General features: G+C 44.8%; 128 protein-coding genes, 1 tRNA gene and 1 other RNA gene (2 of these 130 running past the window's edge). 84 read left to right on the top strand and 46 right to left on the bottom strand.

Annotated elements, in window-relative coordinates; translation table 11 throughout:
• On the bottom strand, positions 1-153 hold the beginning of the coding sequence (locus tag Q7A_RS06185; RefSeq protein ID WP_014706479.1) for a M16 family metallopeptidase. 1,209 nt of this gene lie to the left of the window's left edge; only the first 153 of its 1,362 coding nucleotides appear in the window; it begins with the start codon at positions 151-153; its stop codon lies off the left edge, out of view.
• Between the two features lie 63 nt (positions 154-216).
• Between Q7A_RS06185 and ftsY the strand changes: the two genes are divergently transcribed.
• The 4 genes from ftsY (at position 217) to rpoH (ending at position 3,827) form a co-directional block, all read left to right on the top strand.
• Positions 217-1,281 (top strand): signal recognition particle-docking protein FtsY, encoded by a 1,065-nt coding sequence (gene ftsY, locus Q7A_RS06180; RefSeq protein ID WP_014706478.1) that lies wholly within the window; start codon positions 217-219, stop codon positions 1,279-1,281.
• Positions 1,278-1,940, top strand: a complete 663-nt coding sequence (ftsE, locus tag Q7A_RS06175; RefSeq protein ID WP_014706477.1) for a cell division ATP-binding protein FtsE — start codon at positions 1,278-1,280, stop codon at positions 1,938-1,940. Before ftsY ends, ftsE begins: the two co-directional genes overlap by 4 nt.
• Positions 1,937-2,863, top strand: coding sequence for a permease-like cell division protein FtsX (gene ftsX / locus Q7A_RS06170; protein ID WP_014706476.1), 927 nt, complete (start codon positions 1,937-1,939; stop codon positions 2,861-2,863). The genes ftsE and ftsX overlap by 4 nt, the downstream gene beginning before the upstream one ends.
• Positions 2,864-2,966: 103 nt before the next feature.
• Entirely contained in the window at positions 2,967-3,827 is an 861-nt protein-coding gene (rpoH, locus tag Q7A_RS06165; RefSeq protein WP_014706475.1) for an RNA polymerase sigma factor RpoH, read from the top strand.
• A 59-nt stretch (positions 3,828-3,886) separates the two neighbouring features.
• Here rpoH and fdxA read toward each other — a convergent pair whose 3' ends face one another.
• Positions 3,887-4,210, bottom strand: a complete 324-nt coding sequence (fdxA, locus tag Q7A_RS06160) for a ferredoxin FdxA (RefSeq protein WP_014706474.1) — start codon at positions 4,208-4,210, stop codon at positions 3,887-3,889.
• Between the two features lie 152 nt (positions 4,211-4,362).
• On the opposite strand from fdxA, the gene Q7A_RS06155 reads away from it, so the two are divergent.
• From Q7A_RS06155 to infA, 17 genes are all read left to right on the top strand, one after another.
• Positions 4,363-4,659, top strand: a complete 297-nt coding sequence (locus Q7A_RS06155; RefSeq protein WP_014706473.1) for a lipopolysaccharide assembly protein LapA domain-containing protein — start codon at positions 4,363-4,365, stop codon at positions 4,657-4,659.
• Positions 4,660-4,667: 8 nt separating this feature from the next.
• Positions 4,668-5,849, top strand: a complete 1,182-nt coding sequence (gene lapB, locus Q7A_RS06150; protein ID WP_014706472.1) for a lipopolysaccharide assembly protein LapB — start codon at positions 4,668-4,670, stop codon at positions 5,847-5,849.
• Positions 5,846-6,196: an arsenate reductase (glutaredoxin) gene (arsC, locus tag Q7A_RS06145; RefSeq protein WP_014706471.1), complete on the top strand. Its 351-nt coding sequence runs from the start codon at positions 5,846-5,848 to the stop codon at positions 6,194-6,196. Before lapB ends, arsC begins: the two co-directional genes overlap by 4 nt.
• Before the next feature lie 9 nt (positions 6,197-6,205).
• Positions 6,206-6,799, top strand: a complete 594-nt coding sequence (wrbA, locus tag Q7A_RS06140; RefSeq protein WP_041354425.1) for an NAD(P)H:quinone oxidoreductase — start codon at positions 6,206-6,208, stop codon at positions 6,797-6,799.
• Positions 6,796-7,161 carry a DUF2069 domain-containing protein gene (locus tag Q7A_RS06135; protein WP_014706469.1) on the top strand — a complete coding sequence of 122 codons (366 nt, stop codon included), beginning with the start codon at positions 6,796-6,798 and terminating at the stop codon, positions 7,159-7,161. The genes wrbA and Q7A_RS06135 overlap by 4 nt, the downstream gene beginning before the upstream one ends.
• 47 nt (positions 7,162-7,208) lie before the next feature.
• The gene (locus tag Q7A_RS06130) at positions 7,209-7,433 is read left to right on the top strand and encodes a hypothetical protein (protein ID WP_014706468.1); all 225 of its coding nucleotides are present in this window, start codon (positions 7,209-7,211) and stop codon (positions 7,431-7,433) included.
• A gap of 92 nt (positions 7,434-7,525) precedes the next feature.
• Positions 7,526-8,329, top strand: a complete 804-nt coding sequence (locus tag Q7A_RS06125; RefSeq protein WP_014706467.1) for a biotin--[acetyl-CoA-carboxylase] ligase — start codon at positions 7,526-7,528, stop codon at positions 8,327-8,329.
• Positions 8,326-9,165 (top strand): type III pantothenate kinase, encoded by an 840-nt coding sequence (locus Q7A_RS06120; RefSeq protein ID WP_014706466.1) that lies wholly within the window; start codon positions 8,326-8,328, stop codon positions 9,163-9,165. The genes Q7A_RS06125 and Q7A_RS06120 overlap by 4 nt, the downstream gene beginning before the upstream one ends.
• Before the next feature lie 21 nt (positions 9,166-9,186).
• Positions 9,187-9,277 (top strand) — tRNA-Ser (locus tag Q7A_RS06115).
• A 291-nt stretch (positions 9,278-9,568) separates the two neighbouring features.
• An RNA gene (gene ffs / locus Q7A_RS06110) (signal recognition particle sRNA small type) lies at positions 9,569-9,665 on the top strand.
• A 40-nt stretch (positions 9,666-9,705) separates the two neighbouring features.
• Positions 9,706-11,496, top strand: a complete 1,791-nt coding sequence (gene dnaX / locus Q7A_RS06105; RefSeq protein ID WP_014706465.1) for a DNA polymerase III subunit gamma/tau — start codon at positions 9,706-9,708, stop codon at positions 11,494-11,496.
• An 18-nt stretch (positions 11,497-11,514) separates the two neighbouring features.
• Positions 11,515-11,823 carry a YbaB/EbfC family nucleoid-associated protein gene (locus Q7A_RS06100; RefSeq protein WP_014706464.1) on the top strand — a complete coding sequence of 103 codons (309 nt, stop codon included), beginning with the start codon at positions 11,515-11,517 and terminating at the stop codon, positions 11,821-11,823.
• A gap of 7 nt (positions 11,824-11,830) precedes the next feature.
• Complete coding sequence (recR, locus tag Q7A_RS06095) at positions 11,831-12,430, top strand: recombination mediator RecR (protein WP_014706463.1); 600 nt, start codon at positions 11,831-11,833, stop codon at positions 12,428-12,430.
• Positions 12,431-12,460: 30 nt separating this feature from the next.
• The gene (locus Q7A_RS06090; RefSeq protein ID WP_014706462.1) at positions 12,461-13,639 is read left to right on the top strand and encodes an EAL and HDOD domain-containing protein; all 1,179 of its coding nucleotides are present in this window, start codon (positions 12,461-12,463) and stop codon (positions 13,637-13,639) included.
• The gene (gene aat, locus Q7A_RS06085; RefSeq protein WP_044326380.1) at positions 13,639-14,364 is read left to right on the top strand and encodes a leucyl/phenylalanyl-tRNA--protein transferase; all 726 of its coding nucleotides are present in this window, start codon (positions 13,639-13,641) and stop codon (positions 14,362-14,364) included. The genes Q7A_RS06090 and aat overlap by 1 nt, the downstream gene beginning before the upstream one ends.
• Positions 14,354-15,067, top strand: coding sequence for an arginyltransferase (locus tag Q7A_RS06080; RefSeq protein ID WP_014706460.1), 714 nt, complete (start codon positions 14,354-14,356; stop codon positions 15,065-15,067). Before aat ends, Q7A_RS06080 begins: the two co-directional genes overlap by 11 nt.
• 48 nt (positions 15,068-15,115) lie before the next feature.
• Positions 15,116-15,334 (top strand): translation initiation factor IF-1, encoded by a 219-nt coding sequence (infA, locus tag Q7A_RS06075; RefSeq protein WP_009726411.1) that lies wholly within the window; start codon positions 15,116-15,118, stop codon positions 15,332-15,334.
• A gap of 48 nt (positions 15,335-15,382) precedes the next feature.
• Here the strand turns inward: infA and Q7A_RS06070 are convergent, their stop codons facing one another.
• Positions 15,383-15,868, bottom strand: coding sequence for a disulfide bond formation protein B (locus Q7A_RS06070; protein WP_014706459.1), 486 nt, complete (start codon positions 15,866-15,868; stop codon positions 15,383-15,385).
• 70 nt (positions 15,869-15,938) lie between these two features.
• Between Q7A_RS06070 and Q7A_RS06065 the strand changes: the two genes are divergently transcribed.
• On the top strand, positions 15,939-16,451 hold the full coding sequence (locus tag Q7A_RS06065) for a zinc ribbon-containing protein (RefSeq protein ID WP_014706458.1): 513 nt from the start codon (positions 15,939-15,941) through the stop codon (positions 16,449-16,451).
• 3 nt (positions 16,452-16,454) lie between these two features.
• Here Q7A_RS06065 and Q7A_RS06060 read toward each other — a convergent pair whose 3' ends face one another.
• The 4 genes from Q7A_RS06060 to Q7A_RS06045 are packed head-to-tail and all read right to left on the bottom strand — an operon-like array spanning position 16,455 to position 19,597.
• A complete protein-coding gene (locus tag Q7A_RS06060) occupies positions 16,455-17,633 on the bottom strand; it encodes a cupin domain-containing protein (protein WP_014706457.1) in 1,179 nt (392 codons plus the stop codon).
• The gene (locus Q7A_RS06055) at positions 17,630-18,229 is read right to left on the bottom strand and encodes a histidine phosphatase family protein (RefSeq protein ID WP_014706456.1); all 600 of its coding nucleotides are present in this window, start codon (positions 18,227-18,229) and stop codon (positions 17,630-17,632) included. The genes Q7A_RS06060 and Q7A_RS06055 overlap by 4 nt, the downstream gene beginning before the upstream one ends.
• Before the next feature lie 2 nt (positions 18,230-18,231).
• Positions 18,232-18,672 carry an NfeD family protein gene (locus Q7A_RS06050; protein WP_014706455.1) on the bottom strand — a complete coding sequence of 147 codons (441 nt, stop codon included), beginning with the start codon at positions 18,670-18,672 and terminating at the stop codon, positions 18,232-18,234.
• Position 18,673: 1 nt separating this feature from the next.
• Positions 18,674-19,597, bottom strand: coding sequence for an SPFH domain-containing protein (locus Q7A_RS06045; RefSeq protein WP_014706454.1), 924 nt, complete (start codon positions 19,595-19,597; stop codon positions 18,674-18,676).
• 129 nt (positions 19,598-19,726) lie between these two features.
• On the opposite strand from Q7A_RS06045, the gene Q7A_RS06040 reads away from it, so the two are divergent.
• Positions 19,727-20,362: a CsiV family protein gene (locus Q7A_RS06040; protein ID WP_014706453.1), complete on the top strand. Its 636-nt coding sequence runs from the start codon at positions 19,727-19,729 to the stop codon at positions 20,360-20,362.
• On the opposite strand, the gene Q7A_RS06035 is transcribed toward Q7A_RS06040, so the two are convergent.
• Positions 20,346-21,080 (bottom strand): S-methyl-5'-thioinosine phosphorylase, encoded by a 735-nt coding sequence (locus tag Q7A_RS06035; RefSeq protein ID WP_014706452.1) that lies wholly within the window; start codon positions 21,078-21,080, stop codon positions 20,346-20,348. The genes Q7A_RS06040 and Q7A_RS06035 overlap by 17 nt on opposite strands.
• Positions 21,077-21,613, bottom strand: coding sequence for a hypoxanthine-guanine phosphoribosyltransferase (locus Q7A_RS06030; RefSeq protein WP_014706451.1), 537 nt, complete (start codon positions 21,611-21,613; stop codon positions 21,077-21,079). The genes Q7A_RS06035 and Q7A_RS06030 overlap by 4 nt, the downstream gene beginning before the upstream one ends.
• Before the next feature lie 66 nt (positions 21,614-21,679).
• On the opposite strand from Q7A_RS06030, the gene Q7A_RS06025 reads away from it, so the two are divergent.
• The 4 genes from Q7A_RS06025 to Q7A_RS06010 all read left to right on the top strand — a co-directional run bounded on the left by Q7A_RS06025 (position 21,680) and on the right by Q7A_RS06010 (position 24,971).
• A complete protein-coding gene (locus Q7A_RS06025; RefSeq protein ID WP_014706450.1) occupies positions 21,680-22,597 on the top strand; it encodes an ABC transporter substrate-binding protein in 918 nt (305 codons plus the stop codon).
• On the top strand, positions 22,590-23,363 hold the full coding sequence (locus Q7A_RS06020; RefSeq protein ID WP_014706449.1) for an ABC transporter ATP-binding protein: 774 nt from the start codon (positions 22,590-22,592) through the stop codon (positions 23,361-23,363). The genes Q7A_RS06025 and Q7A_RS06020 overlap by 8 nt, the downstream gene beginning before the upstream one ends.
• Complete coding sequence (locus Q7A_RS06015) at positions 23,360-24,322, top strand: FecCD family ABC transporter permease (RefSeq protein WP_014706448.1); 963 nt, start codon at positions 23,360-23,362, stop codon at positions 24,320-24,322. Before Q7A_RS06020 ends, Q7A_RS06015 begins: the two co-directional genes overlap by 4 nt.
• Positions 24,323-24,392: 70 nt before the next feature.
• The gene (locus tag Q7A_RS06010; protein WP_014706447.1) at positions 24,393-24,971 is read left to right on the top strand and encodes a DUF882 domain-containing protein; all 579 of its coding nucleotides are present in this window, start codon (positions 24,393-24,395) and stop codon (positions 24,969-24,971) included.
• Between the two features lies 1 nt (position 24,972).
• Here the strand turns inward: Q7A_RS06010 and Q7A_RS06005 are convergent, their stop codons facing one another.
• Positions 24,973-25,386 (bottom strand): hypothetical protein, encoded by a 414-nt coding sequence (locus Q7A_RS06005; protein WP_014706446.1) that lies wholly within the window; start codon positions 25,384-25,386, stop codon positions 24,973-24,975.
• Positions 25,387-25,514: 128 nt separating this feature from the next.
• On the opposite strand from Q7A_RS06005, the gene trhO reads away from it, so the two are divergent.
• Positions 25,515-26,513 (top strand): oxygen-dependent tRNA uridine(34) hydroxylase TrhO, encoded by a 999-nt coding sequence (gene trhO, locus Q7A_RS06000; RefSeq protein WP_014706445.1) that lies wholly within the window; start codon positions 25,515-25,517, stop codon positions 26,511-26,513.
• Positions 26,510-28,180: a gamma-glutamyltransferase gene (gene ggt / locus Q7A_RS05995; protein WP_014706444.1), complete on the top strand. Its 1,671-nt coding sequence runs from the start codon at positions 26,510-26,512 to the stop codon at positions 28,178-28,180. Before trhO ends, ggt begins: the two co-directional genes overlap by 4 nt.
• 4 nt (positions 28,181-28,184) lie before the next feature.
• Here ggt and Q7A_RS05990 read toward each other — a convergent pair whose 3' ends face one another.
• Positions 28,185-28,646: a hypothetical protein gene (locus Q7A_RS05990; RefSeq protein WP_014706443.1), complete on the bottom strand. Its 462-nt coding sequence runs from the start codon at positions 28,644-28,646 to the stop codon at positions 28,185-28,187.
• A gap of 34 nt (positions 28,647-28,680) precedes the next feature.
• On the opposite strand from Q7A_RS05990, the gene Q7A_RS05985 reads away from it, so the two are divergent.
• The gene (locus Q7A_RS05985) at positions 28,681-29,445 is read left to right on the top strand and encodes a TatD family hydrolase (RefSeq protein ID WP_014706442.1); all 765 of its coding nucleotides are present in this window, start codon (positions 28,681-28,683) and stop codon (positions 29,443-29,445) included.
• On the opposite strand, the gene Q7A_RS05980 is transcribed toward Q7A_RS05985, so the two are convergent.
• Positions 29,446-29,739: an encapsulin-associated ferritin-like protein gene (locus Q7A_RS05980; RefSeq protein WP_014706441.1), complete on the bottom strand. Its 294-nt coding sequence runs from the start codon at positions 29,737-29,739 to the stop codon at positions 29,446-29,448.
• Between the two features lie 94 nt (positions 29,740-29,833).
• On the opposite strand from Q7A_RS05980, the gene Q7A_RS05975 reads away from it, so the two are divergent.
• From Q7A_RS05975 to Q7A_RS05925, 11 genes are all read left to right on the top strand, one after another.
• Positions 29,834-30,745 (top strand): AAA family ATPase, encoded by a 912-nt coding sequence (locus Q7A_RS05975; RefSeq protein WP_014706440.1) that lies wholly within the window; start codon positions 29,834-29,836, stop codon positions 30,743-30,745.
• Positions 30,745-31,707, top strand: a complete 963-nt coding sequence (locus tag Q7A_RS05970) for a DUF58 domain-containing protein (RefSeq protein WP_014706439.1) — start codon at positions 30,745-30,747, stop codon at positions 31,705-31,707. The genes Q7A_RS05975 and Q7A_RS05970 overlap by 1 nt, the downstream gene beginning before the upstream one ends.
• On the top strand, positions 31,697-33,745 hold the full coding sequence (locus Q7A_RS05965; RefSeq protein WP_014706438.1) for a transglutaminase TgpA family protein: 2,049 nt from the start codon (positions 31,697-31,699) through the stop codon (positions 33,743-33,745). Before Q7A_RS05970 ends, Q7A_RS05965 begins: the two co-directional genes overlap by 11 nt.
• Positions 33,746-33,865: 120 nt before the next feature.
• Complete coding sequence (locus Q7A_RS05960) at positions 33,866-34,603, top strand: tRNA threonylcarbamoyladenosine dehydratase (RefSeq protein ID WP_014706437.1); 738 nt, start codon at positions 33,866-33,868, stop codon at positions 34,601-34,603.
• The gene (locus Q7A_RS05955; RefSeq protein WP_014706436.1) at positions 34,596-35,096 is read left to right on the top strand and encodes a hypothetical protein; all 501 of its coding nucleotides are present in this window, start codon (positions 34,596-34,598) and stop codon (positions 35,094-35,096) included. The genes Q7A_RS05960 and Q7A_RS05955 overlap by 8 nt, the downstream gene beginning before the upstream one ends.
• A gap of 264 nt (positions 35,097-35,360) precedes the next feature.
• Positions 35,361-35,915, top strand: coding sequence for a TMEM165/GDT1 family protein (locus tag Q7A_RS05950; RefSeq protein ID WP_014706435.1), 555 nt, complete (start codon positions 35,361-35,363; stop codon positions 35,913-35,915).
• 57 nt (positions 35,916-35,972) lie between these two features.
• A complete protein-coding gene (locus tag Q7A_RS05945; RefSeq protein WP_014706434.1) occupies positions 35,973-36,467 on the top strand; it encodes an aminoacyl-tRNA deacylase in 495 nt (164 codons plus the stop codon).
• A 165-nt stretch (positions 36,468-36,632) separates the two neighbouring features.
• On the top strand, positions 36,633-36,983 hold the full coding sequence (locus tag Q7A_RS05940) for an ArsR/SmtB family transcription factor (protein ID WP_014706433.1): 351 nt from the start codon (positions 36,633-36,635) through the stop codon (positions 36,981-36,983).
• Positions 36,980-37,507: a rhodanese-like domain-containing protein gene (locus Q7A_RS05935; RefSeq protein ID WP_041354422.1), complete on the top strand. Its 528-nt coding sequence runs from the start codon at positions 36,980-36,982 to the stop codon at positions 37,505-37,507. Before Q7A_RS05940 ends, Q7A_RS05935 begins: the two co-directional genes overlap by 4 nt.
• A gap of 5 nt (positions 37,508-37,512) precedes the next feature.
• Positions 37,513-38,337: a sulfite exporter TauE/SafE family protein gene (locus tag Q7A_RS05930; protein WP_014706431.1), complete on the top strand. Its 825-nt coding sequence runs from the start codon at positions 37,513-37,515 to the stop codon at positions 38,335-38,337.
• 11 nt (positions 38,338-38,348) lie between these two features.
• Complete coding sequence (locus Q7A_RS05925; RefSeq protein ID WP_014706430.1) at positions 38,349-39,047, top strand: MBL fold metallo-hydrolase; 699 nt, start codon at positions 38,349-38,351, stop codon at positions 39,045-39,047.
• Here Q7A_RS05925 and Q7A_RS05920 read toward each other — a convergent pair.
• Both Q7A_RS05920 and dbpA read right to left on the bottom strand, forming a co-directional pair.
• Complete coding sequence (locus Q7A_RS05920) at positions 39,044-39,982, bottom strand: GGDEF domain-containing protein (RefSeq protein WP_014706429.1); 939 nt, start codon at positions 39,980-39,982, stop codon at positions 39,044-39,046. The two genes, Q7A_RS05925 and Q7A_RS05920, sit on opposite strands and share 4 nt — an antisense overlap.
• A gap of 67 nt (positions 39,983-40,049) precedes the next feature.
• Complete coding sequence (gene dbpA, locus Q7A_RS05915; protein WP_014706428.1) at positions 40,050-41,432, bottom strand: ATP-dependent RNA helicase DbpA; 1,383 nt, start codon at positions 41,430-41,432, stop codon at positions 40,050-40,052.
• 149 nt (positions 41,433-41,581) lie between these two features.
• On the opposite strand from dbpA, the gene Q7A_RS15190 reads away from it, so the two are divergent.
• Positions 41,582-41,719, top strand: a complete 138-nt coding sequence (locus Q7A_RS15190) for a hypothetical protein (RefSeq protein WP_014706427.1) — start codon at positions 41,582-41,584, stop codon at positions 41,717-41,719.
• Between the two features lie 405 nt (positions 41,720-42,124).
• Complete coding sequence (locus Q7A_RS05910; protein ID WP_014706425.1) at positions 42,125-42,439, top strand: hypothetical protein; 315 nt, start codon at positions 42,125-42,127, stop codon at positions 42,437-42,439.
• Between the two features lie 60 nt (positions 42,440-42,499).
• On the opposite strand, the gene Q7A_RS05905 is transcribed toward Q7A_RS05910, so the two are convergent.
• Both Q7A_RS05905 and Q7A_RS05900 read right to left on the bottom strand, forming a co-directional pair.
• On the bottom strand, positions 42,500-44,806 hold the full coding sequence (locus Q7A_RS05905) for a mechanosensitive ion channel domain-containing protein (RefSeq protein ID WP_041354953.1): 2,307 nt from the start codon (positions 44,804-44,806) through the stop codon (positions 42,500-42,502).
• Positions 44,807-45,034: 228 nt separating this feature from the next.
• Positions 45,035-45,571 carry a histidine phosphatase family protein gene (locus Q7A_RS05900; RefSeq protein WP_014706423.1) on the bottom strand — a complete coding sequence of 179 codons (537 nt, stop codon included), beginning with the start codon at positions 45,569-45,571 and terminating at the stop codon, positions 45,035-45,037.
• A 158-nt stretch (positions 45,572-45,729) separates the two neighbouring features.
• On the opposite strand from Q7A_RS05900, the gene Q7A_RS05895 reads away from it, so the two are divergent.
• The 7 genes from Q7A_RS05895 (at position 45,730) to Q7A_RS05865 (ending at position 51,877) form a co-directional block, all read left to right on the top strand.
• Positions 45,730-46,428 carry a hypothetical protein gene (locus Q7A_RS05895; protein ID WP_014706422.1) on the top strand — a complete coding sequence of 233 codons (699 nt, stop codon included), beginning with the start codon at positions 45,730-45,732 and terminating at the stop codon, positions 46,426-46,428.
• A gap of 124 nt (positions 46,429-46,552) precedes the next feature.
• Positions 46,553-47,044 carry a hypothetical protein gene (locus tag Q7A_RS05890; RefSeq protein WP_041354421.1) on the top strand — a complete coding sequence of 164 codons (492 nt, stop codon included), beginning with the start codon at positions 46,553-46,555 and terminating at the stop codon, positions 47,042-47,044.
• Between the two features lie 247 nt (positions 47,045-47,291).
• A complete protein-coding gene (locus tag Q7A_RS05885) occupies positions 47,292-48,536 on the top strand; it encodes an MFS transporter (protein ID WP_014706420.1) in 1,245 nt (414 codons plus the stop codon).
• Positions 48,537-48,597: 61 nt separating this feature from the next.
• Entirely contained in the window at positions 48,598-49,188 is a 591-nt protein-coding gene (locus tag Q7A_RS05880) for a DUF5610 domain-containing protein (RefSeq protein WP_014706419.1), read from the top strand.
• Positions 49,189-49,371: 183 nt separating this feature from the next.
• Positions 49,372-50,034 carry an SDR family oxidoreductase gene (locus Q7A_RS05875; protein ID WP_014706418.1) on the top strand — a complete coding sequence of 221 codons (663 nt, stop codon included), beginning with the start codon at positions 49,372-49,374 and terminating at the stop codon, positions 50,032-50,034.
• 31 nt (positions 50,035-50,065) lie between these two features.
• A complete protein-coding gene (locus Q7A_RS05870; protein ID WP_089418511.1) occupies positions 50,066-50,644 on the top strand; it encodes a hypothetical protein in 579 nt (192 codons plus the stop codon).
• A 9-nt stretch (positions 50,645-50,653) separates the two neighbouring features.
• Positions 50,654-51,877, top strand: coding sequence for an RNA polymerase sigma factor (locus Q7A_RS05865; RefSeq protein WP_014706417.1), 1,224 nt, complete (start codon positions 50,654-50,656; stop codon positions 51,875-51,877).
• Here Q7A_RS05865 and Q7A_RS05860 read toward each other — a convergent pair.
• Both Q7A_RS05860 and Q7A_RS05855 read right to left on the bottom strand, forming a co-directional pair.
• Positions 51,874-54,723: a putative bifunctional diguanylate cyclase/phosphodiesterase gene (locus Q7A_RS05860; RefSeq protein WP_014706416.1), complete on the bottom strand. Its 2,850-nt coding sequence runs from the start codon at positions 54,721-54,723 to the stop codon at positions 51,874-51,876. The two genes, Q7A_RS05865 and Q7A_RS05860, sit on opposite strands and share 4 nt — an antisense overlap.
• Before the next feature lie 15 nt (positions 54,724-54,738).
• Positions 54,739-55,236, bottom strand: coding sequence for a type IV pilin protein (locus Q7A_RS05855; RefSeq protein ID WP_048480979.1), 498 nt, complete (start codon positions 55,234-55,236; stop codon positions 54,739-54,741).
• 322 nt (positions 55,237-55,558) lie between these two features.
• Between Q7A_RS05855 and Q7A_RS05850 the strand changes: the two genes are divergently transcribed.
• Genes Q7A_RS05850 through Q7A_RS05835 form a run of 4 tightly spaced genes read left to right on the top strand, consistent with a single transcriptional unit; the run spans position 55,559 to position 57,753 of the window.
• Complete coding sequence (locus Q7A_RS05850) at positions 55,559-56,002, top strand: YybH family protein (protein ID WP_014706414.1); 444 nt, start codon at positions 55,559-55,561, stop codon at positions 56,000-56,002.
• A 10-nt stretch (positions 56,003-56,012) separates the two neighbouring features.
• On the top strand, positions 56,013-56,843 hold the full coding sequence (locus Q7A_RS05845) for a YciI family protein (RefSeq protein ID WP_014706413.1): 831 nt from the start codon (positions 56,013-56,015) through the stop codon (positions 56,841-56,843).
• 47 nt (positions 56,844-56,890) lie between these two features.
• The gene (locus Q7A_RS05840) at positions 56,891-57,283 is read left to right on the top strand and encodes a YciI family protein (protein ID WP_014706412.1); all 393 of its coding nucleotides are present in this window, start codon (positions 56,891-56,893) and stop codon (positions 57,281-57,283) included.
• Positions 57,280-57,753 (top strand): VOC family protein, encoded by a 474-nt coding sequence (locus tag Q7A_RS05835; protein ID WP_014706411.1) that lies wholly within the window; start codon positions 57,280-57,282, stop codon positions 57,751-57,753. Before Q7A_RS05840 ends, Q7A_RS05835 begins: the two co-directional genes overlap by 4 nt.
• Here the strand turns inward: Q7A_RS05835 and Q7A_RS05830 are convergent.
• The gene (locus tag Q7A_RS05830; protein WP_238595955.1) at positions 57,738-58,736 is read right to left on the bottom strand and encodes a permease; all 999 of its coding nucleotides are present in this window, start codon (positions 58,734-58,736) and stop codon (positions 57,738-57,740) included. The two genes, Q7A_RS05835 and Q7A_RS05830, sit on opposite strands and share 16 nt — an antisense overlap.
• Before the next feature lie 89 nt (positions 58,737-58,825).
• Between Q7A_RS05830 and Q7A_RS05825 the strand changes: the two genes are divergently transcribed.
• Both Q7A_RS05825 and Q7A_RS05820 read left to right on the top strand, forming a co-directional pair.
• Entirely contained in the window at positions 58,826-59,149 is a 324-nt protein-coding gene (locus tag Q7A_RS05825) for an ArsR/SmtB family transcription factor (protein ID WP_014706409.1), read from the top strand.
• A gap of 127 nt (positions 59,150-59,276) precedes the next feature.
• A complete protein-coding gene (locus Q7A_RS05820; RefSeq protein ID WP_014706408.1) occupies positions 59,277-59,618 on the top strand; it encodes a zinc ribbon domain-containing protein YjdM in 342 nt (113 codons plus the stop codon).
• A gap of 60 nt (positions 59,619-59,678) precedes the next feature.
• Here the strand turns inward: Q7A_RS05820 and Q7A_RS05815 are convergent, their stop codons facing one another.
• Positions 59,679-59,921: a DUF4282 domain-containing protein gene (locus tag Q7A_RS05815; RefSeq protein ID WP_014706407.1), complete on the bottom strand. Its 243-nt coding sequence runs from the start codon at positions 59,919-59,921 to the stop codon at positions 59,679-59,681.
• Positions 59,922-60,203: 282 nt separating this feature from the next.
• On the opposite strand from Q7A_RS05815, the gene Q7A_RS05810 reads away from it, so the two are divergent.
• Genes Q7A_RS05810 through Q7A_RS05800 form a run of 3 tightly spaced genes read left to right on the top strand, consistent with a single transcriptional unit; the run spans position 60,204 to position 63,807 of the window.
• Positions 60,204-61,544, top strand: a complete 1,341-nt coding sequence (locus tag Q7A_RS05810) for a paraquat-inducible protein A (protein WP_014706404.1) — start codon at positions 60,204-60,206, stop codon at positions 61,542-61,544.
• Complete coding sequence (gene pqiB / locus Q7A_RS05805) at positions 61,537-63,207, top strand: intermembrane transport protein PqiB (protein ID WP_014706403.1); 1,671 nt, start codon at positions 61,537-61,539, stop codon at positions 63,205-63,207. Before Q7A_RS05810 ends, pqiB begins: the two co-directional genes overlap by 8 nt.
• Positions 63,208-63,219: 12 nt before the next feature.
• Complete coding sequence (locus Q7A_RS05800; protein ID WP_014706402.1) at positions 63,220-63,807, top strand: PqiC family protein; 588 nt, start codon at positions 63,220-63,222, stop codon at positions 63,805-63,807.
• Positions 63,808-63,847: 40 nt separating this feature from the next.
• On the opposite strand, the gene Q7A_RS05795 is transcribed toward Q7A_RS05800, so the two are convergent.
• The 5 genes from Q7A_RS05795 to Q7A_RS05775 all read right to left on the bottom strand — a co-directional run bounded on the left by Q7A_RS05795 (position 63,848) and on the right by Q7A_RS05775 (position 69,951).
• Positions 63,848-65,209: an NAD-dependent succinate-semialdehyde dehydrogenase gene (locus Q7A_RS05795; RefSeq protein ID WP_014706401.1), complete on the bottom strand. Its 1,362-nt coding sequence runs from the start codon at positions 65,207-65,209 to the stop codon at positions 63,848-63,850.
• 15 nt (positions 65,210-65,224) lie between these two features.
• On the bottom strand, positions 65,225-66,484 hold the full coding sequence (gene doeA / locus Q7A_RS05790) for an ectoine hydrolase (RefSeq protein ID WP_014706400.1): 1,260 nt from the start codon (positions 66,482-66,484) through the stop codon (positions 65,225-65,227).
• Entirely contained in the window at positions 66,481-67,761 is a 1,281-nt protein-coding gene (locus tag Q7A_RS05785) for an aspartate aminotransferase family protein (protein WP_014706399.1), read from the bottom strand. The genes doeA and Q7A_RS05785 overlap by 4 nt, the downstream gene beginning before the upstream one ends.
• A 34-nt stretch (positions 67,762-67,795) precedes the next feature.
• Positions 67,796-68,974: a N(2)-acetyl-L-2,4-diaminobutanoate deacetylase DoeB2 gene (doeB2, locus tag Q7A_RS05780; protein ID WP_014706398.1), complete on the bottom strand. Its 1,179-nt coding sequence runs from the start codon at positions 68,972-68,974 to the stop codon at positions 67,796-67,798.
• A 236-nt stretch (positions 68,975-69,210) separates the two neighbouring features.
• Positions 69,211-69,951: a ferredoxin--NADP reductase gene (locus Q7A_RS05775; RefSeq protein ID WP_014706397.1), complete on the bottom strand. Its 741-nt coding sequence runs from the start codon at positions 69,949-69,951 to the stop codon at positions 69,211-69,213.
• Positions 69,952-70,161: 210 nt separating this feature from the next.
• On the opposite strand from Q7A_RS05775, the gene Q7A_RS05770 reads away from it, so the two are divergent.
• The 8 genes from Q7A_RS05770 to Q7A_RS05735 all read left to right on the top strand — a co-directional run bounded on the left by Q7A_RS05770 (position 70,162) and on the right by Q7A_RS05735 (position 76,109).
• Positions 70,162-70,803 (top strand): 2OG-Fe(II) oxygenase, encoded by a 642-nt coding sequence (locus tag Q7A_RS05770; protein ID WP_014706396.1) that lies wholly within the window; start codon positions 70,162-70,164, stop codon positions 70,801-70,803.
• A gap of 3 nt (positions 70,804-70,806) precedes the next feature.
• Complete coding sequence (locus Q7A_RS05765) at positions 70,807-71,175, top strand: YidH family protein (protein ID WP_014706395.1); 369 nt, start codon at positions 70,807-70,809, stop codon at positions 71,173-71,175.
• A gap of 10 nt (positions 71,176-71,185) precedes the next feature.
• Positions 71,186-71,518 carry an SMR family transporter gene (locus Q7A_RS05760; protein WP_014706394.1) on the top strand — a complete coding sequence of 111 codons (333 nt, stop codon included), beginning with the start codon at positions 71,186-71,188 and terminating at the stop codon, positions 71,516-71,518.
• Positions 71,519-71,648: 130 nt separating this feature from the next.
• Complete coding sequence (locus Q7A_RS05755; protein WP_014706392.1) at positions 71,649-73,907, top strand: lipopolysaccharide kinase InaA family protein; 2,259 nt, start codon at positions 71,649-71,651, stop codon at positions 73,905-73,907.
• A gap of 69 nt (positions 73,908-73,976) precedes the next feature.
• Positions 73,977-74,222 carry a DUF6868 family protein gene (locus Q7A_RS05750; RefSeq protein WP_014706391.1) on the top strand — a complete coding sequence of 82 codons (246 nt, stop codon included), beginning with the start codon at positions 73,977-73,979 and terminating at the stop codon, positions 74,220-74,222.
• A 171-nt stretch (positions 74,223-74,393) separates the two neighbouring features.
• Entirely contained in the window at positions 74,394-74,807 is a 414-nt protein-coding gene (gene rnk, locus Q7A_RS05745) for a nucleoside diphosphate kinase regulator (protein WP_014706390.1), read from the top strand.
• Between the two features lie 28 nt (positions 74,808-74,835).
• Complete coding sequence (locus Q7A_RS05740; RefSeq protein WP_014706389.1) at positions 74,836-75,882, top strand: META domain-containing protein; 1,047 nt, start codon at positions 74,836-74,838, stop codon at positions 75,880-75,882.
• A 2-nt stretch (positions 75,883-75,884) separates the two neighbouring features.
• A complete protein-coding gene (locus Q7A_RS05735; RefSeq protein ID WP_014706388.1) occupies positions 75,885-76,109 on the top strand; it encodes a putative signal transducing protein in 225 nt (74 codons plus the stop codon).
• Positions 76,110-76,117: 8 nt separating this feature from the next.
• On the opposite strand, the gene ribF is transcribed toward Q7A_RS05735, so the two are convergent.
• Entirely contained in the window at positions 76,118-77,059 is a 942-nt protein-coding gene (gene ribF / locus Q7A_RS05730) for a bifunctional riboflavin kinase/FAD synthetase (protein WP_014706387.1), read from the bottom strand.
• A gap of 125 nt (positions 77,060-77,184) precedes the next feature.
• Here ribF and Q7A_RS05725 point away from each other — a divergent pair, with 125 nt between their 5' ends.
• The 5 genes from Q7A_RS05725 to folE2 are packed head-to-tail and all read left to right on the top strand — an operon-like array spanning position 77,185 to position 81,404.
• Positions 77,185-77,430 carry an exodeoxyribonuclease VII small subunit gene (locus tag Q7A_RS05725; RefSeq protein WP_014706386.1) on the top strand — a complete coding sequence of 82 codons (246 nt, stop codon included), beginning with the start codon at positions 77,185-77,187 and terminating at the stop codon, positions 77,428-77,430.
• A 26-nt stretch (positions 77,431-77,456) separates the two neighbouring features.
• Complete coding sequence (gene ispA, locus Q7A_RS05720; RefSeq protein WP_014706385.1) at positions 77,457-78,323, top strand: (2E,6E)-farnesyl diphosphate synthase; 867 nt, start codon at positions 77,457-77,459, stop codon at positions 78,321-78,323.
• Positions 78,323-80,158, top strand: a complete 1,836-nt coding sequence (dxs, locus tag Q7A_RS05715) for a 1-deoxy-D-xylulose-5-phosphate synthase (protein ID WP_014706384.1) — start codon at positions 78,323-78,325, stop codon at positions 80,156-80,158. Before ispA ends, dxs begins: the two co-directional genes overlap by 1 nt.
• A 47-nt stretch (positions 80,159-80,205) precedes the next feature.
• Entirely contained in the window at positions 80,206-80,586 is a 381-nt protein-coding gene (gene queD / locus Q7A_RS05710; RefSeq protein WP_041354418.1) for a 6-carboxytetrahydropterin synthase QueD, read from the top strand.
• 8 nt (positions 80,587-80,594) lie between these two features.
• Entirely contained in the window at positions 80,595-81,404 is an 810-nt protein-coding gene (gene folE2, locus Q7A_RS05705; RefSeq protein WP_014706382.1) for a GTP cyclohydrolase FolE2, read from the top strand.
• A gap of 117 nt (positions 81,405-81,521) precedes the next feature.
• Here folE2 and Q7A_RS05700 read toward each other — a convergent pair whose 3' ends face one another.
• Positions 81,522-82,166, bottom strand: coding sequence for a retropepsin-like aspartic protease family protein (locus tag Q7A_RS05700; protein ID WP_041354417.1), 645 nt, complete (start codon positions 82,164-82,166; stop codon positions 81,522-81,524).
• A gap of 38 nt (positions 82,167-82,204) precedes the next feature.
• On the opposite strand from Q7A_RS05700, the gene mobA reads away from it, so the two are divergent.
• From mobA to ttcA, 3 genes are read left to right on the top strand one after another with little or no spacing between them, the layout of a single operon-like run.
• Positions 82,205-83,320: a molybdenum cofactor guanylyltransferase MobA gene (gene mobA / locus Q7A_RS05695; protein ID WP_014706380.1), complete on the top strand. Its 1,116-nt coding sequence runs from the start codon at positions 82,205-82,207 to the stop codon at positions 83,318-83,320.
• Positions 83,313-84,578 (top strand): molybdopterin molybdotransferase MoeA, encoded by a 1,266-nt coding sequence (moeA, locus tag Q7A_RS05690; RefSeq protein ID WP_014706379.1) that lies wholly within the window; start codon positions 83,313-83,315, stop codon positions 84,576-84,578. Before mobA ends, moeA begins: the two co-directional genes overlap by 8 nt.
• Positions 84,578-85,444 carry a tRNA 2-thiocytidine(32) synthetase TtcA gene (gene ttcA / locus Q7A_RS05685; RefSeq protein ID WP_014706378.1) on the top strand — a complete coding sequence of 289 codons (867 nt, stop codon included), beginning with the start codon at positions 84,578-84,580 and terminating at the stop codon, positions 85,442-85,444. The genes moeA and ttcA overlap by 1 nt, the downstream gene beginning before the upstream one ends.
• Before the next feature lie 402 nt (positions 85,445-85,846).
• Here the strand turns inward: ttcA and Q7A_RS15185 are convergent, their stop codons facing one another.
• From Q7A_RS15185 to Q7A_RS05670, 3 genes are all read right to left on the bottom strand, one after another.
• On the bottom strand, positions 85,847-85,990 hold the full coding sequence (locus Q7A_RS15185; protein WP_169697708.1) for a hypothetical protein: 144 nt from the start codon (positions 85,988-85,990) through the stop codon (positions 85,847-85,849).
• Between the two features lie 558 nt (positions 85,991-86,548).
• Positions 86,549-86,935 (bottom strand): VOC family protein, encoded by a 387-nt coding sequence (locus Q7A_RS05675; protein WP_041354940.1) that lies wholly within the window; start codon positions 86,933-86,935, stop codon positions 86,549-86,551.
• Between the two features lie 201 nt (positions 86,936-87,136).
• Positions 87,137-88,021 carry a DMT family transporter gene (locus tag Q7A_RS05670; protein ID WP_014706375.1) on the bottom strand — a complete coding sequence of 295 codons (885 nt, stop codon included), beginning with the start codon at positions 88,019-88,021 and terminating at the stop codon, positions 87,137-87,139.
• A 73-nt stretch (positions 88,022-88,094) separates the two neighbouring features.
• On the opposite strand from Q7A_RS05670, the gene dapC reads away from it, so the two are divergent.
• The 6 genes from dapC to Q7A_RS05640 all read left to right on the top strand — a co-directional run bounded on the left by dapC (position 88,095) and on the right by Q7A_RS05640 (position 94,255).
• Positions 88,095-89,294, top strand: a complete 1,200-nt coding sequence (gene dapC / locus Q7A_RS05665; protein WP_014706374.1) for a succinyldiaminopimelate transaminase — start codon at positions 88,095-88,097, stop codon at positions 89,292-89,294.
• 13 nt (positions 89,295-89,307) lie between these two features.
• Positions 89,308-90,129 (top strand): 2,3,4,5-tetrahydropyridine-2,6-dicarboxylate N-succinyltransferase, encoded by an 822-nt coding sequence (gene dapD / locus Q7A_RS05660; protein ID WP_014706373.1) that lies wholly within the window; start codon positions 89,308-89,310, stop codon positions 90,127-90,129.
• 154 nt (positions 90,130-90,283) lie between these two features.
• Positions 90,284-90,628, top strand: a complete 345-nt coding sequence (locus Q7A_RS05655; RefSeq protein ID WP_014706372.1) for an ArsC family reductase — start codon at positions 90,284-90,286, stop codon at positions 90,626-90,628.
• Positions 90,618-91,760 (top strand): succinyl-diaminopimelate desuccinylase, encoded by a 1,143-nt coding sequence (dapE, locus tag Q7A_RS05650; RefSeq protein WP_014706371.1) that lies wholly within the window; start codon positions 90,618-90,620, stop codon positions 91,758-91,760. The genes Q7A_RS05655 and dapE overlap by 11 nt, the downstream gene beginning before the upstream one ends.
• A 4-nt stretch (positions 91,761-91,764) precedes the next feature.
• The gene (locus Q7A_RS05645; protein WP_014706370.1) at positions 91,765-92,052 is read left to right on the top strand and encodes a hypothetical protein; all 288 of its coding nucleotides are present in this window, start codon (positions 91,765-91,767) and stop codon (positions 92,050-92,052) included.
• A 73-nt stretch (positions 92,053-92,125) separates the two neighbouring features.
• Positions 92,126-94,255 (top strand): TonB-dependent receptor, encoded by a 2,130-nt coding sequence (locus Q7A_RS05640; protein WP_014706369.1) that lies wholly within the window; start codon positions 92,126-92,128, stop codon positions 94,253-94,255.
• 169 nt (positions 94,256-94,424) lie between these two features.
• Here the strand turns inward: Q7A_RS05640 and Q7A_RS05635 are convergent, their stop codons facing one another.
• From Q7A_RS05635 to Q7A_RS05620, 4 genes are all read right to left on the bottom strand, one after another.
• Positions 94,425-95,186: an SDR family oxidoreductase gene (locus Q7A_RS05635; protein WP_014706368.1), complete on the bottom strand. Its 762-nt coding sequence runs from the start codon at positions 95,184-95,186 to the stop codon at positions 94,425-94,427.
• A 392-nt stretch (positions 95,187-95,578) separates the two neighbouring features.
• A complete protein-coding gene (gene purU / locus Q7A_RS05630; RefSeq protein WP_014706367.1) occupies positions 95,579-96,436 on the bottom strand; it encodes a formyltetrahydrofolate deformylase in 858 nt (285 codons plus the stop codon).
• Positions 96,437-96,496: 60 nt separating this feature from the next.
• Complete coding sequence (locus Q7A_RS05625) at positions 96,497-96,847, bottom strand: nucleotide pyrophosphohydrolase (protein ID WP_014706366.1); 351 nt, start codon at positions 96,845-96,847, stop codon at positions 96,497-96,499.
• The gene (locus tag Q7A_RS05620; RefSeq protein ID WP_014706365.1) at positions 96,840-97,604 is read right to left on the bottom strand and encodes an alpha/beta fold hydrolase; all 765 of its coding nucleotides are present in this window, start codon (positions 97,602-97,604) and stop codon (positions 96,840-96,842) included. The genes Q7A_RS05625 and Q7A_RS05620 overlap by 8 nt, the downstream gene beginning before the upstream one ends.
• A 386-nt stretch (positions 97,605-97,990) precedes the next feature.
• Here Q7A_RS05620 and Q7A_RS15180 point away from each other — a divergent pair, with 386 nt between their 5' ends.
• Positions 97,991-98,161: a hypothetical protein gene (locus Q7A_RS15180; RefSeq protein WP_169712019.1), complete on the top strand. Its 171-nt coding sequence runs from the start codon at positions 97,991-97,993 to the stop codon at positions 98,159-98,161.
• Between the two features lie 43 nt (positions 98,162-98,204).
• Here Q7A_RS15180 and fabB read toward each other — a convergent pair whose 3' ends face one another.
• The 6 genes from fabB to Q7A_RS05590 all read right to left on the bottom strand — a co-directional run bounded on the left by fabB (position 98,205) and on the right by Q7A_RS05590 (position 105,730).
• Positions 98,205-99,422: a beta-ketoacyl-ACP synthase I gene (gene fabB, locus Q7A_RS05615; RefSeq protein ID WP_014706363.1), complete on the bottom strand. Its 1,218-nt coding sequence runs from the start codon at positions 99,420-99,422 to the stop codon at positions 98,205-98,207.
• Positions 99,423-99,431: 9 nt separating this feature from the next.
• On the bottom strand, positions 99,432-99,947 hold the full coding sequence (fabA, locus tag Q7A_RS05610) for a 3-hydroxyacyl-[acyl-carrier-protein] dehydratase FabA (RefSeq protein ID WP_041354415.1): 516 nt from the start codon (positions 99,945-99,947) through the stop codon (positions 99,432-99,434).
• Between the two features lie 146 nt (positions 99,948-100,093).
• Entirely contained in the window at positions 100,094-101,413 is a 1,320-nt protein-coding gene (locus tag Q7A_RS05605; protein WP_089418509.1) for a TolC family outer membrane protein, read from the bottom strand.
• Positions 101,414-101,550: 137 nt separating this feature from the next.
• The gene (locus Q7A_RS05600; protein ID WP_014706360.1) at positions 101,551-102,201 is read right to left on the bottom strand and encodes a response regulator transcription factor; all 651 of its coding nucleotides are present in this window, start codon (positions 102,199-102,201) and stop codon (positions 101,551-101,553) included.
• Between the two features lie 15 nt (positions 102,202-102,216).
• Positions 102,217-103,545, bottom strand: coding sequence for an HlyD family type I secretion periplasmic adaptor subunit (locus Q7A_RS05595; RefSeq protein WP_014706359.1), 1,329 nt, complete (start codon positions 103,543-103,545; stop codon positions 102,217-102,219).
• Between the two features lie 4 nt (positions 103,546-103,549).
• Positions 103,550-105,730 (bottom strand): type I secretion system permease/ATPase, encoded by a 2,181-nt coding sequence (locus Q7A_RS05590; protein ID WP_014706358.1) that lies wholly within the window; start codon positions 105,728-105,730, stop codon positions 103,550-103,552.
• A 125-nt stretch (positions 105,731-105,855) separates the two neighbouring features.
• Here Q7A_RS05590 and Q7A_RS05585 point away from each other — a divergent pair, with 125 nt between their 5' ends.
• Positions 105,856-106,194, top strand: coding sequence for a hypothetical protein (locus tag Q7A_RS05585; RefSeq protein ID WP_014706357.1), 339 nt, complete (start codon positions 105,856-105,858; stop codon positions 106,192-106,194).
• A gap of 97 nt (positions 106,195-106,291) precedes the next feature.
• Here Q7A_RS05585 and der read toward each other — a convergent pair whose 3' ends face one another.
• From der to Q7A_RS05570, 3 genes are read right to left on the bottom strand one after another with little or no spacing between them, the layout of a single operon-like run.
• Complete coding sequence (gene der / locus Q7A_RS05580) at positions 106,292-107,701, bottom strand: ribosome biogenesis GTPase Der (protein WP_014706356.1); 1,410 nt, start codon at positions 107,699-107,701, stop codon at positions 106,292-106,294.
• Positions 107,698-108,873 carry an outer membrane protein assembly factor BamB gene (gene bamB, locus Q7A_RS05575; protein WP_014706355.1) on the bottom strand — a complete coding sequence of 392 codons (1,176 nt, stop codon included), beginning with the start codon at positions 108,871-108,873 and terminating at the stop codon, positions 107,698-107,700. Before bamB ends, der begins: the two co-directional genes overlap by 4 nt.
• A complete protein-coding gene (locus Q7A_RS05570) occupies positions 108,863-109,504 on the bottom strand; it encodes a YfgM family protein (RefSeq protein WP_014706354.1) in 642 nt (213 codons plus the stop codon). Before Q7A_RS05570 ends, bamB begins: the two co-directional genes overlap by 11 nt.
• 296 nt (positions 109,505-109,800) lie before the next feature.
• On the opposite strand from Q7A_RS05570, the gene Q7A_RS05565 reads away from it, so the two are divergent.
• The gene (locus tag Q7A_RS05565; protein WP_084227445.1) at positions 109,801-110,985 is read left to right on the top strand and encodes an ammonium transporter; all 1,185 of its coding nucleotides are present in this window, start codon (positions 109,801-109,803) and stop codon (positions 110,983-110,985) included.
• Positions 110,986-111,020: 35 nt separating this feature from the next.
• Here Q7A_RS05565 and lpxA read toward each other — a convergent pair whose 3' ends face one another.
• From lpxA to lpxD, 3 genes are all read right to left on the bottom strand, one after another.
• Positions 111,021-111,791 carry an acyl-ACP--UDP-N-acetylglucosamine O-acyltransferase gene (lpxA, locus tag Q7A_RS05560; RefSeq protein ID WP_014706352.1) on the bottom strand — a complete coding sequence of 257 codons (771 nt, stop codon included), beginning with the start codon at positions 111,789-111,791 and terminating at the stop codon, positions 111,021-111,023.
• Complete coding sequence (gene fabZ / locus Q7A_RS05555) at positions 111,788-112,237, bottom strand: 3-hydroxyacyl-ACP dehydratase FabZ (protein ID WP_014706351.1); 450 nt, start codon at positions 112,235-112,237, stop codon at positions 111,788-111,790. The genes lpxA and fabZ overlap by 4 nt, the downstream gene beginning before the upstream one ends.
• Positions 112,238-112,333: 96 nt before the next feature.
• On the bottom strand, positions 112,334-112,739 hold the 3' end of the coding sequence (lpxD, locus tag Q7A_RS05550; protein WP_151903896.1) for a UDP-3-O-(3-hydroxymyristoyl)glucosamine N-acyltransferase. It continues 611 nt past the right edge of the window; only the last 406 of its 1,017 coding nucleotides appear in the window; its start codon lies beyond the right edge, outside the window; it ends in the stop codon at positions 112,334-112,336.

Below are 112,739 nucleotides of genomic sequence, written 5' to 3'. Positions count from 1 at the left end.
TTTGTACCAGACCTGGGAAACCACTACCGGTGCACGGTTATCCGGTTTGACCAGTAATTTAAGACCATTGTCCAGCTGATATTCACTGACTTGCGCAAAGCCAATAACAGGCACTATCAGCAGCGCCCAAACAAGTTTTTTTAAGGTGTGCATCTGCATCTCACAATTGATCACATGATAAGATTAATAACCGAACACTAACGACAAACCGAGAATATGTTTAGTTTCCTCAGAAAAAAAGCCAAACCCAGCGAAAACAGCAGCGAGGAGCAACTCCTCACTGAACAGCAGTCAGTCGCACATGATGCGGAAATTACTGCAGATACTCAAGCCAGCGACGTTTCAGAGACCCCAGGATTTTTTGGACGCCTCAAACAGGGACTGAGTCGCAGCAGTACCAAATTGACGCAAGGCTTTGCCGATTTGGTCTTGGGGCGAAAAACCATTGATGATGATTTGCTTGAAGAACTGGAAACCCAACTGCTCAGTGCAGATTTAGGGATAGAAGCCACCCAAACCATTATTAACGATTTAACACAACGTGTGGCCCGCAAGCAGCTTAATGACCCGGAAGCCCTGTTTGCAGCAATGCATGCCGATATGGTGGATATTCTCAAACCAGTTTCCCAACCATTGCAGATTCCATCATCTGCCAGTCCTTTTGTGATCCTGATGGTGGGTATTAATGGTGTTGGAAAAACGACAACCATTGGCAAACTGGCCAAACAGTTTCAGCTGCAAGGCAAAAAAGTGATGCTGGCGGCCGGTGATACATTTCGTGCTGCAGCAGTTGAACAACTACAGGTCTGGGGCGAACGTAATCAGATCCCGGTGATTGCTCAACAAAATGGTGCTGATTCTGCTTCGGTTATCTTTGATGCTCTGCAAGCGGCCAAAGCACGACAGATGGATATTCTGATTGCTGATACGGCGGGTCGTCTACATACTCAATCCAATCTGATGGAAGAGCTGAAAAAAGTAAAACGCGTTATGGCCAAACTGGATGGCAATGCGCCGCATGAAGTCATGCTGGTGCTGGATGCCGGCACTGGACAGAATGCTTTGTCTCAGGCTGAACAATTTCATCAGGCGGTAGGATTAACCGGTATTACGCTGACGAAACTTGATGGTACGGCTAAAGGCGGTATTATTTTTGCCATCGCGAAAAAAATCGGGTTACCTATTCGTTACATCGGAGTGGGTGAAAAGATAGATGATTTAAGAACCTTTGAAGCAGAAGATTTTGTCGATGCTTTACTGGGCCGTGAAACACAACAATGATACGTTTTGAACAGGTCTATAAACGTTACGAAGGTCAGCAGGAAGCCCTGTCAGGTCTCAGTTTTGAATTGATATCAGGAGAAATGGCTTTTTTAACCGGCCACTCGGGTGCCGGAAAAAGTACCCTGTTGAAGCTGATAGCGCTGATTGAACGTTGCTCACATGGTCAGGTGATCGTCAATAATCAAAATCTGAGCCGATTACCGAAGTGGAAGATCCCTTATTACCGCCGAAAAATTGGGCTGGTATTTCAGGATCACAATCTGTTACATGATCGCACGGTGTTTGATAATGTCGCTCTGCCATTGATTATTGCAGGTGAAAATCATCGTGAGATTGGTCGTCGGGTGCGAGCAGCTCTCGATAAAGTCGGCTTGCTGGGCAAAGAACGTAACTTACCGATTGCCTTGTCAGGTGGTGAACAACAACGGGTAGGTATTGCCCGCGCGGTGGTTAATCGTCCGCCGGTTCTGTTGGCCGATGAACCAACAGGAAACCTGGATCCGGAGTTATCCCGTGAAATCATGCATTTATTTGAACAATTCAATCAGGTTGGCGTTACGGTATTTATTGCCAGTCATGACCAGGATTTAATCAGCCAGTTACCTTACCGCCACATTACCCTGCAACAGGGAAGGCTTGCAGAAAACCATTCATGAAACTACTGAATATTCATAATTACCTGCTGCGTCATGTTCAGGTCATGCTCTCCAGTCTGGGTGAGTTATGGCGTCAACCTGTCGCTACTTCGATGACTTTACTGGTGATTGGCATTGCCTTGTTATTACCTGCGGGTTTGTTTGTCATCCTGAAAAATGTCGAACAGGTCAGCGGAGAATGGCAACATGCCAATCGTATTTCCCTGTTCCTGCAAGATGAAATAAGCGACAAACGTGGCGAGCAATTGGCTGAGCAACTCCAGACATGGCCCGATATTGTCGATGTTTCATTTCAATCTGCCCAGCAGTCGTTAAACGAATTTCGAGAAATATCGGGACTGGAAAGTCTGCTGGATACATTACCTGAAAATCCTCTGCCTGCAGTGATCATCATCGAACCCGAAGAAGCGCAACAGCAGGAAGCAATAGAGGCTTTATTAGAAAGACTTGATGCCTTACCGGAAGTCGATTTGGCACAACTCGATATGCAATGGCTACAACGATTGCGAAGTATTAATGAAACGGGCCAACGCGGCATTACCATTCTGGCTATTTTGTTATCACTGAGTGTACTGCTGGTTATTGGTAATACAATCCGCCTGGCTATTCTTAATCGTCAGACGGAAATACGGGTCATCAAACTGGTTGGTGGTACCAATACCTTTGTCAGAAGACCTTTTTTATACACCGGAATGTGGTACGGCTTTCTGGGTGGGGTCTTGGCCTGGATTGCGTTACTGATTAGTCTGCTCATTATCAGTGGACCGATTGATGAATTGGCGGCCTTGTATGACAGCCAGTTCACTTTAAAGTGGTTTGGCGGTCAGATGTTATTTGCATTACCCATCAGTGGACTGTTACTGGGCGTCATGGGGGCATGGCTTGCCGTGAGTAGACATTTGAATGCAATTGAGCCAAGCTAATGGTATTAAAGAAACTTTTCACGTTATAACCATTCTAATGGATACATTTTAAATTGCTTTTTGCTAGAATAAAGCGATAGGTTTTCATAGGGAGAACGCACACATGACAACGCATGCAGCCCAATATCAACTTGCCACAGCACCTATTGGCAATCTGGATGCATACACCAATCTCGTGCATCAAATTCCCGTTTTAACGGCTGAAGAAGAGCACGACTTAGCGACACGCCTGCAACAAAATGGCGATCTGGAAGCGGCACAGCGACTGGTATTGTCGCATTTGCGTTTTGTGGTTCGTATTGCCAAAGGCTACAGTGGTTACGGTCTGCCGGTTGCCGACCTGATTCAGGAAGGTAATATCGGTCTGATGAAAGCGGTCAAACGCTTTGACCCGGAAAAAGGTGTCCGACTGGTTTCTTTTGCCGTGCATTGGATTCGCGCAGAGATCCATGAGTATGTGATTCGCAACTGGCGTATTGTTAAAATCGCCACCACTAAAGCGCAGCGTAAATTATTTTTTAATCTGCGCAGTGCCAAACAGCGTTTAGGTTGGCTGAATCAGGATGAAATTGAAGCCGTTGCTGAAGATCTTGGTGTCACTGCCGCCAATGTCATCGATATGGAGCGCCGTCTGGCTCAACCGGATACATCATTTGATTTGCCGGTAGATAATGACGATGACGAATCCAGCTATTCACCAGCCGCTTATTTAAAAGCGCCTGATAACAGTGATCCATCCAAACAACTGGAACACGAGGATTATGCTGATTTTCAACAGCAAAAGCTGGTCAATGCATTAGCAACGCTGGATGAACGTAGTCGCGATATTATCAGTAAACGCTGGTTGCACGATGACGATAAAGCCACCTTGCAGACACTGGCCGATCAATATCAGGTTTCCGCTGAACGGATTCGGCAGATTGAAAATAATGCGATGAAAAAACTTCGTCTTTTAATGGATTAATAACAACCACAAAAAAGCCCGCTTACCTTTCGGAAAGCGGGCTTTTTTTTACCCAGGCTTTACCGTTCAAGCAAAGGTGTTTTGTTAGGTTTACCGTCCCACTCTTCTGCATCTTCCAAAGGATCTTTTTTCTCAGATAATACGGGCCAGGCTTGTGATAATTCCGCATTAATCTGCAGGAATTCCATTTGCTCATCCGGTAAATCATCTTCAGAAAAAATGGCTTCTGCTGGACATTCGGGTTCGCAAAGTGTGCAATCTATACATTCGTCAGGATCAATAACCAAAAAGTTAGGACCTTCGTGAAAACAGTCTACTGGGCAGACATCAACACAATCAGTATATTTACATTTAATACAGTTTTCAGTGACAACAAAGGTCATGGTGAAATCTCCACAAATACAATTTTTTACAGGCCAGACCTGTCAGAATGTTCGATATTCTACATGATTTACCAACGTTCTGGGCAATGATGATAATTACGGTATGATCAACTTTGCTCTGAAGATTACCCGTCTGAAAACAGGATGACCCGATGATAAGAAAAATTCTAATCCTAGCCGTATTTATCAGTTTTTTTCTGATCAGTACTGCATTTGCTGTATTCAATATGCAAACCGTTTCTCTTGATCTGTTTTTTGTACAATGGCAGCTACCATTGGCCGTTCTATTAATCGCCTTTTTATTATTGGGATTGATAATCGGCGCCACGATTATTGCTCTGAGCACGCTTCGAATCCGCTATGACAATCATCGCTTGGAAAATAAATTACAAAATGCCGAGCAAGAACTAAACAGCCTGCGTATCTTACCTGTACGAAATAGCCACTAGGCCCAATAATGATGCAATGGCTTTTTTTCCTGTTACCCGTCGCAGCGCTGTCAGGTTGGTTGCTGGCCATGCGGCATTATAAAAAACAGCCACAAAGGCATGCTAAAGCCTTTAATCCAGAATATTTTAAAGGCTTGAATTATCTTCTCAATGAACAGCCCGACAAAGCAATTGATGTATTTATCGGACTGCTTGAAGTGAATAGTGAAACGGTCGAAACCCATTTGGCACTGGCGAACCTTTTCCGTCGCCGTGGCGAAACAGAACGCGCCATTCGTATTCATCAGAACTTAATTGCCCGGCCAAGTCTGCACGGTGAACAACGCCTGCAAGCCATGGTGGAACTGGGCCTGGATTATATGCATGCCGGTGTATTGGATCGTGCAGAGCATCTGTTTCTTGAATTACTCCAGCAGCCGCAGCCTCACCCGGAAGCAGCGAAACAATTAATGCGCATATACCAACAGGAAAAAAAATGGGCGCAGGCAATTGAAATGGGCAAACAGATTGATGCCAGTAAAACCGCACAGGTGAAACCCTTAATTGCTCAGTTTTATTGTGAACTTGCCGAACAATATACCGATCACGATCGCCACGAAGCATTCAACATGCTCAAGCAGGCTTTGTCTCATGATGAAAATTGCGTGAGAGCCAGTCTGCTGGAAGCCCGACTGTTTCTGAGTATAAAGCAGCCCCGAAAAGCCCTTAGCGCGTTGCAGAATATCGAAAAGCAAAATCCTAAATTTTTGTCAGAAGCTTTACCTTTCTGGCATGAAGCCTATCAGCAGTTAGGAGATTTACCGGCATTACGCAACCAGTTAACCCAGCTGATTAACCGTCATCCACACCTGACTTCTGCCCGTATTATGTTGACCCATATCGTGGCTGAACTGGAAAACAGTAAAGCCGCCCAACAAATGCTTTACGAACAATTACATCACCATCCTTCGGTCGAAGGTTTGCATACCTTGATTAAACTGGGTGAAAACAATCAAATTGCGCTTATCCCGTTGATTGAGCGCATTACCCGAACCATGGTAGAAAAAGGTGATCGCTACACCTGCAAAAACTGTGGTTTCTCAGGCAAGACCATGCATTGGCTGTGTCCTGGTTGTGCCAGCTGGGGAACCGTTCGCCCCACTGAAATTCATCTTACTGCTCTGGAAAAATTACTGGATTCACCTTCATGAACAAAACCCGTATTTATCATAACCCTCGCTGTAGTAAATCACGCGAAACCCTGGCTTTACTGGAAAATCAACAACAGGATATTGAGATTGTGGAGTATCTTAAGACTCCCCCAACAGCGGAAGAATTATCCGATATCCTGCAGCAGCTTGATATGCAACCCAGACAGCTGTTACGAACTAAAGAAACGCTATATAAGGAATTGCAATTAGATAATGACAACTTATCTGATCAAGAACTTATCAGAGCCATGTGTGACAACCCGAAACTGATTGAACGACCAATCGTCATTAAAAACAATCAAGCCATTATTGGCAGACCACCTGAAGCGGTGCTGAATATTCTCTGAGACCCCACTATGAATGAGATTTTGATCCTTTATTACAGCCAGTCCGGGCAGGTAAAAGCTATGGCTGAACAAATTGCGCGTGGTGTGGAAAAACATACTCAGTGCACGGCACGAATCAGAACGGTGCCCAGGGTTTCCACCGTTTGTGAAAAAACCGAACCAGAGATTCCCGCCTCAGGCCACCTTTATGCCACATCGGCTGACTTGCAGGAATGTGCAGGGCTTATTCTGGGTAGCCCTACCCGTTTTGGCAATATGGCAGCTGCACTTAAATATTTTATCGACGGTACCAGTGACAATTGGTTATCCGGTACCCTGAACGGCAAACCGGCTGGAATATTTACTTCAACCGGAAGCTTGCATGGTGGTCAGGAAACCACCTTGTTATCCATGATGCTGCCGCTATTACATCACGGTATGGTGATTACCGGTTTACCATATACCGAAGCTGCTTTGATGACCACGCAAACTGGTGGCACACCTTATGGTGCCAGCCATTTTGCCGGAGCAGATAATAAACGGACTATGAGTCAGGAAGAAATCGATCTGTGTCAGGCATTAGGGTTGCGGGTCGCTGAGCTTGCCGTTAGGCTTGCCAAATGAAGTTTGTGCAATCACTCAGAATTATTTCGTTAATCAGTTTTTTTGGACTGATGATCAGCTTACTGGTCTGGATTTTAATCGCAGAACACAGTGAAAACTTTCCTGTCGCAGCATGGCTTATCATAGGCGTGGTGCCATTATTGTTTCCAATGAGAGGTATTCTCTATGGAAAAACCTATACTCATGCCTGGGCCAGTTTTTTGATGTTGTTTTATATTGCCCATGGAATTGGCGAATTATATAGCAGAGATGCGGTTATCTGGTATCCATTACTGGAAGTGATATTCAGTAGCAGTTTTTTTGTAGCAGCGAATTTATATGTTCGTGCCTCGGCAAAATTGCGAAAAAAATCACAGACTTAATTTATAAAGAGTGTTCCAATATCATTGAATATTTATTGGAGTGACCTATGAGTACGATTCCTGCCATTCAATCAGCTTATCAAGGCATTCAAAGTGGCATGCAAAGCCTGAACAAAAACGCTTTCGCTGTGGCGAGTGAATCAACCAAAGGTGGCGATTTCGTGACACCAATGGTCGATATGAATAGCGACAAGCTACAGGTACAGGCTTCAGCAAAAGCTCTGCAAATCAGCTCTGATACACTTGGCTCCCTGCTTGATATCAAAGTCTGAAAAAACTTTTAATTCTGCTTAACGCCTAAATACTGGCAACAAAAAGACATTTGACGCTACACTATAGTCGTTACTGACTACGAAGCCCTATTTTGAGTTTATCCCCATACGTCGCGCTTGACGAAAAGATTATCCGTGCAGCGCTGAATCCCGAAATTATCTCTCAACTTGACAGCCTTCAGGTTTTCTCTGAAGTGACTTCAACCAACGATATTCTCTGGCAAAAAGCCCAAACGGATATATCCGGCACAGCAGTGTGTCTTGCAGAAATGCAGACCGCTGGCCGCGGTCGTCGTGGTGGTCAGTGGGTTTCCCCCGCCAGTGGCAATATTTATCTGTCTTTAATGCGGTCATTAAACATTGAAGCTGTCCGCAATGGTCTCAGCATTGCCATCGGCATCGCCTTGATTAATACCCTTCGGGCAGAGGGTGTAGAAGGTTTGCAATTAAAATGGCCCAATGATGTTTTATATAAGCGACGTAAACTTGCAGGAATTCTTGTAGAATCACGTTACGGAAGCCAAAACTACGTTACCATCGGTATCGGCTTGAACCTTTCACTACCGGACAATTTACATACTGCCATCCCTCAGCCCGTTATCAGCCTGGAGCAACTTTGTGATCCGCTCCCCTGTCGCAATCGGCTGGCAGCCAAAATAATTCAAAATATGATTGAAACCCTAGAACTCTTTTCTCATCGTGGTCTTAGTGACTTTCTGCCTTTATGGCCACAATACGATGCCCTGCATAATCAGGCTATCAATATCATCAGCGAAAACGGACAATTTACCGCGCTCGCCTGTGGTATCAACGAACAAGGTGAATTACGGTACATGCGTGACCAGCAAGTAGCATACTTATCCAACAGCCACCTCAGTATCAGGTTTGCCTCATGATCTTATTAGTCGATATTGGAAACAGTCAGATTAAATGGACCACGATACAGTCCAAGGTATTGGCTGACTCGCAACATTTCAGCAGACCAAAGACCGGCATCAAAGCAGCTTTGAATAAAGCGTGGAAATCACTTGAGGATATCGAGGCTGTTTTTGTCAGTAACGTTGCCGGCGACAAGATTGCCGCACAACTGACCGAATGGATCGACAAACAATGGAAACTGACACCAGTATTTGTGCAAAGTGAGAAAAGAAGGTTTGGTGTGACCAATGCCTACGAACAACCTGAAACACTGGGTGTGGATCGCTGGTTAGCCATTGTCGCCGGTCGCCAGCATGCACGGCAGGTTACCTGCATTATTGATTGTGGCACAGCTATCACCGTGGATATCGTGACTGAAAAGGGGCAGCATCAGGGAGGTTTGATTGTTCCCGGATTGTCGCTGATGAAAAAAATGTTGACCGATAACACCGATGCGCTCAGCAATGTTACGCAGGAAAGCGAATTTAACTTATTGGCAACCAATACTCATAGCGCTATTCAGGCGGGTACCTTGTATATGGTTACGGCTACTCTGGAAAATCTCATCAACGATCTGCAACAGAATTTCACAGATGAAGTTCGATTTTTGATTACCGGAGGGGATGCTGAGGAATTAATTCCACTTATGCCCCAGCCATTAATCCACGAACCAGATTTAGTATTGAAAGGTTTAGCGCAATACGCCAGACAAAATAATCAACGCAATAAAAATAAACCGGTGAAACAGATTGAGTCCAACTCGGATGAAACCCCGATAGAAGACTCAACAGCATTGCCAGAAAACGCGAACTGAGATAAGCTTTCGCACCCTTAAGGAGAACTGGCCGAGTGGTTGAAGGCGCACGCCTGGAAAGTGTGTATAGGTTAATAGCCTATCGAGGGTTCGAATCCCTCGTTCTCCGCCAAATTAATTTCAAAGCCTGTTAATCTTAATTGGTAATTTCCCAACCCTTGCTTTATCTGATTTTTTAAATGTGATGCCATTCCTGCTGCAAAAGTGATGGTGAATCTTGCGCATGGATATTAAGCATTTTCAGATTCCAGAAATCAGCTTCAACATATTGAACCTAGTTTTTGCTTCCCCTTAACCGAACTGTTTGAATGAACAGACAATAATAAATTTCTTTATTTTTATTACCGCTATGCATGGCACTGAAATCAAAAAAAGCATAGAATAGCCAACTCTATGGTGGCCCAGCCGGTCTCCTCGCGACGATATGTTGGTTACCACGTCAGGCCCGGAAGGGAGCAGCGCAGCCATCGGACTCGGGCGCCGAGATTGGGCTGGTTTGGGTCACCACCCTTATACCACATTGGGTATCTGACAAGCTGCATGAGTTATCTGGTACTGGCCCGCAAGTGGCGCCCCAAAAAATTTGCCGAAGTTGTCGGCCAGCAGCACGTATTACGTGCGCTGATCAATGGTCTAGACCAAGATCGCCTGCATCATGCTTTTCTGTTTGCCGGCACCCGCGGGGTGGGTAAAACCACTTTGGCAAGAATCTTTGCCAAATCTCTCAATTGTGAACAAGGCATCAGCTCTACTCCCTGTGGCGAATGTAATAGCTGTGTTGAAGTCGACAACGGTCGCTTTGTTGATTTGATTGAAGTGGATGCGGCGTCGCGTACCAAGGTCGATGATACCCGCGAGCTGCTGGATAATGTTCAATATGCGCCCAGTCGCGGACGCTACAAAGTCTATTTGATCGACGAAGTCCATATGCTGTCTACCAGCAGTTTTAATGCATTACTGAAAACATTGGAAGAACCCCCTCCCCACGTCAAATTCCTGTTTGCCACAACGGATCCGCAGAAGTTACCGGTCACGATTTTGTCTCGCTGCCTGCAATTTAATCTGCGTCGATTGGATATCAAACAAATTTCCGATCATCTGGCGTTTATTCTGCAGCAGGAAAATATAGATTTTGAAGCCGAGGCTTTAAATCAGATTGCCTTTGCTGCTGATGGCAGTATGCGGGATGCCTTGAGCCTGCTGGATCAGGCAATCGCCTTTTCCGGTGGCAAAGTGACCACGGAAATTGTCAGCCAGATGCTGGGCAGTGTTTCCCAACAGCAATTAATACAATTGCTTGACGCGTTAGCTGCTAAAGATGCCAAATCACTACTGATACATATTGATGAACTGGCTTCTTTAGGCCGTGACTTTGTTGTGGTACTGGATGGTTTGATGACCAGTCTGCAACGTATTGCCACAATTCAATTAATTTCTGACACAGAATCACTTGATCAACAGGATGATGCGGCGTTACAGAATTTTGCCAATATTTTCTCCGCTGAAACGGTGCAACTGCTGTATCAGATCGCCCTGCATGGCAAGCGCGATATGCCTTATGCTGCTGACCCACGTAGTGGTTTTGAAATGACCTTGTTGCGGATGTTGAGTTTTCAACCCCAGGCGGTAACTGTTAACGCGGGGCATCCCCCCGTAAAAAAGTCGCAAGCCAATAGTGAATCAGCGCCTGTTTCGTCAGCGGTAAGTTCATCCGTTGAACCCGCTGCAATGTATTTTCCCCCATCAGATTCAACGGTTATCCATTCTTCGAAAGCTGAGCCTGATTCCGCCGAACCACCGCATACTGCACCAGCAAAACTTGAGATAAATGAACCGCCGGTCGAGCCTGAAACGCATTCGACAGTGGTCACTAATACTTCAACCGAAGTTCCGCCCAAAGAAACTGTACATTCTGACTCTGACGATGCATCTCAGCTGCTCAACTTGACCACAGCAAACTGGACCGCGTTGATTGCACAATTAAAACTGTCCGCATTTGCCAGGCAATTGGCAGATCACTGCGCCTATCTCCGCTCGGATAAAAACAAAATTTATCTTTCCGTCGCATCTGAATTACAACATCTGGCAAATGATAAATCGGTTGCAAAACTGCAAGCCGCTGTCAGTAAACAGCTACAGTTTGAAGTCACATTAGTGTTCACTGAAACAACTGACACGGAAAATGTCCCGACATTAGCTGCTGAGCGTGCACAACAGGCCGCAGAACTTCAACAAAACGCAGTTGATGCCATTCACAATGATCCTGTGGTTGAACAGATCAAAAATGCATTTAATGCCCGTATAATCGATACAACAATTAAACCCTTATAACTTTAAAGAGGATCTCCTATGAAAGGTGGATTAGGTAATCTGATGAAACAGGCCCAGGAAATGCAGGCCAATATGCAAAAGGCTCAGGAAGAACTGGCCAATGTCGAAGTCACTGGCCAGGCTGGTGGCGGCATGGTGCAAATCACCATGACCGGCAAACACGATGTTAAACGTGTGAGCATTGAAGACAGCCTGTTTCAGGATGATAAAGAGATGCTGGAAGATTTGATTGCAGCAGCTGTTAACGATGCAGTAAAACAAGTCGAGAAAACCACCCAGGAACGCATGGCTGGCATGATGCCTCCAGGCATGAAATTACCTTTCTAATTCAGATATGGCTACTCTCGGTCCCAGTATTGATCAACTGATCCAGGCTTTACGCTGTTTACCCGGCGTGGGGCCAAAATCAGCTCAGCGAATGACGTTTCATTTACTGGAACGGGATCGTAGCGGTGGTGAACATCTGGCTGAAATGCTGAGCAAAGCGCTGGCTAATGTAAAACATTGCCAGCGCTGTCGTATTTTAAGTGAAGAAGATATTTGCAGTCGCTGTAACGACAGTTCACGCCGTGAAGATCAACTGTGTATTGTGGAGATGCCCAGTGATGTGATTGCTATTGAACAGGCAACGCATTATCAAGGACAGTATTTCGTGCTGACCGGTCATTTATCTCCATTGGATGGTATCGGACCTGAAGCATTAGGCATCCCCGATCTCATTGCGCGGTTTGATCAGAAAATCGTCACTGAAGTCATTCTGGCAACCAATCCAACGGTTGAAGGACAGGCTACAGCACACTATATTAGTGAAATTGCGCGCTCAAGGGACATTCATGTAACACGGTTAGCTCATGGTATACCATTGGGAGGTGAACTTGAGTATGTTGACAGTGGTACACTGTCTCATGCATTTGCTGGGCGAGAAAAATATTAACCGAATGAACCAATATTAGAGCGGATTTACATGACGGAAACCTATACGGCATACGACTCACTAAAAAACTTTAACGGTCTTATTCACCGTCAACCGTTGTTTATTTCCAAAAAACTCGATGTCGACAGTTATCATCTGACATTTCTTGATGCTCAAGGACATGCCCTGGATGAAAACACACCGGTACCGGATTTTCTTCCACAGCTTCCCGATATATTGCAGGCAATAAATCACCATCAAAAAACCTTACTAACGATTCCCGGGTCTTGGCAAAAAGCTCTTTTTGAATATGAAATGCCTGGAATTGATCTGATTATTGAAGCCAACGATCGTTCGTTAACAAAACCAGTCAGTTTGCATCTTAGTTATGCGGAAAATGCCAAAAGTAATGCCGGTAATGGTAGAACGCTGCTAATTGATTTGGACGAGTTTTCTGAAATGGAAATCTCTGAAAATCTGCCCAAATGGCGCCAGCAGCATCCCGTGTTGTGTGCTTTAAATGTTAATGCCTTCACACAGTTCAGTCTCTGCCAGTTACATGATATTGATTTACTTCAGGGGTATTTCTACACCCTGCCGGATACCAGCATAGATAAAAAAGTTGCCCCTGCAACTCAAACGCTGATGGAACTTCTGGTCAAGTTGCAGGATCCTGAAGTAGAGGTTGATGAACTGGCGGAAATTATTAATCAGGATGTGGCATTAAGTTATAAATTGCTGCGTCTGATTAACTCTGCCTTTTTCGGCCTTCCCCGGGAGGTGGGCAGTACCCGCCAGGCTATCGTGATGCTGGGGCAGAACAAAATTAAAACCTGGGCAAGTCTGTTATGCCTTTCCGGGCTTGATGATAAACCCAATGAACTTCGCACCACTGCGATGATTCGTGGACGGATGTGTGAATTACTGGCGAAACATTACAAAGGCCATGCCGATGTATTTTTCGCAGCAGGCTTATTTTCTACTCTCGATGCCTTAATGGATAAACCTCTCGAAGTGTTGTTGCAGGACCTGCCATTAAGCGAAGAGTTACACTCGGCACTTTTATTTAAAGAAGGTGTGACAGGTAATGCTTTGAATCAGGTACTCAATTATGAACGCGGTAACTGGTCTGCAATTGACTATTCAGTAGCAGGTGCTGATACATTATTAGCTGCGTATCTGGATGCACTTTACTGGGCGAAAGAATTAAATCTCCAGTTAAACGATTAATGGCTATAAGCTGGTTAGGAGCACCTGAGGACAGCCCTTTTCCCCCCGTTGATCAAGCGACGTCCCATGGTTTGCTAGCGGCTGGTGGTGATTTATCTATGACCCGTCTTCTCAATGCCTATCGTCATGGCATTTTCCCCTGGTTTAACGCATACGATCCGATTTTATGGTGGAGTCCCGATCCTCGAATGGTGTTTCATACCGATAAAATGCATATCAGTAAAAGCTTAAAAAAAGCATTACGGCAAAAACCATTCAATATTACATTTGATCAGGATTTTAAAGGTGTCATGCAGGCATGTGCTGCACCCAGATTATTAAAACTGCCTGTTGAGCAGCATGAAACCTGGATCCATAATGAAATGATTTCAGCTTATATGGAACTGCACCAGGCAGGATATGCTCACAGTGTGGAGTGCTGGCAGCAGGGACAGCTTGTTGGGGGAGTTTATGGTGTCGCGATTGGTAAGATGTTTTTTGGTGAATCTATGTTCAGCTTTAAAACCAATGCCTCAAAAATTGCTTTAGTAGCCTTGTCTCAGCAGCTAAAACAATGGGGTTATCCTTTGATTGATTGCCAGGTGTATTCCGAACACCTATCGCGTCTTGGCGCCGTCACCCTGCCAAGAGAAATTTTTCTGCAACAAGTACAAAAACTTTGCGCACTGCCCGGCCAGACTGGCTGTTGGCAAACCACGACACCTCCTTTTTCCTATGAGCCTTGATTTTTATCAGGATCGTCCGCATGCCTGCTCATATCTTGAAGACAGACAGGCGAGAAATATTTATCCCGATCCAATGCGGCCGCTGACTAATGCCTTATACGGTCAATTGATTCAGCATGGATTCCGCCGCAGTGGAGAACATGTTTATCGTCCATTTTGTCAGGCATGCAATGCCTGTGTTCCGGTAAGAATATCGGTTAACCATTTCCGTCCTAACCGCAGCCAACGACGCTGCCTGAAAAAAAATGATGACGTCACTCTAAGCATCCGGCCAGCTGTTTTTGATGATGAACACTATGATCTTTATCAACGCTACCTGGCGCATCGCCATGCCGGTGGAGGAATGGATAATCCAAGCAAAGAAACCTACCTGCAATTTCTCACCAGCAGTTGGAGTGATACGGCATTTATAGAATTCAGAACGCCGGATAAACTGCTGGCTGTTGCGATTACCGATTTTGTAAACGACGCTGCTTCAGCGTTCTACACGTTTTTTGACCCGGAATATTCGGACAGAAGTTTGGGTACCTTTGCTATTCTCAAACAGATTGAATTAGCGCAACAACAGAATTTATCCTGGTTGTATTTAGGCTACTGGATTGGTGATAGCCCTAAAATGCGATACAAGAGTCATTTCTCTGCATTACAGCAATTTGATGGCCAATGGCGCGACTTTGATAAAAAAGCTTTGAATAATCAGTAATATTACGGCAAAATGGATCTTTTAATAGTTAGGCAAAATCAGACCTGTATGGCAAAAGAAGATCATATTGAATTCGAAGGCACTGTCATTGACACCATGCCCAATACCACTTTCCGGGTTGAACTGGAAAATGGTCATGTTGTAACAGCACATATTTCGGGAAAAATGCGTAAAAACTACATCCGCATTCTGACCGGTGATAAAGTGACTGTGCAGCTGACCCCTTACGATTTAAGCAAAGGCCGCATCGTTTATCGCGCCCGCTAACCGCTCAAAGTAACAACTGCTATCACTAGTTATTGTTAAATTCCGTTTTTAATGCTGTCGCCAGGCAGCTGCAATTGCCAAACCTAACATCCCCACAAAGGTCAGCAACGTCCAGGCAGGTATACTGAGGGTCAGAAATGTCCAGGATACTTCCGCACATTCTCCTGAACCGCTCAGCACCATAGAAAGCGCATCGGTCAACGGAAAGTTTTCCATAATAAAGCCCATTCCAGGGCCGCAACTGGGTACCTGATCGGCAGGCAGACTCTGCAACCAGACATGCCGTGCTGAAACGGCCGCGCCTAGTAATGCCGTTAAACCAATCAAAGCAGCATAAATTTTAGTACCTGTTCTGGCAGGATTATGTATCGCTGCTATCAGAAAAAATATTCCGGTAACCATCACCAATACACGTTGCAAAATACACAGCGGACAGGGTTCCAATTCCATTACATGCTGCATATAGAGTGCAGCGAGAAATAAACTGAAACAAAATATAAATCCGCCAAACAATAGCTTGCGTGTGGTGATCAAAACGGTTTCCTCCGTTGGATTAATTTGTGCTAAGTTAACCTAAAAACCGCATCAGATAAAGGGTTAAGTCATGTCAGAAAATAACTTCGAAGAAAAGTTCGCAGCAGCCTATGACAAAATGATGGAACGTATTCAGCATTTTTTTGAAGAATCTGAAAGCAATGCTGTTCCTACCCTGAAACAACGCATTGAACTGGCAAAATTACGCGCCATTGAATTACGGGAAGTCACCGCAGAAGAAGCCGACAAAATTGCCTATTATGTTGAGCGCGATTTACATGATGCCGCGGAATATCTGGAAACAACGGGTAAGGAATTTTCCACCTGGTTTAATTTTGATTTGCAGCTCGTTGAAGCGCGGCTATATGAATTATTTGCCTCTGTCGCAGACCGCACCCGCCTTGAACTCGGCCAGCTGGCCAGTCAGGCACAAATGGCTCAGCAATATCACACCGGAGAAATTACCGGTATAGGCACTTTATTCTGTGATTCATGCGGTACAGAAATGCACTTCAAGAAAACAGGTCGCATCCCTCCTTGCCCGAAATGTCACCACACGGAATTCAGACGCTATTCAAAATAAACTTTAAATAAAATCTTCCGGCCAATAGAAAGCACCCTCTGCAATCAACTCGCAACAGACATCGGCTAATACCGGGTATTTGCGTAATTGCTGCCAGTCCTTTTGGTCGATTTGAGATTGGGTGGTTAGCCACGAAAGCGTTTCCACTGCGGCCAACTCAACAGAATACGCTTCACCAGCAACAAATAAATACGCCGTAGCAGTATCGTTATGCCAGGCAAAGCGTAAATACCCATTGCGTTGTAAATACTCGCCGTTGTTAAAGCGTCTATCCAGTTCGGCCAGCGTGGGTTTATCAGCGATAAACTCGTCGGCCAGCTCCTGTAAAGTTGATTTGGTTTCTGTGACCAGCCTCCCTACTGCTAAAATCATTAAGTCAGCGTTTTCATTGATGGTTTTCAGCAATAAATTCTGAAACCGCTTTATTGCACTGTCATCAATTTCCGTTGTTGAAGACGCTGCGTTTGTTTCGGCATCAGCATAAAGTTGTTCTGCAATATCCTGCTCTTGCAGTGTATGACTGAAAGCATCCAGCAACTGTAACTGTGATGGGGCCCTAAAACCTACTGAAAACGTCAGGCACGGATTTAATGCCACACCATGATGAGCATAGTGCGGTGGCAAATAAAGCATATCACCTGGATGCAAATCCCATTGCTGATCGGCTGAAAACTGCTGCAATATACGTAAATCGGTATCACTCCTGAAAACCGCATCGGCTAATGGTTTATCACTGATTTGCCAATGCCTGGCTCCCTGCGCCTGCAGTAAAAAAACATCATAGCTATCAGTATGCGGTCCAACTGAACCACCCTCCGGTGCGTAACTAATCATTACATCATCCCGACGCCAGTCGGCAATGAAATCAAATGCAGTTAGCAGCTTCTGTAACGGTGGATAATGCTTATCCATATCCTGCACCAGTAATGTCCAGTGTGTTTCCGGTAAAGCAGCAAAATCATCTTCATCAAAAGGACCGTGTTGCAGTTGCCAGGGCCTATCACCAAACTCTTCAATCAAGCGTGATTCGATTTCTGCTTCAGCTGCAAACGCCGCTAAATCCTCTTGCGTAAGATCACTGACGGGCAGCGGAAATGCCTGACGAATCACCAACGGTTTCTTTTGCCAGTATTCATCTAGAAACTGCTGCTGAGTCAAACCGGTATTAAAAAACGCTGTCATAAGCTTGCTGCATGAAACTGTAACTGGGGGTAAAGCCTTGGGCCTTGATTATGAATAACGACACGACTAATTGCGGCGTAAGGCACTTGAATGCGAAACATTGCCTCAAGCGGCATTGCTAACACCTCAGCGAGAATAACGCGAATAACCCCGGCATGAGCGACAAGTAAAATATGATTATCAGTATGGGATTGCACTAAGGTTTGCCAGGCTTTTTGAATACGCCGTTGAAACGCTAATAATGATTCGGCATTGGCTGGCGTATTTTTTATCGGGTCATCATAGAAGGCATAAAACGCTTTTTTGTTCTGTTGCTCCAATTCGCTGGCAGTTTTACCCTCCCAGTCACCAAAGCCGATCTCTATAAATGCAGAATCACATTGCAATGAAATGCCATGTTTATCTGCAAGTTCTTTGGCAAAGTCCGCGCAACGAATTAAAGTGGAACTGACTATTTTTTGCCAGGGCTGATTATTTTCAGTTGCACAGCGCATCTGCTGCCAACCTAACTCACTTAAAGGATCATCCAGTTGCCCACGATAGCGCATTCCGCCCTGGGGTTCTCCATGACGCATCAAATCGATCACTAAAGCCATTGTTAACCAATAATTTCAACTTTGAGAATGACGTTATCCACCGCTGTGACCTGGACCCGAGTCCCTGTAGGACAATCGGGCCCATGCACTTTCCAGGTTGAATCGTCGAGAATGACTTTCCCCTGTCCATTCACAATAGGGTTGGTCAATGTGATAATGCGGCCAACATGCTGTTCGCCGCGCCGGTTTAATAGGGGTTCATCGGTGGCAATGGGATTTTTAATGTAATAGCGGCGCCACAACACAATACTGAGCACCGACAATACTGCAAACATCAACCATTGGAACTGCCAGGCAATCTCAGGAAACAGTAACAACACCAGACCGGTGAGAAATGCCGCGATTCCCAGCCACAAAGCAAAAAAACTGGGCAGGATAATTTCCAGAGTAATCAGCACTATAGCTAATACCCACCAGTGCCAGAAGTCGATAATGAAAGGCATATCAGTTCTCTTTACGCACGAAGGCTTCTTTAGCCAGTTCGGTTATGCCTGCCAGTGAGCCGATAACACTTCCAGCTTCCAGCGGCATCATGATGATTTTGTGATTATCGGCACTGGCCATATCTTTGAGCGCCTCAATATATTTTTGGGCAACAAAATAATTTACTGCCTGCACATCGCCCTGGGCAATCGCTTCAGAAACCATGGTGGTGGCTTTGGCTTCCGCTTCTGCCAGACGCTCACGTGCTTCCGCATCCCGAAATGCCGCTTCACGACGGCCTTCCGCATCCAGAACTGCAGCCTGCTTCTCACCCTCTGCACGCAAAATTTCAGATTGACGATGGCCTTCAGCTTCCAGGATATTTGCGCGTTTAATCCGCTCTGCTTTCATCTGACGGCCCATGGCCTCAATCAGATCGGCTGGTGGTTCAATATCCTTAATTTCAATCCGGGTAACTTTAATGCCCCATGGTGTTGTTGCATCATCGACCACTGTTAGGAGGCGTGTATTGATTTCATCACGTTTGGATAGCAATTCATCCAGATCCATTGACCCCATTACTGTCCGCACATTGGTCATGGTTAAATTCAGAATGGCATTATCCAGACCACTGACTTCATAAGCTGCTTTTGCGGCATGGATCACCTGATAAAACACCACACCATCAACTCGTACCATCGCATTATCCTTGGTGATAATACCTTGAGAGGGCACATCCAATACCTGCTCCATCATGTTGATGCGTGCGCCAACCTTATCAATCACCGGCACAATGATATTCAAACCTGGTCGCAAGGTTTTGGTATAGCGGCCAAATCGTTCAACCGTATATTCCCAGCCCTGGTCTACCGACTTGACGCCCATTAAAACAAGGACAATGGCCAGTACCAGCACCACGATAACAAATAGCGAAAAACCTTCCATTACTCTGCTCCATTGCGACTTTTAATCTTCACTGGATGATACCAGCAAAGTATATTAAGCGGGTGGATCTTGGACATTTTGGGGTCAGCGTTAGACAATAGACAACATGATCATTCGGAACCGTTTTATATGAAATCTTTGAGCCTAATTCGTAGCCTGTTTTTTGTCGCTTTAATGAGTTTTGGGGTCGCAGCACAGGCTCAACAGTGGTATCACGTTGAACTGATCGTTTTTGAAGTACTCAATCCATCTGATAACGAACAGTCGCCGGTATTTACCTTGCAGGATCCTGCTCCTTTGAAAGTGGGTATGGCCAACAAAATTATTCAACCAGCAGGTAACAAAAATCTGACAGATATTTCACAACGGCTGCGTAATTCAGCAGGTTATCGGGTAATAAGCCATCAAACCTGGCAACAAGCCGTTGGCAGTCGCAGTCGGGCACAAGCGGTGGCGATAGACTCTGATAGGGTTCAAGGACAAGTACGTTTTCATATTGCTACCTATTTACACGCGAGTCTGGATCTATGGTTGCAGGATGGTGTGCGCTCAGTGGAAAGCAATTCATATCATACTTTGCATCAACCACGTTTAGTGGAATTGCGCCGTATTCGTAGTAAGCAGGTGCATTATTTCGATCACCCTCGATTTGGCGCTATTCTGCAACTGATACCGGTATCAACACCGGATCATGTGCTGAGTAATATGACCGAACCAGAAACCTATTCACTGCCATCTGAAGGTGAAGCTACAACAGCGGAATAACCCCTTTCAATAATCGTCTTACCTGCCCCATCGAGTCATCCATGGTGTCCAATATGGCTTCTATAGTCAGGGGGTGTGAACTTAAACCAGCCGCCTGATTAGCCACGACAGCAATACTGGCGTAGGCAATATTTAATTCCCGTGCCAGTGCCGCTTCAGGCATGGCCGTCATGCCCACCATGTCAGCACCATCATTTTTTAATTTCTGGATCTCTGCAGCCGTTTCCAGTCTCGGTCCCTGAGTTACCGCATAGGTTCCGCCATCGATAACTGTCATTTCTTCACTATTGGCAGCAAGCTGTATTTGCTGACGCAGTGTTTCATCAAATGGGTAGGTGAAATCAATATGCTTATCGGCTGAAAAATCCTCACTGGCAAAACTGGATTCCCTTCCCCAACTGTAATCAATCAACTGGTCAGGTAATGCAATTGTTCCCGGCATATAGGGCTCCGTAATACCACCCACCGAAGCAACAGCGAGTATTTGTTCTACTCCTAACTGGTGAAACGCCCAGATATTCGCCCGATAATTAATAAGATGTGGCGGAATTGTATGATGTTCGCCATGTCTAGGCAGAAAAGCCACCGTTTTATCGGCATAACGACCAATCATTAATGGCGCAGAGGGCTCGCCAAAAGGCGTTTCTCGCTGCATTTTCTGTTCCAGAATCAAGCCCTCAAGCTGGCTTAACCCACTGCCTCCAATTAATCCAATCATGATGCATTCTCCTTGACGGCAAAGATGCCAGGCGCATTACGTAAATGGCCTTTGTAATCCATACCAAAACCGAAAACATAACGATCCGGAATTTGTAAGCCAATATATTCCGGTTGAACGCCATATTTATTACTGTGCTGTTTATCTGCCAATACCACTGCTTTTACAGAAGTCGCACCAGCCTGCTGACAAAAGTTACGCAACGCTGCCAATGTAATGCCTTCATCATATATATCATCCACTAACAGCACATGTCTGCCATTAAGATCAATATTCGGCTTGGCCAGCCAATTCAGTTCGCCGCCCACTGTTTTATCACCATAACGTGTCGCATGAATATAGTCTGTTTCCAGCGAAAACTGCAGTTTTGGTAATAAATGGCCCATGGTCATCACCGCACCGTTCATCACGCAGAGCAGCACAGGATTTTTGTCGAGATAATCCCTGTCCAGCTGCATAGCCAATCGATCGAGACTTTTATCAATGGCCTGCAAACTAAATAAACACTCTGCTTCGGGCATTACCTGATTCATCTACTTCACCTATCTGTATCAATATCAGGCAGTATAATAGGCTGCTTTGATTACGGGAAAGCCAAAATGGCGCGTTTTTGGCCGATTCTGCTGTTTATCGCCATTTTTATTTTCGTCTGGCTGCAACCTGAAAAACTGCAATCCGAAAATAATGCGTCGGAAATATCCTCTCCGCAGCGGGTCATCAGTCTGGCTCCTAGCATTACCGAAACACTGTTTGCACTGGATGCGGGTGATAAAGTGGTTGCGGTAACGGACTATTGTCGATACCCCAACCAAGTGAAAAATCTTCCCAAAGTTGGCGGTTATCTGGATCCAAATCTGGAGCAGATTGTTCGCTTGAAAGCCGATATGGTTATCCTGCTGGAACGCCAACAAAGCTTAAATACGCAACTGCAGCAATTGGGGATTAAAACGCTAAGTATTGATAACTCCAGTCTGGCCGGCATTCGAAACAGCATCATTGATATAGGCGTAGCAGTTAATAATGTGTCATTGGCCAGAAACCTGGTCAGCGAGTTTGATAATCAGCTTGAATCAATCCAACAGAAAATCCACAATCAGCCCGAACCGACTGTTTTGATTGCGATAGCCCATAGTTCACATACGCATTTTCTGGATAAGGTATATCTCGCCGGACAACAGGATTTTTATAATGATTTATTGTCATTTGTTGGTGCGACCAATGTCTATCAGGGACCAAACATAAAAGTGCCTGCAGTTTCCACAGAGGGCCTGTTACGGCTTAACCCTCAAATCATTGTTGATATTTTTCCCAGCGAAGAAGTGTATTCACCTGACCTCACCAAGCTACGGCAGCAATGGCAGAGACTGGATAAAATTGATGCCATCAGCAATAACCAGTTATATATTATTCAAGCCGATTATGCAGTGATCCCCGGCCCCCGAATCATTCAACTGGCAGAGGATCTGGCGCGGATATTTCATCCACAACTGGATTGGGATGTATCTCTAGATGATTAGCTGCAGCAATATTTTGGTAAAGGTCGGCGATAAAACACTGATTGAAGACATCAATTGCGATATTGCCCGTGGCGATTACCTGTGTATTGTGGGACCAAACGGCTCTGGCAAAAGCACTTTTTTAAAAACCTTATTTGCGCTTCAGCCTGTGTCGGGGGGGAAAATATCTATTGATGGACAAATGCTCTCACATTACAGCCAGAAAAAACTTGCCCAACTCATCAGTTATGTGCCGCAGACTGGAGGCAGTCACCTGAGTTTCAATGTTGAAGAATTTGTACGGATGGCAAGATACAGTTACCACCATATCTTTTCTGAGTGGCAATCGCAGGATCAGGACGCAGTAGAAAATGCGCTCACGATTACTGACAGCCAACCCTTTCGCTTTCGTAAAATGTCGACTCTCAGTGGTGGAGAGTGCCAACGGGTAATGATTGCCGCCGCTCTGGCGCAGGATACGCCGGTTTTAATGTTGGATGAACCCACGGCCTTTCTGGATCCCCATCACCAGGTTGCCGTACATCAATTAATCCGCAAACTGAATCAACAACTGCACAAAACCATTATCGAAGTGACCCACGATATCAATCATGCTGCGCAGCACAGTAAACATGTATTGGCGTTACTGGATGGTAAATGCCTGTGGCATGGCCCTGCTGAACAGTTTTTAGATGCCGAACGGTTACAGCAGCTTTATCAGCAAGCGTTTGTGTTTGCCAAACATCCACATCATGACCGGCTGATTGCTGTGGCAGATGAATCATGAGCATAAAACTTAAACTCATCGCATTAAGCCTGTTTACCATTCTGGTGGTCATTATCAGTCCGTGGCTGGATTTTTCAGCGGCTGGTTCGGCAGAAATCCAGCAAATGATTATCTATGAGTTGCGGATCCCAAGAGTGTTATTTGCATTTACTGCGGGCTGTGGTCTGGCATTGTGCGGCATGGTATTTCAGGCAATGTTTCGCAATCCGCTGGCCACACCATTTACCCTCGGCGTCGCCAGCGGAGCCTCACTAGGGGCAGCGATCAGTGTCTATACGGGTATTAGTTTTACGATTTTAGGGTTAAGTGCCACCAGCCTCAGCGCGTTTGCCGGTGCGTTAATCGCCATCAGCTTTGTTTACAGTATCAGTCGATTTCGGTTTGGCTTTTCCGGCGAAACCTTATTGTTAACCGGTGTGGCTATTAGTTTCTTTTTTTCCAGTCTGATTCTGTTTATTCAGTATCTCAGTAATGTTGCCGATTCATTTCAAATCATCCGCTGGTTGATGGGCAGTTTAACCGTCGTCGGTTACCAGGAATTAAAGCAACTGTTACCTTTTGTTATGCTGACGGCAGTAGTGATTATTTATCTCAGCCGCGAACTGAACCTGTTAATGGCCGGTGATGAAATAGCCACAAGTCGAGGCGTTTCGGTGAAATACGTACGCTACGCATTATTTTTTGTTACTTCGTTGTGCGTGGGTGCTATCGTTGCTTTATGCGGTCCAATTGGCTTTGTCGGCATGATGGTGCCACATATCTGTAGATTGATAATCGGTGAAGATCATCGTTATTTGATACCGGCCACATTGCTTTTTGGAGGTAGCTTTCTGGTGATTTGCGATACGCTTGCCAGACTAGTCATTGCCCCTGCAGAATTACCTGTGGGTGTTATTACCACGTTATTGGGCGGACCGTTTTTCCTGTGGCTTTTGATGCGATATAAATCGCAGCATTAATATAGCGAAATCGTTAACTGCTGCTGTCATTCGCGATTTTTGCTGCAACATTTCTCTGGCGGGTATTTATATGACTGATTCTGATAACCGTTTAACTGCCACAGTGATGCAAAAAACCTTTAACAGACGCCAAATATTACGTTATCTGGCTGCCAGCGGTGCCATGTTAATGATGCCCGCAGCATTGGCGAACTTGCCTAAAGAAGCACCTCGTCAGCTGTCGCTGTATAACCTGCATACTGAAGAAAAGCTCAAAGCGACTTATTGGGCGCAAGGCGAATATCAGCCGAATGCACTGGCAGAAATTGATTACCTGTTACGTGATCATCGTAGCGGTGAACACACAGATATGGATCGGCAATTGTTGAATTTAATGTTTCTGTTACAGCAGAAAGCACAAAGTAAACAAGCGTTTCATATTATTTCCGGTTATCGCTCCCCTGCCAGCAATGAAATGCTACGCAAGAGCAGCACTGGCGTCGCTCAGAAAAGTCTCCACACACTTGGCATGGCGGTAGATTTACGGTTGCCAGGCACCAACCTCGAAGAATTGCGTGATATGGCGATAAATCTGCAAGGTGGTGGCGTCGGTTTTTATCCAAAATCTGACTTTATTCACATTGATACCGGGCGAGTCCGCCGGTGGTAAATTAAAGCTCGGTAATTTCCTGCATCAGCTGCTGCGCTTGTTGATAAAAAATAGTCATCTGATTTTTATATTGCTCACTGAATTGTTGATGATGCAGTTGCATTTTAAGATGCAGTTTTCGCAATCTATCATGAAACGCCCTTTGCTTCTCAAGATTGATATAACTGTCACAGCTGGTCATACAATTAGGGTCAAGCCCGCATTCGTAGCGGTTAATGGTTTCTTCATGCTGCATAATTAATTCAACATGTTGATCCAGCTTGGCAGTGTGTTCGGGTAAACTTCTTTCCAGTTTGTGCAGAACGGCTATTAATCTCTGAGTATGATGCGTCCAGGAATCTGCATCGGCCAACCAGCGAAGATGATCAGCCCGCCACTGTTCACTTTCTTGTTTGAGTTGTTGCAATTCATCCATTTCACACCTCACTGTGTTGATTGGTAAAATCAGTCATTGCTTGTGAAGGCTTGCTATCAAGTAAGCATACACGACCTGACAATATCCCTGTAAAATATAGGGCTTTAAAATCTTTACGGAATATTTCTATGGCTCAAACTGTGGTCTGCGCATTATATGAATTTGTCACTTTAGATGATTATGCTGCGATTAAACCATCGCTACTCAAATTCATGCTGGATCATGAAGTGCGTGGCACCTTATTGCTGGCCCAGGAAGGGATAAATGGTACCGTCGCCGGCTCGCGACAATCTATTGATGCATTGCTGGATTATTTACGCGCCGATGCCAGATTAAAGGATTTAAGTTTCAAAGAGTCGTATACCGATAATCCGCCCTTTCTGCGAAGCCGGGTGAAATTAAAACGTGAAATCGTCACTATGGGTGTCGAAGGCATCGATCCGAAACAGTCAGTCGGCACCTATATCAAGCCCAAAGACTGGAACAAATTGATAAGTGATCCTGAAGTCTTACTGGTCGATACCCGAAATGATTACGAGGTTGAAGTAGGCACCTTCAAAAACGCGGTTAACCCTCACACAGAGAGTTTTCGTGAATTTCCTGACTATGTTAAACAGCATCTGGATCCACAAAAACATAAAAAAGTTGCGATGTACTGTACTGGCGGAATTCGCTGTGAAAAATCCACCGCTTATCTGAAGGAACAGGGGTTTGAGGAGGTTTATCATCTGGAAGGTGGCATTCTCAAATATTTGGAAGATGTGCCCGAACAAGAGTCGCTATGGGAAGGTGAATGTTTTGTATTCGATGAACGGGTCACCGTGAACCATAGCCTCGAAAAAGGTGAATACGACCAATGTCATGCCTGTCGGTTACCGATCACCGAAGAAGACAAGCAAAGTGAAAAATATCAACGCGGTGTGTCCTGCCCACATTGTTTTGATAAAACCACGGATGATCAGAAAGCCCGCTACGCAGAACGTGAAAAACAGATCCAGCTGGCCTTGCAACGAGGTGAAGCACATATCGGCATGGAATCCAACGAAGCTGCTGAATTACATCGTCTGGAGAAAATTCGCCGTAAAGAGCAGGATCGACTCGCTGCCATGAAAAAACACCATCGATGAGATTATTCACTGCCCTGCTTGTTTATGTACTGATCATTCCGCTTGGTTTTGCTCAAACGCAAAACGGACAAGCGGCGATTGCTTCAGCACATCCTTTAGCCACCCAGGCAGGGTTTGAAATTCTGCAACAAGGTGGCAACGCCTTTGACGCAGCGATTGCAGTAAGCGCTGCACTGGCTGTCGTTGAGCCTGCCGGTTCTGGTCTTGGAGGTGGTGGGTTCTGGTTATTACATCGTGAAACCGACCAACAACAGATTATGCTGGACAGTCGTGAAACAGCCCCCTCCCAGGCACACCGTGATATGTATCTGGATAACAATGGTGAAGTGGTTCGTGATTTATCATTAAACGGACCACTGGCGGCCGCTATTCCGGGAACCCCGGCCGCATTGGATTATTTAACTGAGCATTATGGTACTTTGCCATTATCTATCACCCTCGCCCCTGCAATTCGATATGCCAGAGAAGGTTTTGTCGTTACACCTCGTTTTCAACGCTATATGGGCTTTAGAAAACAGGTGTTAAATGCCGAAGCTAAAGCGATATTTTTGGATGGCGAAGAAATTCCCGCTTTAGGCTCCATGATCATCCAGCAGGAATTAGCCAAAACGCTGGAAGCTATTGCCTTAAGAGGTCGGGATGCTTTTTATCAGGGTGAAATTGCCGAACAGATGGTCAAATCAGTTCAAGCCGCGGGCGGTATCTGGACAGAACAGGATCTGGCGAATTATCAACTGAAAATCCGCCAGCCAGTAAAGGCTCAACTTGCTGGTTACACCATTACCACTGCTGCATTGCCCTCGGCAGGCGGTCAATTGATAACTTTGATGCTGAATCAATTGAATACACTGGATTACTGGCAAGCTGACAAGCTACAAAAGCGGCATTTGCTAATCGAGTCCATGCGTCGGGCCTATCGAGAACGCACTCTACATCTTGGTGATAGTGATTTTATTAAGGTTCCGGATTATTTACTGGATCCCGGTTATGCTGCCCAAATAGCTGAGGACATTGATCCCGAAAGCGCCAGTAAAAGTGATGAATTAACTGATGAATTCAGCAACAAAGGCCAGGACACCACACATTTTTCAATTGTTGATCAAGATGGCAACCGGGTATCTGCCACGCTGAGTATCAACTACCCATTTGGCAGTGGCTTTGTGGCTGGAAATACCGGTGTTTTGCTGAATGATGAAATGGATGACTTTTCTGCGTTAAGCGGTAGCCCCAACGCCTATGATTTAGTAAGTGAGTCCGCCAATGCCATTGAACCGGGCAAACGTCCACTGTCCAGTATGACGCCAAGCTTTGTCGAAAATGAACAGCGATTGCTGGTCATCGGCACACCCGGAGGTAGCAGAATTATTACCATGGTGATGCAAGGCATATTACATTTTATTGAAGGCCACGATGCCGAAGAAATTGTGGCTGCGCCGCGATTGCACCATCAATATCTGCCAGACCGGGTTCAAATGGAAACCCCCGGTCTGAGTGAGGCGGAGCAACAGGATTTAACAGACCGAGGTCATCAACTGGATGTGTTAAACCGTCAATTTGGCAATATGCAGGTCATTGTGGCCGATAAGAAGACCGGCAAACTTAGTGCCGCCAGTGACCCTCGTGGTGAGGGTATGGCAAAGACTGAGCAGATTATCGATAAAGACTGAATGATTACAGTTTCATCTCAGATGGCATGATGCCTTTTCTGGATTGAACCAACGCACTACCCTCCAGCACAATCAACGCAATCAACGTCAGTGAAATGGGCACTAATGCAAACCACCCCAGTACTGAGCGTTGAATAAAGCGCATGCTTTCATCTGCTTGAGCCATCAATAAAAATGAGCCGATTCCAAAAATCACTGCCGCCACCAGATAAGCACCTAATAAGTACATACTGCGCTTCCAGGCCAGTTTCCAGTGGGCCTGAACCAGTGCTGTCTGGTGTTGCGAGTTATAGGCTTTGTAAGCTATGGAGCCAATCATAATCAACGAACCCAACAGCGATAATGAGAAAATCAGCCACAGGTTTTCGGTAGCAAACAGAATCGCCGGAACCAGAAAATGAAATATTGCGACGTTGAACATTAACCGCTCATGTGGCTTACTGGCTTCATGATAGACTTCAGACATAGACTATTCCTCTGTTTATATAGGCCATTTTGACATGGTGCACCTGATTGACAGTCATTGCCATCTCGACTTCAACGATTTCGACAAAGATCGAACAGACATTCTGCAAAACTGCGCCAGGTCAGGTATCGAAAAAATCGTCATCCCCGGCGTGACGGTGAACAGCTGGCCCAAACAAGTCGAGTTATGTAGCAGTCATCCGATGCTATCGCTGGCCCTGGGCTGCCATCCGATGTTTATGGCTGATCATCCCGATAATGCTGCCCAACTTCTTGAGCAAGCCGTTAAGCAATATCAGCCTATTGCCATTGGTGAAATTGGTTTGGATCTTTATGTAGCTGATGCCGATATCACATCGCAACTCATCTTATTTGAAGCACAGATTGATATTGCTGTTCAGTTTGCTTTGCCGGTTATCCTGCATGTGCGCAAAGCCCATGATGACGTTTTAAAAGTACTCCGTCAGAAAAAATTATCCGGCGGCATCGTGCATGCTTTCAGCGGCAGTGCCCAACAGGCAGAACAATATCGCAAACTTAACTTTTTATTGGGGATCGGGGGCGCATTAACCTATCCACGTGCGCAGAGATTACAACGTCTGTTTACTGAATTACCGCTCTCGCAAATCGCGTTGGAAACAGATGCGCCAGATATGCCACTTTGTGGTCATCAGGGTGAACGTAACACCCCAGAACACCTCCAGGCTATCCTGGAAAAACTGAGCCAATTGCGTGATGAATCAGCGGAGTATATTGCTGAAATCACCACGAGAAATTGTCGTCAGCTGTTCAATATCTGATCAATCGTGATGTTCACCGATTTCACCTTCGGTAAACAGATAATCACGCAGCTCTTCATCCATTTTTTTATCCCGTCGGCGAATCCATTCCAACGTCATCGCAGCATGCTCTTTCTCTTCGTCACGATTATGTTCAAGAATTTTCCTCAACTCAGGATCTTTACAGGCATCAACGCGTTGGTTATACCAGTCGACCGCTTCAAGTTCTTCCATTAGCGATATTAAGGCGCGGTGCATATCCTTGGTTTCGTCTGATAATTCACTAAACGGCTCGTGATAACCTTCGTTTGACATATACAATTCCTTGAAAAAAAATGAATAGAACCTGACGAAAAATAGCATGTCTATTCAGATAACAACAATAACCTAGATCAATACAGGACTTTCCATGACGCAAGGCAGCACTGAACGCATACTCTACGCTATTAACTCAGTCATTCTTGGTAAACAGCAACCGGTCAAACTCGCCTTAGCATGCCTTCTGGCGCGGGGACATCTATTAATTGAAGACCTGCCGGGTGTTGGCAAAACCACTCTGGCGCATACTCTTGCCACAACGTTGGGACTCCGTTTTCAACGGGTGCAATTTACCAGTGATATGTTGCCGGCAGATATTCTTGGGGTATCCATTTATGACCCCGAAAAACATCAGTTCAGTTTTCATCGTGGCCCCATTTTTACGCAACTTCTATTAGCCGACGAGATTAATCGGGCCTCTCCCCGCACACAAAGTGCGTTACTTGAAGCAATGGAAGAGCAACAGGTTACGATTGAAGGAGACAGCCATCCTCTGGAAGATCCCTTTTTCGTTATTGCGACCCAAAATCCCGCTCATCAGATTGGTACCTTTCCTCTGCCCGAATCACAGCTGGATCGATTTCTGATGCGCATTCAAATCGGCTATCCGGATAAACAGGCTGAACGTGCCTTGCTGACCGGGGAAGACAGACGTCAAATGCTCAAGCAATTGCAAGCTGAAATTACGCCAACCCAATTAATCCAGCTTCAGCAGGCAGCCAGTAAAATTTCATTAAGTGATGCGTTGATTGATTATGTGCAGGCTTTATTGGCTTACACCCGAAACAGCGGTCAATTTTATAATGGTCTGTCCCCACGCGCCGGACTGGGTCTGATTCAGGCCGCTCGGGCCTGGGCCATGATCAATGGTCGGGATTTTGTTATTCCAGAAGATGTACAAGCGGTTTTTCCCAGTATTGTTCAACATCGACTACAGGCGCGTGAACATCTGCAATCTGCAGACTGGGCTGCCGAGATCCTGAAGCAGGTAGCGCTTCCCTGATGCTCCGTCAATATTGGCAGCGCTGGCGTCAACAGCAACGCTACCGGGTATTTATTTTGCCCAGCCGCTATGGATTGAGTTATTCGCTATTGATTGTGGTGATGTTGCTGGGTGCCATTAACTACAACAACAGTCTGGGTCACCTACTATGTTTCCTGTTGGTTAGCGTCGGCCATGTAGCCATGCATCACAGTTATCGTAATGTCCGCCAGCTGGATTATCAGCTTGGCCGGGCTGAACCGGTTTTTTGCCAGCAACCTGTTTTGTTGCCACTGAACCTGACCAATCAAAGTCCACGACCTATCCGACAATTGGATATCGCTTATCTGCCATCAATATCACGTTCAGGCTGGTGGCCGCTAAAACAATTTTCCCGGTATCTTCCTGTGTATAAAGCTCCTCAGCTTGCTGCAGAACAAACCAGCCTGCATCTGATTCCCATACCGACCCATAAAAGAGGTTGGCAGGATTTAGGGCGGTTGAGGCTTTCCAGTGTCTACCCTATTGGATTATTGCTGAGCTGGTTTTTTATTGATATCCAGCAACGGGTGCTGATTTATCCCAGGCCAATGGGCAACAAACCATTACCACCACCTTCTACTATGGATGATTCCGCAGCTTTGCAGCATCAACAAGGACTCGATGATTTTGCCGGTTTTCATCGCTATCGCGTGGGTGATGCCAGGCAACATATAGCCTGGAAAGCCCTGGCTCGGGATGGCATTTTACGGACTAAACAATTTAGCAGTCCTTCCGGACAAAAAATGTTGTTCAAATGGGATGATGTGGCTGATTTACCTGATACCGAAGCGAAATTATCACAACTATGTCAGTGGATTCTGACTGCAGATACCGCTGGTATGCAATACGGTTTAATCCTGCCAAAACAAACAATAACGATAGATTCAGGCGACCAGCATCGTCATTTTTGTCTGCAAAGTCTGGCGCTTTATGGCCAATAAACGTTCAGCTGAAATCCCTTCGAAATCCTCCATTCACTGGTTAATGGTGACATTGACGATTATCGCCATTCCGCATTTTTTCTATCAACCGCTGTGGGTTGCGGCGATATTTCTGTTGATGATGGGCTGGAGGTTAATGAATAGCTGGTATGGATGGCCACTACCTGCGGATAAACGCCTGTTAAAAGTGCTGCATTCCATTGGCGCGATATTGACCATTGTGCTGGTATTTTACAGTTATGGAATTACCATTGGCCGCGATGCAGGGGTGGCGTTACTGACCACCATGGCGGCCTTCAAAATGGTGGAAGTAAAAAATCTGCGTGATGTTTATCTGAGTTGCTTCATGGGTTTTTTCCTGATTATTACCCATTTTTTCTTCAATCAGAGCATTCCAATCGTCATTTTAATGCTGGTCAATGTGATCCTGCTGACCAGCTGTCTGATTACTGCCAATGAATCAGACAGCTCCATCAAACATCGGCTTAAACAATCAACTGTGATGGTTTTACAGGCCATGCCTCTGATGCTGTTATTGTTTGTGCTGTTTCCCAGGATTTCAGGTCCTATCTGGGGCTTACCAAATGACGCAATGGATATCCCGGATAGTCTCCCCGATAGTATGACGTTAGGCGAAGTACCACCGCAAAACAGTGCAGTGACCGGCATGGCAGACAATATTACGATCGGCAATATCAGCCAGTTAATTCAATCCGATGCCATAGCCTTTCGGGTAAAATTCGACAACAACCAGTTTCCTGAACGTCAGGACTTATATTGGCGTGGCCCAGTGTTATGGCATACCGATGGCAAACGCTGGCTGCCATTAACTGACAATCAAAAACGTTACGAAAACGGCTCAACAATTCATGTCGCCGGAGATGCTTTTTCCTACAGCATGACCCTGGAACCCCATGACAGGCGCTGGTTATTTGCCCTGGATTTCCCAACAGCCTATCCGCAAACCATGCAGACCCGTCTCAGTGCAGATGGAGAGTTAAATAGCAGTGACCCAATCAAACAGCGCACTCAATATCAGTTGAGCTCTCATACTGACTATTTATTTAACCCGCAAAATGATCCTTATGTGAGATATGGATTAAACCTGCCGGAAGATCGTCATCCAAGAAGTCTGCAGCTGGCACAGAATCTTGTCGAACAAAATCCAACTGAGCAGGCCTATATTGAAGCCGTACTGAATTATTTTCGTCAGCAGGATTTCAGTTATAGTCTGACGCCACCAGCATTACGCGGCGATACCATTGATCAGTTCCTTTTCGAGAGTCGTCAGGGGTTTTGTGAGCACTATGCTGCCAGTTTTACCGTGTTAATGCGCGCCGCAGGTATTCCGGCGCGCATTGTGACGGGTTATCAAGGCGGAGAAATCAATCCGGTAGATCAGGTGCTTACGGTACGACAGCGCGATGCTCACGCCTGGACAGAAGTCTGGCTGCCACAACAGGGATGGATCAGAATTGATCCCACTGCTGCCGTTTCCAGTGAGCGTGTCGACTTTGGGATCCGTGATTTATTACCGGCTGAACGGCGTTCACCTGCCGCAATAGCCAATAATGATCGCTTGGTAGAGCTTTGGCAATCAGCAAAGAATAACTGGGATGCTCTGAACAGTGCCTGGGAAATGTGGGTTGTCAGCTATGGTCCGGATCGTCAAATGCAGTTGCTGGAAAAACTCGGCATGCATCAGCCGGACTGGGAAAAAATGATTCGCTGGCTGGCCATTGGTATTGCGCTGATATTTGGCTGGATTGCCTGGACAACTTTGAGAGTAAAATCCATACCTCAGGATCGAGTACAGCGTTTTTATCAGAAATTCTGCTTTAAACTTGCACGGCATGGCGTTGTGCGTCAGGCCCATGAAGGTCCGGAAGATTTTTCCCGTCGCGCTCAACTGGCGCTTCCGCAGCATCAGCAACAGATTGCCATGATCAGTTATTGTTATATGCATCTGCGTTATCGCGGAGAAGCCCTGGAAGATGATTTTATCGAGTCGGTCAAAAATTTCCGTCCACACCGATAAATGGCTTTGTCCACCTCTGCAAATTGCATCCTGATAGTTGCATATAGCTCAAGCACTTTTGCCATTAGCTGACCGTTATCGGAAAATAGTTAATTTTAGGTAATGTTTAGAGGGAAGCGGATGGCGCATAGCAATCCATTATTTGAACGCACCCATATCCTGCTGGGTGACACCGGTTTAGAGCGTCTTCAAAACAGTCATGTTTTTCTGGCGGGTATGGGCGGTGTCGGTTCATTTACCGCTGAAGCGCTGGCGCGGATGGGCGTGGGTAAAATGACACTGGTGGATCATGATGTGGTTTCGGCGTCCAACCTGAATCGTCAGCTGGTGGCACTGAACTCTACTGTCGGTAAATTGAAAGTTGAAGTGATGGCAGAGCGTATCGCAGATATTAATCCACAATGCGAACTCAACCTTATCACTGACTTCTTAACCCCGGAAACGATTCCCGACACCCTCAATCAAGGCTTTGACGTGATCATTGATGCCATTGACAGCATGAGCAGTAAAACAACTCTATTGGAAACCGCGTGGTGTAATCAGTTACCGGTATTCTCCAGTATGGGGGCTGGTGGCAAGCTTGATCCCACTCAAGTACGTACTGGCGATTTAATGAATACCTCCATTTGCAAACTCGCCAAACAATTGCGTTCACATTTACGTAAACGTGGTGTTGGCAAAGGAATCCAAACTGTTTATTCACTGGAGTACCCTTTACCGCCGCTGCCACCGGAGCCGGTCAGTCGTGGTCGGGCACGAGCTGTTAATGGCACGGTAAGTTATATGCCTTCAATATTCGGCTTAACCCTGGCAGGCCTGGTGATTAATCATATTATTGGTGATGCCAGACGTGTCTGATCCACAAAACGTAGTGAACTGCACAGCGTTCTATCAACAACAACTGCAAAAACTGCTTAAACCTTACGGGATTGAAATCAGACAGGTTGAAGAAAATGAGACTATTCCCGGTAGTTTTTTTGGCGAACGTGAAGCCGGTCTGCTAGGCAATCAATTATTGCTGCGGCTTGATACACCAGTGCATTCGGCGTTACATGAAGCTGGCCATTATATCTGTATGGATAATCAACGTCGCATAACGTTAAATACCGATGCCGCTGGTGATTATGATGAAGAAAATGGCGTATGTTATCTGCAGATCCTGCTCAGTGATTTTCTGCCTGAAATGGGTAAACAACGCATGATGCTGGATATGGACAGCTGGGGCTACAGTTTCCGCCTCGGCAGTGCCAAAGCCTGGTTTGAACAGGATGCGGAAGATGCACAGCAATGGTTAATCAAGCATCAGATTATTGATGACAACAATCAGCCTACCTGGCAACTCAGAGTCTAAACCTTTCATTGCAGTGCCTGGCAGAGGTGCTTATAATGCCCACTGTCTTAGGGGAGTAGTCTACCCATCTTAAGGCCTGTTTATTTCTAAGAATAAACAGGTCCTAGTGCGTGAATCTGTCAACATACTTGTGTCCTCAAGACACATGGCAGATTCGTGTCATTCTGACGAGTGGCATTGGCAAGACCTGAGGCAAATAACAGCTCCATAGGCGGGTAGCTGCTATTTGCCTTTGGTTTTTTATCCCGCCTGAGTAACTAAATCATGGAAGCTTTTCTGGTTTCAACTTCAACCGTCGCATTGGCGGAGATCGGCGATAAAACCCAACTTCTTTCGTTATTTCTCGCAGCCCGTTTCCGTTCTCCCATTCCCATTATTTTTGGTATTTTAGTCGCTACCCTGCTTAACCATGGCCTATCTGCCTGGCTGGGGGTGTGGGTCACTGAATTTATCTCCCCGCAAACGGGCCGGTTACTGATTGGTATCAGTTTTATTGCCGTCGCCTTATGGATATTAATTCCCGATAAAGAAGATGATGCTTCTTCAAATCTCAATCGTTATGGGGCTTTTATTTCAACGGTGGTATTATTTTTTCTGGCTGAAATCGGTGACAAAACCCAAATCGCAACAGTCATTCTTGCAGCACAATATCAGCAACTCCTGCTGGTAACCCTCGGTACCACTACTGGCATGATGTTGGCTAACGTTCCAATCGTTCTTTTCGGACATCGCTTGATGCAGAAACTACCATTGAATGCTGCACGTTATACGGCGTCAATTGTGTTTATGTTGCTGGGGATAATGACATTGTTGCTTTGACAGTTTGAGTGATTAATTCATAAAGTAGCTACTTTTAACACCATCTATGGAGAATCCATGAGCCAGACTATCAGCTCTCCGGTCACTGAGTTATTGGCAAACAACGCCATTCATTATGACGTGATTGAAATTCCGCTCAGTGAGGATAAAAAACCTATCCGCAATCTGGAAGAATTACTCAGTGGTCAGGGACGAGATCCCAACTCTGTGGTGCGCAGCTTATTATTTAAGACTGGCTCGGATAAATTTGTGCTGTTAGCCGTAGCCGGCGGCGGACGAGCAGATTGGGCAGCGCTTCGCAAACAGCTTGGTGAGAAAAAACTACGCATGGCCGAGTTTGATGAAGTCTCAGAAGCAACAGGCTATGTCGTTGGTGCAGTGCCTCCCATCGCTTTGCCTGAAACAGTTACGGTATTGGCCGATAACAGCGCATTTCAATTTGATCAGGTGATTATAGGCAGTGGCGTTTTAGGTTATGCGCTGGCATTGAGCGCCAATAATCTACAAAAAGTTATGTCGGACGTGCCGGTCGGCGAATTCGTCAAACTATAAATTAACGCTTTTCAGCTGGCGAGCTGCTTGGGTACTCGCCAGCTTTTTCTTATTAAATCCCAAATAATCTGCTCTTTGCTTATTAAACAGCATTTTCTAATTTAGAATTTACTAATTTAGTAAATGCTGATATTGTTTGTGGACGTATTTTTGTAAGGACTGTCCATGAGCAAGCCATCTCCGTCTTTTTCTGACTTGAACGAAATGCAAACTCATGCCAAAGCAGCCGCTGATTTACTCAAGCAAATGAGTAATGAACACCGCTTAATGATTTTATGTGCTTTGGGCAATCAAGAGTTGGCTGTCAGTGAACTCAATCATCTGATACCGCTTAGCCAGTCAGCCTTATCACAACACCTTGCCAGCCTGCGTCATGCCGAATTAGTCGAAACGCGAAAAGCTTCACAAACCGTCTTTTATCGCCTTAAAGGTGATGCCGCGATTCGTATCATTGCTGTACTGCAATCACTTTATTGTCCTGAATATCAAACAACTCAATGCGGAGAAAAATTATGAATTATTCTATTGAAAAGCCTGACCAGGTGTTTTTAAACCATACGCCTGCCGACGTATGTATTGTCGATGTCAGGACAACGGCCGAAGTTAAGGCAAAATTTTTGCCTAGTGCCGTTCATATACCATTACAAACATTTTCGGTTAATACTCTGCAACAAGCCATAAATGAACAAAAACCAGAAAAAATTTTCTTATTGTGCCACTCGGGGCGACGCGCAGAAATGGCTGCCAAACAATTAGAGGGACAAATCCCATCCTCGATAGTGGTTATCGAAGGTGGAATCCAGGCCATTGAGAAGATGAATCCAAACTGGGTAGTGACACAAGGTAAAACGGTTTCTATCGAACGCCAAGTGCGTATTGCTGCAGGTACTTTGGTGTTGTCCGGCGTGCTTGCTGGTTTATTTGTACATTCAGCCTGGTTTGCCTTATCAGGTTTTGTCGGCGCAGGACTGATGTTTTCAGGGATCACCGATAGCTGTGCGATGGGTCTGATCCTCGCAAAAATGCCATGGAATAAATAACCTCGATGTTGCTACTAATTGGCATTGTAATTGGCCTGCTGCTTGGCCTTACTGGAGCCGGTGGCTCGGTGTTTGCGGTGCCATTACTGATAATGCTGGGTGGTGTTTCAATTCATCAAGCTGTGACTTTATCGTTAGCCGCAGTCGCCGCGATTACTTTGTATGGCAGTGCCCGAAATTTCAATAATCACACTATTTTGTGGAAACCTGCAGCGTTATTAGCCGGTAGCGGAATGTTAGGTGCGCCATTAGGCCAAATATTCGCCTCAAGGTTAAGTGAAATGATGCTGGTGACAGGGTTTAGCCTGCTGGCAGTCATCATCGCTCTTCGTATGTGGTTAACAGCCACAACGATGCCGGAAGCCAGCAAGGTGGTGCGAAGCAGTCATTTATCGCTGGATAATGCAAAGGGTGTTCTGTGTAAATTCAGTCCCAACGGTGAATTTCAGCTGCGTCCAAGATGCATGGGGGGGTTATTGCTGGGTGGATTTTTGGTCGGCATATTATCCGGATTATTCGGCGTGGGCGGCGGTTTTTTAATCATTCCCCTACTGCTGTTACTGAGCCAGGTCAGCATGGTACAGGCTGTCAGTACGTCTTTAGTGGTTATCACGCTGATTAGCAGTATCGGCTTTATTTCACATCTCACATTCGGTGAAATCAATTATTTACCTTTTATGTCATTGGCCTGGCTCATTGCCGGAGGACTGACAGGGATGTATGCAGGACAACTGATCAGTCACAGAATTGCCAATGCGCATCTGCAGAAAGTCTTTTCCATTGGTCTTTTTCTGGTGGCAATAACACTGTTTTATCTGCAAACAAAATAGGAAGAATCACTATGTTATTCAGACAATTATTTGAAAAAAATTCATCTACCTACAGTTATTTGATTGCCGATACAGATAGTAAACAAGCGTTATTAATTGATCCGGTGATTGACGAAACGGAAGGCTATATTCGTTTATTAAACGAACTTGGTTTAACACTGAAAGTAGCAATGGATACCCATACCCATGCTGATCACATTACGGCACTTGGCAAGCTGCGAGAACTCACAGGGTGTGAAACTTACATGGGACAACAAGCAAACGCTTCCTGTGCCAATGATAGTTTCCATGATGGAAGTAAAATTGTGGTCGGCAATATCAAGCTCACTGCCTTACATACTCCAGGACATACCGATGACTCATACAGCTTTCTGTTGGAGCATGAAGGACAACCCTATTTGTTCACTGGCGACACCTTATTGATTCGCGGTACAGGTCGTACTGATTTTCAAAATGGCAGTGCCATCGACCAATACAGCAGCCTGTTCGACAAGTTATTGAATTTTCCAGAAGACACCTGGGTCTATCCGGCACATGATTATAAGGGGTGGATGGTCAGCACGATTGGTGAAGAACGCGATCATAATCCTCGCTTGCAAGTGAAGGATGTTATTGAATATAAGAACATTATGGACAATCTGAACTTGCCCAATCCTAAAATGATGGATGTTGCCGTACCGGCTAATCGCGCATGCGGTAATCTAGTTTAAGCCGATTGAATGCAGTTACGCCCTTTCTGCTTGGCTTGATAAAGCTGTTTGTCTGCTCTGCTGATTAATTCATTATGCTCATCATCTTGCGATGGAATCATTGTGCTGACTCCAAGGCTGATGGTGAGCAATTGACTGACTTTTGAATTTTCATGCGGAATCTGTTTTTTAAACAAAGATTGTCGGCAACGTTCTGCCAACGCCCAGGCAGCGTTTTCATCCGTTTCAGGTAATAACATTACAAATTCTTCACCACCAAATCTGCCGAAGAAATCTCTTGATCGGGTGGCGATATTATTTAAGGTTGTTGCCACCTGCTTCAGACAGTCATCACCCTGTAAATGCCCGTAAAAATCGTTATATTCTTTGAAAAAGTCAATATCAATAATGATCAACGACAATGGCTGTTTATTTTGTCGGGCTTTAAGCCATTCCGTTTCAATAACAGCATCAAACATCCGGCGGTTGGCCACACCGGTCAGCCCATCTTTAAAGGAAAGCTCTTCCAGTTCTTTTTGCAGCTTTATCAGTTCCTGCTCGGTTTTTTTGCGCTCGCTGATATCAAACATAAAACCAACTAAGGAGTCGACCTCACCACTTTCTTTGCGGACCACATGCACGACATCACGGATCCAGACATAGTTACCCTCTTTTGTCAGTGCGCGATAATCCGCTTCATGATCGATTCCTGACTTAGATTGGGAAACACAAAAATCCACCACCCATTGCCGATCATCTGCATGCATCCGTGCTGCCCAATCCTCAACAGACTTCCAACTTGATGGTTCCCAACCTAACAACGCTTCAATTTGAGGGCCTATATATACAAATTGCAGGGTGGCCCAGTCTATTTTCCAGGGAATGGCTTTCGTCGATTCCAGCAGGGTTTTATAAACATCGTTTTCAGTTGAAACATCATTGATCAAGTCGGTCATGGCAGCACTCGCAAAAACTTAAGCAAAGAGAACTTATTTCCATAATTTGGGATCATTATGACGCGTTTTAACGAATTTTTCTGGTGCGAATAGCGCGACCTTTAACCTTGCCATCAGCCAAGTAATTCATTGCCTGTCGCAATGCAGATTTACTCACCGCGACATAACTCGACATATCAAAAATATCAATTTTGCCGATATCAGCGCCATCAAGCCCGGCATCACCGGTTAAAGCGCCCAGAATATCGCCAGGACGGAGTTTATTTTTACGCCCCGCATCCAACTGAATAGTTACCATATCGGCTTCAAGCGTATAACTGTCATCACGATCCAATGAAGCCGGCACATCACAGCGACACGGTTTTTTCTGATATTTCTCAATCGCTAGCATGCGTGGTACTTCAGCTTCAGCCACCAGACTCATTGCCAGACCAGACTCCCCCGCCCGACCAGTACGTCCAATGCGGTGAATATATACTTCGGGATCGCGGGGCAATTCATAATTGATCACCATTTCAATTGCTTTGATATCCAGCCCGCGTGCGGCCACGTCGGTGGCAACTAAAACCGGGCAGCTCTGGTTGGCAAAACGCACCAACACCTGATCTCGTTCACGCTGTTCCAAATCACCATGAATTGGCTGAGCATCGATTTTTTTATTTCTTAGCATCTCAGCGACTTCATCGCACTGTATTTTGGTGTGGCAGAACACAATGGCGTTTTTGGGTTGATAGTGCTGGAATAACATTAACAAGGCATTGTTACGTTCATGTTTTTTGATCTCATAAAACAACTGATCAATTACAGCCTGTTGATGTTGTGATTCAACCGTTACCCGTGCCGGATCGCGTTGTATGCTGCGACTAATCTGTTTGATGCTGTCGGGAAACGTCGCTGAAAATAACAAGGTCTGTCTGGAACTTGGCGTCTGACCAATGATTTCCTGCATCGCATCAACAAAGCCCATATCCAGCATGCGATCGGCTTCATCCAGCACCACGGTTTTGACTTTATTGAGTTTCAGGGTGGCTTTTTTAAGATGATCCTGAATCCGTCCAGGTGTACCAACCACAATATGTGCACCATATTCCAATGAGGCAATTTGTGGTCCTAACGGTTTACCGCCGCATAACATCACCAGTTTCAGATTGGGTATGCCACGCCCCAAACGGCGCAACTCTTTACCGACCTGATCGGCTAATTCACGAGTAGGACAAATAATCAGCGCCTGAACAGCAAAGAAATCCGGTTGAATAGTTTGTAATAAGCCAATACCAAAGGCGGCGGTTTTACCACTGCCGGTTTTGGCCTGGGCAATCAAATCCTTGCCTTGCAGAATTAACGGCAGGCTTTGTGCCTGAACAGCGGTCATTTGCTTATAACCAAGAGAATCAAGAACAGCCAATTGCTCGGCAGGTAAATTTAACGATGAAAAATCAGTAGCAGACATGAGGAACTTTAAAGAAGAAAAGATAGCGCGCATGATACCAAAAAGCTCGCTGAAACATTGCTTTACCTGAATTCACATTCAGGGCAACGAACCATCAACACGGTTACCAGTCTGATGATTATCAGCCAGTCAACTGTGAGGTAATGGCTATGTCATTCAGTAAAACCCTATTTGTTTCCGTTTTCAGCGCCAGCCTGCTTAGCGGGCTTATGCTGCTTGTGCCCAGTCAAAACAGTTATGCCGATGTGTCGGTGAACGTGCAACTTGGTCAGAATCTGCATAATTGACCTCACCATGGCTATTCTGGCAACCGGCATTACCGCCATCCATCAATCGGCATCACCGGTCACCGTTCATTTGGACTGGATCCCAGACTGAACCACTTTAAACAACCTCGTTATAAACCGTATTATTGACATTACGATACTACCCGGCCTCGTCATCGATCAGGCTATTATGGTTTTCGAAGTAACAGTATCACCCTGATTGCACCGGTTATTTATTCTCAGGGTTATCGAGATGCGGAGCCGGTAAAACGCTATACAACCAATGCAGCACGGCCTGCTTCTCCATCCACTTCGTCTATTTCCAATTATTCCAATATTGATGGCTGGGAAGCGTTATCACGCTATGAGTCGACAACAGCGATAAATGCTTTTAAAGCACACTCCCAAAAAGATCCCAAAGCTTCTTTGCCCAAAATTGGTTTTGCTCTGGCAACAGCTTTGCAAGGTGAGTCTGATAAAGCATTCTGGGCGTTAAATCTGGCGTTGATTGCCGATACCAGTGATCTGCGATATTTCAGTGCTGATTCAGGTCTGCGGTTGGTCGTTGATGATTTACTGGCCAATTATCAGAATAAAACACTGATGACCGTTATCTTGCTTTATTTGAAACAGGATTACCTCTCAGCACAATCAACAATACAAACCACACTTGATGAATGCGATAACTGCACCAGCACCCGGAATATGCGGCGATTTATACAGCAACGTCTGAACGGTTAGCCATAACAAAACACCCTGTTGAAATTAACAGGGTGTTTTGTAGTACTAGCCAATTTAGCCCTAATGTTCTTCATCAAAATCCTGCTTATCCTTGGGGTTGGATTTCAATGATTTTGAACTTTCTGTTTTTTCAGGTTTTTGCTCTAACTGAATGGCAGAATTTGACTCCGAATCTCCGATCATTTTCAGCGGCGCAGGTGGAGCCGATCCATCTTTATCCTGACCGAAGTAAATGGTCATATGCGGGAATGGAATCTCAATCCCTGCTGCATCGAGATGCTGTTTCACCAGACGATTATAAGCCCGGCCTACACCCCACTGCGTACCCGGCAGGGTTTTAATCCGTACCCGAATATTGACTGAACTATCTGCCAGAGCAGTAATACCATGAACTTCCAGCTCATCGACCAGAATTTTCTCACGCTGCTCGGCATCTGCCATTAACTCGGCAAAGGCTTCACGCAGATGCACAATCACCTGATCGGTATCTTCACGATATGCCACACCATATTCACCTACATGATAGGCAAACTCGCGCATAAAGTTAGACACAGTATCTACCGATGAAAATGGAATCAGATGATAGGTTCCTGAAAGGTCCCGCAGCCCTAAAGAACGGATTGTCAATTTCTCCGCCGTACCAGTGATGCCTGCTGCAGTAACAATATCACCTGCATTAATGGCATTTTCCATTTGGATAAAAATCCCGGTAATAATATCTTGCACCAGTTTCTGAGCACCAAAACCAATGGCTAAACCAAGCACACCTGCACCAGCCAGTAATGGTCCAATATTGACACCAATTTCAGCCAGAACAATCATCACGGTCATTATGATAAGTGCAATAGCCGCTGCATTACGGAATATGGTCAGTAATGTTTTGGCTCTTGCCGTTGGCAAATGCGTTTCATCACCAGGATTAAGCCGGTGCTCAATCCAGCTTGCCAAAACAATCCATATTGCCATCGCTCCAACCAGAATTGCAGCCACACTAATCAATGTACCGATAGTGTGTATACCCGCCTCTGAGGCCATCCATGCCGTAAGACTGAATATTCCCCAGGCATCCAAAATGACGGCGGCAACAACAACCACCAGCAAAATTCGTAAGGTTTTATAGATATTTGGTACAAACCCGTTTACCCGTTGTTCCAGCATCGGAAAACGTGAACGCAAATCTTCTGAAACATGTACCGGACGACCAATGGTTTTCGCCAGGAACTTCGCCAGCAATCCACCAACCACCAGCGCGAGAATCGTCTGGAAAGTGGCCTTTAGCATCATTGGCAGGGCTTCCTCCGGACGCAGTAATAAAGCTACGGCTAACACTGCAAAATACACTATTCCCAGAATGTGCCAGCTTCGTGCCAGGATCCCCAAACTGACTCTTGAAAAGCTGAATGAGGATTGTTGTGCATGAAAGAGCAAACGCTGTTTAACCGATACACGGTTTTGCATGATCACAACAACTGCATAGATAAATGCACTTAACACCACCAGTACACTGACCAACTGGCCGGCTACCGGATTAATATTCAGATTGACCAATGGCACAATCAGCAACATGCCATAACCGATATAGTTGGTTAAACGTGCTAACCAGATATGCCAGTAAGTGGCACTTTCGGCAGATATTGGTAATAAACGCAGTGCATCATCACGTCCAGCAAATACCGTACGGAGAATCACCTTAAATATTTCAATCGCCAAAAACGCATTGAGGAATAGCGATTGACTGACATTCATTTCCCCATTGCTGCCAACGGCAAACAAGGCAACGGCATAACCAGCTACCCATGCTAAGGCTACTGTGAGTAAGTCTACTATGGCTGCCAGTAAAATCGTGCTGAATTTACGAATTTCCGGATAGTCACCCTCCGCTTCAGCCCAATCATTGGCACGACGAAAAACATGGCGCGCCAGACTTCGCAGCACATAAAACATTAATAACGTACTGGCAATCACCACCAGTAAAAAGAAGCTTTCATCCAGCATGTTCTGCCCGTCAAATGTGCCTGCTTCATCAGAACCTATTGCGGCTACAGCAGAAAAACCCACCCCGACTGTTGAGACAATCTGCTGCGCAACGGATTGAGTCGTATTGGCAATCTGTCTGGCAAACGTTGGTTCATCAACCACTTCTTCTGAAGTGGCTTCTTCATCCATTGCTTCAGCTGCCTGTGCCAATTCGCGTAATTCTGCGATAAGTTTTTCACGGGACTGTTCATTTTCGAGTGTGTCAGCAAGCGCTGAGTAATGTTTTTCGTTATTGGGAGGAGTTGCAGGTTCGGCCCAAGCCGCTTCGGTTATCAAACTGAATGTTAACAACAACGTCACCAGCAGAGCTGAAGTTAACTTCCATTTCATATCAAAAATCCACACGATACTGTGATCTCCTTTTGTTTGATTTTTTTGAATTTATTATTTGCCCAGAGGGCTTTAGATTGATGCGAAGGTAGCGATCAATGATTGATTCAAGCTGTCAATTTGATTGCTATCGACAGCTTAACAAATGTAGGGTCTGTTTATCTTTCATTCACAACAGAGGCCCTATGAAAGAGCCACGTCCCTGTGACCCTATCGAGGCGAAAGGGTTCATTGCAAAACCGATACAATTTTCAGTTGTCCCTGTTCATTCACTTCCACCACTACGCCCTCTCCCGATAACACAAACTTATCGAGAAGCCCGGAAATATTGACCTGATGCGTGATATAAACCTTGGTTTTAATGGTTTTCGCTTCACTGATATGCGCTTTCCAATCTTGCAGGAACTGTTGTTTTAGATGGCGATTTGATACGTGAAAAAATGAATTCAGCGCTTTCAGCTTTTGCGGTGGACCAAATCCCAGTAACTCTGCAGTTTCCAGACAACGACACCATTCACTGGAGAAAACCTCTGCCTCATTAATACCTGATTTGCGAAGTTTTTGGCCTATTTCAAGCGCTTGTTGATGTCCTTCAGAAGACAATACCCGCTGAGTCTGGCATTCTGCCAAATCAAACCCTTCGGGATCACCGACGCCAGGGGCTAGCGCATGGCGCAAAATAATCACTTGGTCTGCCATACTGGTCGTTGAATAAAACAGCGATAAAAACAGGCCGTATCGCAACAGTGTAAGCAAGTTATCCATGTAAACCTCTCGGTGTAATCTAAAGTAAATTAATTTAGTTACCATTAACAATGAACGTTAATTTACTGAATCACACTAATACGGATATTGATGCATCAAACAGAAAACAGTTCTGCACGTGACAAATGTTTGATAGAAATAGCGCAACTGGAGCATAAATGACACCTCAATCCATGCCTAAAAAATTGACACTACTGTTGCAGTTTATTCTGTTCGCCGGATTCTGCGGGTCAATTTGGGAACAACAATGGCTTAATGCGATAGTGACTTTCGGCATTATTATCATCAGCTTATTTCCTGTGTTACTGGCCAGAAAATTCAATGTTCATGTGCCAGCTGTATTTCAACTTCTGGCAATTGCCTTTGTCTTTGCATCGGTATTTCTGGGTGAAGTACATGGCTATTACACCAAGTTCTGGTGGTGGGATATTGCTTTGCACGCTGGCTCAGGTTTTCTGTTAGGTATTATTGGCTTCCTGCTGGTTTATCTGCTTAATGAAAATGAATTTATCCATTTACAGATGATGCCGGGGTTTATAGCATTTTTTGCTTTTATGTTTGCTTTGGGGATGGGGGCCTTGTGGGAGATATTTGAATTTTCCATGGATAAAATTTTTGGGATGAATATGCAAAAACCCATGTTCGGTGATTACTCAGGCTTAACTGACACCATGTATGACCTGATTGTGGATGCAATAGGCGCTTTGTTTATTTCAGTACTTGGCTACGGCTACTTGAAAAAAGCTCAAGCCAAATCGTTTCTTGAACGCTGGATCTGGTCATTTATCGTCAAAAATCCACGACTATTTATCAAAAAAAGAAAAACGGCACCGACTAAATCCAATCTCCCGGATTAATGACTGGAAAGCACCTTGTGATATCTTCCTTAACATATCAGGATTATCTCTGATGCGCTTTCATCCATAGCACTCTAGTATGCCGTTAGATTGCTGTTCATCAGCAAGTTTTTCTGGAGTGTATATGTACAATTGGCCCAAGGTTTTAACATCATTATTCTTATGCTTACTGTTGATGTTTTCGTTAATCGCTTGCGATCAAAACAATGATGACACCCCGCAAATGGAAGCTGCACCAATAATCGATGAAAACGAAATCCCCCTATGGCTTGATGGACAAGTGGAAATGTCGCCCCAGGAGTGGCTGGTAAAACGCAGTCGTGCAGAAATAAACGATGAAACAGCTGAAATTGAACGTACAGCAGAACTACTCATCACCGCTGCCAACCGGTTTGATGAAAGTCATCGGATGATTGCCAATCGTGCCGCCCAGCTGGAAGATATGCTGTTCGAACATAACATTAAAGAAACGGCGGTAAACCGGTTGGAATGGTTTACTAAACTTCCGACATTACAGACTCCACATAGCTTTTCGGCGCTTTGCCAGTACTATTACAACCTTCGCACTCAGGGTAAAACTGAAGACGAAATCATTCAAAACCTGTTAAGGCTTTAGGGTCTGTTTATTTTTCAGAGCCACCACTGCTGGAGGCTCATTTTTTCCAACAAGGCGGAAATGATGTGATGTAGATGTTCTGCATCAGTCATTTCTAACGCCGTTTGAAGAATAAAATCGTCCTAGCCCTGCGATTGCGGTTGAAAAGAGGACACTGATCTTTTGAGTAAACTCGCCTGATAAAGATCTCTGCTCTATAATTTCCAAGCATATACTTTTTCTCTGTCGGGAAAGAGCCATCCTGTTTATGCAATCATCGGAATTTATGACTTCTCCTCAAGCTAACAGTTATTTCAGTTTGATCCGCAGCCAGTTTGGTTTACTGGCTATTGGTTTTATTGCGCTTTTCACTGGCAATCTTGGACAAAGCTTTTTCATTGGTTTGTTTCAGTCTGATATCGCCAACTCATTAAACTTATCAGCAGGTGAGTTTGGGGCTGTTTATGCCGCACTGACCATGGCAAGCGGATTTCTGGTGTTATATTTCGGCCAAAAGCTGGATTGGATTGCCCCCCGGCGATATGCCTTGTTAGTGCTGACAGCATTATTGGCGGGCGTGATTTTACTGACCACTTCACCATGGCTGATTCCAGCCTTATTTGGTCTGGGCTTGGTACGGTTATGTGGTCAAGGGTTGATGACCCATTTTGGCAGTACCTTAGCAGGCCGCGAATTTACCATTAATCGTGGTCGGGCTCTGGGGGTAGTGAGTCTTGGCATGCCACTGGGTGAAATTATTCTGGCGCCAGTTATCGCATTATTTATTGGTTGGCTGAGCTGGCAGCAAATCTGGTGGGCGGTGGCCGTCGTCATTTTTCTCATTTGGTTGATGTTACTGCTTTTGGCTAAATGGCCTGAAGCTCCTGAAATCAAACGTGATAGCAGTGGTAACAAAATCAAAGGCCCCAATCCGATGCTGGAAAAACGTTTCTGGCTGATTATTCCATTAACCATGGCTTTGCCAGTCACTTTAACCGGCATTTTTATTTTTCAGTCTCAAATGACCATAGACTTAAATGCCACCACCACCGCATATGCATTAGGTTTAACGGCAATGGGCATTGCTCGTTTTCCGGGAGCATTACTTGGAGGCCGCTGGATAGATGAATTAGGAGTATCGCTTCTAGCTCGCTTGTACCTGGCACCTTTTGCATTAGCTATTATTTTGGCTGTATTAATGGGGGGCAATGCGGGTGTTTTGATTCTAATGATTGGTGCAGGTATTTCACTTGGCATGTCATCGCCGGTGGTAGATAGTTTATTAGTCGTACTTTGGGGTCGTGAACATTTAGGCCACGTGCGAAGTGTCAAATCAGCTTTTATGGTGTTTTCAACCGGTCTGGCACCCGCGGTATTAGGTTTCCTGATTGATGGTGGGGTCCAATTTGAAGCCATCCTAATGGGAATGCTGGTATTTATGGCTATAGGCTGGTGCCTGGCATTGGCACCAATTCGTGAAGCAGAGAAAGCTTTTAGCGACGCTGAAAATTAAAATTAAAGTCAGTATTCAATGGGCCGCTAACCTTAGCGTAGTTCTAATTAAGGACAAGAATATGGCTATTAATACTGCCCCGTTTGGGCAAACCGTAAGCTCGATGGCAAAGGATCCCGTCAATAAACAGGATGCCCCCTTTGGCCAACAAATTTCTGTCATGGCACAGGAAAAAAAGTTTTCTGTTGCTGATTCCAATAGCCAACTGAATCTGTCGATTTTAAAAGTGTCGTTCAACATCAGCGAAGGTAATGGCGATGGTGCGATGGCATTGCTTTACAAAACGGCTTTGGAAGGTATCAATGATTCTTTAAAAGCTGAGTTTGGTGATAACGCTATTCAAAAAGCCTACGACCAAGGTATTGATGTTTCACCTGAAGCCACTTCAGAACGGATCGTGCAAATGAGCACTGCTTTTTTTGATGCCTATTACAGTACCCGTCAGGATATGCCACTAGATGAAGCACTTGAATCATTTGTGAAAGTGATTGGTGGTGGAATTGAGCAGGGATTTAAAGAAGCCCGCGATATTCTTGGTGGATTGAACGTACTGGAAGGTGACATTGCCAGCAATATCGACAAAACCTACGATCTAGTTCAGCAAGGTTTACAGTCCTTCCTACAAAATTATCAAGCTTCTCAAGAAGCTTAAAATAATGCTTTTTCGCCACCCGTTCGGGTGGCGATTTATTTGTGTGTAATGTTAACTATTTCTATCCTGATTTCTCCCTCCCCCCTTGAGTTCTAGCTGATACTCGCCATACTCTGTTTTAATATGCATTCGGGATTGCGCATGTCCTCGAATCATCCAGTGACTCAGCTACAGGAGAGCAGCATGGATAAGACACTCGTCATCGGCGCCAACGGTCAAATTGGCAAATTATTGATTCAAATGATGGCTGAGCAGAAAATGCCAGTCAAAGCCATGATTCGCAAAGCAGATCAAGCCACCGAATTTGAAAAAATGGGCGCTGAAATAGTGATAGCTGATCTAGAAGCCGATATACCAGATCAAGCATTTGCAGATTGTGACAAGGTTGTATTTACAGCCGGTTCAGGTGGTAAAACCAGTGCTGATAAAACCATCCTGGTGGATTTATGGGGCGCCTGCAAAGCTATAGATAAAGCCAAACAACACGATATCAAACAATTTGTCATGGTCAGCTCGCGTGATGCTGGTGATCCCGAACACGGCTCCACGGCTATCAAGCATTACAACGTCTGCAAACATTTTGCCGATAAACACCTCATAGAAAGCCACCTGCCTTATACTATTTTGCGCCCCGGCCGATTAATTAATGGTCCATTAACCGGTAAAATCACCACCACTCGCCCAACCGATCAAGAACAACAAACTATTTCCCGTGCTGATGTAGCAGCCTGCATTTTGCAATGCCTGGATCATTCCGAAACAGTAAATCAGATTGAAGAGTTATATCAGGGTGAAATGCCAATTCAGCAAGCTTTTATAAAATCGGTAAAAGGTCGGTTGGGCTAAAACAACGCGTGAATAGATAAGGAATTATCTTATGGAAGAAGATGTTTATATAAAGGCGTTAAAGTTTGCTGAAAAAAAAAGGAAATTTACTCTTCAAGAGCTTCAACTTGAATTAAATCTTACAAATGAGAAATTAAAAGAATTTGCACTTCAAACCCACCATAATGAAATTTTCTATAACAATACGGTTAATTTCTATACTGTTTATAATAAAAAGCCGCCATATCCATCTGTTTATTTCAGTGTAAAAGACAAGTTTCGATTAATTCAGTATGAAGAACTGAAAGAAGCAAGAAAAGCATCTAAAAATGCAACCCTTTTTGCTGTAGCTGCATTGATGATTTCATTTATAGGTTCAGCAAGTGCTATCTATTTTAATAATAGCTCATCAAAACAACTAGATACTCTTATTGCGGGGCTAACCTACTCAGACTCGGAATTACATAAGCACGTAGAAACTATTCAAATTTCGATCCAACAAAACACTGAAAGCCTCAATTTAATTAATGAATTAATTCATGTTAATAACCAAATAAACCAGAGCCTAATCACGCTCAAAAATGAAATAGTCCCAACTGACGTGGACAACTCGATTCCTGAAACTGATTAATTATCATTAATGAAACCAGATTTTTTTAATCAGATATATAAAAGTGAATCCAGGCAGATCCTTTCCACATTAATCCGCTTGTTAGGTGATTTTGATTTAGCTGAAGAAGCCATGCATGAGGCTTTTGCGATTGCCATGAAAAAATGGGAGCTGGATGGCGTTCCAGAGAATCCGCGTGCCTGGTTGATATCCACTGCCCGCTTTAAAGCCATTGATCAAATACGCCGACAGGCACGTTTTGATTATTCTTTAGATACCATCACTGATGAACAGGCCGCAGAAGAGACCTTGCTGGATGAGCAGCAGATAGAAGATGATCAATTACGACTGATATTCACTTGCTGCCACCCAGCATTAGCCGAAGAAGCACGGCTGGCACTGACATTACGGGAAATCTGTGGCATAACCACCGAGGAAGTCGCCCGGGCCTTTCTGCAAAAACCAACCACCATTGCCCAACGAATTGTCCGCGCCAAAAACAAAATTCGCGAAGCAGGTATTCCTTATGAAGTCCCTGATGCAGATCAATTAGCAGAACGTCTGCAGTCCGTGCTACAGGTCATCTATCTGATCTTTAATGAAGGTTATTCTGCCAGCAATGGCGAATTATTGGTCAAACATGATTTAGCCAGTGAAGCGATTCGTCTTGGCCGATTATTAACACAGCTATTGCCCGAAGCTGAAGTAAACGGGTTATTAGCATTAATGCTACTTCAGGACTCACGACGTCATGCCCGGGTAGATAGTAACGGCGAGTTGATTACACTGGAAGATCAGGATCGGCGTTTGTGGGATCAGCAACAGATTCAGCAAGGTTGTGAGCTGGTTATTCAGACATTACAAACTCAGCATTTTGGTCCCTTTACTCTACAAGCCGCCATCGCAGCAGTTCATGCGGAAGCCTTGTCTTTCGACCAAACGGATTGGCAACAAATCGTGGGGCTATATGATGCGCTTATGCAGTTTACTGATTCCCCTGTTGTCAGATTAAATCAGGCGGTGGCAATCGCAATGCTGCAGGGCCCCGAAGCAGGCTTAGTGATAATTGAGCAATTACGGGTTCAGGGCGAACTGAATAACTATCACCTGATTTATGCAGCCAAGGCGGATCTATGTCGCCGTTTGCAGCAGTTTTCAACTGCCAAACTGGCGTACCAGCAGGCACTTGATTTAACCCAGCAAGGGCCTGAACAACGTTTTCTGCAACGTCGCCTCGCCGAATTACCGATTTAAACGTTGCCTAAGCCGAGATGATTTTTTTGCTCTTTACCAAGCAGCAGTTTGACGAATTCGTTTGCCGGAATTGGCCTGCTGAACAAAAAGCCCTGGAACAATTTACATTGATGATCCTGCAGAAATTTCAGTTGTGACTCTGTCTCCACCCCTTCAGCGATCACCTGCATATGCAAACCATCCGCTAAAGCAAGTATGGCTCTTACAATTGCCTGACTATTGATACCGGTTTCCAGCTCACGAATAAAATGCTGATCAATTTTCAGTACATCCAATGGCAAATCCTGCAGATAGGATAATGATGAGAAACCGGTACCAAAATCATCCATCGCCAGCCTTAGGCCCAATGCTTTCAACTGATGCATTCTCTCAATGCAGGCCTCACGATTACCTATCGCAACATTCTCGGTTAATTCCAGTTCAATAAAATCCGGATTAACTCGTGTACGTTTAAGGATCTCAGCCGTTTTGTTCACAATGTCTGGACGATCAAATTCCACGCCTGAAATATTCACTGAAATTGGCACCGGTTCAATACCCAGGTTAGTGAATGATTTTATAAACTCACATGTTTGTTCAAGCACCCAGCGCCCAATTTCCACAATCAGCATTGATTGTTCAGCTATCGGAATAAATTTGGCAGGTGAAATCATGCCCAACTCGGAATGATTCCAGCGAATTAGCGCTTCCGCACCGATGACCTGTTTTTCACTATCAAATTTTGGCTGGTAATAAATAATAATTTCATCTTTACTAATAGCTTCTCGTAAATCATGTTCAAGCTTGATATTTTCCAGCGCCTTTGCGGTCATTTCTGCTGAATAGAAACGGAAATTAGCGCGACCGTCATTTTTCGCATAATACATGGCCGAATCCGCAAATTTCAGCAGATCTTCAGGCGTTTCGGCATCTGTTGGATACATGGCAATACCCATACTGGCGGTGGATTTAACCGACTGTCCTGCCACTATTGAGGTTGTATCTACTGCTTTTAATACTTTTTCGGCAATCATGCTGATAAGTGCCGGATTATCAATGTCAGTAATCAACACGACAAACTCATCGCCACTCATTCGGACCACCAGGTCGGTGGTTCGAATACTGTTGGATAAATGTTCTGCTATCTGGATCAAAAGCTCATCACCAGCAGCATGACCCAAAGAATCGTTGACGTTTTTAAAGCGGTCCAGATCCAGAAAAAAAACCGCCAACTGTTTTGAATCACGATTTGCCCGAGCAATTTCCTGATGCAATCTCTCATTTAACACTAACCGGTTAGCTAAGCCGGTTAATCCATCAAAATGCGCCTGATGAAAAAGCTTCTCCTCCCAAGCTGCGTTTGATAAAGCTACTGCAATACGATCACCAAAGCTTCTGGCAATAGCTTTGAGGTCATTACTAATGATCTTAGTCTGTTGATAAGCAAAACTGATAGTGGCAGAAATAGAGCCATTCACCACCACCGGAATGACCAAAAAATGCCAGTTACCAGTCAGTTTTAATACTTCCAGATAAGCCGGTAAACGCGGCTGATTGTTGATTTCCACCACACTCCCCTGATTTTTTTGCAAATCAGTCAGTTCTTCATCGTTTATAGGGAATGATTGGTCCAATAAATCAAAATGTTGACCATCACGACGAGTATGGACCTCCACAATAAGTTGTTTTTCAGCATCAAATTTGGCAATCGAAATCAGGTCACTAAAAAATATGCCGGGCAATCGAGTTAAAGCGGTTTCAACGATTTCATCCGCATTCAGCACAGAAAGGATCTGTCGATCTATTTCAGCCATGGTGGATTGAATTTCAAACTGACTGCGCAAGCGTCGGGTCATTTCATTAAATGAATCACCTAGAATTTCAAATTCATCTTTGCTGTGTATGTCGACCTGATAATCAAACTGCCCTTCTGCAATACGTTCGGTAGCAATTCTAAGTGCGGTCAGTGGTGAGAGATATTTGGCAATTAATTTGGTACTGAGGAACGCCACAATTAATACAGTCAACAAAATCAGTGGCGGATAAACCTTGGTGAAATAGTCGATAGCACTTAGCGCCATTGATCTCGGTTGGGCATGCACAATAATAAGATCGGGGGAGGCAAACATATTGGCTATAGGTGCTTGCCAGAAGCCGCCCAGATAAGCATTGTTTCCAAGATTGTGATTAAAACTGCCGCTGTAGTTGTCGAGTAGATTGGTCAATAATTGGTTGGGTAATGACGTGCTTGGTAATGAGCTGAACCAGGATTCGCCGACATCTGTCATTACCATAAGCTGATTGACACCTAGATTATCGACTTCCCACAAAGCTTCGGGGTGTAACTCAGCCATTAAAATGCCAGCATCAGGGCTGTTTTCATTAAAATTTAAGGCGATCCAAATCTGTTTAACGCCAATCTCATTGCTCTCAATCGGTTTAATAAGTGTTAATCCGGAACGAACGGATTCAATCTCCTGTTCTGTGAGATATGGCACCATACGGGTATCACCTAACAAAGAGGCTCTTTGACCATTATTGGTAATTATTGCTAAATCGCTAAACTGTTTTTGTAACTTCTGATCCCGGAATAAATTCTGATCCCGTAATCCTCTGCTTGAACGTTCAATCCGGTTTGCCAATAATCGTAAAGCGCTTTCAGCCAATACGAGCCGGTCGATAAATCGCAAACCATAATCTTTACTGCTTTTCTGTAGCACATCATAGGATTGTTGGTATAGCTGCTGACTGACTTGATGAAAAGACAATACCCCCAAAACCAATACTGGTATTAAGGATGCAACAACAAAGGAGAGCAATATCCTTCGAGCGACTTTATTTCGGTTGTGGGGCGATTTTTCTATCATTAAGGAATTATCAACCTAAAAATCAGCCGCGAGGCCTATAAAACGTCCATCTCGAGCCAGAATAATGTCATCCAGACTATATTTGTTTGATACTTGTCTTTTGGTTACACCATCTTTCCCTTTACTGTAAAGATCGTATTGAGTGTTGATGGGATTCAATTTTTTATCTGCTCTTACTCGCCCCATAATTCCCGGACCAGCATTTGCAATATTTGTATAAACATAAGGGTTATCCCAGGGATCTTTACCATTATTGGGAAGATTGGAAGTAAAAGCTTTCCATTCAGCCTCAGAATCAGGTGGATAACGGTGATTTTCAAGGTAGTAACGTTCAATCACCGATTTGATTGTCACAAGTTGAGAGATAGCCAAAGCGTTATGAGTTTTATCAATATAGCTGCGATAACTGGGTACCGCGATAGTCACTATGACACCAAGTACAGCGATAACTAGCATGAGTTCGATTAACGTCATTGCTTTTTGTGAAGTGATGTTCAACTTAGTAAACCGCACAGGAAACCCTTCTTTAGATTTTCGTAGTATTTATCGATTTACCATCCCTGATAGATTTTATTAAATGCTAGCACGAGGGCTGTTTTCGATAAGGTAGTGGTTCACAAATTCCTTCTGGCCACACTTATTAGCACAAACATCTTATGGAGTTTAAAAGATACCTCCATAACCTGAATTAACGTTCTTCTAATTGATTGGCGAGCTTGATAGTTATCGGCTAAAAAAAAGAAATCTGTATTTTTTCTGACTGTCGATTTCACGGTTGCTTATTCGACTAGTTGATAAGGCCAATCTTTTTAGCCTTCAATATGGAGAAATATTTATGAACATGAAAACTGAAGTTGAACAACAAGTGGAAAACTGGAAACAGGCTGTAATAAGCCAGAACATCGAACAAATCATGCCGTTTTATGCTGAAGATATTCGGTCATTTGATGCGATTTCCGAGTTGCAGTTTAAAGGTCGCAAACAATATGAGGCACATTGGCAACGTTGCCTGCAGATGTGCAAAATGACTCAGTTTGAAATCGGCCAGCTTGATATCAAGGTTGATGGAAATCTGGCGGTATGTTTTTTCCTTAATCAATGTGGCGGAATTGATGAAAAAACCGGTGAAGAACAGGTCGGCTGGGTTCGAGGCACTCAGGTGTATGAAAAAATTCACGGAAAATGGTTGATTATTCATGAGCACTTTTCTTTGCCGTTTGATATGGCAACAGGCTCAGCGTTGTTTCAGCTTACCCCTGAAACTGAATCTGCCTGGTAAGGAGCACACAATGAAATTCATGATTTTACGTAAAGCCGATTCCGATACTGAAAAAGGTGTAATGCCCAGTGAACAATTATTATCGGCCATGGGCAACTACAACATGCAAATGGATCAGGCCGGAATATTAAGAACCGGTGAAGGCTTGAAACCAACCCGTGATGGGGCCCGCATTAAATTTCAGCAGGGTAAGCCGATAATCACTGATGGTCCGTTTACTGAAACCAAAGAATTACTCGCCGGTTACACGGTTATTGAGGTCAACTCCAAACAGGAAGCACTGGATTGGGCCAAACGCTGGCCAGCTGAAGATGCCGATGGCAACGTTGAACTGGAACTCAGACAACTTTATGAAATGAGTGATTTTGTTGATGGGCAGGGTTTGCAAAAACATATCGAACTTGAGCATAAACTTCACAAACAACCGCTTTCCACCAGCTCTTATCTATTATTTGATGGCAACTGCCGCCAGGCTTTTGAGTTCTATGCACAGGTGTTTGGTGGCGATATCGTAATGATATTAAACGGAAGCGAATCCCCGATGGCAAATGAAATGCCTGCCGAGTTCGCTGACAAGATCATGCATGTCTCTCTTCAGGTCGGCAATTGGATGTTAATGGGATCAGATTGCCCACCCGGCATGTTTGAAAAACCACAAGGTTTTCATGTACAGATTGCTTTTGAAGATGAGCAACAGGCTGAAACCACTTTTAATCAACTAGCCGAAGGTGGCTGTGTACAGATGCCGTTCGAACCCACATTTTGGGCCAAGCGGTTTGGCATGCTGGTGGATCGGTTTGGTACGCCATGGATGATTAATTGTGGTCAATGTACGCTCTGATTATCTTTCAGACTAAGTAACAATCAAAAAACCATCGGGAGACTTAAATGAAATATCTGGCTTTGGTGTATTACCAGGAACAAATCATGAATCAAATGTCCCAGCAGGAATGGGACAGCCTGAATCAGGAATGCATGGCCTGTGGTGAAAAACTGCAAAGCAGTGGCCATATGCTGGATGGTTCAGCGTTGCAATCGGTCGAGACGGCTACTACTGTTCGCGTCCGCAACGGCAAAGTGACGATGACCGATGGTCCTTTTGCTGAAACCAAAGAACAACTGGCCGGTTTTTATCTGCTGGAAGCACGGGATATTAACGAAGCCATTCAATTGGCCGGCAATATTCCCCCCGCCAGATACGGCAGTATTGAAATTCGCCCCGTGCGTGAATTGCAGACTGAACAGAATAGCAGCGGTGGTAAAAGAAACTCATCACCATGACGCAAAAACTGCAAACCTGTCTGTGGTTTAACAGCAACGCCGAACCTGCGGTGAATTTTTATCTGTCGGTATTCGGTGGCCACGAAATTGATCGGCTCTATTACAACAATGCAGGCCCTGGACCAGAGGGTTCAGTGCTGTCTATCACATTTGAAATTTATGGCCAGCAACTGATCGCTCTCAATGGTGGCACGGATGTGGCATTTAATCATGCGATGTCATTGTTAGTCCGCTGCGAGAATCAAACCGAAATCGACCTGCTTTGGGATAAGTTACTGGTCAATGGCGGCAGGACATTGCAATGCGGCTGGGTTCAGGATCAGTTTGGTGTGTGCTGGCAGATTGTGCCCAATATGCTGGATAAAATGTTGCAGGATAAACAGCGTGCTCCGGCAGTAATGACGGCATTACTCTCCATGAACAAGCTGAATATCCCACAATTAGAAGCCGCTTATCAGAACAGCAGATAAGTCAAATATCCTGCAGCAATCGCCATTGTCATTACCACCACAACAAAGGCGATTAATAAACGCGTTTTAAACAATGAGCGTAACAAAATTAATTCCGTCAAGCTGGCACCGGCACTACCAATTATCAATGCCATGACGGTACCTGCACCAACTCCTTTTGCCAATAAGGAATAAGCTAGAGGAATAACAGCTTCTGCACGAATATACAAAGGCACTCCAATAACTGCCGCCAAAGGAATGGCAAAAGGATTATCACCACCAGCATACTGCTGCAGGAAATCGGTCGGCACAAAACCATAAATTACACTGCCGATCGCAATACCGACCAATAAATATGGTAAAACATCAATAAAATCTGACCAGGCTTGTTTACTAATCCGTTGGAACGGTGTTTTGGCAACTGGTTGGGCATCACAGCAATCCGCTGGTTGGCTTTCAATGGCACAGCAAGCAGGATTATCCTTTTCAGCATGACTTGTACTAGATTCTTCTGATGTATTACAACAAGATTGAACAGTTTTAGCCGTGGAATAATGTTCATCTCGAATGTATCGTTCAAAACCCATTTGATTTAATAACCAGCCCCCGACTAGGGAAACGACGAAAGCCGATATGACATATATCAATGTCAGGTTTAGTCCAAATGTGGCGAATAAAAGTACGACAATAATGGGGTTTAATATTGGTGAAGCAAACAGGAATACCATCATAGGCCCAAAACCTGCTCTCGCTTTTATAAGCCCTTTCAAAATCGGAATAGTTGAACAACTGCAAAAAGGGGTTATCGCCCCTAATCCTGCTGCTATTAAATATCCACGTCGCTGACTTTCGCCAAGTAAATTCTGAATTTTTTCAGCGGGAATTTTCCATTGCACCAAACCGACCAGAAAACTAACAACAAGAAACAGTATTGAAAGTTCAACGGCTAAAAAAGCAAACATTGCTAGTGTATCGTTAAGATTCTGACTCATAATTAAATCCATATTTCTAGAAAAATAGAAATATAAAATAACTTGCTTGTTTTAAGCCTGTCAACTAAATTTCTATAAATATCGAAATAAAAGGAAAAGCCATGACGCATGACGAGGCGGCAATCAGTTTGGCAGAGTTAGGTAACAGTAGTCGTCTAGCTATTTTCAGATATCTGGTTAAAGCCGGACATGAAGGTGTAGCGGTGGGAGAAATACAGCGTAATTTAGCCATACCAGGCTCTACACTCTCGCATCATCTAACCAAAATGGCCCATGCCGATCTGATTATTCAGGATAAAAAAGGCCGCAGCATTTGCTGCAAACCAAACTTTCCTCATCTGGAAAATCTGATGGCCTATCTGAAAGAAGAGTGTTGCGAGGGACATCAACCACCAGATACCGAAACAAACTCATGTGATTGCTAACGCATTTTTAAACAAAATTAACCAACGATTTATCTCGCTGGTTTTGATCATTGGGCAAAATACTGTCTGCTGGCGTACTATATCGCGCTATGCCAACACAGAGCTGGCTTTTTGATTGAGGTTTGAAATGAGCGATTTACCCAATTGTCCAAAGTGTGATTCCGAATATGTCTATCAAGATGACCATATTCTGATTTGTCCGGAATGCTCTTATGAATGGTCGGCTGATACGGTGACTGATAATAGTGAAAGCTCAGATGGTATTCTCGATGCCAATGGCAATGTTTTGCAGGATGGTGATACTGTAACGGTTATTAAGGATCTGAAAGTAAAAGGTTCTTCACTGGTAGTAAAAGTCGGCACCAAGGTCAAAAATATCCGTCTAGTAGAGGGCGATCACGATATTGACTGCAAGATTGATGGTATTGGGGCAATGAAACTTAAATCGCAATTTGTGAAAAAAGTCTGACGCTTCACAGCATCTGAGGTACTAAAAGGGCTCTAATACGAGCCCTTTTTTGTGGGTAATTTATTTGTCTGCTAGTTTTTTCATATTTTCATTAATTTTAAATAGCACTATCAATAATTCACACCAGATACGCGCGCCGACGGCACCAGCCAGCATGGTAAAAATTCCTATAAGAAAACTACTAATACCACCAGCGAACATCATGCCCAGGCCAGAAACCAGTGCAGCACCTAATAACAACCAGTAAACCAGCGTAATGATTTTCGGAGTTAACATCGAATCAAAAAACAGGATATCTCTCACTTCTTTCTCTCCTAGATTAATCAGTGGATGGCAGTATCAGGGCTTGTTTATCTTTCATATCCACCACTGCTAGCGGAGATGAAAGATAAACAAGCCCAGTTCACTAACATCCATTTCAGTTTTTTTACATTATGGCAATAAATGAACATCGTTTTTAATTGAAGGTCTTATCAGTAGAACTGTATTCACCATCTGTCTATTGATGCCAAACATATCTATTGCCAATGCGTATAATGCCCTTTTACCCATAGTATTTCTTGACCGCTGTCACGGAAAATCGAATTGAAACCAATCATCACGCTCAATAAAGTGTCAGTTGACATTGCACCAGCGTCACCGGAGAGCCGTATTTCTTTGAGAAGAATGCGTGCTTGTCATGAGTGTGATTGGGTGGTGGTGTTACCTGCATTACGTCCGGGTGAGCATGCTACCTGTCCACGTTGCGGGCATATCTTAGTTAGACGACATTTTCGTCCAGCTCAGCGCAGCATGGCATTTGCTATTAGTGCATTAATTGCGTTGATATTGGCGATCTCATTTCCCTTTGTCAGTTTTGAAGCAAGAGGCATCAGCAATAATATTGAGCTGACTCAAACCGCGACCAGCATGATTAGTTTTCATCAGCCCTTGGTCGCCCTCATTGTGGCACTGACTATTATTGTATTGCCGGCAGTTTATCTATTAGGGGTCATTTGGCTGCAATTTGGTTTGCTCAGGGCAGCTCCCTTTCCATTTAGTCGCGGTATTGCTCGTTCGTTATCACATATGCATCCGTGGATGATGGCGGATGTATTTATCATTGCCGCGCTAGTCAGTTTGATAAAAATCGCTGGCATGGCACAGATTGAATTAGGTGCATCGTTTTGGGCTTTTTGTGCCTTTGCAATTTTACTGTTAATGACCACGCGCTCTATTGATGCCGACTGGATGTGGTTTTCACTTGCGGGTGAACCTCAGGCCCCAAAGGGCATTCGCACAGGCGAAACGGCGGCTTCACAAGGTTTGGCAGGATGCTCAACCTGTGGTTTGATAAACGAACTGTCCGATTCCGGTCATGGACATTGTCGCCGCTGTGGCGAACCCCTGCATCTACGTTTACCACATAGCCTGCAACGTACGTGGGCACTTTTGGCGGCAGCAATTGTGATGTACATTCCAGCAAATGCCTATCCTATTATGACAACAACAGTGCTGGGCCAGAGTCAGCCGGCAACCATTATTGGAGGCATCATTGATTTATGGCAAAAAGGCTCCTGGCCAATTGCAGCAGTGATCTTTTTTGCCAGTATTCTGGTTCCTGTCGGCAAGATGCTGGCGTTGATCTGGCTGTCATTTGTCGTACGTAAAAGCAGTGAACTCAGCGCCAATAACCGAACCAATTTATATCGGATTACCGAATTTATCGGTCGCTGGTCCATGGTAGATTTATTTGTAGTGGCTATACTGGTGGCATTAATCAGGGCTGGTAACTTAATGTCGATAACCCCCGGTCCGGCAGCACTAGCATTTGGGGCTGTCGTTATTTTAACCATGTTAGCGGCGATGACATTTGATCCACGGCTGATATGGGATACGCCCGACACAACCAAAAAAACGCACTCCAAGGAAACCGTGAATGAGTGATTCCCCTGTCTCTAATGAAGACAATGTGAACGACCAGCATCGAGCAAAAGCGGGCAGACAATCTCGTCTTTCCCCCATCTGGATTGTGCCGATTGTCGCGGTCATGATTGGCCTATGGCTGATATATGACAACTACAGTCGTATAGGCCCTAGAATTACCTTAACGATGGCAAATGCCGAGGGGATAGAAGCTGGCAAAACCATGATCAAAACGCGCAATGTGGATATTGGTCAGGTGGAACAGGTGCGGCTATCAGATGATTTAACCCACACACTAATCATTGCACGAATTAATCCAGAGGCCGAACCGATGCTGGTCGATGACTCCCGCTTCTGGGTCGTGAAACCACGTATAGGCCGAGAAGGGATCAGCGGCCTTAATACCGTACTATCCGGCGCCTATATTCAATTACAACCTGGTGAAAGTAATATCGAACAACGTGAATTTGAGGTGTTGGAACAACCGCCTATTTCAACTCTGGGCGTGCAAGGCTTACGTATCAACCTTATCAGTCAACTGGGTAACTCTCTGCGTGTTGGTGATCCCGTCACCTATCAAGGGTTCAATGTGGGTCGGGTTGAAAGCGCTGAATTTGATAGCGAAAAGCGTGAAATGCGTCACCAGTTATTTATTGAGAGCCCTTACGATGTTCTGGTCACCGAAGGCACCCGTTTCTGGTCTGCCAATGGCGTCGATTTAAAACTGGATTCTGAGGGGTTCAAAGTCAATATTGCCTCATTGGAAGCATTATTAGGCGGTGGTGTGACATTTGGCGTACTTGAGGATTTACCGGTCGGTTCTCGCGCCCAGCCCGACAGCATTTTTACCCTTTACGGTGATGAGGAGAGTGCGCGTCAGGAAGCTTATACTCAATATCTTGAATATGTACTGTTAATCGAAGATACCGTTCGCGGGCTTTCCAAGGGGGCGCCGGTTGAATTCCGTGGTATTCGTATTGGTACGGTTTCGAGTGTGCCCTGGAAATTTACCTCACCCGAACGCAATGCGCAGAGCGGCTTTGCTATTCCCGTGTTAATCCGCTTGGAACCACAACGCTTAGGCGGTAGTGAAAAAGTTGATATCAAAGACTGGGCAGCCCGCTTCGACCGCATGTTGAATGCCGGATTAAGAGCCTCACTTAAATCCGGTAACCTTTTGACCGGTTCATTATTTGTTGATCTTAATTTTCAGCGTGATGAATCAGTTGAATTTGTGGCCAGAACGTTTGAAGGGCATCAGGTTCTGCCAACCAGTTCAACAGGCTTGGCGCAAATCGAACTGAAAGTGTCGAATTTGCTGGATAAACTCAATCAACTGGAAGTTGAACCGATTCTAACCGGCATGGATCGTAATCTGGAAAGCTCCGAAACCATGTTGAGCGAAATCAGGGAGTTAACCGCCAGCATTCAAACCTTGGTCAATGCTTCTGAAACGCAACAGATCCCTGAAAACATTAATCAGACACTGACCGAAATTCGAGCCACTTTGCAGGGGCTGTCGCCTGATTCGTCCGCTTATCAAGAAATGACGGGCACTCTGCAACGTTTGGATAAACTGCTGCGTGACCTGCAACCAGTTGCACGTACACTGGGCGAACAACCCAATGCACTGATTTTTGATCGTCGTGACAGCGACGATCCTGTACCACGAGCGCCAAAATAATCGGGATTAGTTATGTTGATAAAAGTCAATAAATTGTTTTTTAGCTTATTGCTGGTATTGAGTTTATTGGCTTGTGCCAATCAAGCAGTTAATACACAACGATATACCCTGCCAGAAACCTTTCAATCCTCTGAGCAGGCTTCAACTCCTGATGCACAAGTCTTAGTAATAGGCTCTATTAGTCTGGCTGAATTTCTTGACAGCGAACGCATTGCATTGCAAATAGATGACATTACTCTGCATCAAGCCAATGAGCATCTTTGGGCAGAAAATCTGGGTCAACAAATACGCCGTGGATTGCGTAGCCGATTGAGCAAACAACTCCCAGAGTTGCTGGTAGTATCAGATAGTCGGGGATTAAAACAAACGGCGTGGAATTTACAGTTGGATATTGAGCAGTTTCATGGGCATTTTACTGGCAAAGCAGTGACCAGCGGGCAATGGCGTTTGCAGGACAGTAAAGGAAATATGCTTTTAATTTCGCCATTTACTATTGAAACTCCACTTGCGATTGATGGTTATCCTGCTCTGGTACGCGCATTGGGCAACAACCTGGATAAATTAGCTGAAGAACTAGCGGCTGAAATCACCAATCTCTGATTTGAATTGGGTGAGATCAATATGATCTCACCGCTTGAAATTATTTTATCCAAACCTGTTTGGCGTTCACAAATTCATGGATTCCGTGTGGCCCGAGCTCTCGGCCAAAACCGGATCCCTTGATTCCACCGCTGGGCAATCGAGGATCGGTTTTCACAATGCCGTTTATTGCGACCTGACCTGATTGAAGCTGCATGGCCAGATGCAAAGCCAGTTCGGCATTTTTAGTCCAGATGCTGGCACCTAAACCGTATTCCGTATCATTGGCCATCTGCAGTGCGTGTTCATGATCTTCTGCTTTAATCACCGCCATAATTGGCCCAAAGGTTTCCTCACGAAACGCACACATTGTGGGAGTCACTTCGGTCAGCAATGTGACCGGGTAGAAAAAACCATCGGTATCCGGTAATTCGCCCCCTAATAAACATTTCGCACCGGCAGCAACTGTATCTTCCACTTGGCGATGTAGATTCAGCTGCAAATCCTTGCGAGCAATCGGGCCGATATCGGTACTAGGTTGTAATGGATCGCCCATTTGCAATTTTTTGAGTCGGTTTAATAGTAGTTCGACAAAATGATCGTAGATTTCAGCCTCGACAATAATTCGTTTGGCAGCAATACAGGACTGTCCTGCATTAATGATTCGTGACAGTGTCACCACATCCGCGGCTGTTTCCAGATCAGCATCGGCCAGAATAATACTGGGATCCGAACCACCCAGTTCCAGCACACAGGGTTTAATTTCACTGCCCGCAATTTCGGCTACTTTCCTACCCGCACCGCCAGAACCGGTAAACGAAACAGCCATTATGCGTGGATCCCGAATCGCTAATTCTACTTCTGGGGTTTCCAGGGGCAGATTCACCATAATATTTTCCGGTGCGCCGGCTTTAACAAAGGCATTTGCTATAGCCTGGGCCGTTTGCGGCACATGGGGATCGTGTTTCATCACACAGGTGTTGCCTGCCATCAGTGCGGGTGCCAGATAGCGAAATGCCAACCATAATGGTGCATTCCAGGGCAGGATTCCCAGCAATGTGCCCAAAGGTTGATAACAGACATAACTCAGTGAAGCATCCGATGCGATAGTGTCCCTGGCCAGGAATTTTTCAGCATTATCAGCATAGAATTCTGCACAAAAGGCTGCTTTTTCAACCTCAGGTACCCCTTCTCTTATTGGCTTACCCATTTCCAAGGCCATCAGTTGTGCCAGATCTTGTTTTTCTGCACGTAACTGTCTGGCGACTGCACGTAACACCTCAGCACGCTCCTCAAAACTGCGATCACTCCAGTCAGCAAAAGCTGCGCTGGCCTCACCGATTCGGGCATACATTTCATGTTTACTGAGACAGGGGAAACTATCGATTTTTTCTCCGCTGTACGGGTTTGTTGCTATAAGCATGTTGACCTCTGTAGATTAACTGGCAGATTTTTGGGCTTGCTGAGGTTGTTTATCAGCTTTGGTTTCGTTTTTGTTGCCCTTATCAAGTGAGATAAGTTTTTGCTTGCCCTGATCGGCTTTGACGACAAAATCCCTATCCATGGTGAAAAAGGACTCGCAGCCATCTTCGGTAATATGAATGGTGTCAGAGATACCGCAGGTTTTATCCCCATCAACGCCCCACATCCACGGGATAATATGAAACGTCATGCCGGGTTTAAGTACAGTGGATTCGCCTTGTTTAAGACTGACGATATACCCTTCATCCCAGCTGGGTGGAAAAGCAATACCGATTGAATAGCCAGAACGTGTCACCAGTCGAGCACCAATATCATTTTTAGTAATGATATTGCGAATCATATTGTCGGCATCGGATACGGTCATGCCAGGCTGGAAGTTCTTATGCACAGCGTCCAGCGCCATTTTCATGATTTCCTGAGCCTTGTACATTGATGGACTTAATGCGCCCAGAACAATCGTACGCATCATCGCTGTGTGATAACGACGATAACACCCCCCCACTTCAAGGAAGACATGTTCATTTGGCTGCACAATGCGGCCTTCCCAAGTGGCATGGCCAATCATGGTGCGTGGTCCAGAAGTCACATACGGCATAACCGCTGGCGGCTCACCGCCAGCTCTAAACATTGCTGCGCTGATTGCTGCACCAATTTCATTTTCAGTGACATCTGCCTGCACTGCATCAATACCAGCTTGCATACCTGCTTCAGTCGCTCTGGCAGCATTCTGCATTAATGCTATTTCCATCGGTGATTTGCATACCCGTCCTTCCTCTACGATGCCAAAGCAATCCAGCAATTTGCCATCGGTCAAAGTGGTATGGATGCAGTCCTGATGATAGGCAGGGAAAAAGTAGCTGTTACGTTCATAACCAATGCGTTTTTTATCCAGTCCAAACTCACGCAGTGCATCGACCAGCATCTGAATGGCATCGCCGGTATCAGGATACGGCCGGGTAATATCTAACCAGGTTCGATGGATTACATTGGATTCTTCCAGTTTACGGGTGATCATGAACGGTTCATCTTCCAACGGAACAACCAGTGCCTGAAAGAATGAATAGCCAGTCGTCTGGTAATCCGTCAGATACATAATATTTTCAGGATCGGAAATGACCACAGCATCCATATGCCGTTCGGCAATACGTTCTCTTAACTCGCGTAGTCGTCGCTCGTATTCTTCAAACGGAAAAGTCATATCATCACGATGTCTCATGCGGCTCGCTCCATTTGCATGACTCTATCAGTCACTTCAACCAGAATATCCAGTCCCGTCTTTAAGTCAGATTGGGGTGTGGTTAATGGTGGAATCAATTTGACAACCCGTCCACCGGTACCACAGCTGGCAATCAGTAAACCGGCTTCAAAACATTGATTCACAATGGCTTTGGCTCTATCTCCATTGCCGACGTCCAGTCCCAGAATCATGCCTTTACCGGTCACATTTACATCTGGGTATCGCTGCGCCAATGGGGCCAGAGCTTCAGCCATTTGCTGGCCGTTGGCTTTGACTTCTTTCATCAACTCATCATTGTCAAAATAAGTCAGTGCCTGATCACCCGCGACAAAGGAAATATCCTGGCCTCTGAAAGTACCGGTATGTTCACCGGGCGACCAGTGTTCATCAAGTTCCGGCTTCACCAGATTCATCGCCATTGGGGTGCCCATGCCGCCAATGCCTTTGGCCAGACAGATAATGTCAGGATCAATACCCAGATCATCGAAACTGAAAAACGAACCGGTTCGGCCAACGCCGACCTGAATATCGTCAACGATGAATAATGCCCCTACTTCTTTGGCTAATTTTTCCAGGGCCTGCAACCATTCTTTTGATGCTACCTTCACACCGCCTTCAGCCTGTATCGTTTCAAGCAAAAATGCTGCGGGCGGAGCAATACCACTGGAGCTGTCCTGATAGATGGCGGTTAACTGATCAATACTGTTCATGCCGCAACCCAAGTCACAGCCAGGACAGGTTTTGTCACAGCCAAAGGCAAAATGTTTGACATGATTAAGCGGCACACCGGCTGCATTACGGAAATACTGATTGGCCGTCGCACTTAAAGCGCCTAGTGTCATGCCATGAAAGCCATGACTAAAAGCCACGACATCCTGACGTCCGGTCACCCGTCTGGCGAGTTTCATCGCTGCTTCCACTGCATTAGTGCCAGTCGGCCCCGTAAATTGCATTTTATGCGGCATATTGCGAGGTTTTAGAATGGTATCTGTAAAGTGTTGCATAAACTGCCGTTTGGCCGTGGTATGCATATCAAGGCTGTGGGTCACGCCGTTGGATTGAATGTAATCAACTACCGCTTTGGTCATACGCTGATTGTTATGACCGAAATTCAAGACCCCAGCACCAGCAAAAAAATCAATATATTCCTTGCCGTTTTCATCAGTCTGCCGGGCATTGGCCGCTTTATCGAATACCACCGGGTATACTCGGCAATAAGCACGGATCGCAGACTCTCTTTCTTCAAATATACTCATTTAAATCTCCTCTTGAACACGTCACATGGACGATTTAGGGCAGTTCCTCCGGAACAGGTACGCCAACTCCGACCAGGCGCGAAAACAATCGTGTGACCGCCGGTATCAGGCGATCGTTAAAGTCGTAATAAGGGCTGTGGCATGGCACCTGGTGCTCGGGTCCATCATCACTGCCAATCAACGCAAATGCGCCGGGAATATGTTGCAGGTAGTAACTGAAATCTTCGGATGCCATAATCGGTGTCGGCGTAATAAAATCGAGTGAATCAGCACCATTAATGTTCTGCCATAACCGCCGCATGTTTGTGGCTTGTAGCGTATGATTAATGGTTGCGTCATAGCGCGGAAAATTTTCCACTTCAGCCACCACACCATAACTTGCCGCAGTTTGCTGGCTAATTTCAGTAATCAATCGATAGATTTCATCACGGGTTTTTCTGTCTGGAACCCGGATACTGCCGCCGACAACAGCATTTTGTGGAATAACGGTAGGCGCACTTGGCGCTTCAATTGAAGTAACGCTGATCACTGCAGCTTGCTGAGGCGCTAGCCGGCGACTGATAATCTGTTGCAAATTAAGGGTAATCGCACTGGCCGCTAACACTGGATCACGGCACAGTTCCGGCTGGCTGGCATGGCCGCCTTGTCCGTGCAGGGTAATTTTAAACGTGCCATTCCCACACATCACCAACGCATCGGGACAAAGCATTTGACCAAATGCAATGGCCGGCCAGTTGTGCCAGCCATAAATTTCGTCAACCCCATCAAGCGCGCCATCTTTGATCATTTCTCTGGCGCCATGCCCCCCTTCTTCGGCTGGCTGAAAAACCAGGCTGACAGGTCCTTTCAATTGCGCTTCGTGATACTTAAGCCATTTTGCAGTCGCTAATAAGGTAGCAGTGTGACCATCATGACCACAGGCATGCATACACCCCTCATTCATTGAACTCCACACTTTTAAAGTGGCTTCGTGAAGCGGCAATGCATCCATATCACCGCGCAGAGCAATATGTGGTGCTGTGGTGCCCTTGGGATTAATTATGCCGACTGTTCCGGTGCCGGCGCAGCAACGCCAAGGAATATTCAGATGGCTGAGGATCTCACGTACGCGCTCAGCAGTGCGATGTTCCTGCCAGCCCATTTCCGGATGAGCGTGGAGTTCACGGCGGATTGTTTCAGCTGTGGTGATGGTGTCTTGCCAGACATCTGACATGAGCCCTCCCCTGTTTTGGACCGAACAACAAAATTGTCGGGTGATCCGTTATAAAACCTTGTCTGTTAACAATGTGACTTTTTAGTACAATTTGCAATGCAATATGATGATTCTGTTACAAAGCCAGCGTTCATGAATTAAGAGCAATTGCTATGCCACTAGTGACTGGTTGAAGAATATTTGGTTCAAATAACGTGTTTTCTGGATCAAATGAATATCATAACTACTTCATTTTACTACCAATACTTTTCAATGCTGATATGCCCTGGTTCGCGTCGACTATGCTTCCTGAGCCCGCGTTTTAACAGCACATTCATCGTATCCTGCACCATATCCGGATTACCACACAGCATGACATGACTGTCATTATCGATACTTCCCCCGGCACGTAACTCAAGTTTAGAGTCCATTATCGCTGCAGGAATCCGACCAGCAATAGCGTAGTCACATGCCTCACGGCTTACCATCGGAATATAACTGAATTGATGCGTATGATTTTCGGCGATGTTGCGAATCATTTGTTGATAGGTCAACTCTTCCATATATCGCACAGCATGGACCAGCGTTATCCGTTCAAATTGTTGCCACACCTCGGCTGTTTTAATAATGGATAAAAACGGACCAATACCGGTACCAGTGGCCAGTAAAAATAGCTTTTTGGCTGGGGGCAGTTGTTTAAGTGTTAATAACCCTGTGGCCTTGGTAGCAACCTTGACGCTATCTCCGGGATTAAGCTTTGCCAGCTTTGTTGAGAATATTCCGCCAGGTACTTCAATAAAATAAAAATCCAGCGGTTGTTCGCCAGGTGCATTCACCAGCGAAAATGGTCGACTGATTTCTTCACCGTCAATGTCCAGTGCGAGTCGGGTAAATTGTCCAGCTTCAAACATTTCCAGGGGCGCCTCAACCTTCAGAGAATGTAGAGTGGAGGTCCATTGTTTATTTTCTACAACCCGACCTTCGTGCCATTTTGACATGGATATCTCCTGTTTAGCGTTTAGTTAATGACCATATCAACTTCTGCTGGGTTGCTGCAAAATAGAATCATTCATTTATTCATTGGTTCAATATCTTCGTTACTTATGGTTAGTAAAATAACTGATGTATTCCAATCAGTAATCTGATTGTAAGACTATTTTGTACTATCATATGTGGTAATTACTTTACGTGCATTAATGAGAAATCCTATGAATTCAGTGCTGGATATGCAGGCCTTGAAAACTGCGACAGTCAACACCGTACCTTTCCCTTTTTTCAAGGTGGAGCGATCGATCCGTCAGGATGTGCTGGATCGTGTGATTGGAGATTTCCCTGACATCGGTGATGGTGGTAGTTTCAACGTTGATGATGTACCGGTAAATCCTGATTTCAAAGCCTTCCTTGATTCCATCGATAGTCCAGAATTCCGACAAGTTATTTGTGAAAAATTTGATGTAAAAGTGATGGAACTGCCGATGATGATGACCTTGCGGGGCTATTCACGACAAAAAGATGGGCGCATTCACACTGACTCCAAAACCAAGCTGGTCACCATATTGATTTATCTGAATGAAAGCTGGGATGCTGCCACGGGACGCTTGCGTATTTTGAATAATGCACAGGATATGGAAAATTATGTCGATGAAATCATTCCCGGCCCCGGCTCATTAGTCGCGTTTAAGGTGACGGATAACTGCTGGCATGGTTATCCAAGTTTTGAAGGTATGCGTCGTTCTATTCAGATAAACTTTCTGACCAGCGAAGCCGCTGGCAACAAACATCGTTTTTTTCACAAATTAAGCGCCAAGCTTAAAAACTGGTTGAGAAAACGCAAAATAAAGGCGGTTTAATCAATGTCCTATCTCCAGGATCCGCGGGTTTTATTCGCTGCAGAGCGCACATTACTCGCATGGAATCGTACTGGCTTGACGTTTATCATGTTCGGTTTTTTGATTGAACGTTCTGGTTTATTAATTGAAGTATTATCAAATGGTCAGGAACGCTTGAACACCACCATGACCTTTGTCATTGGCCTGGCGTTTATTCTGCTTGGCAGTGTGACCACAGTGTATGCTGCCAGACAATTTCAGCGGGTGTTAAAAACCCTTGGGGAATCCGAATTTCCAGAAGGATACCGGACGCAATGGGGCGTCATTGTAAGTTTAATTGTTGCTCTGCTGGGTAGCCTGTTGGCTATCAGCCTTTTCCTCACCTACAATTGAGTCCCATAACATGTCTAAATGGTTATTATTAAGTATTGCTATTCTTGCCGAGGTTTTCGGTACCAGCTTTCTCAAGGCTTCTGAGGGATTTACCCGGTTCTGGCCATCAGTAGCTGTTATCGTAGGTTACATCGTCGCTTTTTACTTTTTAGCTTTATCGTTAAAAGTCATTCCTGTGGGTATCGCCTATGCGATCTGGGCAGGGATTGGGGTGGTATTAATCGCTTTAATCGGTTGGATTGTATTTAGTCAGAAACTGGACACCCCTGCCATCATTGGCATTTCAATGATTTTAGGCGGCGTAGTGGTGTTAAATGTCTTTTCCAGCAGCTTGACGCATTAAACGCCTCAAGTCAGTCCGCCTTGTTTGAGGAGAAAGTTTCCAACCGTGGTGGCTATGAAACAAACCCAAGCATGATAATTATTTCTGCTTTAAAAAAGCCCAATGCAGGGCATAACTTTTCGGATTTTTTATGAGCTCGTCTGATCCATCGCAAAACAAAATTGAAAATGGCCCGTTAATGGATGCAAACGCATTGGGTAATGCATTGCGTTATGTGTTTGCTGGCCGGCTGGCGTTGCCTGATGGACATTTACCAGAAGCCAAACATATCGTTCCGGACGATTTTGTGGGGGTGGGTGTGACCACTTCTGAGGATCCTGCAGTAGATAAGTATATCCTGCAGCAATTGACTGAATTGCAGATTAAACAGGTTCGTCTCGATTACACCTATGGTGATGAAGGAGGTCCAGTAACCCGGTTGCTGGAACGCTTACTTTCTACTGATATTAAAGTCTTACTGCATCTGGTACAGCCTTTTACCGAAGCCCAACAAATGAAAACCGGCAGCGCCCAACTGCGCTGGCGTGAGTTTGTTCAAACGGCGGCCAGCCGGTTTGGATCACGGGTAAAGGCGATTGAGGTCGGTTCAACCAGTAACCGCCGTCGCTGGGCAGGCTATGACACGGAAAGTTTTTATAATACCTGGCGTATTGCTTACGAAGAAATCAAATCCCGACATATCAAAATTGCCGGACCGAATATTTCCGATTTTGAACCCCTGCATAATATTGCGGTACTGGCACGCTTGCGGCGTGCTAAGCAATTGCCAGACATTCACACCAATAATCTGTTCAGTGAACGGGTTACTGAACCGGAACGCTTTGACCATCGGATTTTCGGTACCAAACTGGCAATGCGATTAAAAGTGAATCTGGTCAAAAAAGCCCGGATTCTGAAAAAGATCACTGACGACTTTGGCGTCAAGGAATTTATTTCACCCGCTGCGTTCTGGACACTGCCACGTATCCGTCGTGTTTTGGTCAACGGTGAAGAAAAACAAGCAGATTATTTAAGCCGTTACTTCACTTTACTCGCTGCTTCCGGTGCGATGCAGCAGGCTTATTGGGGACCGTTTATCTGTCATCGAGAAGGCCTGATTGATGACGGTTATGAGGTTTATCCCGAGCTGGAACGCATTACCCATTACCGTTCAGTACTGGGAAAACGCGAGGATTTCCGTCTGCGTCCATCATTTTATGCGATGCAGAATTTTATCCGATTGATCCCTGGCAGCTTGTATGAGGGGCCATTGGCGACGGCTGAGACCATTGAAGTTCATGCATTTCGCAATAAGGATAAGTTAATCCATGTGCTATGGACTGCCAATGGTCAGGCAATGCCAATGCATGCTTTATATGCCCCTGCTCAGCTGGATAATGTGGAAATCATCGCCCGCGATGGAGAGCTTGTCAGTGAAAAACCCGAGTTTGTAACGGAATCCCCCATATACCTTTGCTGGCCAGCCAATATCAAAATTCAGCTAAAAGCCAGTCCAAACGCCCGTAAACGTGTGTCAGTTTACCGTCATGCGCATGGCAAGAATTTGTACGAATTTGAACAGGATGGTTGGAAAGGATTGCTGATCGCTGAAAATGCCAATCAGGCTGCACAATTAAAACAGAAGCTACATCCAGCCAATTTACCTAAAGCAACTGAAACGAACACGCTACGCAAAGCGCGTAATATTATCTGGCGAATCGATAATCTGCTGAATGAAACCGTGGTCGCCAAAAAACCATTGCACATGCCGCCACACAAACGTCTGCTCGATAAATTCAAACCTTGCAAGTCAAAACGCAGCTGGAATGCTGCTGCTGAACTATTACGTCGTGGTATTCCCACCGCGCTTCCAATTGCCTATTTTGAACAGACAAATGATAAAACACTGACTGAAAATTATTATCTGTGTAATTTGGTTGACCATGATTTCTCTACCAGAGATATTCTAACGGCGTTTAACGACGGAGCAACCGAATATCAGGGGGTCAATGAAGAGGATTTATATCAGCAGCTCAGTAGTTTTCTATTGGATTTACATGGCCGAGGTGTGTTTTTCCGCGATTTAGCCGGTGGCAATATTCTGATTAAAAAGCAAGCTGATAGCAAACTGGACTTCACCCTGATTGATATTAATCGTGCCCGCTTTTTCAATCGTAATGCAACACTTTCTGAGCGTCTGTCCGATCTCACCCGGATTTGCAATAAACTTCACTGGTCGGGGCGAGAAAAGCTTGTTGGACATTATTTGCAACATACCAAATATAAGTTGCCATTTAATTTACGTTGCCGTTTACCTTTTTATCTTTATGATTTTAAAGTTAAATTCAAACGAAAATATGGACGCAAGGCTATTAAACGCCTGTTCCATAAACTGCGTGGCAACCGTTAAAAGCCAATGACTTTTATTCAGAAGTAACTCAGCGTAAATTAGGATCTGTTTATAAAAGGAGACCCTGCCATGACGCTGGAAAACATGACTTTTATTCTGGGGTGGACAGCAGCTCTTAACTATCTGGTTTTGCTGCTTTGGTTCCTCGTCTATGGTTTTGCCAGTGACAGAATTTATACGTTACACCGTCGATGGTTCGCCGTGACTCGAGAGCAATTCTCACAACTGCATTATCTTGGCATGATGTTTTATAAGCTATCCATATTTTTGTTTTTGCTGGCACCTTATATCAGCTTAAAAATTGTGCCATCATAATGCGGCTTGTTATGGATTATTGTTTTTTCAAATCCACTATCAAAGGTGGCGATGAGACATCAACATGCCTTTGAGTACCGATTGTTTTTCCCTCAAACATAACTCAACTGATGCCGTCTGAATATGCTGGTAGCTTTTGTGCGTGTATAACTTTGTTGAATGGAGTTTATTGTGAATTCACAACCCGACATTATTATTTCTGAACTCGATTACAGCCGTATCGAAAATTTACTGCAGGCTACCTCGGGTATCCCTGCAAATGTCAAAATGGCTTTATTAACCGAACTTGAACGCGCTGATCTGGTTGCTCCTGAGCAGATGCCAGCCAATGTAGTGACAATGAACTCTCAGGTAAAATTTTCAGTGGTCTCCACCGGGGTAACGTTTACGCTGAAATTGGTCTATCCAAAAGATATGGACAGTTCGGGTAATACCATTTCCATTCTGGCCCCAGTTGGCAGTGCTATGCTGGGGTTGAAAGAAGGTGAGGAAATTAACTGGCCAGATGGTCAGGGCGGCATGTTACAAGTTCGAATTGAAACCATTGAATATCAACCAGAGCGGGCCGGTGAGTTTCATCGCTAATTCTGGTCAAAGGTCTCTGGAATCCAATATGATTAAGAAATGGTTGATGTTATTGTCCGTGCTCTGTGTTATTGGATGCAGCAATGAAAAATCAGACCAGCAACATCTGATTACTGAGGAGCTTCCTATCAGCTACAGTGGCACTTTGCCCTGCGCTGATTGCCCCGGTATTGATTACCATCTCAATTTATTTGCAGATAATAGTTATTATCTGCAACTGCACTATCAGGGCTCCGGCGATAATTCGACATTTTACCAACTAGGCCAATGGCAGCAACATACTGGTCAGCTCAGACTGCTCTCAGATGAGCCTCAACAAACGGCATTTCAAATCGCAAAAGACGGCAGTATTCGTTTGCTGGATCAGGAACAGGGTCCAATTAACAGTTTATTGAATTACCAGCTACAACGTGATGCGACGTTTCGGCCAATGTATCCTGTCACACAATTTCATGGAATGTATCGTTTCGCAGCTGATACCGGTACGTTCACTGAATGCCTCACGCGTCAGCATTGGTCTGTTGCTCAGAAAGCAGAGAATACAGCACTGGAATCGCTTTATCTGGAATATGCTGATGAGCAAAATCCGTCATTGTTAGTCGAAGTAAATGGCTTTCTGGAACCCGACATGAATGCCACTACGAGTGAAGTTGCGCCTGTATTGGTTGTCACTGAAGCCAACAATATCTGGCCAGGAGAAACCTGTGGTCAATTGGGTTATAACGATAATCTGCTCAATACCTACTGGAAACTGACCCGTTTGAATGATGAACCGATTGAGGTTTACCAGAATCAACGCGAACCGTCACTTATTTTGTCGTCAGAAGAAAACCGCCTTTCTGGCTCAGATGGTTGTAATCGAATTATGGGAAGTTTTCAGCTTCGTGAAGACAAGCTCAAATTCAGTCGTATTGCAAGCACGATGATGGCCTGTCCACAAGGCATGGAAACCTCTCAGTCAGTGCATTTTATGCTCGAAAAAGTACGTTACTGGCAAATTGAAGGGAAGCATCTTGAACTGGCCGATGTGGATGGAAACGTGATGGCCCGCTTTGAAGCTGTGCATTTGCAATAGTCATGCAGTTAATTTTTCGCGCTACCAATATTCTGGAAGCCCATATTGTGTCTGGCTTGCTGAATGCGCATGGTATTGAAACCCATGTTGGAGGTCATTTTCTGCAAGGTGCGGTAGGTGAATTACCCGCGAGCGATTTTGCCCATGTGTTTGTAAACGATAAGGATGGTCAAGCTGCAGAAAAACTGATCTTAAGTTATGAAGAAGGTGAATTTGCCAGCAACTAGAACGACCGCTATTCGCTACTGATCCCAAAGTAATTTCTAGCCTGCGCAGAATCGATATGAATCTGTTCAATCAGCTGTTCGATGCTGGCAAATTTATGTTCATCGCGCAGTTTCTTGAGAAAATATACTTGAACATGCTCCCCGTAAATATCACTCTGAAAGTCAAATAAATGCACTTCGAGTATAGCTTTATCACTACCGGAAATGGTTGGTCTGACACCAATATTGGCCACACCATTTACGGGCTCTTCATCAATACCGTAAAGTTGCACTGCATACACACCGTTTAGTGGTACTTTTGCTCTATGTAAATGAATATTCGCTGTCGGATATCCCATTTTTCGGCCACGTTTATCACCATGCGCCACTCTGCCACTCATTCGGTAAGGACGCCCCAGCAGCTTTTCGGCCATGGCCAAGTCCCCGTCCTGCAACGCTTTACGAATCCGAGTGCTACTGACCCGCATATCATCAATGGCAAAAGTATGCATATTGACAACTTGAAAACCGTGCCGCTTTCCAGCTTGTTGCAGTAAGGCAAAGTCACCGTGCCTTCCCTTGCCAAAACGAAAATCATCACCCACCACTAGATAGCGTACATTTAAACCATCAACCAATAATTTTTGAATAAAGGTTTCAGCTCGCATTTCTGCTAATTGACGATTAAAGCGCAAAACACATAGTTTCTGGATCGAATAGGCGCGCAGTGATTCCACTTTTTCACGAAATCGCGATAATCTGGCGGGGGCCTTCTCTGGCACAAAAAATTCAAAGGGTTGTGGTTCAAAAGTAATGACAACAGCCGGCAAATTAAGTATGTCGGCTTTCATGGCCAATTGCGTCAGCACCGCTTGATGCCCTAAATGCACACCATCAAAATTACCAATTGTTGCCACACAACCTTCAACGGGGTCAGGCAAATTGTATAGGCCGCGAATGATTTTCGGCATGACATAGTTCAGCGTAAAAGGAAAACGCAACAGACTAACGGGAAATTAGCAAACATTCCAGCAGGCACGTCAGCTTCGATTAACTTATAATGTGCCGTTAACGCGAGATTTGTACAGAGGCCAATATGGTGGCAAAACGCAAAAAACTTGAATATGAGGCGGCTGTCAATGAACTTGAATCATTGGTAGAGCGCCTGGAAAAAGGCGATATCAGTCTTGAAGAATCGTTAAAACTTTACGAGCGCGGCGTCCTGCTTACGCGCGATTGTCAGGAAGCATTACAGGCTGCAGAGCAAAAAGTCCAAATGTTATTACAACAATCCGGCCAGTCCGAGTTAGTGGATTTTGATCCTGATTCCGAGGCATCGTGACACAAACGTTTTTACTTTCTGACTGGATGCCAGCGCACCAGCAACGTATCAGCCTGGTGCTGCAACAACGATTACCCAAGCAAAATACCATTGCGGCTGCACGGTTATCTGAAGCTATGCGCTATGCAACATTGAATGGTGGCAAACGCTTGCGAGCGATGCTTGTCTATGCCACCGGTGAAGCGTTTAATGCTGATCCTGAAGCACTGGATGCAGCAGCTTGTGCCGTTGAGATGATTCATGCGTATTCATTAGTGCATGATGATATGCCAATGATGGATGATGATGATTTACGCCGTGGCAAACCCACCTGTCATAAAGCCTATGATGAAGCAACCGCCTTATTAGTTGGTGATGCCTTACAAACCCTGGCATTTGAAAGTTTAACTGATAATAATTTACCAGCCGATCAGCAAATTGCCATGGTTAAATATTTAGCACATGCTTCTGGTGTCATGGGTATGGCTGGTGGTCAAGCCATCGACTTAGCTTCTGTTGGTAAACAACTGGACCAGTCCGAACTCGAAGCCATGCATTTACTGAAAACCGGAGCATTAATCAAAGCCAGTGTAATGCTCGGGGTCTATTGCAGCTCAAATTACAAACCAGCTGATTTAAGTCATTTGGATCAGTATGCAGCTGCTATAGGTCTGGCTTTTCAGGTGCAGGATGATGTACTGGATGTGATTGCAGATACGGTCACTCTAGGCAAACAGCAAGGCGCTGATATTGCACGTAACAAACCCACCTACCCCGCTTTAATGGGGCTTAAAGCGGCTCAACAAAAAGCACAAGCACTTGTTGATGAGGCTTTGGCTGCTTTGGATAATATTGACAGTCAATGTCTGGCAATGCGGGCACTGGCAAACTTTGTCGTGCAACGGAGCTTTTAATGACGCTGAATACCATGACAAGTCTACTTTCACAAATCGACTCTCCTGCCCAGTTACGAAAACTGGATCGTAAACAATTGGAACAGTTGGCGATCGAGATTCGCGAGCTTATTGTCGATCAGATCCAGCAGACCGGAGGGCATATTTCTTCAAATCTGGGAGTCGTTGAACTCACTCTGGCTTTGCATTATGTCTACAATACACCAGAAGATCGACTGGTATGGGATGTCGGTCATCAAAGTTATACGCATAAAATTCTAACAGGGCGTCGTGACCAGCTGCATACTATGCGTCAGCCCGGTGGCCTTTCCGGTTTTCCCAAACGTAGTGAAAGTAACTATGACAGCTTTGGTGTTGGTCATTCCAGTACGTCAATCAGTGCGGCTTTAGGCATGGCAATAGCTGCTCGGGCCACGGGGTCATCAAATCGTTCAGTGGCTATTATCGGTGATGGTGCCCTCACTGCAGGCCAAGCATACGAAGCACTGGCTCATGCCGGTGATCTGAATGCCGACATGCTGGTTGTGCTTAATGACAATGAAATGTCGATTTCCAAAAATGTTGGTGGTATGGCCAATTATCTGGCCAGATTACTTTCTGGTCGTTTCTATCGTTCAGCCCGTGAAAGCAGCAAAAAAATGCTTGAAAAAATCCCACCAGCCTGGGAGTTCGCCAGACGTACAGAAGAACATGTCAAAGGCATGATGGTACCTGGCACGCTATTTGAAGAGATGGGGTTTAATTATATTGGTCCGATTGATGGTCATGATCTGGATACGTTGATTACCACTTTGAACAATTTACGCAATAGCAAAGGCGCTCAATTTCTGCACATTGTCACCAAAAAAGGTAAAGGATTTAAGCCTGCGGAACAGCAGCCATGTAAATATCACGGTGTCAGTCCGGCCAATAGCAAAAAATCCGGCCCAACGTTTACTCAGGTTTTCAGTCAGTGGCTATGCGATATGGGGACGGCATCCGAAGATCTGATTGCCATTACACCCGCCATGTGTGAAGGCTCTGGCCTGAATGACTTCGCTAAGCGGTTTCCTGAACGTTATTTTGATGTCGGCATCGCTGAACAGCATGCAGTAACACTGGCTGCTGGAATGGCCTGTGAAGGTAAAAAACCGGTCGTTGCCATTTACTCAACATTTCTGCAACGCGCATATGATCAATTGATCCATGATGTGGCACTGCAAAATCTACCCGTGTTGTTTGCGATTGATCGGGCTGGTTTGGTGGGAGCAGATGGGGCCACGCATGCCGGAAGTTTTGACTTAAGTTATCTGCGTTGTATTCCAAATATGCTGATTATGACACCCAGTAATGAAAATGAATGTCGGCAAATGCTGACAACAGGTTTTCATCATAATGGTCCTGCTGCAGTACGTTACCCTCGTGGTAGTGGCAACGGCACGACGATTGATCCACAGCTGGATCCTTTGCCACTCTGTAAGGCACAAATCTGCAGGTCCGGCCAAAAAACGGCCATTCTGGCCTTTGGCACTTTATTACATGCAGCGCTTGACGCTGCTGAGCAAATTGATGCAACCGTTGTGAATATGCGTTTTGTTAAACCGTTAGATACTGCGGTTCTTGATGAAATTGCAGCCCATCATGAGCTTATTATTACCATTGAAGAAAATGCAGTGATGGGCGGAGCCGGCAGTGCTGTAAATGAATATTTTCAGCAACAAGGCAGAGCAGCAAATATACAGATGATGGGGCTGCCTGATTATTTTATTGATCATGGAGATCATGGCCAAATGCTCAGTGCCTGTGGTCTGGATGCAAGTGGTATTATCGATACCATCAATCGTTATTTTGCGTGATAATGACCTGTTCGACAGACTAATTCCTGAGTATAATAGTCAACAATATGAACCCCACCTATTCCTTAAAAATTCTGGCTGATTTTGCCTCTGCACATACTCTGCGGGATTACCCTGGGGATTGCCGCCGAATGCATGGTCATAACTGGAAACTTGAAGTCGAAGTCACGGCCAATACGCTGAATCAGCATGGCATGGCTATGGATTTTAAAACCATCAAAATAGCAACTCGTGAGTTGGCCAAAAAATTGGATCATCGCTATTTGAATGAGATTCCCCCATTCGATGAGATTAATCCTACGGCAGAAAATATCGCCCAGTTTTTTTACCAGCACCTTAGCGATACGCTAAACACCGACACAGCCAGAGTTTCTGGTGTCACGGTATGGGAAACAGACCGTGCCTGTGTCAAATATAGTGAGGATTAACCCGAATCATGACCGATCAAAATAAGCCAATAGCAGCAGCAGAAATCGAAGACGTTCAAAATATCAAAGATAAACGTCACATTGCGATTGATAAAGTGGGCATTAAAGATATTCGCCATCCAGTTGTGGTCAGTGATCGCACCACCGGCGAACAACACACAGTGGCCAATTTCAATATGTATGTGAATCTGCCACATCAGTTTAAAGGCACACATATGTCACGTTTTGTTGAGATCCTCAACCAGCATGAGCGTGAGATTACCGTTAAATCTTTTCATACCATGTTGGGTGAAATGACAGAACGACTGGATGCTGAATCCGGTTACATTGAAATGGACTTTCCTTATTTCGTAAATAAGGAAGCGCCCATTTCAAAAGTTCGCAGCCTGATGGATTATCAAGTCAGCTTTATTGGTGAAATTGTTAACAAGAAAACCAGCATGACCGTCAAAGTCATTGTTCCGGTCACCAGTTTGTGTCCATGCTCAAAAAACATTTCGGATTACGGAGCGCACAATCAGCGTTCGCATGTCACATTAACCGTAAAAACAGACAGCTTTATCTGGATTGAAGATTTGATTGACTTGGTCGAAGATGAAGCTTCATGTCAGATTTATGGATTACTCAAGCGTCCCGATGAAAAATACGTTACCGAACATGCTTATGATAATCCAAAATTTGTCGAAGATATGGTTCGTGATGTGGCTGCGCGTCTGAATGCAGATGATCGCATCAAGGCTTACACGGTTGAATCAGAAAACTTTGAATCGATTCATAATCATTCAGCCTATGCTTTAATCACAAAGGGTTTTGATTGATTTAATCCTATTACCTCCCTTAAAAACGCCCGGTTTTAACCGGGTGTTTTTAAGTTTGGAGTGTGTTTTTTCAACAGCATTTTGTCTTGTTTCATCAATACGAGTTGCTCAGCAGTCTTAGAATTTCTGGCGTAAATCCAGTCGTTCTCCTTTACGCTCAATATCAAAGGCATTAAGAAAACTCATTCCTAATAACGCACGGTGAGGCTCTGGACCATCAATTACCACAGCAGCAACATTGTTTAATGAAATATCCCCCAGTTGAACCGAATTAAGTTGAATACTATAAGCCTGTTCTACACCGGAAGCTGTTCGAACTTCAATCTGATTTGCTTCAAGATAATCCACCCCCAAACGTTTGGCCGTTGCACTGTTAATCGCAATAACCGAAGCGCCCGTATCCACCATGAAATCCACTGTAAAGCCATTGACTGAACCACTGGCCAGATACATGCCATTGGTTGGCCAGATACTTACTACCGGCAACGTAACTGGTGCAGAATACACACCACCAACCCGATTGTTTAACTCAAAAACACGATGCTGCCCTGCAATATCCAATACTGCCTGATGACTATTTGCACTGATTAAAGTCACCCCTTCCGGAGTACGTTGTCCAACCGTCAAAAAATGTTGCTGCTGATTAATTTCCACAACGGCATGGTCGCGAGACAATCCCATGATTAGAATTTGTAAATCCTTCGCCCATGCGCTAAGTGGAATACACAGTATAATAAGCACAGAAATCGTTAATTTATGCATTGTATCTACTCAACAAAAAGGCGTTAATTACAAACAACATGACTAAATCTACTTACCCCACCGTGACTGGTGTCATTCTCGCCGGTGGCGAAGCTCGCCGCATGGGCGGTAATGATAAAGGTCTGATAAACTTCGTTCATCAGCCCCTTATCGCACACGTCATTAACCATATTGCACCTCAGGTTGAGAAGTTGCTGATCAATGCCAATCGTAATATAGAGCGCTATCAACAATTTGGCTATTCTGTCATCAGCGATTCACTCTCCGGTTTTCAAGGACCATTGGCTGGAATGTTGGCCGGTATGCAAGCGGCAACAACCGATTATATTCTGACCGTTCCCTGTGACAGTCCAGCCCCCAGTCCAAAACTACGACAGCGCATGCTGGAAACATTGCTAAGAACAGGCAATAAAGTTGCTGTGGCGACTGATGGAAAACGTATTCAACCAGTCTTTGCACTATTAGACTGTGAACTGGCAGAGGATTTACAAAAATATCTTGCTTCAGGAGAAAGAAAGATTGATCGCTGGTTTGCTCAGCAGGCAATGGTTGAAGTGGATTTTTCAGACCAATCAGATAGCTTCACCAACTTCAATCACCCCGAAGATGTGCGGTTTCCAGCGTTACAATCTTCAGTACCATTACTGGGGATCGCTGCTTTTAGTGGTACCGGTAAAACAACGTTACTCACTCAATTGATTCCCAAACTCCGCTCTGCGGGATTACGTCTGGCGGTCATAAAACATGCACATCATTTATTTGATATTGATCAGCCTGGCAAAGACAGTTATCGAATTCGTGAAGCCGGAGCAAATCAGGTAATAGTGGCGTCTAGACGTTTATTGGCACTGATGCAAACCAGTGACGTTGAACAAAGTGAACCCCTTTTATCAGATTGTTTAACGCGTCTTAATTTACATGAGCTGGATTTGATTTTGGTTGAAGGTTTCAAACAGGAATCAATACCAAAACTGGAGTTACATCGTGCCAGCGTTGGCAAACCTCTGCTGTTTCCAGAAGATCCCAATATCATTGCCATTGCCACGGACTCGGATCTATTGGTCAAGCCTAAGATGCCCGTATTGAATTTAAATGATTTGGACTCCATCCTAGACTTTATTAATAACTTTATTAGGCAATACCATCATGACTGACTTTACTCCCCAAACAAGTTGCGCAACGAAAGAATCGGTGAAAACGTTAAGGGTGGAGGAAGCAAAATATCAGATTTTGCAACAAATAACTGCAATACGTTGCTGGCGCAAAGTCGCATTGCGTGATGCGTTAGGACAAATATTACATGAAGATGTAATTTCTCCACTATCCGTCCCACCACATGCAAATTCAGCCATGGATGGCTATGCTTTGCGTGGAGAAGATTTAAAACATCAATCTCAATCCATCACATTAAAACTCGTTGGAAGTGCGTTTGCTGGCCAACCTTTTGATAAAACTGTAAACAGTGGTGAATGCGTAAGAATCATGACAGGGGCAATGATTCCTGTGGGCTGTGATACGGTCATCATGCAGGAACAGGCTGAAGCCATTGAAGACACCATCACATTGCATGGCGAACATCATGTTGGTGAAAATGTCCGACTCGCTGGCGAAGATATTGAGACCGGGGCTGTGGTACTTACTGCAGGGCGCCAAATTACCGCAGCCGATTTAGGCTTACTGGCATCATTAGGATTTGCTGAATTAAAGGTTCGCCGTCGACTTCGTGTGGCGTTTTTTTCTACCGGTGATGAATTACGTTCGCTTGGTGAAACATTAAATCCTGGCGATATATATGATAGTAATCGTTATACGTTGCATGCCATGCTGACGCGCCTTGATGCTGAAATCATTGATATGGGCGTGGTCGCCGACAATCCGGAGGCTTTACGTGAGGCTTTGCTGCAAGCCGCCAAAGAAGCAGATGTGGTTATTACCTCAGGAGGCGTTTCAGTCGGTGAAGCCGATTATATTAAGCAATTATTGGAAGAACTCGGTGAAATACATTTCTGGAAAATAGCGATGAAACCAGGCAGACCGCTTGCCTATGGCAAAATCGCCGATGCTCATTTTTTCGGTTTGCCCGGTAATCCGGTTTCGGTGATGGTGACGTTTTATCAGTTTGTACAACCAGCATTACACAAGCTGGCGGGAGCTTTATATCAACCCCCAATAGTGCTGCAGGCGATTGCAGCTGAAAACATTCGCAAACGGCCAGGCCGCTTCGAGTTTCAGCGAGGATTATTGCGCAATAATAACGCCAACCAGTTGGAAGTCACGATGACCGGCGAACAGGGCTCCGGTATTCTGCGTTCAATGAGTCAAGCCAACTGTTTTATTTTACTGGATGAAGATTGTGATGGTGTGGCGGCAGGCCAGTCAGTCACCGTACAACCCTTTGCAGGTCTGATCTAATGTTTGACAATCAGTTGAAGCAGCAACACGAATTCAATAAGTTACATAAACGCTTACGCCGCCAAGTCGGACAGGCGATTGCTGATTACGATATGATTCAGGATGGGGATAAGGTTATGGTATGTCTTTCCGGTGGCAAAGACAGCTATACCCTGCTCGATATTCTGTTGAATTTACGCGATCACGCACCCATTAATTTTGAATTGATTGCCGTCAATCTGGATCAAAAGCAACCCGGCTTTCCGGAGCATGTATTACCAGAATATCTAAATAAAATCGGGGTGCCATTTCATATTATCGAAAAAGATACCTATAGCATCGTCAAGGAAGTTGTTCCAGAAAATAAAACGACCTGCGCAATGTGTTCAAGACTGCGTCGGGGTTCCTTGTATGGTTATGCACGACAACATGGCATCACCAAAATCGCGTTAGGTCATCACCGTGACGACATTATTGAAACGCTGTTCTTGAATATGTTCTATGGCGGCAAAACCAAAGCAATGCCTCCCAAACTGTTGAGCGATGATAAGACCAATATCGTCATCCGGCCACTTTGTTATGTTAAAGAGTCGGATATTACACGTTATGCCGAGGCTAAAGCCTTCCCCATTATCCCGTGCAATTTATGTGGCTCACAAGATAATCTGCAACGCCAAGTGATTAAAGAAATGCTGCAAAATTGGGATAAACAGCATCCCGGCCGTATCGAGAACATCTTCCGTAGTATCCAGAATGTTGCTCCATCACAATTGGCTGATCAACAACTATTTGATTTTAAGGGACTTGAGCAATTTCGCATTGAACCAACCGGTCATGAAGATTCGGCCTTTGATGAGCAAATCATTCCTGCATTAGCTCGAGTGTAATTTCTTAATTCCAACAAAGTAAGTTATGCACTTTCCGTTGGATTGTTACAGTGCTCTTACAACATACTTCGCTAAGTCATTGAATGCACACAAAACAATTATAAGTAATTGATTTTAATTAGATTTAAAACATGGTTAAACTTTAACCATTTGGTGTGGCCCTGTTAAATAATAATGACTTAGCGATTTTCAACAATGTTAACCACAGACTTATCCACAGAAATTGTGAGTAAGTCGCTAAGCCATTGATCATCACTTTTAACTAATTGACTTGTCGGGATCTGTTGATGTTTCATCACCGCCTTTCTGGTGACTAAGCAATGTACCAATCAAGGTGTGAACAGTGCAGTTTGTGAGATACATCCAAGTCGAACACCTCTTGAGGCTTACGTTCATACAAGCTTAATCTCCATAGCCTGGAACGCCCTTGCCCTGTACACACGCTGCTGATGCTTCTTTGTGCACCGTACGCAAACGCAATGTCTGGAACATGACTTGTTCCGTGTTGTAGCAACTTAGAACAAACAACCAGCAAAGCTTCTGCATGCTGATCCTCTCGCTGAACCTGCATACGCTGGCATATGATGTCAGCGAAGAATGCCCAAATCCTGCGGTAACAATAACGGCCCGTCCATTAACGAACAACTTCAGCTTCAACTTAATGGCCGGGACTAATTTCCACGGTATACCCGATTACGCAGCGTTTACACGAAATGAGATCTGTTTGAAAATGGATGTTTACATTATGCTGATGTTTTAGAGCCTTAGCCCCTCAGGTTGTGACTGACTTATCAGGGCAAGTAAATCCAAACATTTGGCACAATATTTGAATTTTACTCCCACCAAAGACATTAAGTTATTCACTTTTTCCTAAATTGTTACAGTGTCGTTACAACACCTTATGCTAAGTTGTTGAATTTACGAAATTGTTAACTAACCTCATGATTTTAATGCTCTTTTAAAAATGGTTAAATTTTAACCAAATTGAACAGCACTGTTACAGATTAACGACTTAGCGATTTTCACCAATGTTAACCACAGACTTATCCACAGAAATTGTGAGTAAGTCGCTAAGCCGTTGATTGTTGTTTTTAAGTACCTGAGTCATTTGACTGGCGGCGTAAAATCTTCTGCAAATTCCAGCGCATTACCATCCGGATCTCGGCAGAAAAAAGCAGCCCGTCCAGATTTACTGCGTGAAAATTCAACACCTGCTTGTTCCAGACGTTCGGCAAGTGCTTCCAGATTTTCGACCAGCAATGCTACATGACGATCTCGCCCTCCATGTTCCGGGCGCCCATTTGTCGAATCAGGATTGGGTAATACCATCAGATGTAGTTGTTGTTTGTTATCCAAATCCAGCCACGCACCATCGTAGGCAAATTTAGGACGATTGGGATTTAATGGGATTTGCAAGACATCACAGTAAAACTTCAGCGACGTAGCTAAATCAGCCACCAGAAAACTGGCATGCGCTATAGACTTAATCATAAACAATTCCTGCAAATTAAAATAAAACCAAGGGGCTGCAACACTTTTAGAGTCACCACTGAGCAGAGTCATTTGTTTCAACCTGGCAAAGGGTGCTGTAACCATTCTACATAAGTCATTTCCAACACAATAGTGCGTAAAACAGTCTCAATATTTAGCTTAGAATCAATATTACTTACGCATGATAAATTAGCCGCAGGATTAGCGATTGGCCTTTTCCACCTGAGCAATTCCAAATGCAGCAATAAAAATAAATGTCCCGCCCAGCCACTCCTGAAGGGACATCATTTCTGTAGTGAGTAAAGCTGACGAAATTGCAGCAACAATCAATTCAAACAACATGATAACAGCTGCCAGATAGACCGGCATTCTGGCCAGGCCATATAGAACTGTCATCGTCATGGCAATGATAATTCCGCCCCCCACCAAAACAGCACTTAACCATACAGATATATCCACTGAGGGTAAGGAAGCCTGCTGTAATAACAAAACGACTATTGATACTGCAACCACTCCCCATAAAATGATGGTGGTTTTTAAAGCCATAGGCACTGCCGCCAGCTTTCGACTCAACACATTGTTCACCGCAAAACACAGACTGGCAAACAAGGCCAGCCAATCCGCCAGACCATGCGGCCATGGAAATCCCACTTCGGGTCGCCATAACATTAAGACCGTGCCCCCCATCGCCAGCACAAACATAATGATGGCGGCCAGAGACAGCTTTTCACCTAGCCACCAGCGACCTAATATCACCGACCATAAAGGTGATAAGTAAAATAACAACATCACCCGCATCACCTGACCTTCATTCAACGCCACTAAAAAGGCGAGATTGGTCATACCCGCCGCCAATGCCAGCCAAAGCAGATCGGCAGGAATATGTTCCCATCGATAGCGGTTTTTGATGAAAATCGGCAAACTGGCGATGCCAGCGGTGAGGTACATGATCAACGTCACCCAGACCACCGACATCCCGGCTTGTTCAAACAGACGCATGGGATACCAGATAATGCCCCACATAGTGGCAGCAAATAACAGACTGAGGATGGCCAGCTTTGATTCAATAAGATTTAAATAGCGCATAGGATGCTTATAACACGGCAGACATTGGAAGCGTTATAATGGCTGAATTTTTGTTATCCGGCGATATGTATTAATGAATCCAGATCTGGCCCTTTTACATCCTTATCCTTTTGAGAAACTAGCCGAACTGCAGCAAGGTTGCCAACCGCCGAGTGATCTGCCAAATATCTCGTTATCCATTGGTGAGCCCAAGCACCCTACTCCCGGTTTTATTACCGAAGCGGTCATTAGTCATTTGCATGGCTTATCGGTTTATCCCACAACGGCCGGTAGTATCGAATTACGCCACACCATTGCAAATTGGCTGGATCAAAGATTTCAGTTAGCAGGACATATCGATCCGTTATCGCAGGTACTGCCGGTTAATGGTACCCGGGAAGCATTATTTTCCTTCGCCCAGGCAATTATTGATCGTCGAAAAGATCCGCTGATTGTCATGCCCAACCCGTTTTATCAGATTTATGAGGGAGCAGCACTTTTGGCCGGGGCTGAACCCTATCTGCTCAACTGCACCGAAGAAACCGGCTTTGTGCCAGATTTTGATGCCGTTCCAGCAAACATCTGGTCTCGTTGTCAATTGTTATATCTGTGCAGTCCAGGCAACCCAACGGGGTCAATTGTTGATGCTGAAACGCTGACAAAACTGATTCAACTGGCTCATGAATATGATTTTATTATTGCCGCAGATGAGTGTTATTCCGAAATCTACTTTGATGAAGCTTTACCACCCGTTGGTTTATTACAAGCTGCTGTGTCAGCAGGATATACTGACTTAAGTCGTTGTATAGTTTTTCACAGTCTATCCAAGCGCTCCAACGCACCAGGATTACGTAGTGGTTTTGTAGCGGGTGATGCCAAAGTGATGAAATCTTTTCTACGATACCGTACTTATCACGGCTGCGCGATGCCACCAGCAACACAGTCTGCCTCTATTGCCGCCTGGACAGATGAAGCCCATGTAGCCCATAACCGGCATTTGTATAGAGAAAAATTTGCGGCGGTACTCGACATTCTGTCGCCCGTGATGAATGTCACTCAGCCTGAGGCAAGTTTTTATCTATGGGCAGAAACACCGATTGCCGATACCGAGTTTGCCCGCGGCTTATTTGATCAATTTAACGTCACCGTGTTGCCGGGGCGTTTTTTAGCCAGAGAGACCAAACAGGGTAATCCTGGCGTGAACCGGATCCGTATGGCATTGGTTGCTTCACAAGATGAATGCGTCGAAGCGGCCATACGGATCCGTGATTTTATTGAAACCCTATCTTACTAATTTGGAGAAACCGATGAGTGATATTCAGCAGATTATCGAAACGGCATTTGAACGCCGTGCAGAAATCACCCCTGCCAACGCAGATGCGAAAGTACGTAATGCCGTGAATGAAGTTTTAGGAATGCTCGACAGCGGTAAAGCCCGGGTTGCCGAAAAACAAAATGGTGATTGGGTCGTTAATCAATGGCTGAAAAAAGCTGTTTTATTGTCGTTCCGTTTGAATGATAACCGCCCCATGTCAGGTGGAGAAACTCAGTATTTTGACAAGGTTGAACCAAAATTCGCCAACTTTACCGAAGCTGATTTCAATACTGCCGGTGTGCGTGTTGTTCCTCCTGCAGCGGCACGTCGCGGTTCGTATATCGCTCCTGGCGTTGTTTTGATGCCTTCTTACGTCAATATCGGTGCCTACGTGGATTCCGGCACTATGGTTGATACCTGGGCGACTGTGGGTAGCTGTGCACAAATTGGTAAAAACGTTCATTTATCGGGCGGTGTGGGTATCGGTGGCGTACTTGAACCTTTACAAGCCGGTCCGACAATCATCGAAGATAACTGTTTTATCGGTGCCCGTTCTGAAGTGGTTGAAGGCGTTATCGTTGAAGAAGGTTCAGTGATTTCAATGGGTGTTTACATTGGCCAAAGCACCAAGATTTTCAACCGCATGACCGGTGAAATCAGCTATGGTCGTATTCCGGCTGGTTCTGTAGTTGTTTCAGGTAACCTGCCTTCTAAAGATGGCACCTACAGCCTGTACTGCGCTGTTATTGTGAAACAGGTTGATGAAAAAACCCGTGGTAAAGTCGGTATTAACGAATTACTGCGTGATATCTAAATAGTTTGTAATTGGCGGTAACGGCTTTATAGCAGTTACCGCCTTTTCCACTGCTCCGTGGCAGTGAAGCCAATGATGCAAAATGAATTGATATACTGTATCATTTATCATCAATTCGCCTACCCTGTGGGCTTTTTCAGGTGCAACGGCAACGATGAAATTGTTTGGCATTAAAAATTGTGACACGGTCAAAAAAGCCAGACGTTGGCTGGATGATCATCAGATTACATACCATTTCCATGATTTTCGTACCGATGGTTTGGATCAATCCATCCTCCAACAGTGGTTGAATTACGTCAGCTGGGAACAGCTTATCAACAAACGTGGCACCACCTGGCGCAAGCTTGAAGACCCACGTAAAGATCAGCTTGATCAACAATCTGCTGTCGAGTTAATGCTCTTGCATCCCACACTTATTAAACGCCCGGTTATCGAAGATGCTTCCGGTGTATCAATAGGATTTAATGAATCTGATTTTCAGGCCCGCTATGCAAAATAATCTTTCTGACACTGTTCAGCTCACCATTGATTTAATTCAACGTGACAGCGTGACACCTGTCGACAAAGGCTGTCAGATCATGCTGGCAGAACGGTTGGCGAATAGTGGCTTTAATGCTGAATACCTGCGCTTTGGGGAAGTCGACAATCTGTGGTGTCGGCGGGGGCATAATGGCCCGTTATTTGTATTTGCCGGACATACCGATGTTGTGCCAACCGGACCGGTAGATAAATGGAGCTACGAACCGTTTGCCGCCAAAATTGAAGACGGCATTTTGTATGGCCGCGGTACAGCAGATATGAAAGGCAGTATTGCTGCTATGGTGACGGCTTGTGAACGTTTTGTTGCTGAACATCCTCAGCATGCTGGCAGCATTGCTTTTTTACTGACCAGCGATGAAGAGGGTCCGGCTACCGATGGTACGGTTAAAGTAATTGAAACACTGCAGGCGCGTCAGGATCATATCGACTGGTGCGTGGTCGGCGAACCGACCAGTACTGACAAAGTAGCTGATGTGGTCAAAAATGGTCGCCGTGGTTCATTGAATGGCTATCTGACAGTTCAAGGCAAGCAAGGCCATATTGCTTATCCACATCTGGCAGATAACCCGGTACATAAACTGGCCCCGGCATTGGCTGAACTGTGTGCAATGCAATGGGATCAAGGTAATGCTGATTTCCCTCCCACCAGCTTTCAGGTATCCAATCTGAACAGCGGCACTGGTGCGACCAATATCATCCCAGGCACAGCAGAATTGATTTTTAACTTCCGTTATTCCACTGAAGTGACTCACGATGAATTGCAACAACAGGTCGAGGCGATTCTCGATAAACACGGTGTGGCATATCAATTGGATTGGGTGTTATCCGGTAAACCCTTTCGTACAGCAGGCGGTAAATTACTTGAAGCCGTTCAGGTGGCGGTTAAAACCGTCACTGGTTATGAAACAACGCTCTCTACTTCGGGTGGCACATCCGATGGTCGTTTTATCGCGCCTACTGGAGCACAGGTAATTGAACTTGGCCCGTTAAACGCGACGATTCATCAGATAGATGAACATGTTTCAGTTGCCGATCTGGATACATTGTCATCTATTTATCAACAATTGCTTACTGAATTGCTGGTGAACTAACACCATGCAACTTCGGCATACCAAACATCTGTTATGGCTCTTTGCAGCAGCATTATTGCTGATGCAGTCCATAGCCGTTTGGCACGATGCCGAACATGCTTTTCATGATCACATAGCATTATGTGATCAGTTAAATGTTGTCAGTCATACCCCATCTACCGATAACCACAATCAGCTGACAATTGCTGTCCGGCAACAATATTTTCAGCTTGAAGCTTCTGTTACCCTCCCTGCTCGTTTCGATAATTTTTATCTTTCCATCACGATTCGCGCTCCCCCCATTTTCTCATAGCGTTCAAATTTACTGAATGCCATTTTTCTATTCAGAAAATGGCTACTGATTTCTGCTATGAGGATTATTCGTGATGAATAAAAAACCGCTTGTAGTGCTGCTTGCTGCGGTGCTCTCCCCAATGGCTTCTGCAGTGTTAGCTGCTGAAGAGACTGTTGATATCCCACGCCTGGTGGTCACTTCTGATCCATTAGGCAACCGTACCTCTGATGAATTGATCCAGCCAGTGACGGTTATTGCGGGTGATGAACTCAATCAAAAACGCGCCAGTACAATAGGCGAAACATTGGATGGCTTACCTGGTGTGCATAATGCCGACTTTGGTCAGGGCGTAGGACGTCCTGTCGTTCGAGGATTACAGGGATCCCGTGTGAAAGTGCTGGAAGATGGCTTGAGTACGTCTGATATATCTGGTGAAGGTGCGGATCATGCCATCGGTATGGATGCTGGTCGTGCTGATCAAATTGAGGTTTTCCGAGGTCCGGCGACATTACTTTATGGTAGCGGTGCTGCTGGGGGCGTTATCAATGTTCGTAGTAATCGATTTAATCCTGAGTTTGGTGATGCTCCAAGAGTAGACGGCCAGATGTCATACGGCATCAATGGTCATGATCGCCAGGGACGTTTGGGACTTGAACTGCCACTGGGAGACAGTTTTGTATTGCGGACGGACTATGGGGTCCGTCGCAGCAGTGATTATGATATTGATGGCTATCAAAAAAAAGGTCAGCGAAACGGCCGAAAAGATAAGCTGCAAAACAGTGAAGTGGAAAATGATGTGTTTTCCATCACTGGTTTATTTAAAGGCGATTGGGGTTTTGCCGGATTTGGTTATAGCACCTGGGAAACTCAATATGAGGTTCCAGCAGTATTTTTGGGTGTAGATGAAGAAGAGCAGGAAATGATTCGCGCGAAAAACGATCGTTTTGATTTTCGCAGTGAAATTAATGATCCATTACCGGGTTTCAGCACAGCCAGGCTGAAAATGGCCTACACCAGCTACCGTCAACAGGAAATTGGTTCTGAGTTTGATAATGGCGCATTTGTTGAAAGTGAAGTTGAAACGCGTTTCAACAATAACGAAACTGAAATGCGTCTGGAAATGGTGCATAACCCGATTGGCGATTGGGAAGGTGTTGTCGGTCTGCAATTTAATGATCGGGACTTTGAGGCTGAAGGCGAGGGCCACAGCCATGGCGATGGCGACGATGAACACGGTGGTGGCTTTTATATCCGCGGTAATGACACACGCACTGTCGGTTTATTTATATTGGAAGAATTACCCACGCATTTTGGTCGCTTTGAAGTCGCTGCACGGGTAGATCATGTGCGCTCCAGTACAGACGATCTGGACGAGGCCAGAGACATTGATTTGCCAAGTGGTGAAGAGTTACAACAATCTGCCATTCTGGGAAGCAACAGTTTCACTCCGTTCAGTATATCGGCAGGAACTCTGGTTGAGGTAGATCCAGCCCATCATTTCAGAATGTCAGTTACCCGTTCACAACGGGCTCCGTCGGCAGAGCAGTTATATGCCTTTGGTAGTCATGCCGCAGCAGGGACTGTTGAAATTGGTGATCCGAACTTAGGCAAAGAAACCTATACCAATTTTGAAGTCGGTTTTGATCGTCATGTAGGGGCATTCCGCTATGAGCTGACTACTTTCTATAACTACGTCGATGACTTTATTTATTTAGCAGCACAAAATGATGGAACTGGCCAAGCCATTGAAATTGAGGGTGATACGCTGGTAGTCAATGAACAACAAAATGCCAAGTTGTATGGTGCTGAATTTGGTGCCATAACTGACTTGATTGATGGTCCTATTCCACTGAGCATGCGTCTGTCTGCCGATCATGTACGCGGTAAACTCAGCAATGGTGAAAATATTCCTCGCATGAGTCCAACACGCTTAGGGATTGGATTTGATACATCTTATGCTGACTGGGATTTCAGTCTCGACTACCGTCGGGTCTTTAAACAAACCAAAACCGCTGTGACTGAGAGCAATACGGACGGTTATAATCTGGTTTCGTTTGATGCCAATTGGTCTCCAGCAAGCTTAAAAGGTGCTGAAATCTTTATTCAGGGACGTAATTTGCTGAATGAAGATGGCCGACGCCATACCAGCTTCTTTAAAGATGAATCGCCCATTCTGGGTCGTACTATCTATACCGGTATCCGCTTTGATTTTGGTGGTTAATCGCTATTTTTTTCAGTTTGTATTACATAGCCCGGCTTTGTCGGGCCTTTTTTAGAGAGAGTGGCTGCTTTCTGCTAGGGGCTGTTGAAAATGGTGACAAGATCGGCAGCATTAAAGAGCCTCCAGCAATAGTTGCTCTGAAAGAACAACAGACCCAAGGCTAAGAGAACTAGTCACGATAAATTGCCAAAGGCCCAGTGGCTTGCTGGGTAGGCATAATTTCCATCGTGGTGACATTCATATGCGCTGGCGTATTGACCAACCACCAGATGGTATCGGCAATATCCTGAGCCGTAAGTGCAACGGTATTTTCATAAACTTTGTCAGCACGCTCTTCATCCGCTTTAAAACGGACCATGGAAAATTCGGTTTCGGCATTGCCAGGTTCTATATTAGTTACCCGGATTTGTGTACCCAATAAATCTGCACGAAGGGCCAACGAAAACTGTCTGACAAAAGCCTTACTGGCGCAATACACATTACCGCCCGGATAAGGCCAGTTTCCGGCGACCGATCCGATATTGATGATATACCCCCTGTCTCTTGATTGCATGCCCGGTAAAACCAGTCTGCTGCAGCGCATCAGGCCTTTGATATTGGTATCGACCATACGTTCCCAGTCTTCGGGATCAGTTGCGTAAGCGGGTTCTAGTCCTAACGCAAGGCCTGCATTATTGACCAATACATCAATCTGCTGAAATTCCTCTGGTAGCTCTGCAAACGCCTGTTCGGTCGCCTGCCGGTCACTGATATCAAAACAACTGATGCAGACTTGGGAAGCTCCACCTAACTCCGTTTGCAAGCTTTGCAGACGTTGCAGACGCCGTCCGGTAATAATCAGTCTCCAACCCGCCTTAGCAAACAGCCTGGCACAGGCTTCGCCAAAACCCGCAGTAGCTCCAGTAATCATGATGATTGGATTTGTATTCATTTTTTACCTTTAATGTAATTTGAACCACAGAGGCAGTGTGTCAGATATATATCCGCAGATTACGCAGATGGACGCAGATTAAAAATTTTTACAGTGACATCCGTGTTTACTATTCGACCAAAAAACATAGGTTAAATAAGGATATGTGTGAAATTCATTAAAATTTAACCATGTACAAATCGCTTTTAATCATCTGCGAAAATCTGCGTAATCTGCGGATATATGTAAGTATAAAAACTCCGTTCCCTCTGTGTCTTATATGGTTAACTCCACAAAAAATTATTTGTTATTAACTTTATTAGCCGCTGATGTGGATTTAAGGTAACAATAACGTTGGATGCTTTTGTCCTGTATTCACTTTTATTATGTTTATAGTAATCTGGATCAGACTATCAGGCACCTTCTGCAAAAACGATAGTGCGACGGCCGCTGACAATAATACGGTGTTCGATATGGGCTTTCACTGCACGTGCCAAAACCAGACGTTCAATATCCTTACCAATCATCACTAGGTCTGCCGGGCTATTATCATGACGAACCCGTTCGACATCCTGTTCGATGATCGGGCCTTCATCAAGTTCAGCGGTGGCGTAATGTGCGGTGGCGCCGATCAGCTTCACGCCACGCTCGTATGCTTGATGATAAGGCTTTGCACCTTGGAAAGCGGGCAAAAACCCATGGTGAATATTGATAACCTTACCGGTAAACTCTTTGACAAACTGCTCTGACAAAATTTGCATATAGCGCGCCATCACCACCAGATCAATCTGATACTCGGAGAGTAATGATCTAATTTGTGCTTCCTGTTGCTGTTTGGTTTCTTTGGTAATGGGTAGGTGATAAAACGGTTTGTTGAACTGGCGCGCCATATTCTCCAATTCAGGATGGTTTCCAATAATCACGGGAATCTCACATTTCAACTCACCTTCCAGCTCACGCAATAGTAAGTCATAAGGACAATGTGAAGCTCGGGTCACCAGCAAGGCAACGCGGTATGGCACATCGGTGAAATGCACAGACCAAGTCAGTTTCATTGTTTGTGCTAACAGGTTGAATTGTTGATGAAGTATTTCATGGGGTAACTGAGCCTCATCTTCCACCTTGAGGCGCATGAAATAACGACCGTGCTCGGTATCGGTATATTGCTGGCAATGCAGGATATTGTAACCACGCTCAGCAAAAAAACCGGTTATACCGGCCAGCAAACCTTTCTGGTCGGCACATTGAATCAGCAACACGATGGCTTTCATGAAGAAACGACCTCTACGGGCAGAAAATCAAAGCGCAGATGCTAGCACTTTGTAGCTGCTTTATGAATATTCATTATATTTGTCAGCCCGTCCTTTGACTTTATCAACCGGATATTTAGCCGCATTTTTCTGCATTTTACGTTGTATGGCCTGTTCAATATCGATATTCAGATCATGACAAAGGTAGCTCAGATATACAGCAACATCGGCTATTTCATCTTCCAGAGCTTCACGTTTATCCGTCTCCAACATTTGCATAATTTCGGTCATGTTACGCCATTGAAACCATTCCAGCAGTTCAGCCGCTTCGATGGATAATGAAATCGCTATATCTTTAGGATTATGGAACTGTTCCCAGTCTCGCTCACGGCGGAATTCAATTAGCTGTTTTAATAAATCGGCATTAATCATCTGCAAGATACCTGTTTACCTGCTGAATAAAAATATCGGGTTTTTCGGCATGCACCCAGTGTCCCGCACCATCGATCATCACATGTTCTGCCTGAGGATAAAGTGTCTTAATATGCTGCCAATCTTTGTCAGTTACATAATCAGATTTTTCCCCACTGATAAACAGTGTCGGTGTTTCCACAGGACCATCTGGTTCTACACTTTGGAGCAAACCTGGATAACTGCAAAATAAAGCCTGCAAATTAATACGCCAGCTAAACCCTTGATCGGCTTTTTGCATATTCAGCAATAGAAACTGACGCACCATAGGATCAGGCAGTGTATCCACCAGAGCTTCACTCGCTTCTGTTCGCGATGAAAATTTTGACAGATCTAATGCCAATAACGCTTTGAAAATAATACTATGCTCATCGGGATATTGGCGAGGAGCAATATCAACAACAATAAGTCTGCCGAGACGGTCAGCAAACGTTTGGGCAAATTGCATCGCTGTTTTTCCACCAAGCGAATGTCCCATAAGATCGATTGTTGATAACTCTAATTCATCCTGTAAATTCAGCAGATCTTCAGCCATTAATTCAAATGTTTGCTGAGGATGATGAAAGGAACGGCCATGATTTCGCAGATCAACACTGATAACCTGTCGCTTTTCTGATAAGGCTGAGGCGATGCTACGCCAGTTATCTGATGAACCGAATAAACCATGCAGGATAACTAATGGCTCACCCTGCCCAATAGATTGATAGTGTAATTTCATAGTGATTACTTAGGGCCTGTTTTTCTTTCATAGACACCACTGCTGGAGGCTATTTTTTCGTCCAGCAAGGCGGAAATGATGTAGTGTTGTTATTCTACATAAATCATTTCCAACGCAGTAGGGCGGAAAAATAGTCCCAGCCCTTCTGGGTGTGGCTGAAAATGTACCACTCTTCGTTGCTCGTCGTTTATTTAGAATGACTACAAAAACGTCAGGAACGTTTTTGAGCGTAAGCCCCAAAGGGGTGAGATACATGGATGTATCTCACAAACTTCACTTCTCGTGCCTTGATTGGTACATTTTCAGTCACAACAGAGGTGTCAATGAAAGAAAAATAGGCCCTGACACGTTATAATGTCTGATTGAAAAATTTGGAGAGAGTGAACGTGGAGGAAGCAATATTAATGATTCTGGTCAAACAATATGCCGATCGTTTTGGCATCACATTCAGTTCAAAACATTTGGATGATGAAGTGAAAAAACAGCAATTAGTGGGGTTGATGCAGGAAGCTTTGGCGGGAAAACGTGGCCCTGTTACCGATGCGGATTTAAACTAAAAAATCACCCTTGGCTTAACACCAAGGGTGATTTTATTTTGCATTAGATTTTTTCAAACACCAGACAGGCATTGGTTCCGCCAAAGCCAAAACTATTCGACATTACGGCCTTCAGATCGGCATTATCTTTACGTTCCAACACAATGGGCATGCCCTCTGCCTGCGCATCGAGGTTATCGATATTGGCAGAGGCGGCCACAAAATCGTTTTCCAACATCAATAGACTATAGATTGCTTCCTGCACGCCCGCCGCACCTAGAGAGTGTCCTGACAACGATTTGGTTGAACCAACCAACGGTATCTGGGTTTCCGCAAACACCTTTTTAATCGCCCCTAATTCAGCCAAATCGCCGACCGGTGTACTGGTTCCATGTGCATTGATATAGTCGACTTTGCTATTACGCATGGTTGACATTGCCATTTCCATACAACGTTGTGCACCTTCACCAGATGGAGCCACCATGTCATAACCATCAGAAGTTGCTGCGTAACCCGTGAGTTCTGCATAAATTTTGGCACCACGGGCTTTAGCATGCTCGTATTCTTCCAGAACCAACACCCCTCCACCACCTGCAATAACAAAACCATCGCGATCAGTATCGTAGGCACGGGAAGCCTTTTCAGGTGTATCGTTATATTTGGTTGATAACGCACCCATCGCATCAAACAATGAGCTCATACTCCAGTGTTCTTCTTCCGCACCGCCGGCAAAAACAACATTTTGTTTACCCAGCTGGATTTGCTCCATTGCATTACCAATACAGTGAGCACTGGTCGCACAGGCAGAAGACATCGAATAGTTAATACCTTTAATTTTAAAAGGTGTGGCCAGACAAGCAGAAGTTGTACTACCCATTACCTGAGTGACTCGATACGGACCAACGCGCTTAAGACCTTTTTCACGCAAAATATCAGCCGCTTCGACCTGACTCGAAGAAGAAGCGCCTCCAGAGCCCATGACTAAACCTGTTTTAGGGTTGGAAACATCGCTTTCACTTAGCCCCGCATCCTGGATTGCTTGTTTCATTGCAATATAGGCATACGCAGCCGCGTCCCCCATAAACCGCAACACTTTGCGATCAATAAACTCTTTAAAATCAATATCAAAAAAACCCGCCACATGGCTTCGAAAACCCATATCAGCGTATTGCTGCTTAAAACGGATACCAGAACGACCGCTGTAAAGTGATTCTGTGACGGCGGCAAGATCCAACCCCAGACAAGAGGTGATCCCCATACCAGTAACAACTACACGTCTCATTGTCTTGTCCTAAAAGTTGTCAGTTGAAGTAAACAGACCAACTCGTAAATCTTTGGCGAAGTAGATATCGCGACCATCTACCGATACTGTGCCGTCTGCAATGGCCAGTACCAGTTTTCGTGAAATTACTCGTTTCAGATCAATACGGTAAGTCACTTTTTTAGCACTAGGTAATACCTGACCAGTGAATTTCACTTCACCTGATCCAAGTGCTCTTCCTCTACCGGGATTTCCATCCCATGCCAGAAAAAAGCCCAGTAACTGCCACATAGCATCTAAGCCCAGGCAGCCAGGCATGACAGGATCTCCCGGGAAATGGCATTTGAAAAACCATAAATCCGGATGAATATCCAGTTCAGCAATGATTTCACCTTTTCCATAGGCACCACCATCATTGGAAATATGGCTGATTCGATCCATCATCAGCATATTAGGTACAGGCAGTTGGGCGTTGCCCGGGCCGAACATTTCTCCATGGCCACACTGCAAGAGTTCCTCGAACGAAAAAGATGATTGCTTACTCATGAATTTCTAAAATAACCCTACAAATTAAGCACGACATAATAGCATGATAGTTTGGTTGCATAAAAAATTGCCGCTATCACCGTACCGGTTCTAAAAAAAAGCCATACCCTTCGGGCATGGCTTATCGATATTCAGTTCAGGAATGATTATTTTTGATTATCTGCAACGGTTTTAGTGGCTGCAGGAGCAATAATCTCCAAACTTTCCAATAATAAACCGGTACTATTAAGTACTCGATACATTGTAAAAAGTTCATCATACTGAGCATTTGTCAGTGAAGTGCGCGCCCTGAAAAGTTCATTTTCAGAATCCAGTAAATCCAACAACGTGCGCTGTCCAAAGTTGAATTGTTGTTGGTAAGCGTCACGGGTTTTTTCAGCCGCAGCGGCGTATTGTTCAAAATAAGACATCTGTCTTCGAACTGTTTCCAGCGCATTCCATGATAAACGAACACTCTGCTCCACTTGACGATGGGTATTATTACGTATTTCAGCCGCCTGATTAATCAGAAACGCCGTTTCTTCCCGTCTTGCTTTATCCTTACCACCATTCAACAGGTTGTAGCGTAACCTGAACATGGCTGTGACATCTTTATCGGTTCCTCGTACCCCATCAATATCATGATCCGCGCGCGTACCTAATTCAAAATCAACCCGTGGTAAAAAAGCCGCTCTGGTAACATCATGTTGCGCATTGGCTGAGGCAACGTCAGCTTGCGCAGAATGTAAAGTTGGATGATTCTGAATTGCGATATTAACCGCTTCTTCCACTGTTATTGGCAGAAAAGGTTCTGGAGAGAGAGGATGTGACAATGAAGATGGAGCTTCGCCTATCACCCGTAAATAATTAGTTTCGGCATCTCGTAAATTGCTTTGCTCAGCCATCAAATTGGTTTCTGCTAAAGCCAGACGGCCCAAACTCTGATCCATGTCTGCGCGACGTCCTACGCCGCGCTCGCTGCGTAAGGTGATCTGATCATGGGTACGCAGGTGAGACTCCAGATTGGTTTGTGCTAACTCCACCAGTTTTTGACGACGCAGCACATTAATATAAGCCTCTGTTGCTTCTAATGCCGTGTTTTCAGCAACACTGTAAACTGAATGTGCTCTTGCATTAGTTCTGGCTTTTTGGCGTTCAACCTCATTTTTGGTCAGACTGCCATCATAAAGCATTTGTCGTAGATTCAAACTGGCTTCATCTCGATTTAAATGGATTTCACCATCCCCACGATTTCGTGTAGCTGGATTATCGGTTGACTCCCAACCAGTTCCGACACCTAAATCAATTGTTGGAAAATAACCCGCTCTTGCCTGGTCAATTTCTTTAGAAACCGCCTGACGTTCACTAATAGATGCCAAAACATCCGGGTTGGTTTTTAGAGTAGTATGAATTGCTTCCTGTAATGTTTCAGCTTGCGCATTGCTAAAGCAAAGCAAAGATGGGATTAAAAAAAGCGCTTTGTTCATATTCTTTTCCTAACTCAAAGCAGTAATTAGTATTCTTTTCAAGGGTTACTACTACTTACAGCTTCTCCCCAAAGCAATACCGACTATTCCGTTTCCGGCCGATTGTAGTCAAAACAGCCTCATTACACAATGAAGCTCTATCGAAGATCCCTAAAGACAATCGCCAGAGAAAGACGATCCGGTAAACGCATTTTTTGAAAAATGTTTGTTAAATGGGCTTTTACTGTTCTTTCAGTGATATTCATATTTCGGGCGATCATTTTATTGGTCGCTCCATGACTGACCATTTTGGCTACTTCTAACTCTTTCGATGATAGCGTTTGTGCAGCCCGGCGCTGCTGTTCACTGACTTCTGGTATATGACTGATTTCGTCGATCAAACCAGATATAACAAGACGTTCAACCCAGACTTCACCATTTGAAATCAATGATAATGCTACCTGAAGTTTACTCATCGGCAGGTTTTGGTTGAAATAACCGCGAGCGCCCTGCTTCAATGCTGCAATTTGCACCGGAATAGGCCGTGGCGGTCCAATTACCAGAATTCTGCTATCCGGGCATAATTTTTTGAGTTCACTGATAACCTGATCAGGATTGTCATCCAGCAGAAATTGATGGCAAAGCACCAATTCCGCTGTTTGTTTTTTCAATGCGCTAAGCAGACCATTAACGTCGTTATAATGGCTAACATCATACATGGCCGGCAATGCATCGGTTATGACACGAGCCACATCCGCATCTGCTGTAGCCAGATAAAGGCTTTTTTCAGTCTCTGTTATTACAGTCATGATTCAACCTTAGCCTCAACGCTCTCTCAATGCTTCATTTTTTGCCTTTAGTATGGGCTTTAATAGATAATCAAGCACCGTTTTTTCACCCGTCAGAATATCCACTGTCACCGTCATCCCTGGAATAATCCCTAATTCGCCCATACTACTTTTTATAAAATTTTGTTCAGTGCGTAAATAGATAAGATAAAAACTTTCATCTTCATCATTTGTAATGGTATCGGCACTAATCCGCACAAGCTTAGCCTCCAATCCACCATAAATTGAAAAGTCATACGCTGTAAACTTTATTATCGCTTCCTGCCCAGGCCTTAAAAAGGCAATATCTGCTGGTCGTATCTGAGCTTCTATCACTAGATTATCTTCTAACGGCACAATTTCCACCAGATCCATACCTGGCTGAATCACGCCACCAATGGTGTTTATCATTAATCGTTTGATGGTTCCTTTGATTGGTGAACGAACATTCGTCCGAGTCACCCGATCCTTTAATGCCGAGACAGATTCTTCGGTGCGTGACAGTTCAGCACGCACCTCACTGAGCTCTCTTGCTGCTTCAGATTCAAAGCGGGTAACCGTTTCATTGATCTTCTGTTGAACTTCATCGATGGACGAGCGAATACGTGGAATCGCCAGACGATTTGATTCCATTTCACCTTTCAGATCATTAACCGTTCGCCTCAGACGCAATATCTCAACTTCTGACATGACGCCAGCAGCCAAAAGAGGTTCAGACATTTGTAACTCCTGATTACTCAGCTCAAAACTGCGACTGAGCTGCTGTTGTCTGGCCTGTTTTTCAACCAGCTCCTGTCGGCGCTGTTCAGCTTGTCTTTTCAACACATCAATCGTACTTTGCAATTGTAATTGACGAGATTGATATAAACCTCGCTCCTGAGCAGCTAATTCAGGCTGACTGATCATCAATTCATCAGAAAGTTCCAATGGCTTGCCTTCACTTTCTGCACTCAATCTTGCCGTTCTTGCTACCAACTCCCAGTAGGTTAACTCTGATTCACGAAAAGAAGATGAAAACCGAGTATCATCAATTTTCAACAGAACATCACCTTTTTCAACCATTTGTCCTTCAGAGATCAATACATCTGCCAGGATTCCACCTTCAAGATTTTGAATTACCTGAACTTTACTGGAAGGCACGACTTTACCCTGCCCCCGAGTAACTTCATCAATTTCTGCAGCGCTTGCCCACCATAAGGCAATACCGATAAAGGCTGCAATCAACAACAATAAGATATGGCCTCCCCAATGGGTTGAAGCCATCGTTGCCGCGCTGATTTCAGACATGAAATTGACATCGTCATTCTGTTTTTTAAACCAGGCCATCCACTTACCCTTTCGAAACCCGGATATGACCACTCTTTAATGCAGCCAGAATTTGATCGCGTGGCCCATCAGCCACTAACTTTCCTTGGTCCATCACCAAGACACGATCAACCAGACTTAACAGGGAAGCACGATGTGTAACCAGAATGAGTGATTTATCCTTGATAATTTCACCCAGCTTGGTTTTAAACTGTTCTTCACTGCTGTTGTCCATAGAATTGGTTGGCTCATCCATTACCAATACCGGTGGATCCAACAATAAGGCCCGCGCCACAGCAATACTCTGACGCTGTCCCCCTGAGAGACCTTCACCACGTTCACCAACAGGCATATCGAAACCAGAGGGATGACGATTTATAAATTCGGTCACTCCCGCAATTTCTGCTGCCCGCAATACAGCGGCATCATCTGCAAATGGAGCGCCCAAAGCAATATTGTCGCGCACGCTGCCATAGAACAGCATGACATCTTGAGGAACATAGCCGACAGACCGGCGTAAATCAATTGGATCAATCTGTCGCAGATCGGTCTCATCCAGTAGCACTGCACCCTCAGCAGGTTCATATAAACCCAGAATCAATTTCTCTATCGAACTTTTCCCGGAACCGATTCTGCCGATTATGGCAACTTTTTCACCCGGTTTAATTTTAAAAGATATATCACTTAATGCGTCTATAGCCTGTTCAGGATAACGAAAACTGACTTGTTTAAATTCAATACCACCCTGGAATTTCTCACGATGCAGAAATTCCCGACCACTGGGGCGTTCAACCGGTAAATTCATCATATTGTTCAATGAACTTAATGCGGCTTTGGAATGATGGAAACGAGTCAAAATACCGGCCAGCTGGCCCATTGGTGCCAAGGCTCTGCCAGCCAGTATAGTGCTGGCAATCAACGCCCCCATACTGATTTCGTTTTCACTGATTTTATAAACGCCGTAAACCACCACGGCAATTGTGGTCATTTGCTGAACGAAACTAGTTAAATTCACTGCCGCAGATGACAACAGTTTTGCGCGTTGACTGTACTTGGAAATTGATCCGGCGGTTTGTTCCCATTTACGTTGTAACGGGCTCTCCGCTCCCAGACTTTTAATTGTCTCAAGACCGGTTAATGTTTCTATTAAAGTGGCACTTTTTTGTCCTGCATGACGAAATAATTGTTTGATTGCCCGACCCAGTGGGATCTGAATAATTAAACTGATTAATATGGTGATGGGAATCACGGCCAACGGAATATAGGCCAAATCACCTGCAATCATCCAGATAACAGCAATGAACAAAAAGGTAAACGGTAAATCAATCAGTGTGGCAAGAGTAGCCGAGGTAAAAAAGTCACGAAATGACTCAAACTCCTGCATGCTATTAGCAAAGTTACCCACTGAATTGGGCCGAGCCGCCATTTTGATCCCCAGCACTTTTTCAAAAATCGTGGCGGATAAAATAACATCAGCTTTTTTGCCGGCAACATCAATAAAATAACCACGTAAAGTACGTAGTAACAAATCAAACACAAACACAATCGCCAGACCAATCGCCAACACCCACAATGTTGCCAGCGCGTTGTTGGGCACGACCCGGTCATAGACATTCATCACAAACAGTGGCGAAGCTATGGCAAATAAGTTAACCAGAATGGAAGCCACGAAGACTTCGCTGTAGATTGGCCAGTAACGTGTCAGTGTTCCCCAAAACCAATGTCTTGCTCGTGGGATAGCAGAATTTTCACTGCGGTTATCAAAATGCTGTACCGCTCGAATAAAAATAGCGTAACCCGTGTAATACTGCTGCAGCTCGTTCAATTCCACGACAGTTTCAGCGTCACCGTTTTCCGGATAAATAACCGTAGCCTCTTTGCCGTTTAGCTTCAGCAAAATACAGGCATTACCATCATTCAGAAGCAATACTGCTGGTAGTACCAATGGAGAAATTTTACGGAGCGGACGTTTGATAACTTTTGAGGAAAGACCTGCCCGTTCAGCGGCTCTGGAAAACAACTCTGGAGATAGTCGGTTATCCACTAACGGAAGACCAGCTACCATAGAATCAGGGCTGTGTGGTTTTCGTAATAGTTTGGTAAGAACCGTAAGACAAGCTAATAGCGGGTCATCATGTGTCAGATAAGCCGAGTCAGCTTTCCATTGCCGATTCTGTTCTTGTTCAGTGGTTGCTTGATTTTCCATGTAATACAACGATGCTACCCGGCTCAAAAAATGTGATGAGTTTCACAGTTTTTTTCTTTACTGTAAACCTATGACCGCTTAACCTTGCTCAAGGTAGCATATCAAGAATAAGCGGGAACAATAAGATGGTATATGTCAATCGCGGTGAAAAAGGACAAATAATCGGGGTATTCAATTCCCCGCAAAACGATGATAGTCAACTCATATCACCGCAAGCGCCCGAGTTACTTGAATTTCTTGGCCAGTCCAATCGCCAAGAAGATATTCAAACTATCCTTACAGCCTCAGATATGGCGATGGTAAGGGTTATTGAGGATCTGGTGAACACGCTGATAGACAAAGGTGTGATTATATTTACTGACTTGCCTGAAGCAGCGCAACAAAAATTAGTTCAGCGTGAAAAAATTCGCCATCATCTTAGTTCATTGGAAAATTTAATGAACGAAGATGAAGGCTTGCTATAGGACTTGTTGATCTTTCATATCCATCACTGCTGGAAGCTATCTTTTCGTCTCAAAAGACCACGCTGAAAGATAAACAACTACTAGTGCTTAAATGAAGCTATCTCTTTTTAGCCCGACTGGTTATTATCCGTTTGCGCTTTTCCTGTGGACTCTCAGCGGGTTTCTTGCGCTCTCGAAACGGATTATCACTGGTTTTGAACTCAATCATCACCGGCGTTCCCTGCAATTTCAATGCAGTGCGGAAGTAATTTTCCAAATAACGTCGATAGCTGTTTGGCGTCGCTTCTGTCTGATTACCATGGATAATGATACGGGGAGGATTTTTACCGCCTAAATGAGCATAACGGTATTTAATCCGGCGTCCATTAACCAACGGAGGTTGATGATCGGCAACAGCCTCTTCCAATACTCTTGTCAATTGTGGCGTAGGAATTTTAGCTAAGGCAGAGCCATACGCTCTTTTTACAGATTTAAGTAATAAGCCAACACCACTGCCATGCAAAGCCGAAATAAAATGCGTTTTGGCAAAACTCAAAAACGGCAAACGACGCTCAATATTGGTGGCAACCCACTCACGTTCCTGTTTCTCCAGACCATCCCATTTATTGACCGCAATCACTACAGCACGTCCGCTTTCGATGATCAATCCGGCCAAATGTAAATCCTGATCGACAACACCTTGATGGGCATCCAGTACCAACAAAACAACATTTGCTGCTTCAATCGCTTGTAATGTTTTGACTATGCTGAATTTTTCCAGGGCTTCTGAAACTTTGGAACGGCGCCTGACGCCTGCCGTATCGATTAGAATATAGTTGGTACCATCTTTCTCGAATGGAATGTAAATACTATCGCGTGTTGTGCCCGGCTCATCAAAGGCCACAACGCGGTCTTCACCAAGCAGACGATTCACCAGCGTTGATTTACCAACATTAGGGCGGCCAACTACAGCAAGACAAATATCCCCAGAGGTATCTTCCTCTGCCTCTTCTTCATCAGTTTCCACAATACGAATAGCAGGTAAATCACGCATCAGGGTATTCATTAAATTACTGATACCACGTCCCTGAGTCGCAGAAATGACTTCGGGCTCTCCCAGCCCAAGTCGATAAAAATCTGCTGCTGCCAACTCTTTCTGTTCGCTTTCAGTTTTATTGATAACCAGTAAAACCGGCTTGCCAACGTTGCGTAACTGTTTTGCTATCAATTCATCAGCGGGAACCACGCCGGTTTTGCCATCAACTACAAATAAAATCAGATCGGCTTCAACAATTGCTAGTTCAGCTTGTTTGCGCATCAGGTCTGACATATCGTCACCCTGTACTGTCAAACCTCCTGTATCGATAAGAATGAATTCCGCTTCATCATGACGCGCATTGCCGTATATCCGATCACGGGTCAAACCGGCATGATCCGCCACCAAGGCATTCCGAGTTTTAGTCAGACGGTTAAATAACGTAGATTTGCCAACATTCGGCCGCCCAACAAGCGCAATAACAGGTTTCACAGTGACGGGATCCGAATGGCGGAAAGCTTGCCGCCTGTAGTCATGACATAGAGCACACCATCACGTACGACGGGTTGGCTGCGAATAGATTCTTTATCCAGTCTTTGGCGGGCAACGAAACGTCCATCGAAGCGTGACAACCAATGAAGATAACCTTCAAAATCACCCACCACCACATAATCACCAGCAATGACAGGAGCAGTAATATTGCGTCTTAACAATAATGTCTGTCGCCATAACGAATCACCGGTTCCATCAGCAATTGCCCATAAGTAACTTTTATCATCGCTAACATAAACTGCATCCGTAGCGGCTACGGCGATACCGGAAGTAGAAGACATTTCGCGATCCCACAACAGATCGCCTGTATCAACATCCATTGCGGCAAGCTTGCCCTGGAAAGCAACCACATACACAATACCATTTTGAATAACCGGATCTGCGTCAATATCAACTAACCGCTCCAGCTCCGTACGACCGCTTGGCACTGCGACACTTTTCTCCCATATGACTTTGCCATCACTCAAAGAAAGCGCTACTAATTTGCCATTGTCATAACCTGCAAGTACAGTTTGTCCCACTATCATTGGGGCACTGACACCACGCAAGCTCAATAAAGGTACCGCACGTTGATAATTCCACAGAATGTTGCCACTACTTGCAGATATAGCCGTCAAACGTCCATCTGCCGTTCTCACAACAACATAATCACCGCCCACTTTAGCTGGAGCGAGTACTTCACTGCTCAGACGTTGTCGCCAGAGTTCTTCGCCAGAAGCCTCATTCAAAGCAACGACTTCGCCGGATTGAGAACCAATAACGATTAGTCCTTCTCCCCCTCCCACTCCTGTCGCAACCGGAAGATTTAGTTTAGTACGCCATTGACGTTGACCGTTTTCAAGACGGTGACTACGCACATCACCTTCATGGTCAACCGTAAAAATAGAATCACCTTGCAGCCAGGGAGCAAGATTTGAATAGGCCGATTCAGCACCATCCCCCGTACCAGTTGACCATAACGTTTTAGGCTCAAATTCCACTTCAAATTCAGTAAGTTCCGTCGGCGGCGCTTCATAACTATCTGCGGCAAAAAATTCTTTTACCGTTCCGCAGCCAGTCAGCGATAAAAGCGTGATTCCAGCAACTAAACTTGTGATTAAATTAGCTTTCATTGATAACTGCCACATCGTCACGTTTCATTTCCAATAGCGTTTTACGTGGGTCATCCATATTCATAGTGGAAATAGCTTCGACATAAGCTTCATAAGCCTGTGTTTGCTTTTCCTGAGCGAGATATATATCTCCCTGCACTTCAGCAAAAAGCGAAACAAACCCATCAGAAACAGTTTGTTGAGTCAATTCAAAGGCTTGGTCATATTTACCCTGATCCATCAAAACACGCGCCATTCTTAATCTGGCTAGATCTTTCTGGGCACTGAGTTTTGCTTTGTCGGCAGTCCAACTCAAATATTCCAGTGCGGCTTCAGCTTGATCATTTCGTAGCTGTTCAGCAGCAAGCTCAAGAGTTGCAAAAGCAGCATACGGCGTTGAAGGATATGATTGCATCAGCTCTTGAGTCATATCTTCAGCAGCCGTTAAATCAGCTTGACTGATAGTCATCTGAACTTGTTGATACATTGCAGCAGCATTTTCAGTCTTTGCTTGTTGAAAATTGATCCAGTAACGGCCGCCAAAGATTACTGCGCCACCTAATATCACACCGGTTATTACTGATCGGCCATTCTCGCGCCACCAACTTTTTATCGCTTCGCCTTTTTCATCATCCGATGCGTAGATATCCATCGTTTACTCCTTGCTTACAGCAATTTTTAGGATAGTTAAACCATCACTATTTTGTATGTGAATTAAAGTGCCAGATTATACGTGTTTATCCGCTGATTGTGCTAACCGAGGCGGACCCTATACATATCGCACCACAGAGGTGCCAAAAAGAGATAAAACGCACCACAACAGATCATATATCGGTCATTTTCAGTATTGAAAAATTCTAAACGATTGTTTTATATGACTTTGTCTAAACTGGTGCAAGTCTTGCTATTTTGGTGCTTGGTTAGCGCTAATTATAAGGAATATCTATTGTGCAAAACGCAAGCGACGTACTTTTTATTTTAATAGGCGCCATTATGGTGCTGGCGATGCATGCTGGCTTCGCTTTTCTTGAGGTCGGAACCGTTAGAAAAAAAAATCAGGTCAATGCCTTGGTTAAAATCATCACTGATTTTGGCGTTTCAACTATTGCTTACTTTTTTATCGGCTATGGTATTGCTTATGGTTTAAATTTCTTTGAACCTTCGCCATTACTAACAGAAAACAATGGCTATGCTTTAGTAAAGTTTTTCTTTCTCTTAACATTTGCCGCTGCAATACCAGCGATTGTCTCTGGTGGTATTGCTGAACGTGCAAAATTTAATCCCCAATTGATTGCAACTTTTTTGATTGCCGGTTTTGTCTATCCACTTTTTGAAGGTATTAGCTGGAATGGTTTATTTGGTATTCAGCCATGGCTGGAAAATCAGTTCGGTGCTGCTTTTCATGACTTTGCCGGCTCAGTTGTTGTTCATGCTGTGGGTGGGTGGATAGCTCTGGCCGCTGTGCTGTTATTGGGACCAAGACATGGTCGTTATGGCAAACAAGGTGAAATATATGCTCACCCGCCTTCAAATATTCCTTTTCTGGCTTTGGGTGCATGGATCCTGACCGTTGGCTGGTTCGGTTTTAATGTGATGTCGGCCCAGGAAGTTGAGGGAATAAGTGGGCTGGTTGCTATCAACTCATTAATGGCGATGGTAGGTGGTACCCTGGCTGCATGCTTTATCGGCCGCAATGACCCTGGGTTTGTTCATAATGGTCCATTAGCCGGTTTAGTGGCTATCTGCGCGGGCTCCGACATCATGCACCCACTTGGTGCATTAGTAACAGGTGTGCTTGCGGGGGGTATTTTTGTCATTACCTTTACCCTGGCACAGAATAAATGGAAGATTGATGATGTACTAGGCGTATGGCCGCTGCACGGATTGTGTGGAGTTTGGGGAGCTATTGCAGCTGGTATTTTTGGTCAGCTGGCACTTGGCGGAATGGGTGGCGTCAGTCTGGCTTCTCAGTTCATTGGTGCAACGATTGGCGTAAGTATTGCGTTTATTGGCGGGCTTATCGTCTATGGCAGTTTGAAAGCCATGATGGGACTCAGGTTAAGCGCAGAAGAGGAATTCAATGGTGCAGACTTGAGCATTCATAAAATCAGCTCAACACCCACCAACGATTAAATTAATTTCGTCGTTAAGTGTCATCCGGTAGTGAACTACCGGATGATCCCACCTTGTTGCTTATCCAGAAACTCAATGAATATGGTTAATTCTTCCGCTTCTTGTTGAATACTGTGCAAACGTTCCCGTGCTTCTTCCATTCGTAAACCTGATCGGTAAACCAGTTTATACGCCTGGCGAATATTTCGAATCTGGGTATCGGTAAAAGCACGTCGGCGCAAACCTTCAACATTGATTCCCACAGGTTCAGCCATATGGCCGGAGACAAGAACATAAGGCGGAACATTGCGAGAGATAACACTGCCCATCGCACTGAAACAGTGTGAGCCAAGATGATTAAACTGACTGACCAGGGTAAAACCGCCAAGGATAACTTGTTGATCAACAATGACATGCCCAGCCAGAGAGGCATTATTGGCAAAAATATTGTTATCGCCAATAATACAATCATGGGCAATGTGTACATAGGCCATGATCCAGTTGTCACTGCCAACTTTGGTAATTCCGCCACCCTGCTCCGTACCACGATTAATGGTCACAGATTCACGGATCAGATTATTGTCACCGATTTCCAGCAAAGTTTGCTCACCATGATATTTCTTATCCTGAGGTTCTTCACCTATAGATGAAAACTGAAATATACGATTATTACGGCCAATTCTGGTCGGACCTTTAATAACCACATGGGAGGCTATTTCTGTACCTGAAGCAATTTCAACATTTGCTCCAATAATACTGTATGCGCCGATGACAACATCATCAGCAATTTTGGCACTGGGATCGATTAAGGCTGTTTGATGAATCACGAAGGCATTTCTTGGTTAACACACATAATATCAGCACTGACAACGACCTCGCCGTCAACAGTTGCCTGAGCATAAAATTTCCACAAATTACGTTTATTTTTAATCAGCTTTACTTCTAAACGCAACTGATCGCCCGGTTCGACAGGTTTTTTAAAACGCGCATTATCAATACCAGCAAGATAATACAACGCATCATCAGAACGAATTTGATCTGCTGTTTTAAATGCCAGTAATCCTGTAGCCTGAGCCAATGCTTCCAGAATTAACACGCCAGGCATAATCACACGTTGTGGAAAATGCCCGGTAAAGTGCGGTTCATTGAAGCTGACATTTTTGATACCAACCAGATGTTCACCCGGTATAAATTCAATCACCCTGTCAATCAACAGAAAAGGGTATCGATGTGGCAGTAAGCGTTGAATTTCGTGTATGTCAATGGTGTTCAATCTGATTATCCTTTAGGATTTATTTTTTGCGTGCAGTAATCTTACGTTGAGACACTGTAGCGGTAAAGCCAAGCCTGTGAACGAGCAGTGATAACGTCACTGCTCCAGTTTGGACTCCAACTGTTTTATTCTGTCGTTTAATTTATCAAGCTGTCTGTAACGGATAACATTTCTGTGCCAATCCCGAGTCGGTTCAACTGGTATCCCTGAAGAATACGTCCCCGAACTCATAATGGATTTGGTCACCATACTCATCCCGGTCAATTGAACGCCATCCGCGATTTCAATATGCCCGGCAATTCCGGTTCCGCCACCAATAGCACAATGGGAACCAATTCGCGTACTACCTGAAATACCGACACAACCAGCAATGACAGTATGCTTGCCAATAAACACGTTGTGACCAATTTGAATTTGATTATCCAGCTTTACGCCGTCACTGATGATGGTATCGTCAATCGCTCCACGATCAATAGTCGTATTTGCTCCAATTTCCACATCA

It is taken from the genome of Methylophaga nitratireducenticrescens (assembly GCF_000260985.4).
Classification (GTDB): domain Bacteria; phylum Pseudomonadota; class Gammaproteobacteria; order Nitrosococcales; family Methylophagaceae; genus Methylophaga; species Methylophaga nitratireducenticrescens.
Note: the sequence above shows the minus strand (reverse complement) of the source record. Positions and strands in the feature narration are given on the sequence as shown.

What these genes read in the sequence shown, in the direction of transcription:
- dnaX (WP_014706465.1), top strand. Translation starts at nt 9,706, where the DNA reads ATGAGTTATCTGGTACTGGCCCGCAAGTGGCGCCCCAAAAAATTTGCC.
- Q7A_RS05785 (WP_014706399.1), bottom strand. Translation starts at nt 67,761, where the DNA reads ATGAGTATATTTGAAGAAAGAGAGTCTGCGATCCGTGCTTATTGCCGA.
- Q7A_RS05755 (WP_014706392.1), top strand. Translation starts at nt 71,649, where the DNA reads ATGAGCTCGTCTGATCCATCGCAAAACAAAATTGAAAATGGCCCGTTA.
- Q7A_RS06040 (WP_014706453.1), top strand. Translation starts at nt 19,727, where the DNA reads ATGAAATCTTTGAGCCTAATTCGTAGCCTGTTTTTTGTCGCTTTAATG.
- Q7A_RS05880 (WP_014706419.1), top strand. Translation starts at nt 48,598, where the DNA reads ATGGCTATTAATACTGCCCCGTTTGGGCAAACCGTAAGCTCGATGGCA.
- Q7A_RS05625 (WP_014706366.1), bottom strand. Translation starts at nt 96,847, where the DNA reads ATGATTAATGCCGATTTATTAAAACAGCTAATTGAATTCCGCCGTGAG.
- Q7A_RS06100 (WP_014706464.1), top strand. Translation starts at nt 11,515, where the DNA reads ATGAAAGGTGGATTAGGTAATCTGATGAAACAGGCCCAGGAAATGCAG.
- Q7A_RS05840 (WP_014706412.1), top strand. Translation starts at nt 56,891, where the DNA reads ATGAAATATCTGGCTTTGGTGTATTACCAGGAACAAATCATGAATCAA.
- Q7A_RS05865 (WP_014706417.1), top strand. Translation starts at nt 50,654, where the DNA reads ATGAAACCAGATTTTTTTAATCAGATATATAAAAGTGAATCCAGGCAG.
- ggt (WP_014706444.1), top strand. Translation starts at nt 26,510, where the DNA reads ATGAGATTATTCACTGCCCTGCTTGTTTATGTACTGATCATTCCGCTT.
- folE2 (WP_014706382.1), top strand. Translation starts at nt 80,595, where the DNA reads ATGACCGATCAAAATAAGCCAATAGCAGCAGCAGAAATCGAAGACGTT.
- Q7A_RS06050 (WP_014706455.1), bottom strand. Translation starts at nt 18,672, where the DNA reads ATGCCTTTCATTATCGACTTCTGGCACTGGTGGGTATTAGCTATAGTG.
- Q7A_RS05845 (WP_014706413.1), top strand. Translation starts at nt 56,013, where the DNA reads ATGAAATTCATGATTTTACGTAAAGCCGATTCCGATACTGAAAAAGGT.
- Q7A_RS05760 (WP_014706394.1), top strand. Translation starts at nt 71,186, where the DNA reads ATGTCTAAATGGTTATTATTAAGTATTGCTATTCTTGCCGAGGTTTTC.
- Q7A_RS05975 (WP_014706440.1), top strand. Translation starts at nt 29,834, where the DNA reads ATGACGCAAGGCAGCACTGAACGCATACTCTACGCTATTAACTCAGTC.
- Q7A_RS05835 (WP_014706411.1), top strand. Translation starts at nt 57,280, where the DNA reads ATGACGCAAAAACTGCAAACCTGTCTGTGGTTTAACAGCAACGCCGAA.
- Q7A_RS05725 (WP_014706386.1), top strand. Translation starts at nt 77,185, where the DNA reads ATGGTGGCAAAACGCAAAAAACTTGAATATGAGGCGGCTGTCAATGAA.
- doeB2 (WP_014706398.1), bottom strand. Translation starts at nt 68,974, where the DNA reads ATGTCAGATGTCTGGCAAGACACCATCACCACAGCTGAAACAATCCGC.
- wrbA (WP_041354425.1), top strand. Translation starts at nt 6,206, where the DNA reads ATGAATGAGATTTTGATCCTTTATTACAGCCAGTCCGGGCAGGTAAAA.
- lapB (WP_014706472.1), top strand. Translation starts at nt 4,668, where the DNA reads ATGATGCAATGGCTTTTTTTCCTGTTACCCGTCGCAGCGCTGTCAGGT.
- Q7A_RS06005 (WP_014706446.1), bottom strand. Translation starts at nt 25,386, where the DNA reads ATGGATGAATTGCAACAACTCAAACAAGAAAGTGAACAGTGGCGGGCT.
- Q7A_RS05570 (WP_014706354.1), bottom strand. Translation starts at nt 109,504, where the DNA reads ATGGATATCTACGCATCGGATGATGAAAAAGGCGAAGCGATAAAAAGT.
- dxs (WP_014706384.1), top strand. Translation starts at nt 78,323, where the DNA reads ATGACGCTGAATACCATGACAAGTCTACTTTCACAAATCGACTCTCCT.
- Q7A_RS05900 (WP_014706423.1), bottom strand. Translation starts at nt 45,571, where the DNA reads ATGGATAACTTGCTTACACTGTTGCGATACGGCCTGTTTTTATCGCTG.
- Q7A_RS05885 (WP_014706420.1), top strand. Translation starts at nt 47,292, where the DNA reads ATGCAATCATCGGAATTTATGACTTCTCCTCAAGCTAACAGTTATTTC.
- ftsE (WP_014706477.1), top strand. Translation starts at nt 1,278, where the DNA reads ATGATACGTTTTGAACAGGTCTATAAACGTTACGAAGGTCAGCAGGAA.
- queD (WP_041354418.1), top strand. Translation starts at nt 80,206, where the DNA reads ATGAACCCCACCTATTCCTTAAAAATTCTGGCTGATTTTGCCTCTGCA.
- ftsY (WP_014706478.1), top strand. Translation starts at nt 217, where the DNA reads ATGTTTAGTTTCCTCAGAAAAAAAGCCAAACCCAGCGAAAACAGCAGC.
- Q7A_RS05905 (WP_041354953.1), bottom strand. Translation starts at nt 44,806, where the DNA reads ATGAAATGGAAGTTAACTTCAGCTCTGCTGGTGACGTTGTTGTTAACA.
- Q7A_RS06015 (WP_014706448.1), top strand. Translation starts at nt 23,360, where the DNA reads ATGAGCATAAAACTTAAACTCATCGCATTAAGCCTGTTTACCATTCTG.
- Q7A_RS05765 (WP_014706395.1), top strand. Translation starts at nt 70,807, where the DNA reads ATGTCCTATCTCCAGGATCCGCGGGTTTTATTCGCTGCAGAGCGCACA.
- Q7A_RS06025 (WP_014706450.1), top strand. Translation starts at nt 21,680, where the DNA reads ATGGCGCGTTTTTGGCCGATTCTGCTGTTTATCGCCATTTTTATTTTC.
- Q7A_RS05770 (WP_014706396.1), top strand. Translation starts at nt 70,162, where the DNA reads ATGAATTCAGTGCTGGATATGCAGGCCTTGAAAACTGCGACAGTCAAC.
- pqiB (WP_014706403.1), top strand. Translation starts at nt 61,537, where the DNA reads ATGAGTGATTCCCCTGTCTCTAATGAAGACAATGTGAACGACCAGCAT.
- Q7A_RS05620 (WP_014706365.1), bottom strand. Translation starts at nt 97,604, where the DNA reads ATGAAATTACACTATCAATCTATTGGGCAGGGTGAGCCATTAGTTATC.
- Q7A_RS05965 (WP_014706438.1), top strand. Translation starts at nt 31,697, where the DNA reads ATGGCCAATAAACGTTCAGCTGAAATCCCTTCGAAATCCTCCATTCAC.
- Q7A_RS05935 (WP_041354422.1), top strand. Translation starts at nt 36,980, where the DNA reads ATGAATTATTCTATTGAAAAGCCTGACCAGGTGTTTTTAAACCATACG.
- Q7A_RS05945 (WP_014706434.1), top strand. Translation starts at nt 35,973, where the DNA reads ATGAGCCAGACTATCAGCTCTCCGGTCACTGAGTTATTGGCAAACAAC.
- trhO (WP_014706445.1), top strand. Translation starts at nt 25,515, where the DNA reads ATGGCTCAAACTGTGGTCTGCGCATTATATGAATTTGTCACTTTAGAT.
- moeA (WP_014706379.1), top strand. Translation starts at nt 83,313, where the DNA reads ATGACTGACTTTACTCCCCAAACAAGTTGCGCAACGAAAGAATCGGTG.
- Q7A_RS15185 (WP_169697708.1), bottom strand. Translation starts at nt 85,990, where the DNA reads ATGCAGAAGCTTTGCTGGTTGTTTGTTCTAAGTTGCTACAACACGGAA.
- fdxA (WP_014706474.1), bottom strand. Translation starts at nt 4,210, where the DNA reads ATGACCTTTGTTGTCACTGAAAACTGTATTAAATGTAAATATACTGAT.
- Q7A_RS06130 (WP_014706468.1), top strand. Translation starts at nt 7,209, where the DNA reads ATGAGTACGATTCCTGCCATTCAATCAGCTTATCAAGGCATTCAAAGT.
- Q7A_RS05875 (WP_014706418.1), top strand. Translation starts at nt 49,372, where the DNA reads ATGGATAAGACACTCGTCATCGGCGCCAACGGTCAAATTGGCAAATTA.
- Q7A_RS05990 (WP_014706443.1), bottom strand. Translation starts at nt 28,646, where the DNA reads ATGTCTGAAGTCTATCATGAAGCCAGTAAGCCACATGAGCGGTTAATG.
- ftsX (WP_014706476.1), top strand. Translation starts at nt 1,937, where the DNA reads ATGAAACTACTGAATATTCATAATTACCTGCTGCGTCATGTTCAGGTC.
- Q7A_RS05800 (WP_014706402.1), top strand. Translation starts at nt 63,220, where the DNA reads ATGTTGATAAAAGTCAATAAATTGTTTTTTAGCTTATTGCTGGTATTG.
- dapD (WP_014706373.1), top strand. Translation starts at nt 89,308, where the DNA reads ATGAGTGATATTCAGCAGATTATCGAAACGGCATTTGAACGCCGTGCA.
- Q7A_RS05605 (WP_089418509.1), bottom strand. Translation starts at nt 101,413, where the DNA reads ATGAACAAAGCGCTTTTTTTAATCCCATCTTTGCTTTGCTTTAGCAAT.
- ribF (WP_014706387.1), bottom strand. Translation starts at nt 77,059, where the DNA reads ATGCCGAAAATCATTCGCGGCCTATACAATTTGCCTGACCCCGTTGAA.
- Q7A_RS05700 (WP_041354417.1), bottom strand. Translation starts at nt 82,166, where the DNA reads ATGCATAAATTAACGATTTCTGTGCTTATTATACTGTGTATTCCACTT.
- Q7A_RS06060 (WP_014706457.1), bottom strand. Translation starts at nt 17,633, where the DNA reads ATGACAGCGTTTTTTAATACCGGTTTGACTCAGCAGCAGTTTCTAGAT.
- aat (WP_044326380.1), top strand. Translation starts at nt 13,639, where the DNA reads ATGGCTATAAGCTGGTTAGGAGCACCTGAGGACAGCCCTTTTCCCCCC.
- infA (WP_009726411.1), top strand. Translation starts at nt 15,116, where the DNA reads ATGGCAAAAGAAGATCATATTGAATTCGAAGGCACTGTCATTGACACC.
- purU (WP_014706367.1), bottom strand. Translation starts at nt 96,436, where the DNA reads ATGAAAGCCATCGTGTTGCTGATTCAATGTGCCGACCAGAAAGGTTTG.
- Q7A_RS05920 (WP_014706429.1), bottom strand. Translation starts at nt 39,982, where the DNA reads ATGACCGACTTGATCAATGATGTTTCAACTGAAAACGATGTTTATAAA.
- Q7A_RS05595 (WP_014706359.1), bottom strand. Translation starts at nt 103,545, where the DNA reads ATGGCCTGGTTTAAAAAACAGAATGACGATGTCAATTTCATGTCTGAA.
- dapE (WP_014706371.1), top strand. Translation starts at nt 90,618, where the DNA reads ATGCAAAATAATCTTTCTGACACTGTTCAGCTCACCATTGATTTAATT.
- Q7A_RS06155 (WP_014706473.1), top strand. Translation starts at nt 4,363, where the DNA reads ATGATAAGAAAAATTCTAATCCTAGCCGTATTTATCAGTTTTTTTCTG.
- Q7A_RS06090 (WP_014706462.1), top strand. Translation starts at nt 12,461, where the DNA reads ATGACGGAAACCTATACGGCATACGACTCACTAAAAAACTTTAACGGT.
- Q7A_RS05890 (WP_041354421.1), top strand. Translation starts at nt 46,553, where the DNA reads ATGTACAATTGGCCCAAGGTTTTAACATCATTATTCTTATGCTTACTG.
- dapC (WP_014706374.1), top strand. Translation starts at nt 88,095, where the DNA reads ATGAATCCAGATCTGGCCCTTTTACATCCTTATCCTTTTGAGAAACTA.
- Q7A_RS05850 (WP_014706414.1), top strand. Translation starts at nt 55,559, where the DNA reads ATGAACATGAAAACTGAAGTTGAACAACAAGTGGAAAACTGGAAACAG.
- Q7A_RS05590 (WP_014706358.1), bottom strand. Translation starts at nt 105,730, where the DNA reads ATGGAAAATCAAGCAACCACTGAACAAGAACAGAATCGGCAATGGAAA.
- Q7A_RS05985 (WP_014706442.1), top strand. Translation starts at nt 28,681, where the DNA reads ATGGTGCACCTGATTGACAGTCATTGCCATCTCGACTTCAACGATTTC.
- Q7A_RS05940 (WP_014706433.1), top strand. Translation starts at nt 36,633, where the DNA reads ATGAGCAAGCCATCTCCGTCTTTTTCTGACTTGAACGAAATGCAAACT.
- fabB (WP_014706363.1), bottom strand. Translation starts at nt 99,422, where the DNA reads ATGAGACGTGTAGTTGTTACTGGTATGGGGATCACCTCTTGTCTGGGG.
- Q7A_RS05735 (WP_014706388.1), top strand. Translation starts at nt 75,885, where the DNA reads ATGCAGTTAATTTTTCGCGCTACCAATATTCTGGAAGCCCATATTGTG.
- Q7A_RS05670 (WP_014706375.1), bottom strand. Translation starts at nt 88,021, where the DNA reads ATGCGCTATTTAAATCTTATTGAATCAAAGCTGGCCATCCTCAGTCTG.
- recR (WP_014706463.1), top strand. Translation starts at nt 11,831, where the DNA reads ATGGCTACTCTCGGTCCCAGTATTGATCAACTGATCCAGGCTTTACGC.
- Q7A_RS06120 (WP_014706466.1), top strand. Translation starts at nt 8,326, where the DNA reads ATGATCTTATTAGTCGATATTGGAAACAGTCAGATTAAATGGACCACG.
- Q7A_RS05895 (WP_014706422.1), top strand. Translation starts at nt 45,730, where the DNA reads ATGACACCTCAATCCATGCCTAAAAAATTGACACTACTGTTGCAGTTT.
- bamB (WP_014706355.1), bottom strand. Translation starts at nt 108,873, where the DNA reads ATGAAAGCTAATTTAATCACAAGTTTAGTTGCTGGAATCACGCTTTTA.
- Q7A_RS05795 (WP_014706401.1), bottom strand. Translation starts at nt 65,209, where the DNA reads ATGCTTATAGCAACAAACCCGTACAGCGGAGAAAAAATCGATAGTTTC.
- ispA (WP_014706385.1), top strand. Translation starts at nt 77,457, where the DNA reads ATGCCAGCGCACCAGCAACGTATCAGCCTGGTGCTGCAACAACGATTA.
- rpoH (WP_014706475.1), top strand. Translation starts at nt 2,967, where the DNA reads ATGACAACGCATGCAGCCCAATATCAACTTGCCACAGCACCTATTGGC.
- Q7A_RS05970 (WP_014706439.1), top strand. Translation starts at nt 30,745, where the DNA reads ATGCTCCGTCAATATTGGCAGCGCTGGCGTCAACAGCAACGCTACCGG.
- Q7A_RS05820 (WP_014706408.1), top strand. Translation starts at nt 59,277, where the DNA reads ATGAGCGATTTACCCAATTGTCCAAAGTGTGATTCCGAATATGTCTAT.
- dbpA (WP_014706428.1), bottom strand. Translation starts at nt 41,432, where the DNA reads ATGTCTGCTACTGATTTTTCATCGTTAAATTTACCTGCCGAGCAATTG.
- Q7A_RS05870 (WP_089418511.1), top strand. Translation starts at nt 50,066, where the DNA reads ATGGAAGAAGATGTTTATATAAAGGCGTTAAAGTTTGCTGAAAAAAAA.
- Q7A_RS06135 (WP_014706469.1), top strand. Translation starts at nt 6,796, where the DNA reads ATGAAGTTTGTGCAATCACTCAGAATTATTTCGTTAATCAGTTTTTTT.
- Q7A_RS06045 (WP_014706454.1), bottom strand. Translation starts at nt 19,597, where the DNA reads ATGGAAGGTTTTTCGCTATTTGTTATCGTGGTGCTGGTACTGGCCATT.
- Q7A_RS05640 (WP_014706369.1), top strand. Translation starts at nt 92,126, where the DNA reads ATGAATAAAAAACCGCTTGTAGTGCTGCTTGCTGCGGTGCTCTCCCCA.
- Q7A_RS06080 (WP_014706460.1), top strand. Translation starts at nt 14,354, where the DNA reads ATGAGCCTTGATTTTTATCAGGATCGTCCGCATGCCTGCTCATATCTT.
- Q7A_RS06035 (WP_014706452.1), bottom strand. Translation starts at nt 21,080, where the DNA reads ATGATTGGATTAATTGGAGGCAGTGGGTTAAGCCAGCTTGAGGGCTTG.
- Q7A_RS06020 (WP_014706449.1), top strand. Translation starts at nt 22,590, where the DNA reads ATGATTAGCTGCAGCAATATTTTGGTAAAGGTCGGCGATAAAACACTG.
- arsC (WP_014706471.1), top strand. Translation starts at nt 5,846, where the DNA reads ATGAACAAAACCCGTATTTATCATAACCCTCGCTGTAGTAAATCACGC.
- Q7A_RS05930 (WP_014706431.1), top strand. Translation starts at nt 37,513, where the DNA reads ATGTTGCTACTAATTGGCATTGTAATTGGCCTGCTGCTTGGCCTTACT.
- Q7A_RS05825 (WP_014706409.1), top strand. Translation starts at nt 58,826, where the DNA reads ATGACGCATGACGAGGCGGCAATCAGTTTGGCAGAGTTAGGTAACAGT.
- Q7A_RS05925 (WP_014706430.1), top strand. Translation starts at nt 38,349, where the DNA reads ATGTTATTCAGACAATTATTTGAAAAAAATTCATCTACCTACAGTTAT.
- Q7A_RS05635 (WP_014706368.1), bottom strand. Translation starts at nt 95,186, where the DNA reads ATGAATACAAATCCAATCATCATGATTACTGGAGCTACTGCGGGTTTT.
- Q7A_RS05980 (WP_014706441.1), bottom strand. Translation starts at nt 29,739, where the DNA reads ATGTCAAACGAAGGTTATCACGAGCCGTTTAGTGAATTATCAGACGAA.
- Q7A_RS05960 (WP_014706437.1), top strand. Translation starts at nt 33,866, where the DNA reads ATGGCGCATAGCAATCCATTATTTGAACGCACCCATATCCTGCTGGGT.
- Q7A_RS05675 (WP_041354940.1), bottom strand. Translation starts at nt 86,935, where the DNA reads ATGATTAAGTCTATAGCGCATGCCAGTTTTCTGGTGGCTGATTTAGCT.
- Q7A_RS05860 (WP_014706416.1), bottom strand. Translation starts at nt 54,723, where the DNA reads ATGATAGAAAAATCGCCCCACAACCGAAATAAAGTCGCTCGAAGGATA.
- ttcA (WP_014706378.1), top strand. Translation starts at nt 84,578, where the DNA reads ATGTTTGACAATCAGTTGAAGCAGCAACACGAATTCAATAAGTTACAT.
- Q7A_RS05585 (WP_014706357.1), top strand. Translation starts at nt 105,856, where the DNA reads ATGGTATATGTCAATCGCGGTGAAAAAGGACAAATAATCGGGGTATTC.
- Q7A_RS06010 (WP_014706447.1), top strand. Translation starts at nt 24,393, where the DNA reads ATGACTGATTCTGATAACCGTTTAACTGCCACAGTGATGCAAAAAACC.
- fabA (WP_041354415.1), bottom strand. Translation starts at nt 99,947, where the DNA reads ATGAGTAAGCAATCATCTTTTTCGTTCGAGGAACTCTTGCAGTGTGGC.
- Q7A_RS05775 (WP_014706397.1), bottom strand. Translation starts at nt 69,951, where the DNA reads ATGTCAAAATGGCACGAAGGTCGGGTTGTAGAAAATAAACAATGGACC.
- Q7A_RS15190 (WP_014706427.1), top strand. Translation starts at nt 41,582, where the DNA reads ATGTCATTCAGTAAAACCCTATTTGTTTCCGTTTTCAGCGCCAGCCTG.
- Q7A_RS06055 (WP_014706456.1), bottom strand. Translation starts at nt 18,229, where the DNA reads ATGGCTTTAGTGATCGATTTGATGCGTCATGGAGAACCCCAGGGCGGA.
- Q7A_RS05655 (WP_014706372.1), top strand. Translation starts at nt 90,284, where the DNA reads ATGAAATTGTTTGGCATTAAAAATTGTGACACGGTCAAAAAAGCCAGA.
- mobA (WP_014706380.1), top strand. Translation starts at nt 82,205, where the DNA reads ATGACTAAATCTACTTACCCCACCGTGACTGGTGTCATTCTCGCCGGT.
- Q7A_RS05830 (WP_238595955.1), bottom strand. Translation starts at nt 58,736, where the DNA reads ATGGATTTAATTATGAGTCAGAATCTTAACGATACACTAGCAATGTTT.
- Q7A_RS05950 (WP_014706435.1), top strand. Translation starts at nt 35,361, where the DNA reads ATGGAAGCTTTTCTGGTTTCAACTTCAACCGTCGCATTGGCGGAGATC.
- Q7A_RS05750 (WP_014706391.1), top strand. Translation starts at nt 73,977, where the DNA reads ATGACGCTGGAAAACATGACTTTTATTCTGGGGTGGACAGCAGCTCTT.
- Q7A_RS05645 (WP_014706370.1), top strand. Translation starts at nt 91,765, where the DNA reads ATGCAACTTCGGCATACCAAACATCTGTTATGGCTCTTTGCAGCAGCA.
- Q7A_RS06030 (WP_014706451.1), bottom strand. Translation starts at nt 21,613, where the DNA reads ATGAATCAGGTAATGCCCGAAGCAGAGTGTTTATTTAGTTTGCAGGCC.
- doeA (WP_014706400.1), bottom strand. Translation starts at nt 66,484, where the DNA reads ATGAGACATCGTGATGATATGACTTTTCCGTTTGAAGAATACGAGCGA.
- Q7A_RS05740 (WP_014706389.1), top strand. Translation starts at nt 74,836, where the DNA reads ATGATTAAGAAATGGTTGATGTTATTGTCCGTGCTCTGTGTTATTGGA.
- Q7A_RS06065 (WP_014706458.1), top strand. Translation starts at nt 15,939, where the DNA reads ATGTCAGAAAATAACTTCGAAGAAAAGTTCGCAGCAGCCTATGACAAA.
- Q7A_RS05600 (WP_014706360.1), bottom strand. Translation starts at nt 102,201, where the DNA reads ATGACTGTAATAACAGAGACTGAAAAAAGCCTTTATCTGGCTACAGCA.